Origin of the sequence: Phenylobacterium sp. (assembly GCF_037189685.1) — a bacterium.
In the GTDB taxonomy this organism is placed as follows: Bacteria; Pseudomonadota; Alphaproteobacteria; order Caulobacterales; family Caulobacteraceae; genus Phenylobacterium.
The window spans coordinates 1-111,820 of sequence record NZ_JBBCIT010000027.1 but is presented as its reverse complement, the minus strand read 5'-3'; the positions used below and the strand labels follow the sequence as shown (position 1 = coordinate 111,820).

The window sequence follows — 111,820 nt, the reverse complement described above, 5'->3', positions numbered from 1 at the left end:
CAAGACCGTCACCGCACGATGGCCAGACGGCGACGCCCACGACTCCGCCTTCGTCATCCCCACCATGAAGTAGGCCGCGGGTGATGCCCAAGGCCTACGGGAACGTGACCGAGCGTCTGCTCAAGCTCGAACCCGGACGCTAATGCGGATGGTCCGCGTGCGCCGGTCCGATCGTCGGTCAACGTGAAGTCGCCCTGGGGCGCATCATCCTGAGCCGCGGGCCTTACCTGAACCAGGCCCGGAGGCCCGCCATGACCCGCCAGCCCAGGACCAGCAGGGCCGCCGCGACAATGACGAGGGCCAGCGCGACGACGCCTGCAACCGCGGGGGTGGTGAGCGCCAGCCACAGGCTGCCGAAACTGAGCACGTCCTCGGCCGTGCTGACCGCGACGTTGCTGGCCGGCTCGGGGCTGGTGTTGACGACCGCGCGGGCCCCGGCCTTTGCGCCGTGGCTGAGAAGGGCCGCGCTGCCGCCAAGGAGGAGGGACACCACCTGCCAAACAGGGTCGGAGGCGTCGACCACGGCCAGGGCCAGCAAAGCGCCGCCCACAGGACGAATGAGCGTGTGAACGCCGTCCCACAGGCTGTCGAGCCAGGCGATCTTGTCGGCGAACAGCTCGGCGAGCGCGCCAACGATCGCGACGCCGATGACCCAGGGGTTTCCCAGGGCTTCGAGGCCGTGGACCTGCGCGGGAAGCTGCAGCAATCCGAACCGCATCGCCAAGCCGGCCGCCGCGACGGTGGCGTAGAGCCGCCATCCGGCCAGAAGGCTCAAGCTCGCCGCGACGCCGATGAGCTGGAGCGGGTCCAAGCTGCCCTCGTGAGGTTACCGGCGCAGGAGCTTGCCCGCCATGCCGAGGATGTCGTTCAGCGGATCTCCGTCACCGTCCTGGTCGAGCAGGCTCAGCATGCCCGCGAGGCCGCCCTGCGCCGCCGGAGCCGCTCCCGCGCGGGGCGCGGCCAGGGCGCCCGCGCTCAGTGACGCCAGAAGCGGCAGGAGCGCCTTGAGCTGGTCGACGCCGATGCCCGTCGAGGTCGCGGCGTTGGCCGCCACGGTCCGGCTGACGTCCTTGGAGCCAAAGACCTGGCCCAGAATCTGGTTGCCCAGGTCGGGCGCAGCGCCGGCCGCAGTCGCGGGGGAGAGGCCCGCGAGCAGGCCGCCTAGGTCCGAATTGCCGGATTGCCGCTTCAACCCCCCGGCCAGCGCTGGAAGCAGCGCTGCCGCTGCGGCCCGTGACTGGGCCGGAGTGAGTCCGACCCGTGCGCCCACTTGTTCGATGGCGGCCGACCCCGCAGCCTGGCTGATGATGTCTAGAAGCGCCATGGTTGAACTCCTCCGTCGCGCCCCGACCGGCGCCTTTCCGTTACGCGTCAGATATTATCATCCAACGGCTCCGGCATCGCTACGCTTCATCCGAGATGCAAGCCTGACGACTTGGGCCGTCTATGTAGGTGTCGGTGACCCAGAGGAGCCGGCGCAGCCGCGAGGCGGCCCCTCGGTAGCATGTCCGTCAGAACAGCAGCCAGCCATGGGCCCCGGCCATGGCGCCGAAAACCGTCACCATGGCGAGCGTCAGCAGCACGACGTGGACGCGGTGCAAGGCGGCGAACGCCCGTTCCGGATCGCGCCGCGCCCAGGGCGGGAAATAGCGGTGCAGCACCAGGGGTTCGCCGACGAACAGGATCAGGAAGAACAGTGACCAGACAAACACCATCGCGTGCATCCACCAGAACCGGCCGTCCGCGAAACGGCTCCAGAGGTCCAGGCGGTCTGTCATGTAGAGGCCGGTGAGCCCGACCACGAGCACCGCCGTCCGGGCGTGCCAGACGAAGCGCCGCTCGATCGCCTGGAACGCCGCCAGGCGGTCGGGGCCCAGCGCGCCGCGCCGCATGGCCGGCAGCGCCACGGTGGTCGCCATCCACACGCCGCCGATCCAGACGACGACGCCCAGGACGTGCAGCACGCGCGCCAGCGCCAGGCCGTCGACGCCGGTCACGGCGCGGCCGCCTCGGGCGCAAGCGCCCCGTCCCCGACGAGGACGCCCTGGAGCAGGACGTCGTCCTTGCGCGCCGCGGCCCAGTGCTCCCCGCCTTGCGCCAGTACGACGATGATGCTGCCGGGACCGACGGCACGCTCGGCCGCCGCGTCCATGTCGCCGTCGCCCCAGGACAGGGCGCCCGAGAGCATGGTCAGCACCCGAACCCCGCCGCCTGCGCCGTGCGACGGCAGGACCTGGCCCAGCGCCGTGCCGGGCATGCTCCGGCCCGTGGCCGAGACCATCAGGGCGTCCAGCAACGACAGGGCGCACGGCCGGTCGAGCGACGGAGTGGTCGGCGAGCGAGCGAAGGAAGAAGGCATGAGCGGCCGCCAAATTACTACTGCAAGTCGCTCGCATATAATCCCGGGCAGCGAGGCCAGGTTTGTTCCAGCGCAAATCGCGTGACGATTGCCTGGCCGGCGGCGTCCTGGCCTTGCGCCGCCATCGCCGTCAGTGACGCGGGGCGCGGCTTCATGACGGCCTGAGCACGGCGTTGGAGATTTCCCTTCACCAGATCGGCCGCCTCGAACTCTTCCGGCCGCTTCCGGACGACGCGCTCGAGGCGTCCGCCAGTCGTCGTACCGCGTCAGGTACCAGAAGCCGTGCCGGGACCAGTGCGCGGGATCCTCGCGTCGCAGTCGGCCAGCGTCTCGGCTGGATCGTTCTCGAAGTCGTAGTCGTAGAGGTCGGGCGCCAGGGCGCCGCCGGCGATGGTCATGGCCGGTCTTCCTCCCCGTGCCGCGGACCCGCGATCTCGACCGCAGCGCGGGGCGGAAGTAAAGCCACGGCCCTATTCCGCGGCCGCCCGGGCCTCGGGGAAGAAGCGGTTGGCGGGCCGCGGCAGGCCCAGGTTCTCGCGCAGGGTCGCGCCCTCGTACTCGGCGCGGAACAGGCCCCGGCGCTGCAGCTCGGGGACCACCTTGTCGACGAAATCGTCCAGCCCCTCGGGCAGGTAGGGGAACATGATGTTGAAGCCGTCCGACGCTTCCTCGTCGAGCCACCGCTGCATCTCGTCGGCGATCGTCGCGGGCGTTCCGACGAAGGCCTGGCCGCCGTAGCTGCCGACCCGGGCGGCGAGCTGCCGGATGGTCAGGTTCTCGCGCCGGGCCATGGCGACGATGCGGGCGCGGCCGCTCTGGCTGGCGTTGGTCTCGGGGATGTCGGGCAGCGGCCCGTCGGGATCGAAGCCCGAGACGTCGTAGCCCAGGCCGCTGTTCAGCGACCCGATCCCGCTGTCGTAGTGGACCAGGCTGTCGAGCAGCGCCCGCTTCGCGCGCGCCTCGTCCACCGTGTCGCCCACGACGACCAGGGCGCCCGGCAGGATCTTGATCCCGTCGGGATCGCGCCCCGCCGCCCGGGCTCGGCCTTTCACGTCGGCGTAGAAGGCCTTGGCCGCCTCCAGGCTGCCGCCCGCGGCGAAGACCACCTCGGCCGTCTCGGCGGCGAGCTGGCGCCCGGCCTCGGAGGCGCCGGCCTGGATGATCACCGGCCAGCCCTGGACCGGGCGGGCGATGTTCAGCGGCCCGCGGACCGACAGGTGCCTGCCCTTGTGGGCGAGCACATGCATGCGCGCGGGATCGAAATAGACGCCGGCGTCCACGTCGCGCACGAAGGCGTCGTCGGCGAAGCTGTCCCACAGCCCCGTCACCACGTCGTAGAACTCGCGCGCGCGGCGATAGCGCTCGTCGTGGTCGACGTCCTCGTCCAGCCCGAAGTTCAGCGCCGCGTCGGGATTGGCGGTGGTGACGATGTTCCACCCGGCCCGGCCGCCCGAGATGTGGTCCAGCGACGCGAACCGGCGGGCGATGTGATAGGGCTCGTCATAGGTGGTGGACGCCGTCGCCATCAGGCCGATGCGCTCGGTCACGCCGGCCAGGGCCGACAGCAGGGTGAACGGCTCGAACGACGTCACCGTGTGGCTGCGCTTCAGGGCGTCGACCGGCATGTTGAGCACCGCCAGGTGGTCGGCCATGAAGAAGGCGTCGAACTTCCCGGCCTCCAGCTTCCGGATGAAGCGCTTCATGGCCGGGAAGTTGAAGTTGGCGTCGGGGATCGCGCCCGGATAGCGCCAGGCGCCGGTGTGGATGCTGACGGGGCGCATGAACGCCCCGAGCTTGAGTTGCTTGCGTCCGCTCATGGGGAGGTCCTCGCCAGGGTCGCTGTCTCAAGTATGAAGCCGGAAGGCCGATAGCCACCGCAGGGTTTCTGCAAGCGGACGACGGCCTTGCTGAACCCCATGATCGTGGGTGCAGGCCGGGGGAGCGCTTGTAGAAGTCCGGTGGCGATCGTCAGAAAAACTCATAGCCGTGCGACCGCCCCAGCTCTGTTGCGCCGCGTCGGCCCGCCCATATCGAAGGCAAGGATCGCAACAGCAGGTGACTCATGGCCGCGACCGCCGCCCTCGCCCGGGATCCCGCCCCGCTCCGCGAGGTGGACGCCACGCTGGGGTTCACCCGGCGCAGCGATGAGACCCTCTACACCTACGCCTACGACCCGCCGGTGGGGCAGCCGCGGACCAACGTGGAGCCCGACGAGCGCCAGGTCCGGATCGCCGACGCGCGCCCGGTCGCCGATACGCTCTCGCTGGACGTCGAGGGCTTCGCGCTGGTGCGCCACCGGACCGCCGTCCGCGACTTCTGGGACGAGGCGCAGACCCTGGCGCTGGGCCATCCCGAGGCGGCCGGGATCGTGAAGGCGGCGACGGGGGCGTCCCGCGTCGTCGTCTTCGACCACACGCTCCGGCGTCGCCTTTCAGGAACCGAGGACCGCACCGCGGGCCTGCCGCGGCAGCCGGCGGGCCGCGTCCACGTCGACCAGACGCTGGCGTCCGGACCGCAGCGGATCCGCGACCTGATGGGCGACGAGGCCGAGGCCCTCCTGCGCAAGCGCAACGCGATCATCAACGTCTGGCGGCCGATCGCCCGGACGGCGCGCGACTGGCCGCTCGCCCTCGGCGACGCCTCCAGCATCGCGCCGGAGGACCTGTTGCCGTCCGAGCTGCGCTTCCCGCACAGGACGGGCGAGATCTACCTCGTGGCCCACAATCCGGCCCAGCGGTGGCTCCACATCCCCGATCTCGCGCCGGACGAGGCCCTGCTCATCAAGTGCTGGGACTCCGCCGAGGGCGTCGCCCGCTTCGCGCCGCATGGGGCCTTCGAGGACCCGACCACGCCGCCGGGCGTCCCGCCGCGCGAGAGCATCGAGTTCCGGACCATCGCCTTCTTCGACTGACGGACGCCGACGCAACGGCGAGGAGACCCCATGTCCAGCCCATCCCTGCCCGGCGGTCCTTCGGGCAGCGTCCTGGTCGTCGGCGTCGGCTCCGAACGGGGCCTGGGCGCGGCCATCGCGCGGCGGTTCGCCCGCGAGGGCTTTCCGGTCGTCGTCGCCGGGCGAAACGCGGCGAAGCTGGAGGCCACGGCCGACGCCTTCCTCGCCGAAGGTGTCCAGGTCACGGCGGTGGTCGGCGACGCCTCCCGGGCCGAGGACGCCCGCCGCTTCGTCGAGGCCGCCCAGGCCCTGGCCCCGCTGGCGGCGGCGGTCCACAATGCCGGGAGCAACCGGCCTGCGCCGTTCCTCGACCTGACGGAGGCGGAGTTCGAGGCCCACTGGCGCGAGCACGCCCTGGGCGGCTTCCAGGTCGCCCAGGCGGCCCTGCCCGCCCTCCTCGAACGCGACGGCGGCAGCCTCTTCTTCACCGGCGCCAGCGGCAGCCTTCGGGGCAAGGCCAACTTCGCGCCCTTCGCCGCCGCCAAGGGCGCCCTGCGCAACCTCTCGCAGAGCCTGGCGCGCGAGTTCGGCCCGCGGGGCGTGCACGTCGCCCATGTGGTGATCGACGGCGGGATCGAGGGCGAGCGGCTGCTGTCGCGCGTCCCGCACCTGAAGGACCAGCGCGGGCCTGACGGCCTCCTGAACATCGACGCGATCGCCGAGGCCTACGTCACCCTGCATCGCCAGCACCGGAGCGCCTGGACCCTGGAACTGGACCTGCGCCCCTGGGCGGAGACCTTCTAGCGGCGCCCGCGTCGTCCCCGCCTGGTACGCTTGGCGGCGGTCGCGCAGGGCCGCGGCCATGAAGCATCATCGCGACGGCGCCGAGCAGATCGGGTTCGAGAAGCCGGACGTCCTGCGGCGTGAGGTTCCGGACAGATCTCCTGGCGCTCATGATCCACGGCTCCATGCGCTGTCGATGCAACTATATCCTATAAATCTTATAGGATATAGGCGCCGCCGAACCAACGCACGAAACCCCGACCTTCACGCCAGTTCGGCGAGCGTGGCGGGAGAGAACCCCTGCAGCTCCTGCACCCGGCCGGCGACCACCTTGGGCAGCCAGGCAGGATCGGCCAGCAGAGCCCGGCCCACGGCGACGAGGTCGAATTCCTCGCGATCCAACCGGCGCAGCAGGTTCTCCAGACCGGTGGGGCTGGATGTCTCGCCGCCGAAGGCGCCGAGGAAATCGCCGGAAAGCCCGACCGAACCCACCGTGATCGTCGCCGCGCCCGTCAGCTTCTTGGCCCAGCCGGCGAAGTTGAGGCCGTGTTCGCCGTCGATCTCCGGGAATTCCGGCTCCCAGTAGCGGCGCTGGGAGCAATGCAGAACGTCGATGCCCGCCTCGACGAGCGGCGCCAGCCAGTCGGTCATGAGGGCCGGCGTCTCTGCCAACCGGAAAGCGTAATCCTGCTGCTTCCACTGGCTGACCCGCAGGATCAGGGGGAAGTCCGGCCCGACGGCGGTGCGGACGGCGGCCACGACCTCGGCGGCGAACCGCGCGCGCTGCTTCAGGGTCGCGCCGCCGAAGCGGTCGGCGCGTCTGTTGGTGCCCTGCCAGAAGAACTGGTCGATCAGGTAGCCGTGGGCGCCATGCAGTTCGACCGTGTCGAAACCCAGCCGCTTCGCGTCGGCGGCGGCGCGGGCGAAGGCGGCGACGGTGTCGGCGATGGATTCCTCGGTCATGGTCTCCCCCCGAGCAGCGTCGGGCGCCGCCAGCCCGGAGGGGCTCTCGATCGGGTCGGGCGGGGTCCAGTCGACTCCAGGCGCCGCAACCGACCCCACGTGCCAGATCTGCGGGCCCATCCGGCCCCCTGCGGTGTGGACGTCGTCGATCACGCGGCGCCAGCCGTCGAGGGCGGAGCCGTGGAAGAACGGGATGCCGGGGCTGTTCCGCGCCGCCGGCCGATCGATCACCGTGCCTTCGGAGAGGATCAGGCCCACGTCGTGCTCGGCGCGCCGACGGTAGTAGGCCGCCACGTCCTCGCCGGGCCGGCCGTCGGGAGAGAAGTTGCGCGTCATCGGCGCCATGACGACGCGATTGCGCAGGTCCAGCGACCGGATGCGGAAGGGGGAGAGAAGGGGGGCGAGGGGCGTCTGTGTCATGGCGGCTTCCGGATGTGAGGACGAAACGCCGTAGACAGGTATATGATGTATACCTGGGATCAAGAAGGCACTATAAGTAGCTCAGGTATATATGAGGACACCTGCATGCCGGACGGGTCCGAAACGGTCTTCAAGGCGGACTGCCCCAGTCGCGCCATACTGGACCAGGTGGCCGACAAGTGGTCGGTGATCATCCTGGGCGCGCTCTGCGATCGCCCCCTGCGGTTCAACGAACTCCGCCGCCGGATCGACGGCGTCACCCAGCGGGCGCTGACGCAGGCCCTGCGCCGGCTGGAGCGCAACGGCATCGTGACGCGGACGGTCGCGCCCGGCCCGCCGGTGGCGGTCTCCTATGCGCTCACCCCGCTCGGCCGGACCCTGGAAGAGCCTTTCGCGGCGCTCTACGCCTGGACCCTGAAACACCTCCCGGAGCTGGAGGCGGCGCAACGCCGCTTCGACGCGCCCTGAGGCGCGTTCAGGCGACCTCCTCGCGCCGCAGCGCGGCCAACAGTGCGCCGGGCGCGCCGCCGGGGAGCGGCGTCTCGGCTTCTCGCAGTTCGGCGATGCCCAGGCCGGTCGCGCTCTTCAGGGCGCGTCGGAAGCTGCGACCGTCGGAGTAGCCGAGCGCTTCGGCCAGGTCTTCGACCCCGCCCCCGGCCAGGAGGTGAGGCCGCGCCCGCGCGACCAGCGCGGCCCGGCGCAGCCGCCGGAAGCTTGCGCCCTCGAGCCAGAGCCCGCGGCGCAGCTCGCCGGGCGTGAGCCCCAGCGCCTGCGAGCAGTCGTCGAACGGTCGGTCGCGGTCGAGCAGGCTGCGGTAGACCTCGCCCGACAGGTTGTCGGCGTCCTCGGCTGCGAGCGCGCCGCCGCGCGCCTCGGCGTGGCGTGCGATCCAGGCGAATTCACCTTCGAGCCGCGGCAGGTTGCCGACGGGGGCCCGGCACGGAAAGGCCAGGTAGTCGGCCGGGAAGGCGAAGCCGGTGACGTTGGATCTGACGACCAGGCCGAGCAGATAGGGATGTTCCCCGCCCAGCCGGGGGTGTCGGGGCGAGGTGGTCCCGAACCGGCTTACCGGCAACATGAAGCCCAGCAGATGAGAGAGCTGGATATGGAGGAAGGTCATGAACATCTCCTCCACGACCGGCTGGGTCTGGAGGTCGTCGCTGTCGGAGCGGATGAGAAGGCTGGCGACGCCGTCGTCGGTGCGCAGTTCCAAGCGGCAGTAGGCGCCGGCGATCACGAAGAAGCGCGCGGCCGTCGCGATGGCTTCCTCAAGATTGCGCGACGTCGCCATCGCGCGGACCACCATGTTGGCGGTGCCCGGCAGCATCCGGCTGCGGGCCGCCCCGTGCATCTCGTCCTCGACGGCGTTGATGATCAGCCGGCACATCAGGAGGAACTCGGCAGGATCCAGCGGCGCGCCGTCGTCCACCAAGCCGTCGCCGGTCCGGATCCCATCCTCGGCCAGCCGCGGTCGGACATCGCAGCCGGCAATCGCCGTCAGCTTGGCGGTGCGGCCGATCCAGCCGAAGGGCAGGGCGTTCGCCTGCGGATTTGAGCTCGCCAGCCGTCCCGCCACGTGTCCGTCTCCGCCGCCGCGTGCGCGCCGCGAGGGTGGGATGCGGCCGTGGCGGCGTCAAGCCGAGGCGATTTCGTGGACACTTCGGGAAGGAACTGTCCTCTCGCCGGCCAGAACCTGTCCTCGACCGTGCCGGAGTTCGAACGGAAAACCCGGCCGAAGCAGCGGCGCCGAGATCGCTGCCAGGACCTCCAGGGGGAAACACATGCTCTCGTTCTTGCGCACGACCGTCTCTCGCGCGGTGCTCGCCGCCGTCATCTGGCCCGCGGCCGCGTTGGGTCAGACGCCGGAACGCACCGACGATGCGCGGATCGAAGAGGTGGTCGTCACGGCCCTGCGCCGCGAAACCACGCTGCAGAGTGTTCCGCAATCCATCGCTGTCCTGAACGGGGAGACCCAGCGCGAGCGCGGCCAGCAGCGGCTGGAGGATCTGCAGACCAGCGTGCCGAACGTCAGCTTCACCAACACGAGCAACTCGTCGCAACTCTACATCCGCGGCGTCGGCAACACCTTCATCAACGCCGGTGGCGACCCGGGCGTAGCCTTCTACCAGGACAACGCCTACGTCTCCGACCAGCGGACGACCAACACCAGCATGTTCGACGTCCAGCGGGTGGAGATCCTGCGGGGACCCCAGGGCGCGCTCTATGGACGCAACGCCGTGGGGGGCGCCGTCAACGTGATCTCCGCGAGGCCGACGGCGGCGTCAGAGGGCCGGGTCGACGCGGTGGTCGGCGACTATGGGCGGCTCGAAAGCGAGGGGTATGTTTCCGGGCCTCTCGGGGCCGGCCCCCTGGCGGGGCGGCTTTCGTACCAGGTGCGCAAGCTGGACGGCTATGTGAAGAATCAGCTCGGCGGACGGCCCGGCGCGCCGGAGCGTTTCGACGATCAGGACAGCTATGCGGTCCGCGGTCAGCTCTCGGCCGACCTTCCGGGCGACGGGCGCCTGAACCTTCTGGCGTCGTGGTACCGCGAGGATCCGGCCGGGCCGTCGCTGGCCGTCGTGACGACGCCCGGCTTCATCTACCCGGCCCAGGCGTTGTTCGGCCAGGTCCCCACCGACGACCCCCGCTCGATCAAGGCCACCGTAGGCTCGACCGAGCTGGAAGTGGCGACCTTCAACGTAGGACTGGTGCAGCCGGTCGGACGTAATACGCTCACGGCGACGCTCAACTATCGCGACGGCGTGCAGGACTTCCTGAACGACTGCGACGGGGTCGAGGCTGAGGCCTGCCGCTACTCCACCCACACCAGCAGCCAGGACTACTACGCCGAGGTCTATCTCGCCTCGCCGGGCGAGGATCGCGTGCGCTGGATCGCCGGGGCGTCCTATGTGCGCTTCAACCAGTCCCAGAACGTCCAGGTCCCCTGGCAGACGCAGGCGGCCTATCTCGCGCCGGGGGTTCCGACCGACGTGCCGTTCTTCATCCACTACAACGGCGGCGGCAAGCTCGATGTGGAGTCGTTCTCCGCCTACGCGGACGTCCGGGTGGCCCTGAACGAGGTTTGGGCGCTGTCGGGCCAGATCCGCTACAGCGAGACGACCAAGCGATCGCGCGAGTACCAGTTCATCCCGTCCTTCGGTGTGAACGTCACCGGATTCCAGAACCGCCTGAAGAACAGCCATACGCCGTTCAAGCTGGCGATCGAAGGCAAGGTGGCGCCCGACGTCCTCGTCTATGCGAGCTACGCGACCGCCAACAAGGACGGGGCCATCAACATCGGCGCCCTGCAGGCGTCGCCAGTCAGGTCCGAAGAGGTCCAGACCTGGGAGATCGGCGAGAAGGCGTCCTTCTTCGACCGTCGTCTGCAGGTGAACGCCGCGGTCTTCTCCAGCCAGTACGACAACCTCCAGATCAGCCAGGTGATCGGGACGATCGCGGCCCTGGCGAATGCGCCCAAGTCGACCATCCGGGGCGCCGAACTGGACGTGGTGGCGCAGCCCGCCACGGGGCTCCGGTTCGGCCTGGGCGTCGGCTACCTGGACGGAGAGTTCGACGAGTTCGTCAACAGCCGGACGATCCCGGGTCCGCTTCCGGCGCCGCCCTCCGACCTCTCGGGCACCCAGGTCCCGAACATCTCCAGATGGTCGGTGAACCTCGATGCGCAGTACCGCTTCACGCCGGCGGCGGGCTACGAGCTCACCCTGGGCGCGCAGTATGCATGGCGCTCCCGCGTCTACTTCAACGAGTTCAACGACCTGAACAATTCCCAGGGAGCCGGCGGAATCGTCAACCTGTCGGCCGCCCTGGCGCCCGAGGGCGGGCGCTGGCGGGTCTACGGGTACGTGAGCAACCTGTTCGACCGAACCTACCAGCTCGGGACGACCATCTACTCGGGTCTCCTGGGCGCCGAGAAGGCCGTGAACTACGCCCCGCCGCGCAATGTGGCGGTGGGCCTGTCCTACACCTTCTGAGGCGCGGGATGACGCAGATCCATGGGCACTGCGCGCCGCCGTTCGCGGCGGTGCGCGAAGCGTTCGAGCGGAACTTCGCCGAGCACGGGGAGCGCGGCGCCGCCGTGGCCGTCCGATACCGGGGCGAACTGGTGGTCGATCTCTGGGGGGGAGACGCGGACGCCGCGGGGCGACCGTGGGGCCGCGACACGCTGGCGGTGGTGTTCTCGACCACAAAGGGGCTTGCGGCGATCTGCCTGCATATCCTCGCCGACCGGGGCCTCGTCGCGTTCGATGCGCCGGTGGCCCGCTACTGGCCCGAGTTCGCCGCGCGGGGGAAGGCCGGGATCACGGTGGCGATGGCCCTGAGCCACCAGGCCGGCCTGCCGGTGTGGCAGGCGCCGCTGCCGCAGGACGCCTTGCTGAACTGGGACCTCGCCGCGCGGCGCCTGGCCGACGAGGCGCCGCTGTGGGAGCCCGGGACGGCCCACGGCTATCACGGCCTGACCATCGGCTGGCTGGAGGGCGAACTGGTGCGGCGCGTCACGGGACGGACCATCGGCGCCTTCTTCCGCGAGGAGGTGGCGGCCCGCCTGGGCGCCGACGCCTGGATCGGCCTGCCGGCGGCGGAACATCACCGCGTGGCCGACATGGAGCTGCCTGCGGCGGACCCGGCGTCCGATTTCTTCCGCAAGGTGGTCGGGGAGCCGGACTGGTACGGAGCCAAGCTGGTGACCAACGACGGGGGAGACATCGCCGGCGTAAACGGCGCGCCGCGCCGCGCGATGGAGCACCCCTCCGCCGGCGGGATCGCCAACGCCAGGGCGCTCGCCCACATCTATGCGCCGCTGTCGCTGGACGGCGCCCTGGGTGACGTGCGTCTGGTGAGCGCCGACCGGCTTCCGGGGATGCGCAACACCCGCTCGGCCTCCGGGTGCGACCTGATCCTGCGGCTGCCCACCACATTCACCCTGGGTTTCTCCAAGAGCTGGGGCGCGCGCGGCCTGGGGCCGGGCAACCACGTGATCCTGGGCGAGCACGCCTTCGGGACGCCGGGTTTCGGCGGCAGCCTCGGCTTCGCGGACGGGGAGGCGGGACTGGCGTTCGGCTATGTGATGAACCGGATGGGCGGAGGGGTCGGTCTCAACGACCGGGGGCAAGGCCTGGTCGACGCCGCCTATCGGTCGGTGGGGTATCGTACATCCGAGCCGGGCTTCTGGGTGCGATGAGCCAGCCGGTGCGGCGCCTGCCGGGGCGGGGCCTAGAACGCCGGAGGGTGGCGCTCGCCACGGGCGTCGGCCTCGACGTCACGCTCGGAGGACCCGAAGGCGCGCCGCCCATCCTCTTCCTGCACGGCTTTCCCGAGTCGGCGCGCACCTGGCGCCACCAGCTTGCCGATCTTGCGCGTGAGTATCGGGTCGCCGCGCCCGACCAGCGCGGCTACGCGGGTTCGGACAAGCCGTCGGAGATCGCCGACTACTCGGTGGACCGCCTCGTGGCCGACGTCTTCGCGCTGGCCGACGCCCTGGGTTTTGGCCGGTTCGTCCTAGCCGGCCACGACTGGGGCGGGGCGGTGGCCTGGGCGGCGGCCCTGCGTGATCCCGGCCGGCTTCGCGGCCTGGTCATCGCGAACGCGCCTCATCCCTATGTCTTCCAGGACCGGCTCTGGCGCGACCGGGCCCAGCGTGAGGCGTCGCAGTACATCAGCGCCTATCGAAGCCCCGGCGCAGCCGCGGCGATCCGGGCGCGGGGCCTCGAAAGGTTCCTGGACGAGGCGTTGGCCCCGCACCTGCCGCCGGGCCGGCTGACGGCCGCCGACCGGAGGGCCTATGTCGAGGAATGGTCACGTCCCGGCGCCCTGGAAGCCATGCTGAACTGGTATGCGGCCAGCCCGGTGGTCGTGCCGCCGGCCGACGATCCCGGCCCGCGGCCCGCCTGGCTCGCACGGGCCTTCCCCCAGGTCGCCGCGCCGGTCCTGGTGATCTGGGGCCGGCGGGACCGCGCCCTGCCGCGCGCGCAACTGGCCGACCTGCCGGCGCACGCGCCCGACCTGACGATCCGCGAGGTGGACGCCGGCCACTTCGTCACCTGGGAGCGGCCGGAGCCGGTGACGGACGCCATCCGGACTTTCCTGACGCGCCTCGCCTGAGGGCGGCGGCCCCGCTCTCAGGCGACCGCGCGGCCGGTGCGGGCGAGGGTGTGGCGGTTGGGCGGCGCGTCCAGGCCCAGGCTGTCGCGGAAGGTGAGGCCCTCGTAGTCCTCGCGGAAGATTCCGCGGGCCTGCAGGATCGGCACGACCTGCTCCACGAACGCGGCGAACTGACCGGGCAGCGACTGCTGGACGACGAAGCCGTCGCTGGCGCGCGTGTCCAGCCAGGCCTGGAACTTGTCGGCGACCTGCTCGGGCGTTCCGGTGAAGTCGCCCCTGGGCGTGGCGAAGCGCAGGGCGACCTGGCGCAGGGTGAGCGTCTCGCGCTGCAGCGCCTGGGCGATCTTCTGGGTCGAAGACTGCTGGCTGTTGAGGCCGAGAGCGATCACGTCCGGGAAGGGGGCGTCGGGATCGTACTGGTTGAAGTCGTGGTCGTTGAAGCTTCGGCCCAGCATCCGCAGCGCCGATTCCAGGGAGACCAGGCCGGCGCGTTCCTCCCACTTCGCCTGGGCCTCGGCTTCGGTGCCGCCGACGATCGGCGAGACGGCGGGCAGGATGAACAGGTCGTCGGGGTCGCGGCCGAATCCCGCGGCGCGCGCCTTGACATCGGCGTAGTAGGTCCGCGCCTCGTCGATGTTCCCGTGTCCGACGAAGATGGCGTCGGCCCGGCGCGCGGCGAAGCTGCGCCCGTCCTCGGACGCGCCGGCCTGGAAGATGACGGGCTGGCCCTGGCGGGAGCGGGCGATGTTCAGGGGGCCCTTCACCGACAGGAACTCGCCCTTGTGGTTCAGGGCGTGCAGCTTGGCGGGATCGAAGAAGACGCCGCTCTCCTTGTCATGGACCAGGGCGTCGTCCTCCCAGCTGTCCCAGAGGCCCTGGACGACGTCGAGGTGCTCGGCGGCCAGGCGATAGCGGACGTCGTGGGCCAGGTGCTCCTCCTTGCCGAAGTTGGCGGCGGAGCCTTCGAGCCACGAGGTGACGACGTTCCAGCCGGCGCGGCCGCCGCTGATGTGATCGAGCGAAGCGAGCTGCCGGGCCAGGTTGAACGGCTCGGTATAGGTGACCGATACGGTGGCCACGAGCCCGATATGCTCGGTCACGGCGGCCAGGCCGGAGAGGATCGTCAACGGCTCGAACCGGTTGAGGTAGTGCGGGCTGGAGCGCTCGTTGATCGACAGGCTGTCGGCGATGAACACGAAGTCGAACCGGCCCCGCTCGGCAAGTCGGGCCGCGTCGCGGTAGTAGGCGAAATCGGTGCTGGCGCCGGGCTGGGCGTCGGGGTGGCGCCAATCGGTCCAGGTGCGCCCCGCTCCCTCGATCATGTGGCCCAGCTTGAGTTGGCGGCGGCGCGTGGTCGGCATGGCTCGGTTCCCGTCTTGGCCGCCGGCGTTTAACGCGACCTCGACGGACACTGAAACGAGCATTCCAAATACAGCTTATGACTTCTGATCATCTTGTCGTTCGAACTGACCTGCCAAGGCTGGAGAGTGAAAGAAAATCTGACACCGTATCGCGGCTCGAACGCACGAAAATGAAAGATTTTTCAGTGGATCGGGAAGGCGTTTCCATATCGGATATATGAGAGAGGCTAAATCCGGATGGCCCTTGGTGTGCATCGCGAAGCGTCTCCGCCGAGAGGAGATGTGGTGAATATCATGACGGATTCTCATAATAGATTTGGTAGAAAACCCTCATATTTGATTGTAAGATATACAAATAGCTAAATAAATTCTCAGAATTACTAAGTGGCCGGGACGGGCCATGTTCGATTTTTTCTGCGCCTCCGACGGCCGCCGCCGTCCAGCGAGGAGAACGGACATGACTGTCGCCACATTGGAACGGGCCGCGACCGTGGGCCTGACGGTGCAACTGCTGAATCCGACCATCGGGGCGGAGGTCGCGGGCGTCGACCTGGCGCAGCCGCTGACGACCGACGTCCGCGAGGCCCTGAAGGCGCTGTTGCTGCGCCACAAGGTGCTGTTCTTCCGCGATCAGGAGATCACCCGCGACCAGCAGGTGGCGTTCGCGCTGAACTTCGGCGAGCTCTACGCCCACCCGACCGGCGGCACCGACACCCATCGGGTGATCCAGCCCATCGCAGCCGAGAACTTCAAGAAGTACGACGCCCGCGAGAGTCACTGGCACACCGATACGAGTTGGCGGATCGATCCGTCGTTCGGGGCGGTGCTGCGAGCGGTCGACATCCCGGATGTTGGCGGCGACACGATCTGGGCGGACGGCGGCGCCATCTACCGCGGCCTGCCCGAGGACCTGAAGGCGCGGATCGACGATCTCTATGTGATCCACGACTACCAGGACGCCCTGCGCCGCTCGGGCGTACGCTATCCCTTGGTGGCCCATCCGATCGTGCGGACCCATCCGGAGACGGGCGAGGACATCTTCTGGGTCAACTACAGCCTGAAGCCCCGCATCGTGGGCCTGGATGGCGCCGAGAGCGAGGCCCTGCTGGCCAGGCTCTATGACGAGGTGAAGCGGCCCGAGCATCACGCCCGCTTCCGCTGGCGCAGGAACTCGGTCGCCTTCTGGGACAACCGCGCCGGCCTGCATTACGCCGTGCGCGACTACGGCGACTATCCGCGCGTGATGGAGCGCGTGCTGATCGCCGGCGACGACATTCCCCATCGCATCAGGCCTTCCGCCTGAGCGGATGGCGGCGCCGGGCGTTCCCTCCTTCCGGCCGGCGCCGCCGTCAATTTCCGCGCGTTCCGAGGCCCCAGTCTGCGCGGCCGAGACGGTGCGCCTGACCCTTCCAAGAGACCGATCATGATCCGCATCCCAGGCGCCCGCGTACGGCGTCCCCTTCGTCCTGTCCGGCTTCGCCCTTTCCTGGGTTCCGCGGCATCGATCCTGGCGTTGGCCCTGGCCGCGCCGGGGCGCGCCGCCGATGTCGCCGACGCCGCGGCCACCGTCGCCGACAGCAGTTCCGACCTCGATGCGGTGATCGTGACCGGCACGCGCGGCGGCGTGCGGCGCACCGTTCTGGAGAGCCCCGCGCCCATCGACGTGCTGAGCGGCGCCCAACTCGCCGAGAGCGGCAAGATCGGCCTGAAGGAGACCCTGAACAACCTGCTGCCGTCGTTCAACCTGCCGGGCATCAACGGCGGCGGTACGTCCTGGACCGTGCGGGCGATCACGTTGCGCGGGCTGCACGGCGATCAGGCGCTGTTCCTGGTCAACGGCAAGCGGCGCCATACCACTTCGCTGATCAACAACCTGGCGCGGGTGGGTCGGGGCGGCGTGCCGGTCGATCTGGACATGATCCCCTCGGCGGGCATCGAGCGGATCGAGGTGCTGCGCGACGGGGCGGCGGCGCAGTACGGCTCGGACGCCATCGCCGGCGTCGTGAACATCATCCTGAAAGGGCGCAGCGAGGGCGGGTCCGTGGTCGCCCAGGTGGGGCAGAACTACCTCGGCGACGGCGAGGCGGCGAGCGTCGCGCTGAACTACGCCCGTCCGCTCGGGTCCTCGGGCGGTTTCATCGACTTCGGCCTCAACTGGAAGAACACCTGGCGGGCGACCCGCTCACGGCCTTCCCAGGCGGCCTTCATCTATCCGGCCATCGCCCCCGGCGTCCCCGACCCGCGCGACGCCGCGGTCGACCGCTATCAATGGGGCCGTACCTATGGGCCGGGCCAGGAGCAGATCGTGGCGGCGTCCTACAACGCCGAGCTGCCGCTGGAGAACGGGGCGACCTTCTATTCCTTCGGCACCTTCAGCTACCGCTCATCGCACAAGAACACCGGCAGTTTCCTGCCCAACAACACGGTCCGGCCCAACACCACGACGGCCCTGCCCGAACTGTATCCCGAGGGCTTCGCCGCCTTCCGCCGGATCACCCAGCCCGACGGCCAGGTGGCGGCAGGCCTGCGCGGCGAGGCCCGGGGCTGGAGCTGGGATATCTCGACCACGGGGGCGCGGGATCACGCGATCCTCGACGGCTACAGCACGCTCAACGCCACCCTGGGGCCGTCCAGCCCGACGGACTTCCATCTGTCGAGCCACGTCTTCGACCAGTGGACCACCAATCTCGACGTCAGCCACGACTACGACGTGGGCCTCTTCTCGCCGCTTACGGTGTCCCTGGGCGCCGAGCACCGCTACGAGCGGTTCGTCATCAAGGCCGGCGATCCCGAGGGCTATGTGATCGGCCCCTATGTGATCCCGGCAGGCCAGCCGTTCGCCGGGCGGCCGCCGGCTCCGGGCCTGTCCTCCTATGCCGGCACGACGCCCGACGACGCCGGGAAGATCCGCCGGCACAGCTTCGCCGCCTATGTGGATGTCGGCGCGAACGTCACTTCCAACTGGTACCTCGGCGCCGCTGGACGGTATGAGCGCTACACCCAGAACGTGGGCGACACCCTGAGCGGCAAGCTCTCCACGCGCTGGGAGTTCGCGCCGGGCTATGCGCTGCGGGCCACCGTCTCCAACGGGTTCAGGGCGCCGTCGCTGGCCCAGACCATCTTCGCTTCGTCCACGTTCACCACGATCCAGTGCCCGCCGCCCTCGGGCGTGGTGGCCAACTGCATCCCCGGACAACCGTTCGTCTCGACGCCCACCAAGGTGCTGCCCACGTTCAGCCCGGCGGCCATCGCGCTGGGCGCGCAGACGCTGAAGCCCGAGACGTCGCTGAACTACAGCGTAGGCTTCACGGCCCAGCCGGCGCCGCGCCTGCGTCTGACGGTGGACGCCTACCAGATCGACATCGACAAGCGGATCATCGACACGGGCACCATCCGCGGCCCCGTGGTGGGCCAGATCCTGGCGGACAATGGCCTGCCCAGCGACCTGTCGGTCTCGTACTACACCAACGCCGTCGATACGCGGACGCGCGGCGTGGACGTGGTGGCCGAGTACGGCGTGGGCCTGGGCGACTATGGCGACCTGCGCCTGAACGCGGCCTATGCCTACACCAAGACCAGGATCACCGACATCCAGGCGACGCCGGCGGTTCTGGCGAACCTGGGCTACGCCCTGATCGACCGGACCAAACAGGCCGACCTCACCGTCGGCCAGCCCCGGCACAAGCTGTCGCTGTCGGCCAACTGGACGCTGGGGCCCTGGACGGTGGTCGCGCGCCAGACCCGCTACGGCCGCTACACCGAGGCGGGCGCCCAGGCCGTCAATGACCGGACCTATAGCGCCAAGTGGGTCGCCGACCTCGACATCGCCTACGACATCGACGACGCCACCACCCTCGCGATCGGCGCCAACAATCTGTTCGACGAGCACCCGGACAAGATCGGCATCGTCAATCCGGACACGGGTTCAGGGCAGTTCGGCAGCTTCTCGCCGTTCGGGATTACCGGAGGCCACTACTATGTGCGCGTCAGCCGGCAGTTCTGAGCCGGCTCGCGCGCCGCTTCCGACGCTGCAAGCGGCGCCAGGAAATCTCGGGTCGCGGACGTCCCGCCTGGCGCCTACTTGAGCCGGACCATTCTCGCCTTGCCCGGGAGGGGCTGATGCCTTCGCTCTTCGATCCGCTTCAGGTCGGCGACCTGACCCTCAGGAACCGCATCGTGATGGCGCCGCTGACGCGATCGCGGTCCGGCGCCGAACGCATCCCGGGGCCATTGGTGGCGCAATACTACGCCCAGCGCGCCTCGGCCGGCCTGATCCTCAGCGAGGCCACCTCGGTGACGCCGCTGGGCGTGGGCTATGCCGACACGCCGGGCATCTGGTCGGACGAGCAGGTGGCGGGCTGGAAGGGCGTGACACGCGCGGTCCACGACGCCGGCGGCCTGATCTTCCTGCAGCTCTGGCACGTGGGCCGGATCTCGGACCCCGGCTTCCTGGGCGGGCAGGCGCCCGTGTCGGCCAGCGCCGTCGCCGCCCGCGGGGACGTCAGCCTGCTGCGGCCCAAGCGCCCCTATCCGACGCCCCGGCCCCTGGAGCTGGACGAGATCGCCGGCGTGGTCGAGGCCTATCGCCGGGGCGCCGAGAACGCCGAGCGCGCGGGCTTCGACGGCGTGGAGCTGCACGGCGCCAACGGCTACCTGCTGGACCAGTTCCTCCAGGACAGCGTGAACCGGCGGACCGACGCCTACGGCGGGCCGGTCGAGAACCGCGCGCGCCTGATGTTCGAGGCGGTGGACGCCGCCGTCTCGGTCTTCGGCCCCGGGCGCGTGGGCCTGCACATCGCACCCCGCGGCGACTCGCACGACATGGGCGACAGCGACCTGCCCGGCACGTTCGGCCATGTGGCCCGCGCGGCGCGCGAGCGGGGCCTGGCCTTCCTCTTCGCCCGCGAGCGGGTGGCCGCCGACAGCCTCGGGCCGCAGCTCAAGGCGGCCTTCGGCGGGGTCTACATCGCCAACGAGGGCCTCGACGCGGCCAGCGCCCAGGCCTTGCTCGACGCCGGCCATGCGGACGCCATCTCGTTCGGCAAGGACTTCATCTCCAATCCCGACTTGCCCGAGCGGCTGCGCCGGGGCGCTCCGCTGACGCCGTGGAATCTCCAGACCTTCTACACACCGGGCCCCGAGGGCTACGTCGACTACCCCAGCCTGGAGGCGGCGGAGGCGTGACCCCGCGGCTTCGACGACGGGCGTTGCTGTCGGGTGCGCTGGCCGGCGGTCTCCTGGCCGCAGGCTGCGCCCGTACGCCTGTCGGCGCGGAGGCGATCCGGATCGGATACCAGCGCAGCGGCGTGCTGCTGCTCGCCAAGGCGAGGGGCCGCCTGCCGGAACGACTCGGTCGGCCGGTCCAGTGGATCGAGTTCCCGTCAGGGCCGCCGCTCATGGAAGCCCTGGCCGCGGGGGCGGTGGATTTCGGCGCCGTCGGCGATGCGCCGCCGCTGTTCGCCCAGGCGGCCAGGGTGGCGTTCGTCTATGTGGCCCGCCAGCCGGTCACCGGCGCCGGCTCGGCGCTGCTGGTCCCGCCCGGTTCGGCCGTGGGATCGGTGGCGGACCTGCGAGCCCGGCGCATCGCCTTCACCAAGGCCACCTCGGCGCACCTCTTCACGCACTTCGCGCTCAGGCAGGCCGGCCTGCGCCTCGCCGACGTGACGCAGGTCCACCTGAGCCCGGGCGACGCCGCCGCAGCCTTCCGGTCGGGACAGTTCGACGCCTGGGCGACCTGGGACCCCTACTATGCGCTGGCTGTGCGGGACCAGGGCGCGAGGGTGCTGCTGACGGGCGAGGGCCTGCCGCTCACCAACGGCTTCTACCTGGCGTCGCGACGCTTCGCGGAACATGCGCCCGACCGGCTGTCCGCCCTGCTGACCGCGCTGAAGGGTGAGGCCGAGTGGGGCGTCGCCCATGTGGACGAGGTGTCCGGCGTGGTTTCGGACGCCACGGGCCTGCCGCGCGACATCGTGCAGGCTGCGCTGCGGCGGGGGCCGTTCGCCGTCGCGCCCCTCGACGCCGAGACGATGGCCGCGCAGCAGGACGCGGCCGACGCCTTCCTCGAAATCGGCGCTCTGCCGGCTCGGATCGACGTGACCGAGGCGGTCTGGTCCGGATGGGACGGCTGATCCCGAGCGCCCAGATTTTCTGATATGGCCTTGGCTTTGGCTGGTGGCGTCGATCCGGCGATATTCCTTCCGGATCATGCAACTCCATGCAGGAATTCAATAAGTTCTATCGTGACGGGGGGCGGCTTTCGCGCCGGCAGGCTCTTATGAGCGTCGCTGATATGCTGCTTGACGACTTCTCCATTGTCCCAGGGCGGTGGGCGGCCGACGAAACCGGACGGTTTCCACATGCCGCGAGGCGCGATGTCACGTTCCGAAGACGCCGTCAGGCCGTTCTGGTTCATTCCCTCCCACGGCGATGGCCGCTGGCTCGGCTCGGGTGAAGGCGCCCGATCCACCGAGTTCTCCTATCTGGCCCAGGTGGCCCAGGCGGCCGACCGGCTGGGCTTCGAAGGGGTCCTGCTGCCCACGGGACGGACCTGCGAGGATTCCTGGGTTCTGGCGAGCGCGCTGGCCCCCATCACCCAACGGCTGAAGTTCCTGGTCGCCGTTCGACCGGGCGTGACCTCGCCGCTCTTCGCGGCGCGTCAGGCCGCGACCCTCGACCGGGTGAGCGGCGGGCGTGTGCTGATCAACGTCGTCGCCGGCGGAGACTCCGCGGAGCAGGCCGGTGACGGCGTGTTTCTCTCGCACGACGATCGCTACGCTCAGGCTGACGAATTCCTGACCGTCTGGCGGCGTCTCATGGGCGGCGGGAAGGTCGACTTCGTCGGCCGGCATATCCGTGTGAAGGACGCCGAGCTTCTGTTCCCACCTGTTCAGCCGGGCGGACCGTCCCTCTATCTCGGGGGCTCGTCGGCCCCTGCCATCGACCTGGCCGGCCGTCACATCCAGCACTACCTCACCTGGGGCGAGCCGCCCCAGGCCGTGGCCGCGAAGATCGATGAGGTTCGCCGCAAGGCCGACGCCGAAGGTCGCGAGGTTCGCTTCGGGGCGCGCTTCCACATCATCGTGCGCGAGACCGAGGCCGCCGCGTGGGCGGAGGCGGAACGGCTGATCAGCCGCGTGGACGACGCCACCATCGCCAAGGCCCAGGCCCGCCTCGCCGCGACCGAGAGCGTGGGACAGGCGCGGATGCTGGCGCTGCACGGCGGCCGGCGCGACCGCCTGGTGGTCTATCCGAACGTCTGGGCGGGCGTGGGTCTGGTCCGCGGCGGCGCCGGGACGGCGCTGGTGGGGTCGGCCGAGCAGGTGGCCGAACGCATCCGGGAGTATCGCGCGCTGGGCGTCGAGACCTTCGTCCTCTCGGGTTATCCGCACCTGGAGGAAGCCTACCGCACGGCCGAACTGCTGTTCCCGCACCTGAACATCGCCGCGGGCGAGGCGCCGCCTGCGCGCATCGAACCGGGCCGGGCGGGCGAAGCCGGCGCCCACTATGGCCGCGGTGGCGGCGCTGCGCTCGCGACGGGCCCGTCATGAGCGTGGGCCTGTCTCGACGCGGCGTTCTGGCCGGCGGCTTCGCCGCCGGGGGGCTGGCTCTCGGGGCCTGTGCGCAGGGCGGAGGCGATGTGCTGCGCGTCGGCAGCCAGCGTGGGGGCGCGAAGGCGCTTCTGCTCTCGTCGGGCGCTTTGGAGGGCGCGCCCTATCGGGTGGAATGGAGCGAGTTCGCCGCCGCCCAGCCGTTGCTGGAGGCCCTGGGCGCGGCGGCCGTCGATCTGGGCGCGGTGGGCGATGCGCCGTTCCTGTTCGCCTACGCCGGGGGCGCAAAGATCCGGGCGGTGCATGCGTCCCGCTCGTCCGGCGGGGGCGCCTCGACGGCGTTGCTGACGCCTGCAGGCAGCCCGATCAGGACACTGGCCGACCTCCGCGGCGCCCGGATCGCGACGGGGCGGGGCTCGATCGGGCACTACCTGGTCCTGGGCCTGCTGGACCGCGCCGGCCTGCAGCCCTCGGACGTGCGGCTGAGCTTCCTGTCGCCCGGCGACAGCAAGGCGGCCTTCGCGACCGGAGCGGTCGACGCCTGGTGCACCTGGGGCTCCTATGTGGCCTTGGCGCGCCGCGACGATCGCGCAACGGTGCTGGCGGACGGGCAGGGCATCCTGTCGGGTTATGGATTCAAGGCCGCCAGTCTGAGGGCGGTGGAGACGAAGCGCGACCAGATCGCCGACTTTCTCGCGCGCTACAGCCGCGCCCAGCGGTGGGGCGGGGAAAACCGCGAGGCCTACGCCGCCGTGCTCTCGCGTGAGACCGGCCTCGACCTGGATATCGCCAGGGAGACGGTCGCGCTGTCGCGCGGCGAGCCGGTTCCCATCGACGAGGCGGTGATCGACGAGGAGAGCCGGGTCCTCCGGCGTTTCCGCGACGCCGGCGCCATCACCAGCGCACCCGACCTCCGTGCCGCCTTCGACACAAGCTTCAATCACGCGGCCCGCGCCTGACGCGCCGCGCCATCCCGGGAGATGACCATGAGCGAAAAGACACTCCGCGAGCGGCTCGCCGACCTGCATGCCGAGCGCGAGCGCAGCTGGGACCCGGCAGCCCTGCAGATCAACGTCGACCAGCGGCGAGAGCTGGTGGAGGCGGCCGATGCCTCCGCGTGGCTGGCGGTGGGTGCGACGGTTCCCGATTTCGAACTGGAGGAGGTGGATGGCGCGCGGCTGACCCTGGCCGGCCTGACCGCGGATGGTCCGGCGATGCTGGTCTTCTTCCGCTTCGCCGGGTGTCCGGCCTGCAACATCGCGCTGCCCCACTACGAGCGGACCCTGGCCTCCGGCCTGCGCAGCCTGGGCGCGCGGCTGGTCGCGGTCAGTCCTCAGGTTCCGGAACGGCTGGTGGAGATCAAGCGTCGTCACGAGCTCAGCTTCGAGGTGGCCACGGATCGCGACAACCGTCTCGGGCGCAAGCTGGGGATCCTCTACGCCGCCAACGCCGCCACCCAGGCCGCCAGCCGGGCAAAGGGAAGCTTCATCGGCGACACCACCGGGACCGGGACGTGGGAGCTGCCCCAGCCCACGCTGATCGTCATCGGCCAGGACCAGCGCGCCCACTTCGTGGACGTCAGCCCCGACTGGCTGGTGCGCACCGAGTCGGATGTGGCGCTGGCGGCCGTACGCGCGCTCGCGCCGGTCGCCGCATAATAGCGGGCGTCCCCTCGCCCGACGCGCAGCAGGCGGTCTGACGGAATCGCACGCATGTGAGACACGCGAAGAGGCTCGACCCAGGGAGCTCTCGGGAAGCCGCGACGGTCGGGCGCGGGCGGGCCTCTCCGCAAAGGACCGTCATCGCCGGCCTTGCGCCGGATCATAGCCGGGGCGTGCTCTAGGCTGCGATCGAGCGGCCCGTGGGTTCTGTGACGGGTGGCTGGGTCAGCAGACGGACGTCGGCGTCGCGCCAGGGCTCCAGGCCCAGTTCGTCCATCTTCCTGCGCAGCGTGTTGCGGTTGATGCCGAGGAGTTCGGCCGCGCGCATCTTGTTGCCGCGGGTCGCCTGCAGTGTCGCCTCGAGCAGCGGCGCCTCGACCTCGCGGATGATCTGTTCGTAGAGGGCCGCGGGCGGGTCGGCGGTCGCTTCGGCGAAATAGGTGCTGATCGTCAGGCTCACGGCCTGGGCCAGGGCGCCGTTGCGCCGCGTCCCGCCTGCCGCCAGCGGCGACCGGGCCAGCTCCCGCTCGACCAGGGCGGCGGTGATCACCTCGTCGGGATAGAGCGCGCAGATTCGCCGCAGCAGGTTCTCCAGCTCGCGGACGTTGCCGGGCCAGGCGTGGCCCTTCAGGCGCTCGGCCGCCCAGGGATCCAGAGCCTTGGCGCCCAGGCCCTCGCGCTGCGCCTTGAGCAGGAAGGCGTGCGCGATGTCGGGGATGTCCTCGGGCCGCTCGCGCAACGCCGGCACCTGCAGCGGCGCCACGCCCAGGCGGAAGTAGAGGTCCGGGCGGAAGCGGCCCTCCTGCACGCGGAGCGGCAGGTCGCGGTGTGCGGCTGTGACGAGCCGGACGTCCACGGGCCGCCCCGTGGCGGGGCTCCGGACCGGCGCGCGGCCGTCCAGCGCCGCCAGCAGGCGGCTCTGGGCCTCGGGCGGGAGCTCGTCGACGGCGTGCAGGAACAGGGTCCCGCCGTCGGCCTCCACGAACCGGCCCAGGCGGTTGGGGTCGCCGAACAGCTCGGCCTCGATCCGCTCGGCCGGCGCCGCGGCCAGACTCACGGCGACGAGCGGCTCCTCCCGGCGTGGTCCCATTTCGTGCAGGGCGCGGGCGATCAGGGCCTTGCCCGACCCCGTCTCGCCCAGCACGAGGACCGAGAGGTCCGAGCCGGCCAGCCGGGCCGTGGCGCGATACAGATCCTGCATGGCGGCCGAGCGGCCGATCAACGGCGTCTGCTCGTCGCGGCGGGCGCGGGCGACGGCGCGCGCCGACTCGTAGCTGCGGGTGGTGGCGATCGCGCGGGCGGCGATGCCGGCGATCTCCTCGATCCGATAGGGCTTGGCGAGATGGTCGAAGGCGCCGGCTTCCACCGCCCGGATCGCCGCGGTGAGACTGCCGTCGGCGCTCGTGAGGATCACCGGCAGCCTGGGCCGCGCGGCGCGCAGGCTGGCCAGCACCTCGAACGCCTCGTCCTCCGTGCGGCGGGTGTCCAGGACCACCAGGGCGACCTCGGGATCGTCGCGCCATTTCAGCAGGGTCTGGGCCGTGGCCGTCGCCCGGACCTGTGGGCCCAGCGCGGCGAGGGCCTTTACCACGGCCAGCCTGAGGGTGGGGTCGGCCTCGGCCACCAGGATCTTCATGGCGTTCAGGTTCGCGGCGCCCAGAGGTGAGGATGGCATGCGGGCGTCCTTTGCCGGCGGGTCAGGCGAGCTTGCGGAAGTCGCGTTCGAAATAGAGCAGGGGATCGCCCGACCGCGCATGGGCGCGGTTCACGTCCAGTATGAAAATGGTGTGGGTGCCGCCGTCGATACGGCTGCGGACCGGACCGGCGAACACGGCGAGCGATCCCAGTCGTTCGGGCGCGCCGCCGCCATCCAGCCGCCAGCCGCTACGGTTGAAGCGTTCGTCCGCGCGGGCCGAAGTGGCGAACCGTTCGGCCTCGATCCGATCGGCCTCGTCCAGCAGCGAAACGCTGACCGCCTCGGCCCGCAGCAGGGCGTCGTGGGCGCCGGCGGCCTTGCGCACACAGAACAGCAGCCGCGGGGGCTGGGTGGACAGGCCGGTCAGCGAGCTGACCAGCAGACCCCGTGGCCGGCCCTCGGCCCAACAGGCGACGATCGCCACGCCGGAGGCGAGCTTGGCCAGGCCATTGCGGAAGGTGACCTCGTCGGCCAGCGGCGCCGGCGTCAGCAGGTCGGCGTCGGTGTGGGCGGACATGCCGGTCATGTCTGCGCCCGTCAACTCGCCGCGCGGACCCGGCGGATGTCGCGTTCCGCCACCCGCTCGCGCACCAGGGGGATGAGGTCGCGGCCATAGGCGATGGCGTCGTCCAGCGGATCGAATCCCCGGATCAGGAACGTGCTGACGCCCAGGTCGTAGTAGTCGAGCAGCGCGTCGGCGACCTGTTCGGGCGTGCCGACGAGGCCTGTGGAATTGCCGGACGCGCCCGTGGCGGCGGCGACCCCGGTCCACAGTCGCTTGTCCAGCCGCGAGCCCTGGGCGGCCGCGTCCAGCAGCCGTTGAGAGCCGGCGTTGGGCGGCGCGTGACCGCTGATCTTGAGGCCTGCCTTCTCCCGCAGGGCGATGGTGCGCGCCACGATGTCGTCCGCCCGTTTCCAGGCCGCTTCCTCCGTGTCGGCGAGGACGGGCCGGAGCGAAAGCGAGAACCGGATCTGCCGCCCGTGGCGCGCGGCGGCGGCGCGGACGCGCGCGATGGTCTCCCGGACCTGGGCCTGGGTTTCCCCCCACAGGGCGTAGATGTCGGCGTGCTTGCCGGCGACCGGGATGGCCTCTTCGGACGAGCCGCCGAAGTAGATCGGGATGTGCGGCGCCTGCACCGGCTTCACCGCGCCGAACGCCTGGACGACGTTGTAGTAGCGACCCTTGTGGTCGAAGGGCGCCTCGCTGGTCCACTCCTGCTTGAGGATATCCAGGTACTCGTCGGTGCGGGCGTAGCGTTCGGCCTTGGACAGGTGGTCGCCATCCTTCTTCATCTCGTCGTCGGCGCCGCCGGTGATGATATGGACCGCGATGCGGCCGCCGCTGAAGACGTCCAGGGTCGCCAGTTGCCGCGCCGCGACGGTCGGCGCGGTGAACCCGGGCCGGTGGGCGATCATGAAGCCCAGCTTGCGGGTCACGCTGGCCGCATGGGCCACCACGAGCTGGCTTTCGGGCGAGGTCGATCCGAACGCGACCAGGGCGCGGTCGAAGCCGCCCGCCTCATGCGCCTTGGCGATGGTCTCGACATAGGCCACGTCGATGACCGGCCCGGTGTTGGGATGAATCTCGGACGCTCCGTTGACGCCGATATATCCGATGAACTCGACGGGCATGGCTGTCTCCAGGCTTTCGGACGCTGAATTCAGATCATATTGATAGGATTTAAGCGCGACGAACGAGGAGTTCTCAACAGCCCTATCAGCGGACCTGAACGGTCAGGCTTCGACCAGAAGCCGCGGCGACGTCTCCAGGGCCAGCGCGCGGGCGACGGCGGGACGTGCGCGCACCCGAGCGGCGTGGGCGTCGAAGGCGGGGTAGTCCGAGGTGGCCACCTCCAGCCGCTCGGCCCAGCGGTGGAACACCAGGGCGTAGGGGTCGGCCAGGGAATAGGCCTCGCCCAGCAGCCACGTGCGCCCGTCGCCCAGGCGGGCTTCCAGTTCCGCGTAGGCGGCCAGCATGTTCTCGCGACCTCCGATCCCGAGCGCCGGCCAGGCCGTGGCGTCGCGGGTATAGCGCTCGGGCCGGCCCACCTGGGCGAACGAAACATGGACGCCGCTCGCGAACCAGGCCAGCAACTCATAGGCGCGGCCGGTGATGACGGCGTCGTCGAACGGCAGGAGCCGCGCGGCGGGAAACAACCGCGCGATCGTCGTCAGCACCGCGACGTTCTCGGTGATCCGCACCCCATCCACCTCCAGGGTCGGGATCCGCCCGCGCGGGTTGACCGCCAGATATTCCGGCCGCCGCTGGTGTCCGTCGGCCAGGACAAGGCGGACACCCGCGTAGTCGGCGCCGGCCTCCTCCAGCCCGGCGAGTGCGGGCAGGGAGCACGACCCTGCCGCGTAGTAGAGGACGATGGGCATGGGTTCCTCCCTCAGATCACATGGAAGCCGTGCGTGGCGTCGCGGCGAAGCTGTTCGACCAGCCCGAACTCCCAGTCCAGGTAGGCCTGCATGGCGGCCGCGGCGTGGTCGGCGCCCTCGTACGGCCGGCGATAGACGTCGTCCGGCTCGGACGCCGTGCGGGTGAACCCCGTCTCCAGCGGCAGGCCGGCCGCCGCCCACGCCGCGGCGCCCCCCTCCAGCACCAGTGGGAGGCGGCCGGTCAGCGCCTCGACCTCGGGCGCGGCGAACCGCGCCAGGGTGTCGTCCGGCGAGACGAGGACGACGGCCTCGAAGTTCCGCGGAACCACCTTCCCCAGCGCCTCGGCCAGCCGGCTGCGTATGGTGAACCAGGCGCCCGGCACATGGCCCTTGCGGTGCGCCGGGCTGGGGCCGAGATCGAGGATCACCGTGCCGCCCCAGGCCGAACGTAGGCTGAGGTCGGCCGGCGAGATCGTCTCCACACGGGGCGCGCGCGGTCGCGCGGGCGATGAGGGACCTGTCTCCAGTGGGCGGTTGAACCCCCCGTCCAGGACGTAGGTCTCCCAGCCCATCTGGGCCAGCCACGAGGCGCTCATGTCCGCACGCACGCCGCGGTCGTCCGCCAGGACGATGCGGGCGCCCCTGACGGGGGCGAAGACGTCCGTCTCCTGCACCAGTTGACCGCCGGGCGCGTTGCGGAAGCCGGGGATGTGACCGGCGGCGAACTCCTCGGGCGTGCGGACGTCGAAGCGGTAGAGCGTGCGCTCGGTGTCGCGGGCCAGGATGTCGAGCCCTCGCGCGTCCAGCCGGCGCACCCCGGCGCGATAGGACACGTCGCGCGCCGCCGCCAGGGCCTCGGCCTCGCGGGCGGCGTCCACGTCGGGAAAGCGGGCGTCGCGGCCGTGTTCGAGCGCCTGGCCGGCCAACGTCCAGCCGATCGTGCCGTTGCGCAGGGCCATCACGCGGTTCGGGACGCCGGCGTTGATCAGCGACTGGGCCCCGATGATCGAGCGGGTGCGTCCGGCGCAATTGACGATGATGGTCGTCGACGGATCGGGCGCGAGGGCGCGGGCCCGCAGCACCAGTTCGGCGCCCGGCACGCTGACTCCGCGTGGGATGCTCATGGTCCGGTATTCCTCGAACCGCCGGGCGTCGAGGACCACGAGGTTCGGCTCGGTCTCGATCAGCGCCTTCGCCTCGGGCGCCGGGATCGAAGGCGTGTGGCGTCGCGCCTCCACCAGTTCGCCGAACGCCTTGCTGGCGGAGTTCACGTCCTGGAACAGCTCGTAGCCCGCCAGACGCCAGCCATGCAGGCCGTCGGCCAGCGCCGAGACCCGCGTGTAGCCCAGGCCCTTCAGGCGCTCGGCCGCGGGCGGGACCAGGCCCTCGCCATCGTCGTAGAGGACGATCCGCGTGTCCTTGCGCGGGATGCGGTCCAGCACCTCCAGTTCCAGGCGGCTCAGGGGCAGGCTGGCGGCGAACAGCGGGTGCTCCCGGGCGTAGGGAGCTTCCTCGCGCAGGTCGATCAGGGCGATCTCGCGCCGTGTGATCAGGTCGAGCCGGACGTCGGCCGGAGCGGTTGCGGGGATCATGCGGATTGCTCCTGCGAGGCGTCCCACAGGTTGGGCAGGGTCGCGTTCGAATAGCCGGAAACGAAGGGCTGCGGCCGTCCGGCGCCGTCGTAGGTCGCGCGGCGGACGGCGCCGATGTTCGCCCCGTAGACGTGAATGCTGATCGAGGTCCGGTCGTCGAAGGCGTTGGCGACGCGGTGGATGTCGCCCACGCGCGGGGAGACGGCCTCGATCCGGCCCGGCTCCAGCCGGCGGACCGGACCGGCTGGAACCAGCCGGCCGCCCTGCCGTGCATAACCCTGGGAGAGTTCCGCTCCCCGCAGCACGCCGACCAGGCCCCAGACCGTATGGTCGTGGACGGGCGTGGCCTGGCCTGGCCCCCAGACGAAGCTGACCACCGAGAACCGCTGGAGGCTGTCGCAGTGGAGCAGGTACTGGCGATACCGGGTCGGGGACGGCGTGGCATAGGATATCGGCAGCCAGTCGTCCTGGGCCACCAGCCGCGCGAGAAGGTCGCCGCCCTCGCCCAGGATGCGGGGCTCGTCGTCCTCCGCGGCGTCCAGCAGCGCCGCGAAGTCGACCACGAACGACCGCAGCCGGGGGAGGTTGGGCCAGGTCACAGGGCGTACCTCAACGTCACCAGCCAGGTGCGCGGATCGGGATAGTTGCGATAGTGGACCCCGGTGCTGGGCGTGAAGGTGGCGCTGACCGGCTTGGACGCGTTGGTCAGGTTTCGGCCCGAGAGGGTGACGGCCCAGCGCGGATCGGGCGCGGTCCAGGTGGCCACCGCGTTGACGAAGCCCTGAGCCGGGATCTCATGCTGCCCGCCGGCCGCCGGGATGGCGTTCGAGAAGGTCTTGGTCTGGTACTGGGCGTTAACCCCCAGGCGGAGAGACCCTGGGATCTCGACCGGGACGCTCCAGTTGAGGCCGCCAGACAGGCTCCAGCGAGGACTGTTGGTGAGCCGGTTGCCATCCGCATTCACGCCGGCGCCGCCGGCCCCACGATACTCGTCGTACTCGGCGAACAGGTAGCCGATAGAGAACTGAAGGTTCAGGGCCGAGGTGGGCTGGGCCTCCGTTTCCAGTTCGACGCCATAGCTGGTGGCCTGGCCCGCGTTGCCCCGCCGGCTGCCGACGTAGGCAGGGTCGAAGAACGAGACCTGCAGGTCCTTGTAGTCGTTGTAGAAGGCCGCCAGGTTGGCGCGCAGCCTGTGGTCGAAGAACTCGGTCTTCAGGCCCCCTTCGTAGCTGATGACCTCCTCGGGCGCGAAGGGAAGGGTGGCCAGGTCCAGGCGCGTGGCGCGGTTGTCGAAACCGCCTGACTTGAAGCCCTGGGAATAGGTCGCATAGGCCAGGATGTCCGGCGTCCAGGCGTATTGCACCGAGACCTTGGGAGTGATCTTCGACCAGGTCTTCTCGGACACGCCCCGGATGGACGGGGCGGTGATCTGGCCCGCCAGGTTGAGGATCGAATTGTTGAAGCGGAATTCCTTCGTCTCGTTGGTCCAGCGCAGGCCGGTGACGAGGGACAGTCGATCCGAGACCTTCCAGGTCGCCTCGCCGAATACGGCGTACGCCTCGGTGTTGGTGATGTTGTAGGCGCGCAGGAAGTTGTAGTTCCCGGGCGTGACCGTCGGGTCGGTGTTCTGGGTGTTGCGGCGGCTGTAGCCGTCGCGCCGCACGAAGAAGCGTTCGTGCAGGTAGAAGAAGCCCGTGCTGAACGTGACCCGGTCGTACTCGCCGTTGAGCTGGAGCTCCTGGGTCACGTACTGGTCGTTGTAGCGGATGAGGTTCTTCTGAATGAGCGCCGCCTCGCCGTCGTTGTCGTAGTAGACGGGGTCGAGGTTGAAGCCGCCGTAGGCGGTGATCGACTTGATCTGCAGGGCGTCGTTGATCCGGTAGGCGACCCGCAGCGAACCCGAGATCTGGTCGAGGTCCTGCGTCGGCGGCACTTCCGAGAAGGTCTGCCGCTTGGAGAAGCCGCCGCCGGGCTGGCGCACGGGGACGTAGCCGCGCGTATCGCTGCGGTCGCGGAGCGCGTTCACCGTCAGCAGGACGTCGAGGGCGTCGGTCGGCGTCCAGCGCAGCTTGGCCCGGTACGAATCCAGGTCGATGCGGTTCACGTCGTGGTTCAGCGTCGGGTTGAACGTGATCCCGTCCCGCTTGTGCCGGATGTAGGACAGGCTTCCGGACAGGGTCTCGCTGATCGGCCCCTCGACCAGCGCGCGCACGTCGACGGCGCTGTAGTTGCCCAGCCCCACCTCGGCCTTGGCCCGGAACTCGCGGCCGGGATCCCGGGTGATGATCCGCAAGGCTCCGGCGCTGGAGTTGCGTCCATACAGGGTGCCCTGCGGCCCGCGCAGCACCTCGATGCGCTCGAGGTCGTTGAACTCGATCATCGAGCCGATCTGGCGGGGGATGTAGACGTCGTCGACGTAGACCGCGAGCACCGGTTCCTGGATCGGATCGGGTTCGCCGACCCCGCGCAGAGAGTAGGTCTGGGTCGTGTGGCTGATCGTGACGCGGCTGATCGACAGGTTCGGGATCTGGCCCGCCAGGTCGCGGATGTGATCGACCTTGCGGTCCGCCAGCGCCTGGGCCGAGAACGCGGTGATGGCGATGGGCGTGTCCTGGAGGTTGGTCGCCCGCCGCTCGGCGGTCACGACCAGTTCCTCCACGGCGGTGGAGCCGCCGTCGGCGGCGCCGGACGTCGCCTCGACCCCGCCCTGCGCCAACCCCTGCGCCACGCCTTGGGCCGCCGCCGCGCCGGACCAGGCGACGCAAGCCAATAGGGCCGATGTGGATCCCAGGCGTCGCCTCAGGCGAGTGGACTTCGTGGAAGCGTTGGTTCGAATATTCATCTGAACGCCCTCTCTGTGTTCGGGCGTCTTAGATTTCCCTTTCTCTCTATCGGCAAACAACATTGGCTGATTCTGATTGAAGCTTATCTATTATCGAGATGCGAAATATATTGAATTTCTAACTTCAATATTTTGATTGATGAACATTCATATTTTGATTTCTTCATCAAACTCACGGCTCCACATCGGGCGAACGTCGACGCGCGCTGGAATGACCTTCAGGTCGGCGAATGCGTCGGCGACCGCCTGCTGCGAGGCGATGGCCTCGGCGTCGACGGCGCCCAGCACGCTGGGGGCGCTGCGTTCACGATGGAGGGCCTCATAGATTTCCGCCGGGACGCCCGTGGCGGCGGCCTGGGCCGCGGCCCAGGACTCGGGGTGGGCGTTGGCCCAGGCATAGGCCTTGCGCAGCCGCTGGAGATGGTCGGCGATCGCCGCGCGCCGGGCCGGATCGTCGAGCGCGTCGGCCAGGGCCGACTGCACATAGTTGCCCGACAGCCGCCCCAGGCCGGTCGCCAGCACCCGCGCGCCCAGCCGCGCGCGTGCGAGGTTGCCCTGGACCCCGTAGATCACCCAGGCGTCGAGCGCGCCCTGGGTGAAGGCCGAGAGGCCGTCCTGGGGCGACAGCGCCACCGCCTGGATGTCGCCCAAGGTGAGGCCCTGTTCGGCGAGCAGCCGGGCGAGAAAGTACTGCGACGTGGTCGCCCGGACATAGCCGACCCGCTTGCCCTTCAGGTCGGCCGCCGTGCGGATCGGCGAAGCCTTGGGGACCAGGGTCACCTGGGCGTTCACATCGCCCCGCTGCACCGCGACGATCCGCAGTCGGGTGGGCCGCCCGGCGACGAAGATCGGCGGGATCTCGCTCATGGAGCCGATGTCGACGGCGCCCGCCTCTATCGCCTCGGTGATGAGGTTGCCGCCGGCGAACTCCGACCATTCGATACGGTAGGGCGTATTCGCCAGCCCGGCGGCGTCCAGGAGCGTCCGCGCCCCGCCCTTGTAGCTGGCGATCCGCAGCGCGCCCCCGGCCGACGGCGCCGGCTCGCGGGCGCAGCCCGACAGGGCCCACCCGGAAAGCGCGCCGGCGCCCGCCAGGACGCTGCGCCGGTTGAGCCGCAGGGGACCGGGCATCAGTCGAACAGGTCCGGCTCTTCCTCCGAGACCACGTCCCAGTAGGGCTGGAAGGCGTAGACGCCCCCGATCTCGCTGCCGACCTGACCCGCGGTGTGGCGCGCGACCTCGGGCGGCATGGGTCGGGTCTGTGCCGCCGCCTCGGCGAGGAGTTGCACCTGGCAGGCGTTCTCCAGCGCGAGGTAGCGCCAGACGGCGGCCTCCACCGTCCGCCCTACGGTGAGGATGCCGTGGTTCTGGAGGATCACGGCCTTCCGCCCGCCCAGCGCCTGGGCGATCTTCTCGCCCTCGCTGGTGTCGAGCACCACGCCCGAGAATTCGGTGAAGATCGCGTGGTCGTCGTAGAAGGCCGCCGCATCCTGGGTGAGGGGATCGAGCAGGCGTCCCAACGCCGACCAGGCTTTGCCGTAGAGCGAGTGCGAGTGGGCGGCGGCCACCACGTCCGGTCGCGCCTTGTGCAACTCGGAATGGATGGCGAAGGCGGCGCGGTTGAGGCGTGGCTTCGCCCTGGCGGGCGGCTCGACGATGTCGCCGTGATGATCGACCAGCATCAGGTCCGAGACCGTGATCCGGCTGAAGTGGACCCCCGCCGGGTTGACCCAGAAGCGGTCGGGAAACTCCGGGTCGCGCGCGGTGATGTGTCCCGCGCCGCCCATGTCGAAGCCGGCGCGGGCGAAGAGCCGATAACCTGCGGCCAGCCGTTGCTTGCGATACAGCCGCTCCTCTTCGACGGACGGCTGCTGCGGGATCGCCGCCGGGCCGCCGCCGAAACCGCGTTCGGGCAGGACGGTCTCGATCTTGGCGGGATGGGGCGATGGAACGCCCGAGGGGCGTGGAAAGGCCAGGGTCATGGGACGATCCGGGTCATGGGAAGCTCCGTCAGTAGCCGCGGGCGGGGTCGACCACGCCGTCCAGGGGCGCGCCGTCCTGGAAGCGCTTGAGGTTCGCCGCGAACTGCGCCGCCAGGTTCCGGCGGGTGTCGGGGGTGTGGACCGAGGTGTGCGGCGAGAGCCGGACCCGCGGATGGCTGTAGTAGGGATGGTTGAACGGCAGCGGCTCAGGGTGGGTCACGTCCAGGCTGGCGAGGCCGACACGGCCGTCGTCCAGCGCCGCCAGCAACGCCACGTCGTCGATCAGCGCGCCGCGGGCGATGTTGATCAGGTGCAGGCCGGGCCGGGCATGGGCCAGAAGCTTCGCGTCCACCAGGCGGACCGTCTCGGGCGTGGCCGGCGCGGCCAGGACGACGTCGTCCGAGCGGGCGAACAGTTCGCAGTAGTCGTGGACCCGCTCCACCCCCGGTGTCGGGATCGGCGTGTCCGAGCGACGGATCGCCAGGACCTTCATGCCCAGAGCCTGGGCGCGGGGCGCCAGCGCCTCGCCGATGGAACCGAAGCCCACCAGGCCCAGGGTGCGGCCCTGGACCAGGCCGAGCGGCGTGGGCGCCCACTGCTCGAAACGGTCGATCCAGATGTCGGGTAGCTTCTTCGTGGCGGCCAGGATCGCCGCCAGCGCGAACTCGGCCAGCGCCACGGCCGACGAGCCCCGCGCCGAGGTCACCACCGGGCCGTCGAACAGCCATCCGGGATAGAAGTCGATCCCGACCGAGACGAGTTGCACCCATCGGAGGTCGAACGGCCAGCCTGGTGGCGGGACCGGCGGCAGCGAGCCGCCGGCCTTTCGGAACGGCGCGGCGATCAGCACCTTGGCCGCATGGGGCAGGCCGGCCGGCGGACCTGCAGGGACCGGCAGGATGTCCACCTCGGGCAGCGCCTGGGCGAACGAGGTGTTGAAGGCGTCGTTGAGCTGGCTGGCGACAATCAGGCGGCTCATGACCTACTCCGCCGCCAGCACCCTGGGCGCGCCCCGCGCCGCCACCGCCGCGCGCAGGGCGGGCAGGAGTTCGTGGCCGTACTGGATGGCGTCCTCCAGCGGATCGAAGCCGCGGAACAGGAACTTGGTGATCCCCAGGTCGTAGTAGGCGAGGAGCGACTCCACGACCTGCTCGGCCGTGCCGACCAACGAGGTGGAATTGCCCTGGGCGCCCGTCAGCGCCGCGATCTCGGTCCACAGGCGCGCATCGCGCACGGCGCCGCCGGCCGCCGCCTCCAGCAGCCGCTGGCCGCCGCGCGCGGACGAGTAGCGGCTCTGGCCGCCACGGCTCGCCTTCAGCGCCTTGGCGTCGTCCAGGATGCGCGCCGCGCGGTCCCAGGCCTCGCCCTCGGTGCGCGCCAGGATCGGCCGCAGCGACATCGAGAACTTCACCTCGCGGCCGTTCGCGGCCGCGGCGGCGCGGACCCGGCCCACGATTTCGCGCGCCTGCTCCAGGGGTTCGCCGAACAGGGCGTAGACGTCGGCCTGGCGGCCCGCCACCTCGACCGCCTCGTCCGACGCGCCGCCGAAGAAGATGGGCAGGTGCGGCTGCTGGAGTGTCTTCACCGCCGCCGGCGCACCTTTGACGCGGTAGAAGGGACCTTCGTGGTCGAACGGGCCCTCGCTGGTCCAGGCCTTGCGCAGGACGGCGATGTAGTCGTCGGTGCGGGCGTAGCGCTCGGCCTTGGTCAGGAAGTCGCCGTCGCGCTGCTGCTCCTCGTCGGAGCCGCCGGTGATGATGTGGACGGCCAGCCGACCGTCGCTGAGCTGGTCCAGGGTCGCGAGCTGCCGTGCGGCGACGGTCGGCGCAGTGAAGCCGGGCCGGTGCGCGAGCAGGAACTTCAGCGTCGTGGTCTGGGCCGCCGCATAGGCCGCGACCTGGAATCCGTCGGGAGAGGCCGAGTTGTAGCCGATCAGCACGCGGTCGAAGCCGGCGTACTCGTGCGCCTTGGCGTGGGCGGCGAGGTAGGCCTTGTCGATCCAGCCGCTCTTCGCCGCGTGGGTCTCGGAGGCGTATTGCGTCGAGATCAGGCCCAGGATCTCGAGGTCGGGCGTGTCGGTCATGTCAGGCTCGGGTGTTCGGTTGCGGGGAGGTTTTCGCGAAGGCGGATTTGCCGGCGGCGGTCAGCACCACGTCGGCCTGTGGCGTGTGGATCCGGCCGCAGAGGACATCGCGGTAGTGGCGCTGGAGGGGATTGTGGCGCGACAGGCCGGGGTTGCCGGTGGCGGCCACGGCCTTCTCGACGGCGGCGATCGCGTTCTCGGTGACGAGGTGCTTCACCAGTCCGCCCTGCCCGGGCCCAAGCCGTCCGTCCGCCGCGGAATCCAGCAGCACGCGGTTCTGCAGCAGCAGGCCGTCTATCGTCCCGACCAGTTCCTGGAAACGCGGCAGGGTCGATAGCGGGGCGCCCAGGTTGGCCGGCGTCCGCTCGGTCAGCCAGCGGACGAACCAGTCGCGCGCCGCGCCGGCCACGGCGTTGTAGATGGCGGCCGTGAGCACGGGGGACCAGACGGCCATTGCCGGATCCGGCGCCGGCGGCGCGCCGGGCAGGGTGGGGGCGAGCGCATGCTCCAGGGGGACCGGCGTGTCCTCGAAGACCACGTCGTGGCTGCCGCTGGCCCGCAGGCCGGTATGGTCCCAGGTCTCCTCGATGCGGCGGCCGGGGGCGTCGCGATGCACGAGGAAGCCGCCCACGCGGGGCTCGGGCTCGTCGGTGCGCGCCCAGACGATCATCCAGGTCAGGGCCGGCGCGCCGGTGGAGTAGATCTTGCGGCCCGAGATGCGCCAGCCGTCCGCCGCCCGTCGGGCCACCGTGGCCGGCAGGCCGCCTCGCGCCGGCGTGCCCAGCTCGGGCTCGACGCGCAGGGCGTTGATCAGCGCGCCGTCCTCCAACGCATCGCGGACGACGCGGGCCTTCAGCGCGTCGGTGAAGCCGGCCCGGCCCTCCAGGGAGGCGTGGAACAGGTACTGCATGGTGAGCACCAGCGCCGTGGCGGGCTCGCCGCGGGCCACCGCCTCGATCACCCGCAAAGCGGCGGGCAGGTCGGCGCCGCCGCCGCCCAGCGCGGCGGGGGCGGTCAGCGCCAGCAGGCCGGCCTCGCGCAGCCGCTCGAAGTTCGCGAACGGAAAGCTGGAATCGCGGTCATGCTGGGCGGCCGTCTCGGCGAACGCCGCCGTCAAGCCGGGCAGCAGGGCGTCCAGGTCGGGCGCCGCCGTCGCGCGCGGCGTGACGGGCAGGGCGATGGCCGCACTCACGCGACGATCTCGCCGCTCGGGAACGACACCAGAGCGCCTTCCGCGGCGCGGCGGTGGCCGGCGTCAACGCCCAGGTGGCGCAGGAGTCGCGCGCGGATGTCCTGAAACGCGCCGTCGGCGGCCCGGGGGCGTGGCAGGGTGATGCGCTCCTCGGCGGCGATCCGCCCGGCGTCCAGCACCAGGACCCGGTCGGCCAGCGCGACGGCCTCGTCCACGTCGTGGGTGACCAGCAGCACCGCCGGCGCATGGCGGCGCCACAGCGACAGCACCAGCTCGTGCATCCGCAGGCGGGTCAGGGCGTCGAGCGCCGCGAACGGCTCGTCCAGCAGCAGGAGGCCGGGGTCGCGGACCAGAGCACGGGCCAGTGAAACCCGCTGGGACTCCCCGCCCGACAGCGTCGCCGGCCACGCGTCCAGCCGATGGTCCAGGCCCACCTCGGTCAGCGCCGCTTCGGCGCGGGCGCGGATGCCGGCGCCCCTCAGTCCCTCGCCCTTCAGTCCCAGAGCCACGTTCCGCCACACGCGCTTCCACGGCAGCAGGCGCGCGTCCTGGAAGACGACGGCGCGCGTGTCGGGCGCCAGCACCTGCTGTCCCGGCGCCGGGTCGATCCCGGCCAGCGTGCGCAGCAGCGTCGTCTTGCCCGAACCGGAGCGACCCAGGAGGGCGACGAACTCGCCCTGGGCGATCTCGAGGTCGAGGTCCTCCAGCACGGTGACGTCGCCGAAGCGGCGGGTGAAGTTGCGGACGCGGACGGCTGGGCCGTCGTCCGCCAGCCGCCAATCCGACGGCGAGGCGTTGTGCTGTTGCGGGGGCGGCTGGTGCGGTGCGGCTTGTTGCGGGCGGGCGAGGGGCGTGGCCATGACGCGGGCTCCGGGACTTAGGACTTGATGATGCTGGGACGCCAGGCGAGGGCGCGGGTTTCGAGGGTGCGGACGAAGAGGTCCGCCGCCAGGCCGAGGCTGGCGTAGACGAGCAGGCAGACGACGATGATGTCGGTGCGCATGAAGTCGCGGGCGTTGTTGATCAGGTGACCCAGGCCCGCCGAGGCGTTGATCTGCTCGGCCACCACCAGCACCAGCAGCGACACGCCCAGCGCATAGCGCAGGCCGACCAGGAACGAGGGCAGGGCGCCCGGCAGGATCACGTCGCGGATCAGCTCGGCCTGGGTCAGTCCGAAGCTGCGCCCCGCCTCGATCAGGCGGGCGTCCACGCCGCGGATGCCGGAGAAGAGGTTGAGGTAGATCGGGAAGACCGTGGCCGCGGCGATCAGGGTGATCTTGGGCGTCTCGCCGATTCCGAACCAGACGATGAACAGCGGCGTGAGCGCCAGGGTCGGGATGGTGCGCTTGATCTGCATCAGGGGATCGACGGCGACCTCGCCTGTTCGCGACAGGCCGGCGATCAGGGCCAGGACCACGCCGGCTGCGAGGCCGAACGCCAGGCCCACGAGCGCGCGCGCCAGCGAGACGGCGAGGTTGGAGGACAGTTCGCCGCTGACGCTCAGGGCCCAGAACGTCTCGGCGACGGCGGAGGGCGCCGCCAGGATCCGCTCGGGTATGATCCCCGTACGTGACCCCAGCTCCCACACGAGCAGGAGCAGGACCGGCGAGACCCAGCGGCCGCCGCGGATGCGGAGCCGCGGCAGCCGGAACCGGACGGGTTTTCGATCAGCGGCGACAACGGACAACGGAGCGGCTCCTGCAGGATGGCGCGGCAAATTGCGCTTTGCCTCGCCGCAGAAAGCGCTTAATTCCTATCAACTCAATAGACATTACCTCAACGGTGTGTTTAGCGATCCTCATAGGTCCGGGGAGCTCATGGCCGTGAACCTGCCCACGGAGCTGCTGCGCAGCTTCGCCGCTATCGTCGACTCGGGTTCGATGCTTCGGGCGACCGAACGCGTCTTCGTCACGCAGTCGGCGCTCAGCCTGCAGATGAAGCGCCTGGAAGAGACGGTGCAGGCGGCGCTGTTCCAGCGCGAAGGACGACGGCTCAAGCTGACGCCTGCGGGTCAGACCCTGCTGACCTACGCGCGGGATATCCTGGCCACGAACGACCGGGCCGTATCGGCCCTGAACGGTGACGCCCTTGCGGGTCCCGCGCGCGTTGGCCTCGTGCAGGACTTTGCCGAGACGCTGCTTTCGGGTGTCCTGGCGCAGTTCGCGCAGTTGAACCCCGACACCCAGCTCCAGGTGCGCGTCGGCGGTTCGCCCCAGCTCCTCGATGACCTGGCCGCCGACCGGCTGGACGTCGTGCTCTGCATGGGTGCGGCCGACGACGTGGCGGCGATCCGCGTCGCGCCGATGGTGTGGCTGGGCGACGATGACCTGGCGCAGGAGGATGTCCTCCCGCTGGCGATCCTGGAGCGCCCGTGCCGCTTCCGCGACGCGGCCCTGGCGGCGCTGGACGCCACGGGCCGGCCCTATCGCGTGGTGCTGGAGACGCCCAGCCTCTCGGTGCTGCGCGCCGCGGTGGATTCCGGTCTCGGCGTGACCTGCCGCACGCGCATCTTCTCGCGCCGCACGGTGGGCGCGGCCGTGCTTCAGCGGCTGCCCGCGTTGCCGCGCGTCGCTTATGTGCGCCACGCGCGCGCGCAGCCGCACGCCACCATCCTGCGCCTGGCCGAGCTGATGCGCACGGCGGTCCTCGACCTCGATCCCGAGGGGTGAGGTGTCCATGTCCTCGGCGGGCGCGCCGTGCATCGCGGTGGTCGGTGGCGGTTTCAGCGGACTCCTGACCGCGATCCATCTTCTGGAGCGCATGCCGGCCGCCGTGGTGCGCCTGGTGGAGAAGGCGCCCAGGTTCGGACTGGGGCGTGCGTACGCCGCAGCCAATCCCGACCATCTCCTCAACGTCCGGGCCGCGAACATGAGCGCGTTCCCTGACCGTCCGGACCACTTCAAGGCCTGGCTGGAGGCGCGCGACGTCGCTGGCGACGGCTTCGTGAGCCGGGGACTGTACGGTGTCTATCTCCAGGAGCTTTTGCGCGAGGCGATCGGACCCGAAGGACATCCCGGCAGGCTTCTCCTCGAACAGGACGAGGCGGTGGACGTCGAGCCCCGTGGCGGCCGGGCGATCCTGCGCCTGGCGATGGGCCGCGAGATCGAAGTCGACGCGGTGGTGCTGGCCGTGGGCCTCGCGGCGCCGGCGTCGGAAAGCGGCGAGGCCGGAAACCTCTATGTCCCCGATCCCTGGACGCTCGATCCCGCAGCGGCCCCCGAGGGCGAGATCCTGCTGATCGGGTCCGGCCTGACGATGGTGGACGTGGCCCTGAGCCTGGATCGGCCCGGCCGGCGCTTCCTGGCCATCTCCCGCCGGGGGCTCCTGCCCCGGCCGCACGGCCCGGCTCCGGCGGTCGCGGCGCCGGAGGGCCCCTTCGCCACGCCGCGGGAGGCGATGACGCGCCTCAGGGCCCACGCCGCGCAGGTGGGATGGCGGTCGGCCGTGGACAGCGTACGGCCGCTGACGCCGTCGATCTGGGCAGGCTGGGACCTGAAGGCCCGCCGCCGCTTCCTTCGTCACGCCCGGCCCTGGTGGGACGTCCACCGGCATCGGATGGCCCCGCGCGTGGCCGCCCGGATCGACGAGATGACGGCGTCCGGGCGCCTCAGGATCGTCGCCGGGCAGGTCGTCCGGCTGCGGGCCGAGGGCGAGGCGCTCGGCGTGGTGCTCCGGCCGCGTGGCGGGACGCGGACGATCCGCCTCTCCGTCGCTGCCGCCGTCGACTGCACGGGGCTGTCGGGCGACCTGACCCGCCTGCCGCTGCTCGCGCGCCTCGAGGCTCGCGGCCTGCTGCGCGGGGACCCGCTCGGGCTCGGCCTCGACGTGGACGGCTCGCTGCGCGTCGTCGGCTCCGACGGCCGGCCGACGCGGGGTCTGTACGCGGTCGGTCCCCTGACGCGGGCGGCCCGCTGGGAGACCCTCGCCGCGCCCGACTTGCGCAATCAGACCGATGAACTCGCCGCGACGATCCACGCGGACCTGGCCACGGGGGCCGACAGGGCTTCCAGCGGCCGGATCTGCGTTCCCTGACCGAGGCCCATCGAGGCTCAGGGCGTCCGGGTTTCGGACAGGAAGGCCGCGATGCGGGCGATCGCCGCGTCGGCCTCGGGCAGCGCGCCGGCGAACATCTGCCAGACATGGATCATGCCCGGCCAGACCTCCAGCTCCACCCGGACGCCGGCGTCGCCCGCCCGCCGCGCCAGGGTGAGGGCGTCGTCCAGCAGGACCTCGTCGTCGCCGACCTGGACCAGGAGGGGCGGGAGGCCCGCCAGGTCGGCCTCGCCCGGGGAGGCCAGGGGCGCACCGGGATCCTGGCCGGCAAGGTACTGGTCGGCCATCTCGAGCAGGACATGGCGTGTGAGCAGGGGATCGCATCCGGCGCGGGTCTCGTAGGAGGCGCCCGTGCAGGCCAGGTCGGTCCACGGGCTCATCGCCACGGCGCAGGCGGGTCGGGGCAGGCCGGCGTCGCGGATCGCCAGCAGGGCCGCCACCACGAGGCCGCCGCCGGCCGATTCGCCGGCGAGGGCGAGGCGCGAAGCCGGGACGCCGTCGTCCAGCAGGCCCGCGTAGGCGGCCAGCGCATCGTCCACCGCTGCCGGGAACGGATGGGCCGGCGCCAGGCGGTAGTCGAGGCTGACTACCCGCGCCCGTGTGGCCAGCGCCAGGGCGGTGGTGAAGCCGCGGCTTGCCGCCGGATCGCCCATGACGTAGCCCCCGCCGTGCAGGTGGAGGACATGGTGGGGCCCGGCGCCGTCCTCGACCTCGACCGTCTCGGCCGGGACGCCGCCCAGCGCGGTCGGCGTGATCCGCAGCCCCGGCGGCGGGGGCGGCTGGCTGGCGGCGAACACGGCCGCCTGCGCGCGGCGGTGCTCGATCGAGGCGTCCGGGCCGCCCAGCAGCGCGGTCAGCATGGCGCGGACGGCGTCGATGGGCCGCTCGGCCGGGCCGCTCATCCGTTCGGCCCCGCGCCCAGGCGGAAGCCCTCGTAGCCTCGCTCGGCCACCTGCCGGCAGCGCTCGCGATAGGCGCCGAACCCGCCCACATAGACCCCGAAGCGGCGCGGCTTGCCGGGGATGTTCGCGCCGAAGTACCAGGAGTTGGCCTTCGGATAGAGCGTGTGGGCGACGGCGGCGTCCGACTCGGCCGACCAGGCGGCCTCGGCCGTCTCGGTGGCCTCCAGGGTCGCGACGCCGCGGGCGCGCATGTGGTCCAGGCAGTCGGCGATCCAGTCGACGTGCTGCTCCACCGCCGTCGGCATGTTGGCGAGCACCGAGGGGCTCAGGGGACCGGTCACCGTGAAGAGGTTGGGGAAGCCGGCGACGCCCAGGCCCAGGTAGGTCTTCGGCCCCTCGGCCCAGCGGTCGGCCAGGCGCACGCCGCCGCGGCCGCGGACGTCCAGCGCCAGCAGGGCGCCGGTGATGGCGTCGAAGCCGGTGGCCACGACCAGGTCGTCCAGCTCGTACGCGGCCTCGGCGGTGCGCAGGACCTGGCCCGACACCTCGCGGATGGGCGCGGCGCGCACGTCGACCAGGGCGACGTTCGGCCGGTTGAACGTCCCGTAGTAGTCGTCGTCGAGTGGCGGCCGCTTGACGCCGATGGGGTGGTCGTTGGGCGTCAGGCGCCGCGCCGTTTCGGGATCGCGCACGGTCCTTTCGATGTGGGCTCGCACGAAGGCCTGGGCCGTCGCATTGGCCGCCTCGTCGGTGAAGAGGTCGGTGAAGGCAGTGAAGAACCGCATGCCGCCCTGATCCCAGAACCCCTGGTAGATCGCCTGCCGCTCGTCGTCGCCCACTTCCAGGGCCGAGCGTTCGGGCGGGTCGAAGGGCACGGCCCCGCCCGAGGCCAGGCAGCGGGCGCGGATCTCGCCGTAGTTGGCCTTCACCCAGGCGTCGAAGTCCCGGTCTGTGGCCCGGTTCCACGCCGGCAGCACCCAGTTCGCCGTGCGCTGGAAGACGGTGAGCTGCGAGGCCTGCTCCGCGATGCGGGGAATGGCCTGCACCGCCGAGGCGCCCGTGCCGATGACGCCCACGCGGCGGCCTGCGAAGTCCACCGGTTCGTGCGGCCACTGGGCGGTGTGCAGCAGCCGCCCCCCGAAATCCCGGAGGCCCGGGATGTCGGGCCAGTTCACCTGCGACAGGCAGCCCATGGCGGTGACCAGGGCCCGCGTCGTCGTCTCGAACCCGTCGGCCGTCCGCAGCCGCCAGCCGCCCAGCGCCTCGTCGAAGTGCGCGGCGGTCACGCGGGTCGAGAACCGGTAGCGCCGGCGCAGGTCGAACCGGTCGGCCACATGGCCCAGGTAGCGGAGGATCTCGGGCTGTTCCGAATAGCGCAGGCTCCAGGTCCAGTCCTGCTGCAGCGTCTCGTCGAAGGCGTAGCTGTAGTAGTAGCTCTCGCAGTCGCAGCGGGCGCCCGGATAGCGGTTCCAGTACCAGACGCCGCCCACGTCCCCGGCCTGCTCCAGGCCCAGCACGTCGAAGCCCTGCTCGGCGAAGCGGTGGACCGCGTAGAGGCCGCCGAAGCCGGCCCCGATGACGACGACGTCGTGCTGCGGCAGCTCGCCCATGACCTGGCTCCATTCCGTAACGGACGTTACGCGGACGCTATCGACAATCCAGGGGCTGTGTAAAGATAACGATCGTTATGATGGGAGGGTCGCATGGGCCGGATGGCGGGGAAGGTGGCGCTGGTCACCGGGGCGGCGAGCGGCATCGGGCGCGCCTGCGCCCTGGCCCTGGCGCGGGAGGGGGCATGGGTCTTCGCCGCCGACGTGGACCTGGACGGCCTGGCCGAAGCCTGCGCCCTGGCCGAGGCGCTGCAACGGATGGAGCCGGCGCGGCTCGACGTGACGTCCGAGGCGGAATGGGCGGGCGTCGTGGCCGAGGTGGAGCGCCGCGCCGGCGCCCTGCACGCCCTGGTGAACAACGCCGGCCTCTGCATCGGCGCGCCCCTGCTCGAGACGACGACCGAGGTCTGGCGGCGGCAGCAGGCGGTGAACCTGGACGGCGTCTTCTTCGGCGTGCGGGCGGCCCTGCCGCTGCTGGCGCGGGCCGGCGGCGCATCGATCGTCAACGTCTCGTCGGTGGCGGGCCTGACCGGCGTGCCGGGCCTTTCGGCCTACTGCGCCACCAAGGGCGGTGTGCGGCTCTTCACCAAGGCGGTGGCGCTGGAGTGCGCGGCGGCGCGCAACGGCGTGCGGGTGAACTCGGTGCATCCCGGCGCGATCGAGACGCCCATCTGGGCGAAGATGCAGAATGACGGCCGGCTGGACCCCGGCTCGAACTCCACGGAGGCGCTGATGGCCGGCACGCGCCAGGTCGCGGCCGAGGCGACGCCGCTGGGGTTTCCCGGCGCGCCCCAGGATATCGCCGAGGGGGTCCTCTACCTGTGTTCGGACGCCGCGCGCTTCGTCACCGGCGCCGAACTGGTGATCGACGGCGGAGTCACTGCGGCCTGAGAACATAACGAGCGTATTCCCGCCCGCGCCCCTGTGGTAACGCGCCGTCTCCGAGAGGTGGGGAGGAGAAGCATGGCCCGGCAGGCCGACCACGACCAGAGGCGACGGCAGTTCGCCGCCGCGGCGCTGGCGGTCATCGCCCGCGAGGGCCTGGAAGGCCTGACCATGCGCGACGTGGCCAAGGAGGCGGGCTTCACGACAGGCGCCCTGACCCACTACTTCAAGTCCAAGGACGAGGTCCTGATCGCCGTTTCGGAGCAGGGGGCCGAGATCGTCCGCCCGATGATGGACGAGGCGGCCACAGGCATGTCCGCACGGGCCGCTCTCCGCGACCTGCTGCACACTATCCTGCCGACCAGCACGGCGATGAAGGCCCAATGGCGCTGCTGGCTGGCCTTCTGGGAGCGTGGCGTCCACAGTCCGCAGGTCCAGCGCGTGATGCGCGAGCGCTACGTCGAATACATGGGACGCGTCTCCACCGTGATCCGCCGGGCCCAGGAGCAGGGCGAGGCGCCGCGCGACATCGACGTGGACCACGTGGCGCGCGAGATCATCGCCCTCATCGACGGCCTGAGCGTCCAGGTGCTGCTGGGCGCGGGCAAGTTCACCAGCACGACGCAGCGTCAGTTCGTGGACTCTCTGCTGGACGCCCGCCTGGGTCCGGTTCCCGAACCGGTGCGGAAGACCTCGCGCGCCGCAGGCTGAGAGGAAGCATAACGACTGTTACACCTCGGGATCGCCTCTCCCGACGCGCACCGTGGCGGCGGGGCTGGCGGCAAGGCGAACTGAATTTCCAGAACGACCGTTATACTATTCCTTTGCGGAATCTACAGAACCAGCGTTATGCTTTCCCATAAGATGAGCGTCGGACGGCCGTGTGCAACGCGCGGCGCGCCGGGGCCGCGATACGGGGAGAAGCGGACGTGTCCGAACCGGCGTGGGCGCTGTCGCGCCTCTATCACACCGTCGTCAACTGCCGGGACCTGGACGAGTCGGTGGCCTTCTACGGGCTACTGGGGTTCGAGGTCCTGAACGATCGGCGCGACGTGGTCTGGCCCGACTTCGTGGGTGGCATCTTCGGCCTGGACAGGGCGCGGGGGCGCGGGGTGCTGATGGTCCTGCCGTCGGACCCGGACGGCCCCATGATCGACCTCATTGAGTGGCTGGAGCCACAGGCCGCCTTCCCCGATCCCGCGGCGCGCAGGCGCGCGGTGCCACGGATCATCGCCTTCCGGACGCGCAACGTGCATGCGGCCTACGAGGCGCTCACCCAGGCCGGCGTCGTCTTCACCCAGCCGGTGCATGCGCCGGACGCGGCCCTCGGCATCGTGGGGACGGCCTGCTGCTACGACCCCAACGGCAACATCATCGAGATGATCGAGCTCCAGCCCGGCGTGCGTCACTCGCGCGCGAACGAGGCCCTGGGCGGCGACAAGGCCCGTTGACGGAACGGCGCGACAGGAAGCGGTCCGACAGAGCGAGAACACCACAGAGCCGGCAACAACAGGGCCGGAACAACAAAGGGGAGGGATCGGGAGATGACCAGGATGACCGGGCGCCCGGCGCGCCTTCTGGGGGGCGCGGCCGCGGTCGCGCTCATGGCGGGCGCGGCCCAAGCTCAGGCCCAGACCGCCGACAGCACCGTCAGCGAGGTGGTCGTCACCGCCCAGTTCCGGGAGGAGAACGTCCAGCGCGTGCCGATCCCGATCACCGCCGTCGGCGGCGAGGACCTGGAGCGGCAGGGCGTGATCGGCTTCAAGGAGCTGGGGTCGCGGGTGCCGTCGCTGCGGTTCGGCGCGGGTGTGACCGGCGGCGAGAACGTCATCACCATGCGCGGCCTGGGCAGCCAGAACACCACGCCCGGCGGCGACTCGCCCGTGGCCTACAACATCGACGGCGTCTATGTGCAGCGCACCACGTCGATCGACCCCGAGTTCTACGACATCGCCCGCGTCGAGGTGCTGCGCGGGCCGCAGGGCACGCTCTACGGCCGCAACTCGGTGGGCGGCTCGATCAACGTCATCACCAACAAGCCGACGGGCGAGTTCGCCGCCGGCGTCGACGCCATGCTGGGCAACTATGACGCCCGCACCTTCCGCGGCTTCGTGAACCTGCCGCTGGTGACGAGCGGCGACCTGCAGATCGCCGCGCGCCTCACCGCCGTCTCGGCCGAGCACGACCCCTACACGAAGAACCTCTCGACCAAGCCCGCGGCGACCGACAACCTGGACCGGCTGGACTACCAGATGATCCGCGGCCAGCTCGCCATCGACTTCAACCCGCAGGCCCGCCTGCTGCTGGCCGCCCACCGCACCTGGAGCGAGGGTGTCGCGGCCACGGCGACGGCCTGGTGGCAGACGCCGGCCCGCTACATGACCCCGCCGCTGGGAATCCCGGCCGGCTCGGCCTGCGACTTCAGCACGGCGGCGAGGTTCGACCCGCGCCGGGTGTGCCACGACTATCCGGACGTGGGCAGCAACGATACCGAGCTCTATTCGGCGACGCTGGATCTCGAGCTGCCGTTCGCCAACTTCACCTCGGTGACGGCCTACGGGAAGAGCCACGTCGACCAGATCAGCGACGGCGACGGGTCGGACCTGCCGATCTCGATCGGCTCGGCTTGGCGGCTCGACGCCGAGCAGTTCTCGCAGGAGGTCCGCTTCGCCTCGAACGGCGACGGCGCCCTGACCTGGGTGGTCGGCGGCATCTACTTCCGGGGCAAGAACTTCCAGGACTTCGCCTACAGCGACCTCGGCTACAACAACTTCGGCCCGACGGTCCCGTTCGACCAGTTCAACTTCCTGAGCTTCGGGACCAGCAAGACCCGGGCGCTGGCCGCCTTCGGGCAGTTCGACTACGACTTCGGCAAGACGGGCGCGGGCGTGCCCGTGATCCTGACGGTCGGTCTCCGCTACACCAACGACCGGAAGTCGGGCTTCAACTCGCTGGACTACCAGCTCCCCCTGGCCTGCGGCGGAAGCTGCGGCGTCATCTCCGGCCCGTTCAGCAACACCTGGAACCGCGTCACCGGCAAGGTGGGCCTGAGCTATCAGGTCAACGACAGCACGATGGTGTTCGCCTCGGTCGCCCGCGGCTATCTGGCCGGCGGCAACATCACGGGCCTGGGCAACATCTACGATCCCGAGACGCTGACGTCGTTCGACGCGGGCGTGAAGTCGCGCTTCCTCGACGATCGGGTGCAGCTCAACGTCGCCGCCTACCACCAGAAGATCAAGAACCTGCAGGTGTTTATCCAGAGCGCCACGCAGTCCGGCATCAACAACGTGGACGGCACGACCGACGTGAGCGGGCTGGAGGTGGAGTTCACGGCGGTGCCGGTCGACAACCTGCGCCTCAACGCGACCGGGACGCTCACCGACGCCAAGTACGGCCGCTACATCACCACGGCGGCGCGGTTCGGCGGGCCGGGCCCCGGTTGCGACCCGGTCACCCGGCTCTGCGACTTCAAGGGCAACAACCTCAACCAGACGCCGCCCTACACGCTGAACCTGGGCGCGGAGTATCGTTTCCAGACCGCGTTCGGGACGATCACGCCGCGCGTCGACGCCTATTTCTCGGGCCGCGTGGACTTCCTGGCCGACAACTACTTCACCTCGCGCCAGAAGGCCTACCATACGACCAACGCCCGGGTGACGTGGGAAAGCCCGGACCGCAGATACCGGGCCGAGGCGTTCGTCGCCAACATCGAGAACGACGACATCATCTCGAACGACGGCCTGCAGTCGATCTCGCTGGGTCAGCAGGTGCTGCAGCCCGACAACTTCGTCTACTACCCGCCGCGGACCTACGGGCTGCGGATCGGCGTCAGCTTCTGAGGAGGAGGGCGGGAGCCTCAGGGGCGCCCGCCCGCGTAGCCGCCGATGTCCCTCGAATGGCCCGTTCGTGACGACTGGCTGGCCCAGGTGCGGGAAGCGCCCCTGGAGCCCGACCTGCCGATCGTCGACGCCCACCACCATCTGTGGAAGCTTCCGCACGACACCTATCTGCTGGACGAATTCCTGGCCGACGCCGATCCCCAGCGGGGCGGGCACAACATCGTCGCCAGCGTGTTCGCCGAATGCGCGGCCATGTACCGTCCGGACGGCCCGGCCGAGCTGCGCTCGATCGGCGAGGTGGAGTTCGCCAACGGCGTGGGGGCCCAGGCCGCCAGCGGCGCCTTCGGGCCGGTGAAGGCCTGTGCGGCGATATTCGGCTCGGCCGACCTGATGCTGGGCGATCGCGTCGGTGCGGTGCTGGACCTGCACATGGCCCGCGCGCCCGAGCGGTATCGCGGTATCCGCCCCATCGTCTGCGCCGATCCGCACGGCGCGCTCGATCCCTGGCCCAGCGCGCCGGCCGAGATGATGGAGAGCGCGGCGTTCCGCGCCGGCGCGCGCGAGCTGCAGCGGCGCGGCCTGTCGCTGGACCTCTGGGTCTTCCACCACCAGCTCGACCAGGTGGCCAGTCTGGCCGCCGCCCTGCCGGACCTCACGATCATCCTCGACCACATCGGCACGCCCCTGGGCATGGGCTGGTACGCGGGGCGCCGCGACGAGGTGTTCGCCGCCTGGCGGGCCGGGTTGGCGGCGGTGGCCGAACGGCCGAACGTGCGGCTCAAGCTGGGCGGCCTGAACATGCACTTCAACGGTTTCGGCTGGCATGAGCGGTCCAGGCCGCCGACGTCGGACGAGCTGGCCGCGGCCAACGGGCCCTACTACGCCGCGGCCATCGACCTGTTCGGACCGGCGCGCTGCATGTTCGAGAGCAACTTCCCGATGGACAAGCGCGCCTGCGGCTACGACGTGCTCTGGAACGCGCACAAGAAGATGACCGCGGGCTTCAGCGCCGACGAGCGGCGGCTGATGTTCCACGACGTCGCGGCCCGGACCTATCGCATCGAGGGGTCGGTCGCCGCGTAGGAAACATATCGATGGTTATGTGATTTCTGCTGGAAAATCCTGTCGTTCGTTCTTGTGGCGGTTGACTCGCTCTCATATGGATCGATACATAACAACTGTTATAAAATGAGGTGAAGGGGCGCAGCGTGAAGTTCGATATCTTCTGCGAGATTCAGCGAGCGTTTCCCTGGCATGGGGAGGACGAGGCCAGCCTGTTCCAGGAGATCCTGGCGCAGGCCCGCGCCGCCGACGCCGCCGGCTTCACCGCCTGGTGGCAGGTGGAGCACCACGGCTCGCCCGAGTTCAGCTATTCCGCCGCGCCAGAGCTGGTGCTGACCGCCATCGCCATGGCCACCCAGCGGCTGCGCGTGGGCCACGCCGGCGTGCTGGCGCCGTTCAACATCAACTCGCCCCTGCGCGTCGCCGAACGCGGCGCCACGCTGGACGTCCTGTCCGGCGGCCGGTTCGAGATGGGGCTGGCCAAGTCGGGCGGCAAGGAGTGGGAGACCTTCGGCGTCGATCCCGAGAAGGCCCGTGACCAGGTGCGCGACGCCATGCACATCATCCCGCGCGTCTGGACCGATCCCGAGTTCTCGTGGGACGGGGCCGACTACCGTGTGCCGCCGCGCGAGATCGTGCCGAAGCCGGTGCAGACGCCGCACCCGCCGCTCTGGCAGACCTGCGGCTCGCCCGAGAGCTTCTACATGGCCGGCGAGATGGGCGTGGGCGCGCTGGGCACCACCCTGCTGAGCCCCGTGAAGTTCCTGGGCGAGATGCTGCGCGAGCACGACCGCGGGCTCTCGGCCTGCCAGGCGCCGGCCGGCCGGTTCATCAACCGCCAGAAAGGCTGCTTCACCTTCGTCCACGTGGCCGAGACGCGGGCGGACGCCATCGCCAACGGCGCCGCCTGGTCGGCCCTCTGGTACGTCAACGCCGCGCCCCGGGTGTTCAAGGTGCCGCGCCGGGTCTGGTACGACATGATCAAGGCCGGCCTGCACCCGAATTCGGCCCGCGACACCGCGGCCCTGGCTCAGCTCGATCCGGACGAGACGGTCATCCACGACGACGACCCTCCCGTCGTCGTGCTGCTCAAGCGCATGGCCCAGGGGGAGGAGATCAGCCGGGAAGAGGCGCACGAGGTGCTGGAGCCGCTGGACTGTGTTGTCATCGGCGACCCCGAGCACTGCACCGGGAAGCTGCGGGGCTATGAGGCGATCGGCGCCGACCGCATGATGTGCATGATGCAGTTCGGCTCGATCCCGCCCGCCGCGGTGCTGAAGAGCATCGAGCTGACCGGTCGTTTCCTGGCTCCGGCGTTCGCCCGCGCCGCCTGACGCTTCGCCAGGGGTTCTTTCGCGACGGGGCCGGCTCCCGGTTGACTGACGTTGCGCCTATCCTCTCTCATGGTCGTCGCGGCGCCCTGGACGGGCCGCCAAGAACGCAGTGGCGCGTAAGCCAGGAGGGACGCATGCCGGCCAAGAAGTTTCCTGTGGAGGCGGGGCATATCCTCATGTTCGCCCGATCGATCGGCGACGAGAACCCCGTCTACACCGACGAGGAGAAGGCCAAGGCGACCGAAGCCGGCGGAATCATCGCCCCGCCCACCTTCGTCCAGGCTTCGGCCCAGTTCGATCCCGACTATTTCCTGCGGCCCAAGGTGGGCCAGCCGTGGTTCGGCTCGGGCAAGAACCCGACCGGTGTCGCCCGTACGGGCGGCGGTGGCGGTGGTGGGGGAGGCGGCGGTCTCCACGCCGAGCAGCACTACGAGTACCATCGTCCCCTGCGCGCCGGCGACGTGCTGGTCGCCGAGACCAAGCCCGGCAAGACCTGGGAGAAGGAGGGCAAGCGCTCGGGCAAGCTGGTGTTCTCCGAAAGCGTCACCGAATACCGCAATCAGGACGGCGAGCTGGTGGTCACCGCCCGCGGCGTGGGCGTGCGCACCGAACGCCCCGTGGAACAACCCGCGAAGAAGGAAGCCTGAGCGATGGCGCTTTCCGCAAGCAAGCTCAAGGTCGGCGACGAGCATACCGCGCGCCTGGTCGAGGACCTGAAGCGCACTCAGATCGTCCAGTACGCCGGCGCCTCGGGCGACTACAATCCCCTGCACACCGACGAGATCTTCACCACCCAGGTCGCCGGCTATCCTAGCGTGTTCGCCCACGGGATGCTGACCATGGGCATGACCGGCAAGATGCTGACCGATTGGGTGGGCGACACGCGCCTGACCAAGTACGGCGTCCGCTTCACCAGCCAGGTCTGGCCCGGCGACACCCTGGAGGCCAAGGCCACGGTGAAGGCGCTGACCGAGCGCGACGGGGTGAAGCTGGTCGAGCTGGACGTCTCCACCACCAACCAGGACGGCGTGGTGGTGCTGAGCGGCTACGCCGAAGCTCGCGTCGACGCCTGAGGGCGGTCGCGCCGCAAGCCGGGGACGGCCCATGCATCCGTACGTCCACGCGGGATTGACGCCTGAAAAGCCGGCCTTCGTCATGGCCGGGAGCGGCCATGTCGTCACCTACCGCGAGCTGAACGACCGGTCGAACCAGGGCGCGCAGCTCTTCCGCGCCCTGGGCCTCGGCGTCGGCGACGGGGTGGCGATCATGATGGAGAACCACCCCATCTACTACGAGGTGCTGTGGGCGGCGCAGCGGGCCGGGCTGCGCTACACGGCGATCTCTTCGCGCCTCACCGCGGGCGAGGTGGCCTACATCCTCCAGGACTCGGGGGCCAAGGCGTTCGTGACCTCTCGGGCGATGGCGGATGTCGCCGCCGAGGCCGCCCGGGCGGTCGGAGGGCTGGCCCTCTTCATGGCCGACGAACCGGTCGCGCCCTTCGCCGGCTTCGAGGCCGAGCGGGCGCGCCATCCGGCGACTCCCGTGCCCGACGAGACGCCGGGCGCGGCCATGCTCTATTCCTCCGGCACGACGGGCCGGCCCAAGGGCGTCAAGCGCGCGTTGAGCGGCGGCTCGCTGATCGAGGGAGAGGCCCTGACGGCCTGGGCCCGCGAGGGCTACGGCATGGACGACCAGACCATCTATCTCTCGCCGGCGCCGCTCGACCACGCCGCGCCCCTGGGCTGGTCGATGAACGTCCAGCGGCTGGGCGGGACCGTGGTCCTGATGGAGAAGTTCGACGCCGAGGACTGTCTGAGGCTCATCGAGCGCCACGGCGTCACCCACGTCCAGTTCGTGCCGACCCACTTCGTCCGCATGCTGAAACTGCCGGAGGACGTGCGGGCGAGGTACGGCCACGATTCCCTGAAGGTGGTGTTCCACGCCGCCGCGCCGTGCCCTGTCCCGGTCAAGGAGCAGATGATCGCGTGGTGGGGGCCGATCATCCACGAATACTATGCGGGCACCGAGGGGAACGGCCGCACGGTGATCGATTCCCATGAGTGGCTGGCGCACAGGGGTTCGGTCGGCCGCGCGACGGCGCCTGTGGAAGTGAAGATCTGCGGCGAGGACGGGGAGGTGCTGCCGCCGCGCGCCGAAGGCCTGGTCTATTTCGCGGGCGGCGGCCGCTTCGAGTACCACAACGCCCCCGAGAAGACGGCCGAGAGCACCCATCCCGAGGGCTGGACCACGCTGGGCGACGTGGGCTGGCTGGACGAGGACGGCTATCTCTACCTGACCGACCGCAAGAGCTTCATGATCATCTCGGGCGGCGTGAACATCTATCCGCAGGAGATCGAGAACCTGCTGATCACCCACCCCAAGGTCGCCGATGCGGCGGTGGTGGGCGCCCCCGATCCCGAAATGGGCGAGCAGGTGGTCGCGGTGATCCAGCCGATGGACGGGGTCGAGCCCGGCGACGACCTCGCGGCCGAACTGACGGCCTTCTGCCGGGCCAACCTGTCGGCGGTGAAGCTGCCCCGCCGCATCGACTTCATGGCCGAGCTGCCGAGGCACCCGACGGGCAAGCTCTACAAGCGCCTCATCCGCGACGCCTATTGGGGCAAGGCCCCGGCCGGCGCCTGATCGCCCGCAACCGGAGCCCCCATGACACCCAACGAACTCTTCGACCTGTCGGGCAAGGTGGCGCTGGTCACCGGCGGCAGCCGCGGCCTGGGACTGGAGATGGTGCGCGCCTTCGCCGCCGCGGGCGCCGACGTCGTCGTGGCCAGCCGCAAGCTGGAGGCCTGCGAGGCGGTGGCCGACGAGGTGCGCGCGATGGGCCGCCGCGCCCTGGCCGTCGCGGTCCACGCCGGCCGTTGGGACGACATCGACCGGCTGGTCGAGGCCGCCTACGCCGCGTTCGGCCGCATCGACATCCTGGTGAACAACGCGGGCATGTCGCCCGCCATGCCCAGCCACGAGGTGACCGAGCAGCTCTTCGACAGCGTGCTGAACCTGAACTTCAAGGGACCGTTCCGGCTGGCCTCGGTGGTCGGCAAGCGGATGTCGGACGGGGAGGGGGGCGTCATCATCAACGTCTCGTCGTCGGGCGCGCTGAATCCGCTCCCGCGTGTGGTGCCCTATTCGGGAGCCAAGGCGGCGCTTAACGCCATGACCGTCTCGCTGGCGCACGAGTACGGGCCCAAGGTCCGGGTCAACACCCTGTCGGCCGGACCCTTCCTCACCGACATCGCCAAGGCCTGGACCGAGGAGGCGCGCGAGCACGCCGACAACGCCCTGGGCCGCCCTGGCCGCCCCGAGGAAGTGGTGACCACGGCCCTCTACCTGGCCAGCCCCATGTCGTCGTTCACGACCGGCGCCATCGTGCGCGTGGACGGGGGCGCCCAGTAGCGGGGCGCGCCCAGTCGCGGTCAGCGTCGCCGGCCGCCCTGGGGCGCGGACATCGCCTGGGCGGGCGTCGGGCGCAGGTCGGTCGCCAGCACGATCCCGTCGCCGTCCAGGTCCAGGAGCCGGAAGCGGCGGTCGGCCGCCGCCAGCCATTCGGCGCGGCTCACCCCCATCGAGAAGTCGGCGTCCGCGCCGCGGATCGGGTGCGGCTCGTTGATGAGGCTGTAGAAGGCCGCGCCCTGCCGGCGGCTGCCCGCGTTCCCGCCGCGCGGTGATGGCCGTCGCCCGCTGCCGGGGCCCGCGGCGATGTCCTCGCGGGTGATCTCGGGAACCGCCTCCTCCTCCCACCAGGTCACCTCGGGCATGCCGATCTGGCCGTCGCCGTTGCGGTCCAGAACCGCGAACCAGGCCAGGGCGTCGGCGCGGAACTCGTCGCGTGTCAGGCGGCCGTCGCCGTCCCGGTCGGCCCCTGCGAACCAGGCGGCGCTGGGATAGGGCCGGCCGGGCGGCGCGCGGAAGGGCTGGCCCGACGGGCTGATGAAGAGCTGTTCGCGGGACCGCATCGGCCCGTCGCCGCCCAGCCCGCCACCGCCCGACCTGTCGCCCGGAGGGCCGAAGCCGCCCGGCCCTCCCGGCCCACCGGGTCCGCCGCGGGGCGGTCCCCCCATGCAGCCGGCAGCCAGCAGCGCCAGCCCGGCGGCGCCTGCGACCCGTCTCCAGCCCATCCCGTACCTCCGTGTCCGATCCTTGCGGCATCCTGGCCGGGGATCGCGGCGGCGTCGTTTCGGACGCGTCACGATCACGGCGGAATTCCATAGTCCCTGGCTATCAGGGCGTGGCGGCTTAGGGCGTCTCGCGCATGGCGGCGCGGGAGAGTTCGGCCATCGCCTTGACGAGGGGGGAGCGCCAGCGTTCGGCGGTGGTCAGCATCCAGCAGGCGTAGGGCACCGCCAGCGTGGAGCGCACCTGCGCCAGCCGTCCGTCGCGAAGGTGCGGTTCGAACAGGAACGAGGCGCCCATGGCGATGGTGTCGGTGTCGAGCGCCCGCTGGATGATCAGCGAATAGTCGTCGCTGACGAAGGCGCGCAGGTTCTCGGCCTCCTCGCGCGTCAGCTCGCCGGCCCAGAGTTCCACGCCGGGCAGCACGTTGGGCAGGGCCATCGGCCAGGCCAGAAGTTCGCGCGGGCCCGCCTCGGCCAGCGCCAGCGCGGGGTGCCCGCGACGCGCGACCAGGATGATCTGGTCTTCGAACATCTTCTTGCGGATCAGTTCGCCGTAGCGCGCGGCGTGCTCGGAATAGCCGAAGGCGATATCGACCCGGCCGTCCTGCAGCGCCGTCATCACGCCCGGGCCCGTCTCCTGGATGGTTTCGACGTGCAGCCTGGGGAACCGCACCGCGACCTGCCGCAGGAGCTGGGGCAGGGGACGCAACCGCGAGGCGGGGCCGACGGCGATCCGGATGCGGCCCTCCTCGCCGCGGGCCAGTTGCTCGAGGTCGCGCGACAGCGCCGCCACCCCTTGCAGCAGGGCTTCGGCCCGCTGGGCGACGAACGCCCCGTAGGCCGTGGGTCGCGCCGCGCCGCCGCTCCGCTCGAACAGCTTCACCGAAAGCTGGGTCTCCAGCCGCGCGATACTCTTCGACAAGGTGGGCTGCGAGATCTCCAGCCGGCGCGCGGCGCCGCTGAATCCGCCGGCGCGACAGATCTCCAGAATCTGTTCGAGGTGCCTCAATTCCATGCCTGGGGGCTATAGCACGGTGAAGGGGCCATGGGCAGATCGGTGGCGAGGTTCGGACTAGTCTCGGCGGCGAAACCTGGAGAGTCCGGAACGATGCGAAAGTCCCTCGTCGCCACCGCCGCCCTCGGCCTCGTCCTGGCGGCGGCCCCGGCTCACGCCGCGCCGGCGCGCAAGCCGAACGTCATCGTGATCCTGGCCGACGACCTGGGCTACGGCGACACCGGAGTCTACGGCAGCACGTTCGTGAAGACCCCTCACATCGACGCCTTGGCGGCGGACGGCGTGCGCTTCACCCAGGGCTATGTCAGCCATCCGGTCTGCGCGCCGTCGCGGGCGGCCCTGCTGACCGGGCGCTACCAGACCCGCTTCGGCTACGAGTTCAACCCCGTGGGCCGCGACCGCACCAGCGGGGTCTCGCTGGACGAGGTGTTCATCGGCCAGGTGATGCAGAAGGCCGGCTATCGCACCGGCATGGTCGGCAAATGGCACCTGGGCGAGTCGGGCGGCTACCACCCCGTCGCCCGGGGCTTCGACCAGTTCTTCGGCACGACGGCGGGCGCGAACGCCTTCATCGTCGAGACGAAGCCGGGCGACGAATTCCATACCCCCCGGGGGGCCGAGGGGTCGTACGGTACGGTGGAAGGCGGGGCTGGCCTGGGGTCCGGTTCCGAGGCCGAGCAGATGGTGAGGCTGCGCGAGAGAGCGCCCATCACGCGCGGCCGCGAGGTCGTGGAGGTGAAGGAATATCTCACCGACGCCTTCACCGACGAGGCGGTGCGGTTCATCGGCGCCAACAAGGACAAGCCGTTCTTCCTGTACCTGGCCCACACCACGCCGCACACGCCGCTGCAGGCGCCGGCGAAGTACGTCGACCGCTACAGGCACATCGAGAACAAGGGCCAGCGGGTCTACGCGGCCATGGTCTCGTCGCTGGACGACAGCGTGGGCGCGCTACGGGCCAAGCTGAAGGCCGAGGGCCTCGAGAAGGACACCGTGATCATCCTGCTCTCGGACAACGGCTGCGCGGGCTACATCGGCGACGCCTGCACCAATGCGCCGCTTAACGGATACAAGGGCATGCACCTGGAGGGGGGCGTCCGCGTGCCCTTCATCATGGCCTGGCCGGGCCACATCGAGCCGAAGGTGGAGACGCGGGTGATCTCCAGCCTGGACATCGCCCCCACGGCGGCGGCGCTGGCGGGCGGCGCGATGCCCAGGGGGGCGGACGGCGTGAACCTCATGCCCTACCTCACCGGCAAGGACGCCGGCGCGCCGCATCCCACGCTCTACTGGCGCTCCGGCGTGAACTTCGCGATCCGCGACGGGGACTGGAAGATGTGGATGATCAATCGCGCCGAGCCGTCCGAAGTGGCCAGCAACGCAGCGCGCGTCACGCCCGAAGGCGTGAAGGCGGAACTCTCGCCGCGCGGCCACTTCGTGATGCTCTACGACCTGAAGGCCGATCCGGGCGAGACGACGAACCTCGCTGCGACACGCCCCGACGTCGTGGCGAAGCTCAAGGCCAGGATCGAAGCCTGGGACAAGGGCAACGTCCCGCCGCAATGGACCAGCATGCGCCAGTCCGTGCGTGAGGTCGAAGGCGAGCTGGTCAAGCTCTATCCCTGATTTCGCATCGCCGATGCGCGTTCATAGCCTCCGGCTATCCGTCGATGGCGTGGCGGGGGCGGCGTGGCTGTGCAAGGCTGGCGACGCACCTATGGAGTTCGACCCTGCCTCAGCCGCTTGCCGCGAACGACACCGATCCGCCGGTCACGGAACGCGAGGCCGTGCGGCGGCAGCAGTTCATGCGGGTCGCCGCCGCGGTGTTCCGCAAGCACGGGCTGGCGCGGGCCACGATGGAGCAGGTGGCCGCCGCCGCCGGCGTCACCAAGGTGGTGCTCTATCGCCGCTTCCCCTCCAAGGACGCCCTCATCCAGGGGATCTTCGCCGAGACCATCCATCGGCTGAAGGAACAGGACGCCAAGCCCTGGCGTGGCTATGGCGGCGGCATGCGCAAGGCGCTGCTGGCCGCGCGGTCGTTCGAGGACGGGTTCATCCTCCTGGTGCGCCACGGCAACCAGAACCCCGCCTACCATGCCGCGCACCAGGCCCTGCGCAAGCGCACCGGCCAGCGCCTGCGGGCCCTGCTCTGGCATCCCGAACGCCCGCCGCCGCCCGCGGAGCGCCCGCCGCTGCTGGAGCTGTCGCTCGATCCGATGATCTCGTTCTGCAACGACGCCCTGGCCTACTGGGTGGAGAAGGGCGACCCGGCCCGCGACGAGATGTTCCTGCGGTGGTGCGGGCAGATGATCCGCGCCTGGCGGCACAACGCCGCCGAACTGCTCAATCTGGATTCGCCCGAACAGGAGTGGCCCTTCGACACCGAGGGGGCGCTCCCATGACGAGAGAACGCAAGGAGAAGACTTCATGGTCAGCCGTCGGGACGCCCTGCTGGGCGCCGGTTTCGCCCTCGCCGCCGCGGGTCCGGCGCTGGGCCGCGGGGTCGGAGCGCCGCCCGTGAAGCCCGAGCACGCCGAGTTCGCCGCCGAGATCGCCGCCGCGCAGGCGCGGCTCGACGCGTTCATGACGGCCTTCAACGCCCGCGACCTGAAGGCCTTCGAGGAGACGTTCAACTTCCCGCACGTCCGCTTCGCGTCCGGGACCGTCACGATCATCAACCCCGGCTACCACAAGCCCCAGATGTTCGGCACGGGCGCGCTGACCGAATGGGATCATTCGGCCTGGGAACGGCGCGAGGTCATCCATGCCGGCGCCGACAAGGTGCACATCGACACCCGGTTCAGCCGCTACCGCAAGGACGGCAGCGTCATCGGCGGCTTCGATTCCATCTACATCGTGACGCGGCAGGACGGCCGCTGGGGCATCCAGGGCCGATCCAGCTTCGCGCCCTAGAGCGGCGTCAGCAGCGTGCTGGCCGCCCAGGTGTCGACCGTCAGCTTCTGGCGGCGGCCGAAGGCGGCCATCGCCTCGGTGGAGGGATCCCGTGACGTCTCCCACACGCCGTGGCCGCCGTAGCGGGTCAGGAGGAGCAGGCGCGTGAGTCCGCCGGCCTGGTCCCCGGCGCTCGGCGCGGCGCGGAACAGACCGAAGATGTTCGTGTCGAACTTGGCCTCGAAGTCCTTCCATCCGAGGGTCGAGAGCGACACCACCTCGTCCAGCGACGGCGTCTCGATAACGAACCAGCGGTGGACGTAGATGCCGCCCGCGCGCGGGCGATCGCCGGCGGCCGGGCGGGCGGTGGCCTCGAGCCGGTCACGCCGCACCGAGCGGACGCCCGGAAGGGCCGAGAGTTCGTTCACCACCGCCTCGCGTGACGCCGCGCCGGGCGCCCAGCCCACCAGCAGCGCCGCCTGGCCCGCATGCCACCCGAGCTGCGGGGTGAAGAGACCCAGGAGCTGGCCGCCCGCGCCCTGCACCTGGGCGGCGCGCGCCGAAAGCTGCTTGGCGTAGTCGGCCGCGGGCCGCGCCGACGGCGGCGCCTCGAAATCCAGGAACAGATAGTCGTACACCGGGCCCTCCCGTCCGTTCGCCGCCTGTGCGTTCGTGGCCTTTCCGGGCGCGACCTTTCCGGATGCGGCCTGCGCCGCCGAGGACGCGGCCAGTGATCCGGCGAGGGCGGCGCCCGCGCCGACGATCCATCCCCTGCGGTCGATATTCGTCATGGCGGCACTGTCCGGCAGCGGTCTCGCGCGCGTCAAGCGGACAGGGCGGCATGGTTCCAGACCCTGCAGGCATTGGCGGCGCGCCCGGCGGCTGGAGTAGCGTGGCGTCACTGTCACCGCCCGGTAACGGGACATGAGAGGCGGATCAGGGGAGGGCGCGGCCGGCCGTCTGGGCGTGGCGGCTTCGATCCCCTGGGCGACCTGAAACGAGGGGATCATGAACGCGCGTAGAACCATCCGAGACGTCTCACTGGCCGTGCTGTGCGCGGCGATCGCCGCGCCTGCGTGGGCGCAGGGCCAAGGACAGGGCCAGGGCCAAGGACAGGGGGCCGTCGAGATCGACGAAATCCTGGTCACCGCGCGCAAGCGCGAGGAGAGCCTCCGCGAGATTCCGGCGGCGGGCACCGCCATCGGCGCCGAGCAGATCCGGGCGATGGGCGGCATCGCCAACACCCAGGCCTTGCTCAGCAACGTGCCGGCGGTGAACTTCGCCAATACGTCGAACCCGGTGACCTCCGAGGTCTCGATCCGCGGATCGGGCACCAGCCGCGCCACCTCGGCGGACGCCGCCGTGGGCCTCTATCGCAACGGCGTCTATGTGGGCGGCGGCTACGTGGGCGGCCGCACGTTCTCGAAGCCCGACTTCTTCGACGTGGGCGCCATCGAGGCCCTGCGCGGCGTGCAGGGCGCGCTGAACGGCCGCAACGCCGTGGGCGGAGCCATCAACATCGTGTCGGCGCGCCCGACCCAGCGGCAGGAGGGCTATGCCCTGCTCGAGGCGGCGAACAATTCCCGCTTCGAGGGGCAGCTCGTCGTCAACCAGCCCATCAACGAGAACTGGGCGGTCCGCTTCGGCGCCAACCTGATGAAGCAGAACAAGGGCTTCTACTACAATCCCGTCCGCGACGAATACTTCGACCGGCAGGAGACCGAGATCTATCGCGGGCAGGTCCGCTACGACAACGGCCCGTTCAGCGCCAACCTGCTGCTGGAGCATGGCCGCGACCAGCTTCCGGGCCTGATGTACCAGCTGCTCATCCCGGCCGGTACGAATGCGACCTACCCGCGCGGGGTCTTCCAGGACAAGTACGACGTCGAATGGAACCACCCGTCCTCGGCCAAGCAGCAGATCAACTATGCCGAACTGGTGCTGGAGTACGACCTGGGCTGGGCGTCGCTGACCTCGACCACGGCGCTCCGCGAGCGCCGGTCGCAGAACGCCTACGACCGTGACGCGACCTCGCCCGAGTTCATCGCGCGCATCCGCGCCCAGGGCCTGATCGCGCCGGGCGGGGCGCCGGGCTCCACCGATCTGGGCGGTTCGCAGAACGACTATGCCCGCATCCTCTTCCAGGACGTCCATATCGTCGGCGAGAAGGTGGGTGGCTTCAACTGGCTGGCCGGCTTCGAGTACTACGACCTCAACGACAAGTACCAGAACACCCTGGCGGGGCCGCCCACCGCGGCCAACGGGTTCTCGTTCGGCACCGTCGGGGTCAGCCGCCTGGATTTCGTGTCCTGGGCCGCCTACGGCTCGGTCGGCTACGACGTCACCGAAGCGTTCAACGTCACGGCCGAGGGCCGCTACACCCGCGACGACAAGGAACTGCTGTCGAACAGGTTCGACTTCGGCACCGGCCGGGTCTCGGGCGCGGGCTTCGCCATCGACACCCAGCGCGAGACGGACGACTTCAGCTACAACGTCACCGCCTCGTACAAGCTCTCGGGCTGGCTGGCCTACGGCAAGATCGGCACGGCCTACCGCGCCGGTGGCTTCAACCTCGCCCTGGGCGACCCGCGGCAACCGATCCCGATCCCGCCGACGTTCGGCGACGAGAAGGCGATGTCGTACGAAGTCGGCCTGAAGGGCGACATCGCGCCGCGCGTGTTCCTCAGCCTCGCCGCCTACAGGACCAACGTGGACGACCTGCTGGTGCAGGGCGACAACGGTTGCCGCGTCGGTCTCGTGTCGTGCCCGGTCCAGGCGACGCCGTTCGCGTTCAACGCGGGCAAGGCCCGCCTCTGGGGCTTCGAGGCCGAGCTGACGGCTGTCCGCGAGGTGCTGGGCGGCGTGGCGCGGCTCCAGATCGGCGGTTCGCGCCAGGGCGGCGAGATCAAGTCCGGGCCTGACGCCGGCAAGAAGGGACCGCAACGGCCCGACTGGACCGCCACGTTCAACCTCAACTACCGGCGCGACCTGGTGAACGACTGGACCGGCTTCTTCAACATCAAGGGCAATGGTCGCTGGGGCGGCGTGCAGGAGATCGCCCAGACGCCGCTGCTGCACGACTACCAGATCTTCGACGTCCGCGCGGGCGTGCAGAAGGACGGCCTGGAACTGTCGGTGTACTCGAACAACGCGGGGAACGAATCCTACATCGTCTTCGATGCGCCCACGACGCGCCGCTGGAACCTTCCGCGCACCTATGGCGCCCAGGTCCGGTACGCCTGGTGATACGCGCCCTGGTCATCGCGGCGGCGCTTGCCGCCGCCGCGTTCCGGCCCGCCGTGGCCGCCGGCGTTGAGGTGCGCTACGGCGAATGGACAGATCCGGCCCGCGAGGGCCGGGTCGTTCCCTACAAGCTGTACCTGCCCGAGGGATCGGGGCCGTTCCCGCTGGTGGTGCATTCCCACGGCCTGGGCGGCAATCGCGAGGCTTCGGCATACATCCTGAACGCCGTGGCCGAGGCCGGCTATGTGGTCGCGACGCTCCAGCACGCCGGGTCCGACAGCGCCATCCTGTCCGGGGGGCGCCCCTCCACCGGATCGGGGGTCGTGGACGCGGGCCGGCCCGCCATCACGCCCGCCGCCGCCCGGGGACGATACGGCGACCTGCCTTTCGCCCTCGACCGCCTGGCCGCCGAGCCTGCGCTGAAGGGCAAGGTCGACTTCGCCCGCGTGGGGATGTCGGGCCATTCGTATGGTGCGCTTTCGACCCTCACGGCCGTGGGCCAGCGGCTGCCGGCGGCGCCGGGGGACACCCGCTATGCCGAACCCCGGATCAGGGCGGCCGTGGCCTACAGCCCCAACAAGCCGCGCGGGGACGACCCGCGCGAGGCGTTCCGGCGCGTGAAGACCCCCGTCCTGCACGTCACCGGAACCGAGGACGTGACGCCCTTCGACCTGGAGAAATCGCCCTTCGAGCGCTCCACGCCCTTCCAGGCCATCACGGGCGCGGACCAGTATCTCGTCATCCTCGACGGCGCCGACCATGCGCTGTTCGGCGGGCGCCGGGTGCGTCTCGGCGGCCTGAAGCCGGAAGATCCCGCTCAGATGGAGATCGTGAAGGCCGAGACGATCCGCTTCTGGGACGCCTACCTGAAGGACGACGCCGCCGCACTGATGGCGATGTGCGACCTGCCGCGCCGCGTCGACGCCGCCGGGGACGGCTATGTGAAGGCGCCGCGATGCGGGGCGCCCACGCCCATCGCGCCCGTCGACGGCTTGAAGTAGCGTGCGGGAATGCCGATGAAACGCCCGCTCTCCGCCACCCGCCGCGCCGTCCTGGGGACCGCGGCCTTCGCCGCCGCCGCGCCGGCCGCGGCCCAGGCGGCTTCCCGCGAAGCCGCCGATCCTGGCGACGAGGCCGAGGCGAAACGCATCCTCGAGCGCTACCACGCTTTCGGAGACAAGGCCTCGGGCGGGCCCGGGGACGACGCCTGCGGCGCCTGGATCGAGGCGGAGCTGAAAGCCCTGGGCTATGCGACCGGCCGGCAGGCCTTCCAGGCGCCCGCCTACGAGGGCGAGGCCACGCTCGGCGCCGGCGACGCCAGGGCGACGCTGATCCCCCAGGCCATCGTGGTCCCGACGCCTGCGGACGGCGTCGAGGGGCCGCTCTACCTCGCCGGCTCGGGACGGAACGGGCCCGGCATCGCGCTGCTGGTCCTGCCCTATGCGCGCTGGTCCACCGCCCTGGGTTTCGTGGAGGCGCGGGTCAAGGCGGCCATCGCCGCCGGCGCCTCGGCGGTGGTGGTGGTCACCACGGGGCCGACCGGCGAGGCGCTGGCCCTGAACGCGCCGGCCGATCGTCCGTTGTTCGACCGGCCTGTGGCCGTCCTGGCGCCGCGCGACGCCGAGCCGTTCCTCAAGGCTGCGGCCGCGGGCGCGCGCGGTCTCCTGCGGATGCCCGGCCGTTCGTTCCGCCGGCCGGCCTTCAACGTCACCGCCCGCCTGGACCGCGGCGCCCCGTCGTGGCTGGTGCTGTCGACGCCGAGGTCGGGGTGGTTCGGCTGCATGGGCGAGCGCGGCTCGGGCCTGGCGGTCTGGCGCCTGCTGGTCGCCTGGGCGGCGCGCTCGAAGCTGCCGGCCAACCTCGCCCTCGTGGCCACCAGCGGCCACGAGTACGAGTACCAGGGCGGCGAACTCTACATCCACGACCTGGCGCCCAAGCCGGGCGAGACGGCGCTCTGGGTCCACATCGGCGCCAATGTCGCGGCCCGCGACTGGCACGAACGCGGGACGATGCTCAGCCCGCTGCCGGGCGCCGATTCCCAGCGCTACCTGCTGGTCAGCCCGCCCCATGTGGAGGCCGCCCGCGCCGCCTTCTCCGGGCTCCCGGGCCTGGAGGCGGTCTATGCGGCCGACCCGAAGCTGGCGGCGGGCGAACTGGCCAGCATCCTCCAGGCCGGCTACCCCCGCGCCATGGGGATCTTCGGCTCGCACCGCTATCACCACGCCCGCAACGACGACCTGCGCTGCGTCTCCCCGGCCCTGGTCCCGCCCGTGGCCGAGGCGTTGAAGGCGACGATCGCGGCGGCGTTCAAGGGCGTCTGAGGCTGGCCGGGCGGGATGTTCCGACTGCGCTGACGCCGGCGCCGCAATCGGCCTAAGCTGGCGCGATGAACGCGCCGCCTGTTGTCCCGCCCGAACCCGTCACCCTCCAGACGGCCTCGCCGACCTACAGGCTGGCGTCGCTGGACCCCGACTTCATCCTCAGCCCGTCGATGCGGGGTGTCCGCTTCCTGCTCGAGTTCGCCAAGGCGGACGAGGCGCTGAAAGCCTGGGGCGTGCGCTCCACCATCGTCGTCTTCGGCAGCGCGCGGATCCACGAGGGCGGGCCTGAGCCCCATCCGCGCTGGTACGGCGCCGCGCGGGCCTTCGGCGCCCTGGCGTCGCGCGAGGGGGGCGCTCTGCTGGACGGCGGTTCGGAGCGCCACAACGTCATCTGCACGGGTGGCGGGCCGGGCATCATGGAGGCGGCCAACCGCGGGGCCCACGATGTCGGCGCGCCCTCCATCGGCCTGAACATCACGCTTCCCCACGAGCAGGCGCCCAACGTCTACTCCACGCCCGAGCTGACGTTCCGGTTCCACTACTTCGCCATGCGCAAGATGCACCTGGCCATGCGGGCCAACGCCCTGGTGGTGTTCCCGGGCGGCTTCGGCACCCTGGACGAGCTGTTCGAGATCCTGACGCTGCGCCAGACCGGCAAGGCGCCGCCGATCCCCATCGTGCTGTTCGACGAGGCCTACTGGCGCGGGGTGATCAACTTCGAGGCCCTCGCCGCGGCCGGCATGATCAGTCCGCGCGACCTCGAGCTGTTCCGCTTCGCCGAGGACGCCGAGGGCATCTGGCGCTGTCTTCTCGACGGCGGCCTCAATCCCTATGAGCCGCCGGACTGGACGCGCGGCCCCGACCTGCCCGGCTGGTAGCGCCCGGCCGCTGTTCGTGCGTAAGGCAATCGCCGTCACGCCCCTCGCGCGCGCTTGCGCCCGGAGCCGGCGCGGCGCCAACTGGGCGGCCGCGGAGAGGGGCGGCATGCATGGACATCGGCGTCTTCATCCCGATCGGCAACAACGGCTGGCTCATCTCCGAGACCGCACCGCAGTACATGCCGACCTTCGAACTCAACAAGGCGGTGGTCCAGGCGGCCGAGCGCCACGGGTTCGACTTCGCGCTCTCGATGATCAAGCTGCGCGGCTTCGGCGGGAAGACCGGGTTCTGGGAGCACAACCTCGAGAGCTTCACCCTGATGGCCGGCCTTGCGGCCGTGACCGACCGCATCAAGCTCTTCGCCACCGCCGCCACGCTCACCCTGCCGCCGGCGATCGCGGCGCGCATGGCCTCCACCATCGACTCGATCGCGCCCGGCCGCTTCGGGATCAACCTGATCACCGGCTGGCAGAAGGCCGAGTACGACCAGATGGGGCTGTGGCCCGGCGAGAGCCACTATCGCGACCGCTACGGCTACCTGGCCGAATACGCCACGATCCTGAAGGAACTGATGGAGACCGGCGTCTCGGACTTCAAGGGCCGCTACTTCCAGATGACCGACTGCCGGGTCAGTCCCCGTCCGACGCCCGGCGTGAAGATCATCTGCGCCGGTTCGTCCGACGAGGGCCTGGCGTTCACGGCGCAGCACGCCGACTATTCCTTCGCGCTCGGCAAGGGGACCAACACCCCGACCGCCTTCGCGCCCGTGAACCAGCGGCTGGAAGCGGCCGGGGCCAGGACCGGCCGCGACGTCGCCTCGTACATCCTCTTCATGATCATCGCCGACGAGACCGACGCCGCCGCGCTCGCCAGGTGGAAGCTCTACCGCGACGGCGCCGACCACGCGGCGCTGGCCTGGCTCACCGACCAGGCCGCCCCCAACGCCCAGGGCGGGACGTCCAACACCAACACCACCCAGCTCGCCGCGCCGGAGTCGGCGGTGAACCTCAACATGGGCACGCTGGTGGGCAGCCACGCGAGCGTGGCCCGCATGCTGGACGAGGTGGCCGACGTCCCGGGGACGGCGGGGGTGCTGCTGGTGTTCGATGACTTCGTGCCGGGCGTGGAGGCCTTCGGGACGAGGATCCAGCCCCTGATGAGGAGCCGCCGCCATGTGCGGGCGGGGAACGCACATGGATAGGTCCACCGTCCCGGTCCCCGGCGCGGTGACGCTGCCGGCGCGGCCCGAGAACCTGCCGCTCGATCCCGCGGCCACGGCGCTGCTGGTGGTGGACATGCAGAACGCCTACGCCAGCCTGGGCGGCTACCTCGACCTAGCCGGATTCGACATCGGGGGCGCCGCCGCGGTGGTCGAGAAGGTCGCCTTGCTGGTCGAGACGGCGCGCCGCTCGGGCGTGACGGTCGTGTTCTTCCGCAACGGCTGGGACCCCGACTACGTGGAGGCCGGCGGCCCGGGCTCGCCCAACTGGTGGAAGTCGAACGCGCTCAAGGCCATGCGCGAACGTCCCGACCTGAAGGGCAAGCTGCTGGCCAGGGGAACGTGGGACTACGCCCTGGTCGACCGGCTGACGCCCGAGCCCGGCGACATCGTGATCGAGAAGCCGCGCTATTCGGCCTTCTACAACACGGCGCTCGACTCGGTTCTGCGGGCCCGGGGCGTCCGCACCCTGGCCTTCTGCGGCATCGCCACGAACGTCTGCGTCGAGAGCACCCTTCGCGACGGCTACCACCGCGAGTACTTCGGCGTGCTCATCGAGGACGCCACCCACCAGGCCGGCCCGCCCTTCCTGCAGGCGGCGACCGTCTACAACGTCGAGTCGTTCTTCGGCTGGGTGTCCAGCACGGCCGAGTTCTGCGGCGCGGTCGGCCAGACGCCGCCCCCAAGCTGAGGAAAGACCGCCATGCCCAAGACCGTCGTCACCCCACCGGGGACCGGCACGCCCATCGCTCCGTTCTCGCCCGGCACGCTGGCCGACGGCGTGGTCTACGTCTCGGGGACTCTGGCCTTCGACAAGGACAACAACGTCGCCCACGCGGGTGACGCGGCCGGCCAGACCCGCCAGGTGCTGGAAACCATCCGCTCGGTGATCGAAACCGCCGGCGGAACGATGGACGATGTGACCATGAACCACATCTTCCTGAAGGACTGGGCCGACTACGCCGCGATCAACAAGGTCTATGCGGAGTTCTTCCCCGGCGATAAACCCGCCCGCTTCTGCATCCAGTGCGGCCTCGTGAGGCCCGACTTCCTCGTCGAGATCGCCTCCATCGCCCACATCGGAGCGCCGAAATGAGCACGCCCGCCGACGGCCGTACGGCCCTCCACGGTACGGACCCGATGTTCCTGGCGCGCTGGTCGCCGCGGGCCTTCACCGGCGAACCCATGCCGCAGGATCTGCTCCTGTCGCTGTTCGAGGCGGCGTCCTGGGCGCCCTCGGCGTTCAACGGCCAGCCGTGGCGCTTCGTCTATGCCCATGCGGGCACGCCGGCCTGGACGCCGCTGTTCGACCTGCTGATCCCCTACAACCAGGCCTGGGCGAAGCACGCCTCGGTGTTGATGTACCTCGTCTCCGACCGCTTCCGGCGCACGCCCGGCCGCGATCCGTCGCCGGTTCGCAGCCATTCGTTCGATGCGGGCGCCGCCTGGGCCTGCCTTGCGCTCCAGGCCAGCCGCATCGGCTGGGCGGCCCACGGCATGGCCGGGTTCGACGTTTCCCGATCCCATGACGTGCTGGGCGCGCCCGAGGCCGACTACCAGGTCGAGGCGGCCATCGCGGTGGGGCGGCCGACCGACGCATCGATACTGGACGAGCCGTACCGGTCGCGCGAGATTCCGAGTCTTCGGCATCCGGTCGAGGCCTTCGCGTTTGAAGGCCGTCTGGGCGGCTGAAGGTTCAAGGCGCCGGGGGCGCGCGCGGGGGAGGCCTGCGGGAAGCAGGCGGGGGAAGCGGGGATCATGAGCACGGACAAGGCGCCCGATCCGCGGGGTGGTTTCCCGCCGGATTCCGTCCACCTGATGCGGACGGCCATGCAGACGCAGTACCAGCTCAGCCAGATGGCCGACCAGAAGGCCAACATGCTGCTGGCGGCCTCGTTCGTCATCTTCACGGTGACGATCAGCATGGCCAACACCGGGGCCCGGCCGCTTCCGCTGCTGGTGCTGGGGGCGGCGGCCTTCGCGGCGGCCTGCCTGGCGGTTCTGGCGGTGCTGCCCTCGGTGAAGACGCCGCCGCGGCCCGAAGGCCCGGCCAATCTGCTGTTCTTCGGCTCGTTCACCCAGCTCTCCGAGCCGGAGTTCGTCGAGCGCCTGCTGAAGGCGGCCGGCGACCAGCGCACCACCTTCGAGACCTTCGCCCACGACATCTACCAGAACGGCCGGGTGCTCGCGTTCAAGAAGTACCGCTACCTGGGCTGGGCGTATCGCATCCTCCTGGCCGGGCTCGTCGGCTCCCTGACCGTCTTCCTGATCCCCTACGTCGTCAGCCTGTTCCGGTAGGGCTCCAGCCGGGCGGGGCCAGCTCGAAGCTTTCGAAGCGGAAGCCGGGCGAGACCGCGCAGGCGACGAGGCCCCAGCCGCGGTCGGCCTCGGCCGACTGCCACTCGCGGGTGCGGACCAGATGCTGCGGGCGTTCGCCGGGGCCCGTTCCCAGCCGCGTCTCGGTGATCGTTGCGCCCTGCGCCGTCAGCAGCCGGAGCGGCGCGCCGGCCTGGTGGATCCACATCTCCTCGGCGTCCACCCGGTGCCAGTGCGACCGTTGGCCCGGCTCCAGCAGGAACAGGATCCCGGTCGCCGCCGCCCGTCCGTCGGGCAGGGTCGCCGCCGCGCGCCAGGTCTCGCGGTACCACCCGCCTTCGGGGTGCGGCCGGAGGTCCAGGCGGGCGATCAGGTCTGCGGCGTCCATGCCGCATTGGAGGCCAATCCCGTGGGCCGCGCCACCGCAAGCTTGACCCTGCCCGCCGGCTCGGGCGGTCTGCGGCCATGAGACGATTCCTCGCGACCTTCGCCATCTCCGTCGGGCTGGGGCTGGCGACGCCGGCGGCTGCGGCCGCCCCTGACCTGTCGAGGATGGGGGCCGCCGAACTGGCCGTGTTCCTCAAGGCCTTTCCAAAGGGCGGCGAGTTGCACAACCACCTGGGCGGCGGCACGCCCGGCGAACTCCTCCTGGACTGGGCGGTCGAGGACGGCCTCTGCGTCGACGTGGCCGAGCTGGCCATCCGCCTGGCCTGCGGGGGCGAGACCCTGCGGCCCGCGGCGCAGGTCAAGGCCGACGAGGCGCTGCGTTCGGCGCTGCTCGACAGCCTGTCGACCCGCCAGCCGGGTTTCCGCGGCCGCTCGGGCCATGACCAGTTCTTCACCGCCTTCGCGCGCCGCGGGATGCTGCCGAAGCGCCAGGGCGACGCCCTGGCCGAGACCCTGGAAGGCCTGGCGCGCCAGAATACCTTCTACGCCGAGCTGATGGTGACGCCGCAGTTCGTCGCCTCGCGCGTCCTGGGCGCCCGCGTCGGCTGGCGAGGCGACGTGGCCGCGACCCGCGCGGCGCTGAGCGAGGCGGGGCTGGAGAAGCTGGTCCCGGCCGCCATCGCCGACACCGACGCCATGCTGCGCCGCGCGCGCGAGGTGATGCGGTGCGAGACGCCGCAGGCGAAGCGCGGCTGCGAGGTGACCGTCCGCTTCCTGTTCCAGGCCATGCGCCAGGGGCCGCCCGAACAGACGATGGCCCAGCTCCAGCTCGGCGTGGCCACCATCGCGGCCGACCCGCGCTGGGTGGGCCTGCAACTGGTGGCGCCCGAGGACAGCCCCGACGCGGTCGCCCACTACGACACCCACATGCGGATCGTGGCCGAACTGACCGACCAGGGCCGCAAGGTCCCGGCCGCCCTGCACGCCGGCGAACTGACGCTTAAGCTGGTGGCGCCCGAGCCCTTCGCCCGCCACGTGCGCGAGGCGGTGCGCACCGCCGGGGCCCGGCGCATCGGCCACGGCGTGGCCCTGCCGCACGAGACCGGCGCCGTCGCCACCGCCCGCGACATGGCGGCCCGCGGCGTGCTGGTCGAGGTGAACATGGTCTCGAACGCGACGATCCTCGAGATCGCGCCCGAGGACCATCCCTACGCCTGGTTCCGCAAGATGGGGGTGCCCGTGGCGCTCTCGACCGACGATTCCGGCATCACCCGTCACGAGCTGTCCGGCGACTATGCGCTGGCGGTCCGCAACGGGGCCACCTACGCCGACCTGAAGACCGCCGCCCGCAACGCCATCGCCTTCGGCTTCCTGCCCGGCGAGGGGCTCTGGAGCGATCCCAACGTCTACCGCAAGCCGGTCCGCGCCTGCGCCCGCCAGATCGGCGCCGAGACGCCCAGGGGCGCCTGCGCCGATTTCCTCGCCGGCAGCGAGAAGGCCCGCGAACAGTGGCGTCACGAACGCCTGCTCAAGGCGTTCGAGGCGGGCTTCTAGAGGCCAGCGTCTCAAGGTCCTCTCCCGCATGGCGGGGGAGGTGGCCGGCGACGCCGGACGGAGGGGGCGCCGCTATCCCTCCGCCGCCATGTAGGCGAAGCGCACGATGAAGAGGGCGGCCAGGGCGAACAGCAGCCAGTCCGCCTTGCCCACCCGACGGGTCGCCACCTTCAGGACCGCATAGGCCACCACGCCGAAGGCCAGGCCGTTGGCGATGGAGAAGGTCAGCGGGATGCTGATCAGCGTCAGGAACGCGGGAATCCCCACGACGGGGTCGTCCCAGTCGATCTCGGCCAGCGGAGCCATCATCATCCCGCCCACCAGGATCAGAGCCGGCGCCGTGGCGGCGGCCGGGATCGCCTGCGCCCAGGGCGCCACGAACAGCACCGCCAGGAACAGGAGGCCGGTGACCACCGCCGTCAGGCCCGTGCGCCCGCCGGCCGAGACGCCGGAAGCGCTCTCGATGTAGCTCACGACGGTCGAGGTGCCGGCCAGCGAGCCGGCGATGGTGGCGCCGGCGTCGGCGAACAGGATGCGGTTCAGCCGCGGGATCGTCCCGTCGGGCCGCATCAGCCCGGCCTTCTTGGAAACGGCCACCAGGGTGCCGACGTTGTCGAACAGGTCCACGAACAGGAAGACGAACAGGATCTCGATCAGGGCCAGGGTCAGCCCGCCGCCGCCGATGCCCAGCGCGGCCGGGATGTCGAGGGCGAAGGCCGTCGCCGTCATCTCGTCCAGGCTGTAGGGCTGGGGCTTCCACTCGGCGAGGCCCAGGGTCCAGCCCAGCGCCGCCGTGGCGACGATGCCGATCAGGATCGCGCCCTTCACCTTCAGCGCCGTCAGCGCGCCCAGGATGGCCAGGCCCAGCAGGGCGAGCAGCACCGTGGGCTCGCGGATCTCGCCCAGTCCCACCAGGGTGGCCGGATTGTCCACCACGATCCCGGCGCCGCGCAGGCCGATGAAGGCGATGAACAGGCCGATGCCGGCCGCGATGGCCGAGAACAGCGCGCGGGGGATGGCGTTCACGATGAGCTGGCGCACGCCCGCCACCGTCAGGATCACGAACAGCACGCCCGAGATGAAGACGAGGCCCAGCGCCGTCTGCCACGGCACGCCCATCCCCTGGACCACGGTGAAGGCGAAATAGGCGTTCAGGCCCATGCCGGGCGCCAGCGCGATGGGATAGTTGGCCAGGAATCCCATCAGCAGGCACCCGATCCCCGCCGCCAGGCAGGTGGCCGCCGCCACGCCCGCCACCGGCATGCCGGTGGTGGACAGGATCGCCGGGTTCACCAGCACGATGTAGGCCATGGTCAGGAAGGTGGTGGCGCCGGCCAGCACCTCGGTCCGGACGCTGGTCCCGCGGGCGCCGAGCTGGAAGGTGCGGTCCAGCAGGCTCATTGCGGCGCGCCGGGCAGGCGCCGCGAATAGGTCGGCCAGCCGTCCACCAGCGCCCGGACGACGGGCGAGCCCACCCGGTACGCGGCCTCCACGCCGGCCTCCAGCCCGCCGGGGGCGAAGGCGAACACGGGATCGGCCCCCGGCCGGGCGTGGGTGAAGTTGCTGGCCGTGCGCAGGACCAGCACGCGGCGCGGATCGACCCGGCCGCTGGGGGCCAGCAGGATCAGGGCGTCCATCACCTGATGGTCCTCGCAGTTGCTCATGGCGAAGACGCCCGCGTCGTCGGTCCACATCCGCACCCAGTCGCGGGCCCAGCGGTTGCGCGCCTCGCCATGCCAGAACCGCGCCGTCCCGAGGGACTCGCCCAGGAACACCTTCGGGGGCGCCAGGCCCGCCACCGCCGTGTAGCCCGCGCGTGCGGCCTGCAGCCGGTCGTTGTCGGGCAGATCGGTCTTCGCGGTCAGGCCGTAGGCCCAGCTCACCAGCCCCATGTCCAGCGGCCAGACCATGCCGGTCGCCCCATCGGTCGAGCCCTTCACCCCGGGCTTGCGGGTGCGGAGCGAATAGATTCCCCAGGGCCAGTCCTTCGGGATCTCCCGGTCGTCCATCTCGTGGGCCGCGTCGGCGTCGACCACGTAGCGGGCCCAGGCGGCGCTGCCGATCGAGCCCGCCTCGGGGTCGACGCCCGCGATCCCCGCCACCAGCCAGTAGGCGCGCCGCGTGTCGAACCGCGGGTCCAGCGCCAGCGCCGTGATGCTCTGCCGTACGCGGGCGTTCATGCCGGCCAGCATCAGCACCACGCCGTCGTCGGTGACGCGCAGCGGCTTCTCGATGCCCGGGACCGTCATCTCGGTGCGGAACGGGTAGCGCTCGGCCCAGAGCTGGAACTCGCCGGCCATGTCGCCGGTGGGCTGGCCGACCTCGAACATGGTCAGGACCACCACCTTCACCTCGATCGGCTTGGCGGCGGCGGCGAGCGGCGCCGCGACCAGGGCGGCGATGAGAAGGAACAGACGGATCATGCGACTCCCCCGAGTTCAGCCGTCCCATAGTCCGGCGCAGGCGGGGCCGCGCAAGCCCTCAGTGCGCGCCGCGGGCGTAGGCGGTCTCGCCCATGAGGCAGGTGCGCTCGATCGCCCGCTGGTCGGCCAGGATCGCCAGGAGGAACAGCAGTTCGCCCGCCGTGCGCGCCGCCGCCGTGCGCCGGGCCAGCAGCGGCGTGGCCGAAAGGTCCAGCACCACGAAGTCGGCCTCCTTGCCCGTCTCGAAGTTGCCGACGCGGTGGTCGATGTGGAGCGCCCGCGCGCCCGCCAGGGTGGCCAGGTAGAATCCGTGCAGCGGGTCCAGGGTCTCGCCCTGGAGCTGGCCCGTACGGTAGGCCTCGCCGATCGTGGACAGCATCGAGAACGTCGCCCCGCCGCCCACATCGGTGGCCAGCGCCGTGCGCACGCCGCAGCCGCAGGCCCGCTTCAGCGGGAAGAGGCCGCTGCCCAGCATCAGGTTCGACGAGGGGCAGAAGGCGACGGCCGACCCGGCCTCGGCCATCCGCCGCAGCGCGCGGTCCCCGGCATGGACGCAATGGGCGAACACCGAGCGCGGCCCCACCAGTCCGAAGCGGTCGTAGACATCCAGATAGTCGGCGGCCTCCGGAAAGGCGCGGGCCACCTCGGCGACCTCGGCCCGGTTCTCGGACATGTGGGTGTGGACCAGCATGTCGGGGTGCGCGGCCGCGACCTCGCCCGCCATCGCGAGCTGCGCCGCCGACGAGGTCACGGCGAAGCGGGGCGTGACCGCATAGCCCAGCCGGCCGCGCCCCCGCCATTCGCGGATCAGGCCTTCGGTGTCGGCGCGGCCCGTCTCCACGGTGTCGAGCAGGCTTGGCGGGGCGTTGCGGTCCATCAGCACCTTGCCGGCGATCAGGCGCATGTTGCGGTCCAGCGCGGCGGCGAAGAGGGCGTCGGCCGAGGCGCGGTGGACGGTGCAGAACGCCAGCGCGCTGGTGGTCCCGTGGGCCAGGAGCTGGTCCAGGAACAGCGGCGCCATCGCCCGCGCGTGGCCGGGATCGGCGAAGGCCGCCTCGGCGGGGAAGGTATGGGTTTCCAGCCAGTCCAGGAGCTGCCCGCCCCAGGCGCCGATCACGTCCACCTGCGGGAAGTGGACATGGGCGTCCACGAAGCCGGGACAGATCAGCCGGCCGGGCAGGGCTTCCACCGCCACCTCGGAGCCCAGGCCCGGCGCGATCTCGGCGTGGTCGCCGCAGGCCGCCACGTGGCCGTCCTCCACCACCAGCAGGCCGTCGGGATGCCAGGCGACGGCCTCGGGCGACCGGGACGGATCGTCCCGCACATGCAGGATGGCGGCGCGGTAGGCGCGGCGGGTCATGGGCGAACGGCGATCCAGTCGGCGGGGGCCAGCTCCACCTCGTCCAGATTGTCGCCCGGCCCCTCGCGGTCCACCACCAGGAAGTCGCTCTCGGCCTCCAGCGCCAGCAGGAAATGATGCCAGGTCCCGCGGGCATAGTTCACGCCCTGGCTCGCCTGCGCCCGGAAGACGCGCACCGCCGCCGGGTCGAAGTCGCCGGGCGGCGCCACCGCGACCAGGAACGGCCGGCCCTGCAAGGGCACGAACGCCTGGCTGCCCAGCGGGTGGCGCTCGAAGACCTTGAGCGTCGGCGGCTCCAGCGGCCGTGCGCGGAAGAGGCTGAGGACCGCGTGGCCGTCGCCCACGGCCACGTGCGACAGGGCGTCGAACCGCGTCGCCCAGCCGGCGTTGATCGGGATCGCCTCGGCGTGCGGGCCGGCCTCGATCACGTCCCCGAACGGGGCGAAGGCGTCGGCGGTCAGGGGTTCGGGGACGAGGTTACGCATAGGGGCCTGTCGTGGCGTCGTGATCGTTGCGGATACGCTGATCCGGCGGCCTCACGCCCCCTTCGTCCCGGCCTGCCAGGCCGATCCACCTCCCCCGCTTCGCAGGGGAGGACCTGGAGACGCCAGGCTCTTCCCCCGAAGGGAATACTTCGGGGGAGGGGGACCGCGGAACGCGGTGGAGGGGGTGCGTGTCTCCCGCGCGGCGATCGCTCATCCGCCTACCTTCGCGCCGGCCTTGATCCAGGCGCCGAGCTGCGCCCGCTCGTCGTCGGTCATGCCGGTCTCGTTTCCCTGGGGCATGGATTTCGTCGCCACCGTGCGGGCGTAGATGCGCTCGGCGTGCTTCGCCAGGTCCGCGTCGGTGTCGAAGGCCGCGCCGTTGGGGGCGACCGGCACGCCGCGATGCGTGGGATGCGCGGCGTGGCAGGCGATGCAGTGCCGGTCCACGATGGCCCGCACGGTGGCGAAATCCGGGACCACGTCGGTGGTCGGCGGCTTCGGCCGCGCGCTGGCGTTCAGGACGGCCACGGTGACGAAGGCCAGCGCCCCGGCCGCCAGCACCTGGGGCTCGAACCGGCCCGCGTTCTTCAGGTTGAAGAAGTGCCGGATGGTCCAGCCCGCGATCCCCAGGCCCGCCAGCCACAGCCAGTTGAGGGGCGCGGCGTGGATCATCGGGTAGTGGTTGCTGATCATGATGAACAGCACCGGCAGGGTCATGTAGTTGTTGTGGACGCTGCGCTGCTTGGCCTGCTTGCCGTACTTCGGGTCGGGCGCCTGGCCCGCCAGCACCTGGGCCACCACCTTCCGCTGGTTCGGGATGATGATCATGAAGACGTTGGCCGCCATCACCGTCCCGATGATCGCGCCCACGTGCATGAAGGCGCCCATGTCGGAGAACACGCGGGTCAGCCCGTAGCCTGCCGCGGTCAGCAGGCCGAACCAGATCGCCGAGAACAGCTTCAGGTTCTGGCCCACCGGCGAGCGGCACAGCCCGTCATAGACCAGCCAGCCGGCCACCAGGCTGCCCAGGCCCAGGCCGATCGCCTGCCACGTCGCCAGGTCGGCCTTGGTGCGGTCGATCAGGTTGAGGTCGGCGCCGACGTAGAAGATCAGGCCCAGCAGCAGGAAGCCCGACATCCATGTGGTGTAGGCCTCCCATTTGAACCAGTGCAGCTCCTCCGGCATGTCGGCCGGCGCCACCATGAACTTCGTCTGATGGTAGAAGCCGCCCGAGTGGACGCTCCACAGCTCGCCGGCCACCCCGTCCCCACGGGCGACCTTCGGCGCCTTCAGATGGCTGTCCAGCCACATGAAGTAGAAGGAAGACCCGATCCAGGCGATGCCGGCCACGACGTGCAGCCAGCGCAGCGCCAGGTTCGCCCAGGCCTGGAGTTCCGCCATCATGTCGCGTCGATCCCGGACAGACCGTCGTCCTGGGTGAGCCGGAGAAGCTGGGCGGCCAGCGAAACCGCGATCACCGCCGGCGCCTTGCTCTTGAGGTCCGGCACGCCCAGCGGACAGGCCAGCCGCGCGAGGTCGGCGTCCCCGAAGCCGTCGGCGCGCAGGCGCTTCTCGAACCGGACCCGCTTGGTGGCCGACCCGATGAGGCCCAGGTAGGCGAAGTCGCCACGGCCCAGGATCGCCCGGGTGAGGCGGTAGTCCAGGTCGTGGCTGTGGGTGAAGACCGCGAACAGCGTCCCGGCCGGCGCCGCCAGCGCGGCGTCTTCCAGCTCGTCCTCCGGCAGGATCTCCGCCCGCGTCCCGCCGGCCTCGGGGCGCAGGTCCTCGCGGCTGGCCAGCCAGTCGAGGTGGAAGGGCAATGGCGCGAAGGCGCGCGCCACCGCCTGGCCCACGTGCCCGGCGCCGAAGATCGCCAGGCGCGGCAGGGCTGGGCGGATCACCTCGCTCACGCGGCGCACCTCGGCCAGGGGCGTGCGCGGGCCGTCCGGCGGCGGCGCGCCCGAGGATTCCACCGCGCGCCGCAGGACGCCGTCCTCGAACCGGGCCGCCAGGGCGAACGGCGCCGTGCGGCCGGCCGCGTCCTCGAGCCAGGGCAGGCTTTCCGCATCTATGCGCTCCACCAGCAGGCGGACATGGCCGCCGCAGCACTGGCCCAGCAGCGGGCCCAGGGGATAGTCCTGCAAGGCGTGCCGTCGGGCCGCCTGCGTCAGCAGCCGCCGCGCCTGGTCCAGGCCCTGGCGCTCCAGCGATCCGCCGCCGATGGTGCCCGTGAACCGGTCGGGCCACACCAGCATCCGCGCGCCCAACTCCCGCGGGGTCGAGCCCTGGACGCCCACGACGGACACCATCGCCAGCGTTTCGCCGCGCCGGGCGGCGGCCAGGGCCTGGGCGATCCATTCCGTCATGCCCCGACCCGCCTCCGCACGTCGGCCACCGCCGCCAGGATGCGTTCGGGCGTCGCGGGCGCGTCCAGGTCGGGCATGACGCGATGGCCGCCCACGCTGGCCACCGCGTCGGTGAGCGCGCAGAAGGCCGAGATGGCCAGCATCAGCGGCGGCTCGCCCACGGCCTTCGAGCGGTGGATGGTGTCCTCGCGGTTCTCGCCGCGGTCCCAGATGGCGATGTTGAACACGGGCGGCCGGTCGCCCGCCGTGGGGATCTTGTAGGTGGACGGCGCATGGGTCCGCAGCCGGCCCCGGTCGTCGAAGACGAGTTCCTCGGTGGTCAGCCAGCCCAGTCCCTGGATGAAGCCCCCCTCGATCTGGCCCAGGTCGATGGCGGGATTCAGCGAGCGGCCGGCGTCGTGCAGGATGTCGGCGCGCAGCACCCGGCTCTCGCCGGTCAGGGTGTCGACCGCCACCTCGGAACAGGCCGCGCCATAGGCATAGTAGTAGAAGGGCCGGCCGGTATGGGTCGCCCGGTCGTAATGGATGTCGGGCGTGCGGTAGAAGCCCGCGGCCGACAGCGAGATGCGGGCCATCCAGGCCCGGTTCACGAAGTCGCGGAAGCTCAGCCGCTCGTGCCCCACCCGGACGCCGTCGGGCGCGAAGACCGGCGCATGGCCGAACGCCTCGCGCGCCCACGCCGCCAGCCGCGCCTTGATCTGCTCGCAGGCGTCCAGCGCCGCCATGCCGTTCAGGTCGCTGCCCGACGAGGCGGCCGTGGCCGAGGTGTTCGGCACCTTGTCGGTGCGCGTCGAGGTGATCCGCACGCTGCCGAGCGGGACCTGGAAGGCGTCGGCCGCCACCTGGGCCACCTTGATGTTCAGCCCCTGGCCCATCTCGGTCCCGCCGTGGTTCAGGTGGATCGAGCCGTCGGTGTAGACGTGGACCAGGGCGCCGGCCTGGTTCAGGTGGGTGGTGGTGAACGAGATGCCGAACTTCACCGGCGTCAGGGCCAGGCCGCGCTTCAGATGGCTCCCGCCGGCGTTCCACGCCCGCACGGCCTCGCGGCGGGCGCGGTAGCCGCAATCCTCGGCCAGCTCGGTCATCAGCTCGTGCGCCACCGCGTCGGTCACGCGCTGGCCGTAGGGGGTCAGGTCGCCCGCCACGCCGTAGAGGTTGGCCAGCCGCACGTCCAGCGGGTCGCGGCCCAGGTCCAGGGCGACGGCGTCCAGGGCGCGTTCGATCCCCATCATCCCCTGCGGCCCGCCGAAGCCCCGGAAGGCCGTGTTCGACACCGTGTGCGTCCGCGCCCGGTGCGAGACGATCTCGGCCGTGGGCGCCGCATAGGCGTTGTCGGCGTGGAACATCGCCCGGTCGTTGATCGCGTGGCTCAGGTCGGCCGAGAAGCCGCAGCGCGAGGCCATCTCGAACGCCGCGCCCCGCAGGCGGCCGTCCGCGTCGTAACCCACGGTCCAGTCGGTGACGAAGTCGTGCCGCTTGCCGGTCATCACCATGTCGTCGTCGCGGTCCAGCCGGATCTTGGCCGGGCGGCGGGTGAGGCGCGCGGCCAGCGCCGCCATGGCCGCCCACTGCACCGACTGGGTCTCCTTGCCGCCGAACCCGCCGCCCATGCGCCGCACCTCGACCGTCACCGCCGCGTCGGGGCAGCCCAGCACGCGGGCCAGGATGTGCTGCGTCTCGGTCGGATGCTGGGTCGAGGTCCAGACGTGCAGGTCCTGGCCCTCGCCGGGGATCACCAGGGCGACCTGCCCCTCGAGGTAGAAGTGTTCCTGCCCGCCGATGCGCAGCCGGCCCGAAGTCCGCCGCGGCGCCGCGGCGATGGCGGCCCGCGCATCGCCCAGCCGCATGGTCTGCGTGGGCTCGATCAGCGATCCCGCATCCACGGCGGCCTCGGCCTCCAGCAGCGCCGGCAGGTCCTCGTACTCCACCACGGCGAGGGCGGCTGCGGCCCGCGCCTTGGGCAGGCTCTCTGCGGCCACGCAGAACAGGGGCTGGCCGTGGAACATCGCCTCGTCCCCGGCGAACAGCGGGTCGTCGCCGGCGAAGGGGCTGATGTCGTTCCGTCCCGGCACGTCGGTGGGCGTCAGCACGGCCACGACGCCCGGCGCGGCGCGCACCGCCGACAGGTCCAGGCCCACGATCCGCGCGTGCGCCCGGTCGCTGCGGCCCACGGCCAGGTGCAGCAGGCCCGGCGGCTCGGGGATGTCGTCGATGTAGAGCGCTTCGCCGCTCACGTGGCGCGGCGCGCTGTCGTGGCCGATCGCGGCGTGGACCGCGCGGGTGGGGGCGGCGCCGGAATCAGCCATGCGGGCCGCCTTCGCGTCCGCCTTCGGCGGCAACCTTCGCCCGCAAGGGAAGAGGCGTGAGGCGCGGGGCGGTTCTCATGCCGACACCGGCCGAAGGTCGTGCAGGCGCGCCGCGCCCGCGCTCTCCAGCACCGCCCGGCGGACGAGGTTGCGGGCGGCCTCCAGGCGATAGGCGGCCGAGGCGCGCATGTCGCTGATCGGCCTGAAATCCTGGGACAACGCCTCGAGGGCCGGCTCGACGCCCGCCTCGGTCCAGGGCCGGCCCGCCAGCGCCGCCTCGAAGGCGCCGGCGCGCTTCGGGATTGCCGCCATCCCGCCGAAGGCCACGCGGGCGTCCGTCACCCGGCCTCCCGCCAGGCCGACCGACAGGCCCAGGCAGACGGCGGAGATGTCCTGCTCGAACCGCTTCGACAGCTTGGCGAGGTGGAATATCCGGCCCCCCGGCGGCTTGCGCACGATCACCGCCTCCACGAACTCGCCCGGCCGCAGGTCCTGTTTCCCATAGGCCAGGAAGAAGGCCTCCAGCGGTATCTCCCGCCGCGCCTCGCCCTGCCGCAGCGCCAGGGTCGCGCCGGCCGCGATCAGGGCCGGCGGCATGTCGCCGATGGGCGAGCCGTTGGCGATGTTGCCGCAGACCGTGCCCAGGTTGCGCACCTGCCGTCCGCCTAGCCGCCGCAGCAGTTCGCCGAACGCCGGGTGCAGGGCCGTCAGCACCGGCTCGGCGTCGGCGTAGCGCACCCCGGCGCCGATCCGGACGCAGTGCCCGAGGTCGTCGATCCGCGCGAGGTCGGCCGCCTCGTTCAGGGAGATCACCGTCTCCAGCATGCGGTGCTGCTTGGTCACCCAGAGGCCGACGTCGGTGCCGCCGGCCAGGAGGGTTGCCTCGGGATTGTCGGCCAGCGCCGCGGCCAGTTCGTCGGCCGAGCGCGGCGCGAGGAATCGGCGGCCCCTGTGGTCCAGCACCAGCATCTCCGCCGGCCGGATCGCCTCCAGCGTCCCGGTCAGTGCCGCGTCGTCCGCATCGCCTCCAGAGCGCCCGGTGTCGAGACACGTGTCGAGCCCCGCGTCGAGGATCGGCCCATAGCCCGTGCAGCGGCAGAGGTTGCCCGCCAGCGCGTCCGCCAGTCCCGCCCGGTCCAGGACTTCGCCCCCGCGCCGGGCGGCATGGAGGCTCATCACGAATCCCGGCGTGCAGAAGCCGCACTGGCTGGCGTGACGGTGGACCATCGCCTCCTGCACGGGATGCAGCGCGCCCTCGCGCCCCAGGCTCTCGACGGTGAACAGGGCGCGTCCGTCGAGCATCGGTGCGAACAGGATGCAGGCGTTCACCGCCCGCACGCGGACGCAGCCGTCGGCCAGTTCGCCCAGCGCCACGGTGCACGCGCCGCAGTCGCCCTCGGCGCAGCCCTCCTTCGTCCCCGTCCGTCGCAGGTGGTAGCGGAGCAGGTTCAGGACGGTGAGGGTCGGGTCGGTGTCGTCGGGAAGCTCCCGCACCTCGCCGTCCAGCAGGAATCGAATGGGCCGGCCCATCTAGCTCCCCCGATAGGTGGAGTAGCCGTAGGGGCTGACCAGCAGCGGCACATGGTAGTGCGCGCCGGCGTCGGCGATCCCGAAGTCGACGATCACCGTCTCCAGGAAGGCGGGGTCTGGAAGCTCGACGCCCAGGTCGCGGAAGTATTCGCCGACCTCGAACTCCAGCCGGTAGGCGCCGGGCGTCATCGTCTGGGCCGAAAGCAGGGGATGGTCCACCCGGCCCTCCAGGTTGGTGACCGCCCGGGCGAGCAGTTCGTCGCCCCGGCGCAGCCGCAGCGCCAGGCCCGCGGCCGGGCGGCCGTGCATGGTGTCGAGGACGTGGGTGGTCAGGCCGCTCATGTGGCGTTCCGGTTCACGGCCGTCCAGAATCCGCGCGCGGGCGCGGAATTGCAACTGCGGCGCGGGCTTGCGACGCTGCGTGCCCCTGCAAAGCCCGATATGCGGTCAGCCATGCCCGAGCCCGACTATCCCCGCGACCTGATCGGCTATGGCCCCCGGCCGCCGCGCGCCGACTGGCCCGGCGGCGCCCGGATCGCCGTGCAGATGGTGCTGAACTACGAGGAGGGCGGCGAGGCCTGCGTGCTCCACGGCGACCCCGGCGCCGAGGCCTTCCTGTCCGACATGATCAACCCGCCCGCCGTGCCGGGCGCCCGGCACATGAGCATGGAGCAGATCTACGAATACGGCAGCCGGGCCGGCGTCTGGCGGCTGCTGCGACTGTTCGAGCGCTACGGCCTGCCGGTGACCGTTTTCGGCGTCGCGATGGCGATGCAGCGCAATCCCGCGGTGGTGGAGGCCTTCCTCCAGGCCGGCCACGAGATCGCCAGCCACGGCTGGCGCTGGATCAACCACCAGGACATGGACGAGGACGTGGAGCGCGAGCACATGGCCCGCGCGATCGAGATCCACACCCGGCTGACGGGCGAGCGGCCCCTGGGCTGGTACACCGGCCGCACCTCTCCGAACACGCGCCGCCTCGTGGCCGAAGAGGGGGGCTTCCTCTACGACGCCGACGACTACTCCGACGACCTGCCGTTCTGGACGCGGCCGCAAGGCCGGCCGCACCTGATCGTGCCCTACAGCCTGGAGACCAACGACATGCGGTTCTCGGGGACCGGCCTGAACACCGGCGAGCAGTTCTTCACCTACCTGCGCGACACGTTCGACGTGCTCTACGTCGAGGGCGCCGAGCGGCCTAAGATGATGAGCGTGGGCCTGCACTGCCGCCTGGCCGGGCGGCCGGGCAAGATGGCCGGGCTGGAACGCTTCATCCGCCACGCGCTGGACCATCAGGACGTCTGGTTCTGCCGCCGCATCGACATCGCCCGCCACTGGCGCGCGCGCCATCCGTACAAGGCCTAGGCTCATGGACTTCCGCACCTGCTACGTCGCCTTTCCCACCCGCGCCGAGCCCGCCCTGACGGTGGCGGCCCGGCTGGACGTGCCGCTCACCGAAGCCGGGACGCCCGGCCCGCGTGTCCCGGCGGTTGTGATCTGCCACGGCTCGGACGGGATCGACGCCCGCGGCCGTTTCCACGCCGCCGCGCTCCAGGCCGCCGGCTTCGCCACCCTGGAACTGGACATGTGGTCGGCCCGCGGCGTGACGCGCGGCGCCGCCGGCCGACCCCGGACCACGCCCGAGACCCTGCCCGACGCCTTCGCGGCGCTGGCGTTCCTGGCGCGCCAGCCCGAGGTGGACCCGGCCCGCATCGCCATCATGGGCTTCTCGTGGGGCGGGGTGGTCAGCCTGCTGTCGGCCACCCGGCGCTACGCCGACGCCCTGGCCGAGCCCGGGACGCGGTTCGCCGCGCATGCCGCCTTCTATCCGGTCCTGTGGAGCTACAACCGCGCGCCCGGCCACGAACTGCGGGGGCTCACGGGCGCTCCGGTCCTGATCCACGCCGGCGGCGCCGACGCCTACGACACGCCCGAGGTCTGCGCGGGATTCCTGGCCGGCCTCGACCCGGCCGATCGGGCCCACGTCGAGCTGGCGGTCCATCCGGGCGCCACCCACGCCTTCGACCGCGACATGCCGGCCAAGACCATCCACGACCCCTACGCCCACAACGGCAAGGGCGGGCCGGTGCGCTTCGCCTTCGATCCGGCCGCCGCGACGGCGGCGCGCGCGCGCGTCGTCGAGGTGTTCCGCGACGCCTTCGCCGGGGTTGCGGCGTGACACGGCCCTCGGCCCTGTCGGAGGCCGCCTTCCTCGCCCGCTTCGGCGCGGTCTACGAGGACTCGCCCTGGGTGGCCGCGGGCGTCTGGCCCGATCCGCCCGACGACCTGGACGGCCTCGCCGTGGCGATGGCGGCGGTGGTCGATGCCACGCCCGTCGAACGCCGGCTGGCCCTCATCCGGGCGCATCCCGAACTGGCCGGCCGCGCGAAGATGGCCGACGCCTCGGTGCGCGAACAGTCCGGCGCCGGCCTCGACCAGTGCAGCCCCGAAGAGTTCGCGGCGTTCCAGCGCCTGAATGCGGCCTACGGCGCCCGGTTCGGTTTTCCCTTCATCGTCGCGGTGAAGGGCCTGACGCGCACCGACATCCTGTCCGCCTTCGAGGCGCGGCTGGCCAACGCCCCCGAGGCCGAGTTCGCCGGGGCGATCGCCCAGATCCACCGCATCGCCCGTTTCCGGCTCGCCGATCTCCTGCAAGGCTCCTGACCATGTTCGACGACCTGCGCCGCCGCTACGTGGACCTGGCCCAGCCGCGGCTCGGGTCCGAGGTCGTCTTCGCTACCGACGACTTCTTCGCCGACAAGGCCCGCCTCATCTCGCCCGCCGAGCCGGTGTTCATCCCCGGCCGATACGACGACAACGGCAAGTGGATGGACGGCTGGGAGAGCCGCCGCAAGCGCGTCCCCGGCCACGACTGGTGCGTGGTCCGCCTGGGCGTCGCGGGCGTGGTGGCCGGCTTCGAGGTCGACACCCGCCACTTCACCGGCAACTACCCTCCGGGCGCCGAGATCGAGGTGTGCCGCTCGGACGAAGCCGTCCCCGGCGACGATGCGGGCTGGGTGAAGGTGACGCCGCGCCTCGACCTGAAGGGGAACGACCGCGTCTATGTCCCGGTCTCGCACGACGCGGCGGTGACGCACGTGCGCCTGCACATCTTCCCCGACGGCGGCGTGGCGCGCCTGCGGGTCTGGGGGCGTGTCCAGCCTGATTTCTCGGCGGTCGGCGAGGGCGAGGTCATCGACCTGCTGGCGATGGCCTGGGGCGGGCGCGGGATCGTCGCCAACGACGAGCATTTCGGCCGCGTCGAGAACCTGACCGCCCCCGGCCGCGGCGCCGACATGGGCGACGGCTGGGAGACGCGCCGCCGGCGCGAGCCGGGCCACGACTGGGCGGTGCTGGAACTCGGGACGTTCGGCCGGATCGCCGAGGTCGTCGTCGACACCGCCCACTTCAAGGGCAACTACCCCGATCGCTGCGCCCTCCAGGCCAGCGCCCGCGCCCACGGAACCCCCGAGGAGATCGCCGCCCAGGCGGAATCCTGGCCCGTGCTGCTGCCCGAAACGAAGCTCCAGGCCGACCACGTCCACATCTTCCGCGAACTGGCCGACCTGGGCCCGATCCGCTTCGTCCGCCTGAACATCTACCCCGACGGCGGCGTCAGCCGGCTGCGCCTGAGGGGGACCGTGGCGCGATAGTTCACTTTATGTTCCGGTCGTGGTGGGCTCGCATCATGGCGAGATCGTCACCGCCCGCCACGGCGCGCGGCCTCTCTAAGCCGCCCGCGCCGCCGGCAGCCCGCCTGCCTGCGCCAGGAAGCCGATCACGTCGTCCACCCCCGACAGCCGGGTCAGGTCGGTGAAGACGTAGGGCCGCTCGCCGCGGGCCGCCTTCGCGTCGCGGTCCATGACGTCGAGGTCCGCGCCGACGTGGGGGGCGAGGTCGGTCTTGTTGATGATCAGCAGGTCCGAGCGCGTGATCGCCGGCCCGCCCTTGCGGGGGATCTTCTCGCCCTGGCAGACGCTGACGACATACAGCGTGAGGTCGGCGAGGTCGGGGCTGAAGGTGGCCGCCAGGTTGTCGCCGCCGCTCTCGATGAAGATCACGTCCAGGTCGGGGAACCGCCGGTTCATCTCGGCGATCGCCGCCAGGTTCAGCGAGGCGTCCTCGCGGATCGCGGTGTGCGGGCAGCCGCCGGTCTCGACGCCCAGGATGCGATCCTCGGGCAAGGCCTGGAGCCGGGCCAGGATCAGGGCGTCCTCCTGGGTGTAGATGTCGTTGGTCACGACGGCCACGGACCAGTCGTCGCGCATGGCCTTGCAGAGCTTCTCGACCAGGGTGGTCTTGCCCGAGCCGACCGGGCCGCCGACCCCCACGCGCAGGGGGCCGTTCCTGGAAGGGTGATGCAGGCTCATGATCCGAACAGCCTCCCGTCCAGGGTCTCGTGGCGCAGCGAGGCGATGTCCGAGACGATCGCGGCCTGGCCCAGGTCGTCCAGGCCGGACTCCGCCGCCAGGGTCGCCGTGCGCAGGATCACCGGCTCCAGGGCGGCGATCACCGCCACCGCGTCCGACTGGCCCAGCGGCACGGCCCGCACCGCCACGCTGACCAGGTTCGCCGCGAAGGCGTGCAGCCAGGCGGTCAGGGCGGGTCGCAAGGGGATTCCGGCCGCGCCCGCCGCCGCCCCCACGGCGACCGCGTACGGGGCCCGCAGGATCGGCGGCGGATGCCAGGCGGCCACGGCGTTCAGGAACGCTTCGCCCTGCGCCATGGCCTCGCGGCGACGCTCGGCCGAGGGCGCCAGCGCCTCGCCCAGCTCGGCTATCTCGTCCAGGGCGGCGTGGTCCTCGGCGGTGACGGCGGTCCAGGCGGCGCGCGCCAGGACCGCGTCGGTCCAGCCCGAGCCGTGCTCGATCAGGAGCGCGATCCAGCCCGTGAGCGTGCGGGCGTCGGTCACCTTGCCCTCGCGGATCGCCGTCTCCAGCCCGTGGGAATAGCCGAAGGCGCCGACGGGGAACGCCGGCGACAGCCAGGTGAGCAGCCTGAGGAGCCGGCCTTCAGTGGGCATGGTCGTGCGCCCCGTGGAGATGGTCGTGATAGGCGCCGCCCTCGGGGTCGAAGGGCGCCTCGACATCAAGAACCCGGGCGCCCAGGTGTTCCAGCATGTGGGCGATGACGTGGTCGCGGCGGATCAGGATGCGGTCGCCGTCGATCTGGGCGGTCAGGTGGCGGTTGCCGATGTGCCAGGCCAGCCGGACCAGATGCGCGGGCGTCTCGCCGCGCACTTCCATCAGGGGCTCGGGGCGGGCCTCCACCCGCACCACGCCGCCGCCGGGCAGCAGCAGGCCGTCGCCGTCGTGCAGGTGCGTCGCCTCGGCCAGGTCCAGCAGGTACGAGGCGCCCGAGACCCCCGTGAGCACGATGCGCCGCCGATGGCGGCCGTCATAGTCCAGAACCACCCGGTCGGCGGGGACGCCGGTCCAGGCGCCGGCGGGCAGGATGTCGGTGATCGTCGCCATCAGAACAGGAAGTACCTCTGGGCCATGGGCAGGACGTCCGCCGGTTCGCAGGTGAGCAGTTCGCCGTCGGCGCGCACCTCATAGGTCTCGGGATCGACCTCGATCACCGGCGTCGCGGCGTTGTGGATCATCGCCGCCTTTCCGATGCCGCCGCGCACGTTCTCCACGGCGATCAGCGCCTTGGCGACGCCCAGCTCCCCAGCCAGCCCGCGCTCCACCGCCAGCTTCGAGGTGAACACCACCGACGAGGCCGTCCGGCTGCGCCCGAAGGCGCCGAACATCGGGCGGTAGTGGACCGGCTGCGGCGTCGGGATCGAGGCGTTCGGGTCGCCCATCGGCGCGGCGGCGATCACCCCGCCCAGCAGCACCAGGTCGGGCTTCACGCCGAAGAAGGCCGGGCTCCACAGCACCAGGTCGGCCCGCTTGCCCGGCTCCACCGAACCTACGTGCGCCGAGAGGCCGTGGGCGATGGCCGGGTTGATGGTGACCTTGGCGATGTAGCGCTTCACCCGGACGTTGTCGGCCGCCCCGTCGCCGGGCAGGGCGCCGCGCTGGACCTTCATCTTGTGCGCCGTCTGCCAGGTGCGGATCAGCACCTCGCCCACCCGGCCCATCGCCTGGCTGTCGGACGAGATGATCGAGAGCGCGCCCAGGTCGTGCAGGATGTCCTCCGCTGCGATCGTCTCGCGCCGGATGCGGCTCTCGGCGAAGGCCACGTCCTCGGGGATCGACGGGTCCAGGTGGTGGCACACCATCAGCATGTCGAGGTGCTCGGCCAGGGTGTTGGTGGTGTAGGGCCGGGTCGGGTTGGTGGACGACGGGATGACGTTGGCCAGGCCCGCCACCTTCAGGATGTCGGGCGCGTGCCCGCCGCCGGCGCCCTCGGTGTGGAAGGCGTGGATCGTGCGGCCCTTGAAGGCGGCGATGGTGTCTTCGACGAAGCCGCTCTCGTTCAGGGTGTCGGTGTGGATCATCACCTGCACGTCCAGGTCGTCGGCCACCGACAGGCAGCAGTCGATGGCCGCGGGCGTCGTGCCCCAGTCCTCGTGCAGCTTCAGCGCGCAGGCGCCGGCGGCCACCTGTTCCACCAGGGCCTCGGGCAGGCTGGCGTTGCCCTTGCCCGCGAACGCCAGGTTCATGGGGAACGCGTCGGCCGCCTGGATCATCCGCGCCAGGTGCCAGGGGCCGGGCGTGCAGGTCGTGGCTTTGGCGCCCGTCGCCGGCCCGGTGCCGCCCCCCAGCATGGTGGTGACGCCGCTGGTCAGCGCCTCCTCGATCTGCTGGGGGCAGATGAAGTGGATGTGGGCGTCGATGGCGCCGGCGGTCAGGATCTTGCCCTCGCCGGCGATGATCTCCGTCCCCGGGCCGATCACGATGTCGACGCCGGGCTGGATGTCGGGATTGCCGGCCTTGCCGATGGCGGCGATGCGGCCGTCGCGCAGCGCCACGTCGGCCTTCACGATCCCCCAGTGGTCGACGATCAGGGCGTTGGTGATCACGGTGTCGGCGGCGCCCGCCGCGCGCGTGGCCTGCGACTGGCCCATGCCGTCGCGGATCACCTTGCCGCCGCCGAACTTCACCTCCTCGCCATAGGTGGTCAGGTCGCGCTCCACCTCGACGAACAGCTCGGTGTCGGCCAGCCGCACCCGGTCGCCCGTCGTGGGGCCATAGGTGGCGGCATAGGCGGCGCGGGACATCCGGGCGGGCATCAGAGGCTTCCCATCACGTCCTGCCGGAATCCGTAGACCCTGCGTCCGCCGGCCAGCGGGACCAGCCCGACGTCCCGCGTCTGGCCGGGCTCGAAGCGCACGGCCGTCCCGGCGGGGATGTCCAGCCGCTGGCCCCGGGCGGCGGCGCGGTCGAACCTCAGCGCCGGGTTGGTCTCGGCGAAGTGGTAGTGGCTGCCCACCTGGATCGGCCGGTCGCCCGTGTTGGCCACGCGCAGCACCGTCACGGGCCGGCCGGCGTTCAGCTCGAGGTCGCCCTCGGCCGCGATGACCTCGCCTGGGATCACGGTCCGACGCTCACTTGCCCGCGCGCCGCCGCGCCCAGGTCCAGCCGCCGGCGGCGATCACGGCGACGAGGGCGGCGAAGGCCAGCAGGTGGTCCGGCTCGGACACCAGGTGCCAGGCCTGCTGCGCCAGGGTCAGCTCCTCGTGGTGGCCGGGATGGGCGAAGGCCAGGCCCGGCGCCGCCGCCAGCGCCAGCCCGCGGGCCAGATGCGCTCGCCATGCCGTTGGGCGAAGGGTGGAGGGCGCAGGTCCTCCCCCGCCTGCGGGGGAGGGGGACCGCGCAGCGGCGGAGGGGGCGTTGCGATCAGGTCCGCGCATGGGAAACCTCCGTCAGCGGATGGGGTGATGGACGGTCACCAGCTTGGTTCCGTCGGGAAAGGTGGCCTCGACCTGGACGTCGTGGATCATCTCGGCGACGCCCGCCATGACCTCGCCGCGCGCGACCACATGGGCGCCGGCCTCCATCAGGTCGGCCACCGAGCGGCCGTCTCGGGCGCCCTCGACCACGAAGTCGGTGATCAGCGCCACGGCCTCGGGATGGTTCAGCTTCACGCCGCGGGCCAGGCGCCTGCGCGCCACCTCGGCGGCCATGGCGACCAGCAGCTTGTCCTTCTCCCGCGGCGTCAGGTTCATTCAGAGCCTCCAGACCCGGGGCAGGGGCGCGCCGCCGCGCAGCGCCTCCAGCGCCGGGATCAGCGCCCGGCGCAACTCGAAGCCGTCGGGCGCCGTCACCCGCGCGAACAGCCGGCCGTCGAACGCGCTGGCCCCCCCGCCGGGGCCCAGGGCCGCGCGCACGGGGGCCAGGAAGCGCTCGGGCTCGCGGCAGACCAGCAGCAGCGAGGCGAAGGCCCGCGCCCCGCCCAGGGCCGCCGGCCGGGCGCCGATCTCGGCGATCGGGCCGCAGAGGCGCAGGTCGTCGGCGAACACCAGCCGCCCGCCCCGCCGGATGCGCCAGCGGTCGCGCACTTCGCCGTAGCGGACCGTCTCGTCCCGCGCCGTGCGGCCCAGGACCACCGCTTCGCAGGCCAGGAGCTCGGCGGTCTCGTCCAGGTCGGCGTCCAGCCGGCGGCGCACGCCGCCGCCGTCGAAGACGATGGTCTCCTGCGGCAGCCAGTCCAGGCGCGCGCCCGGTCCGGCCACGAGGTCGGCCTCGATGTCCGCCGAGCCGTCCCGCGCGCGGTAGACCTTCTCGCAGGCCTGGGTCGTGAGCGTCAGCCGCGCCTGCGCGCCCGCCTCCGCAATCCACGCCAGCCGGTCGCCGCCGGTCATGCCGCCGGCCGTGTTGATCAGCACCGCCTCGGGCCCCGCCGCCGCCGGGTCGTCCGGCAGGCGGATCTTCGCGCATCCCTCCTGGTACAGCCGCGCCAGGCGGGTGCGGCCGCCTTCGGCGCGCACGGCGATCCGGCCGCGGCCACGCGCACGCTGGAGCGCGGGCAGGTCGGGCAGCGCGGCAGGACCCTGAATCATCGGCACACCCTGCGGTGGTCCTCGGAGGTGTCCAGACAACGCCGCGTGGCCGGGGGCCGTCAACGGCCGGCGCCCAATTTTTGGGCGTCGCCTTTCGGTGTCAGGCCGGCGGCGGCGTCCCGCCGGTTGGGTCCCGCCAGGCCCGCTCGCATCTCCACCGTCGCGCCTCCGCCGTTGCGAAGACGCCGGGCGATCCGCGTCAGGAACGAGCTTTCGGCCGCTTCAGGCGCTTTCGTCGTGGATGGGCGCGAAGCCGCCGAAGATCATGCGCGCGCCGTCGAACGGCATCTCCATGCCTTCCATGCGCGGGTCTTCCATCATCTTCCTGTTGGCCGCATCGCGGACCTCCCTGGACGGATATTCCACCCAGGCGAAGACTACCACCTCGTCGTCCTTGGCCTTCACGGCGCCCTTGAAGTCGGTGACCTTGCCGTCGGGCACGTCGTCGCCCCAGCACTCCACGTGGCGGATCGCGCCGAATTCCTTGAAGAGCGGCCAGGCCTTCTGCGCCATCTCCAGGTACTTCGCCTTGTTGGCCTGGGGGATCGCCAGGACGAAGCCGTCGACATAGCTCATGTGATCATCTCCTGATGAGCCTCCCGGCGCCTGGCCGGACCTTATGAAGACGCGGGCGCGCGGCGCGTTCCGACAACGTGCGCAGAGGAAATGTTGCCAACTCGCACGACTAGGATCAGTGTTCGCTCTCAAAGGCTCTGCGCCGGCGAACCCGGCGGGGGCCTTTTCGATTCTGGAGGTTCGTTCCGCCATGTCCGGCAACAGGACATCCCATATCCGTCTCACCTCCCATCCGGGCGGAGGGGCGCCCAGCCGCTTCCCGATCCGGTGGGACGCAGCCACGGCGCGCGAACGCGGCCCGGTGGTGGCCACCGCGAACGCCGGTCCCGACCGCAACGCCATCGGGGCCCACGGCGGCGCCTATTCCGTCTACCGCGCCCTGGCCGTGGCCTCCGGCGCCATGGACCCGATGGTGCGGCCCGAGCTGGTCAACACCCATCCGGTCGTCCCGATCGGGCCGCATCCCCAGTGGCGCGAGGCCGGCCGCATCGTCTCGCTCGATCCCTGGGGCGCGCGCATCGCCGAGGACTTCGCCGCCGAGATCGCCGAGGGCGTCGACATCCGCCCCACCATCGCCGTCACCAAGGCCCGCATCGACCTGCCCGAGATCCACGAGGCGATCCGCGCCGGGCGGCTGAAGCCCGACGGCGAGGTCCTGCACGATTCCGGCGACGTGGCCGTCACCAAGGCGGCCATCGACCCCGTCTGGCATCTGCCGGGCGTCGCGGCCCGCTTCGGCGTCGAGGAGCAGCAGCTTCGCCGCACCCTCTTCGAGCAGACCGGCGGCATGTATCCCGAGCTGGTCACGCGCCCCGACCTCGCGGTCTTCCTGCCGCCCATCGGCGGGATCACCCTCTACATCTTCGGTGATGCGACGAGGCTGGGCGACAGTCGTGTCCCGCTCACCTGCCGCGTCCACGACGAGTGCAACGGCTCCGACGTCTTCGGCTCCGACATCTGCACCTGCCGCCCGTACCTGACCCACGGCATCGAGGAGGCGACGCGCCAGGCCCAGGCCGGCGGGACCGGCCTGATCGTCTACAACCGCAAGGAGGGCCGGGCGCTGGGCGAGGTGACCAAGTTCCTCGTCTACAATGCCAGGAAGCGCCAGCCGGGCGGCGACCAGGCGGCCACCTATTTCGAGCGCACCGAATGCGTGGCGGGCGTGCAGGACGCCCGCTTCCAGCAACTGATGCCCGACGTGATCCACTGGCTGGGCGTCCGCCGCATCGACCGCTTCGTCTCCATGTCCAACATGAAGTACGACGCCCTGGCGGCCGGCGGCGTCGAGATCGGCGAGCGCGTGCCGATCCCGGACGAGCTGATCCCGCCCGACGCCAGCGTCGAGATGGAGGCCAAGAAGGCCGCCGGCTACTTCACCCCCGAAGGCGCCCCGTCCGACGACGACCTGAAGCGCATCGTGGGCCGGGACCTGAAGGATTTCTGAGCCGATGTCCGAAGCCCAGGCCCGATCCCTGCTCACCGCGCGGGCGGTGCGGGATCGCGCGCACGAGATGCTGGGGCTGGCCGAGGCGGGCGGCCTTGCCGGATGGCGGCTGGACCTCTCGCGTCTCGACGCCGCCGCCGACCTCACCGCCGAGGTGGTGCGTGCGAACTATCCCGACCTGAAGGTTCCCTTCCATGCCCGCTGGCGGCACTTCGCGGCCGGCGGCCGCGACCTGTGGGCCGGCTTGGAGACGCCCGCCGATCGGGCGGACCTCGGCCGGGCGGCCTTCGATCTCGTCATCCCCTCGGTGCTCCTCGACGCCGGGGCCGGGATGGCGTGGCGCTACCGCGACGCTCCCACAGGCGCCGTCCTCGCCCGATCCGAGGGCCTGGGCGTCGCCTCGCTGCGCCTGTTCGAATCCGGCGCCCTGTCGTCGAACCCGGCCCGCCCGCTGCGCGCCGACGCCCTGGAGGGGGTGGACGCCGCGATGCTGGCCCGGGCGTTCCAGGTGGCCGACGACAATCCGCTGGTGGGCCTGGAGGGGCGCGCCGAGCTGCTGCGCCGCCTGGGCGCCGCCGTCGGCCGCCCGGCGGTCCTCTTCGACGACCTGGCGGCGCAGGCCGCGGGCGGGCGTCTGCCCGCGCCGGCCATCCTCGAGACGTTGCTCGCGCGCCTCGGCCCCATCTGGCCCGGCCGACTCAGCCTGGGCGGGGTGTCGCTCGGCGACTGCTGGACCCACCCCGACGTCGACGGCTTCGTGCCGCTGCACAAGCTCAGCCAGTGGATGAGCTACTCTCTGATCGAGCCGCTCCAGTGGGCGGGGATCGAGGTCGTGGAGATCGACGGCCTGACCGGGCTCGCCGAGTACCGCAACGGCGGCCTCTTCGTGGACATGGGCGTGCTCGCTCTCGCCGACCCGGCCGACGCGGCGCGGGCGCATCCGGTCGACGGGCCGCTCGTCGTCGGCTGGCGGGCGCTCACCGTCGCGCTGCTGGACCGGATCGCGCCCATGGTCCGCGAGCGCCTGGGCGTATCGGCCGCGGCCTTTCCCCTGGCGCGCGTGCTGGAGGGCGGGACCTGGTCCGCCGGCCGGCGCATCGCGCGCGAGCTCAGGGCGGACGGCGGGCCGCCCATCGCCGTGGTCAGCGACGGTACGGTTTTCTGAGGGGAGTGGGCATGAAGGGCGTCACGGTCGTCGATCATCCGCTGGTGAAGCACAAGCTCACGCTGATGCGGAAGAAGGAGACCTCCACCAAGAGCTTCCGCCAGCTCCTGCGCGAGATCGGCGTCCTGCTCTGCTACGAGGTCACCCGCGACCTGCCGCTGGAAGAGGTGACGATCGAGACGCCCCTCCAGCCGATGGCGGCGCCGCTGCTGGCCGGCAAGAAGCTGGTCTTCGCCCCGGTGCTGCGTTCGGGCATGGGCATGCTGGACGGCATGCTGGAGCTGGTCCCCGCGGCGCGGGTGGCCCACGTCGGCCTGTACCGCGATCCGGCCACGCTCCAGTGCGTGGAATACTATTTCAAGGCGCCCGCCGACATGGCCGAGCGGACGGTGGTGGTGATCGACCCCATGCTGGCCACGGGCAACACCGCCATCGCCGCCGTCGACCGGCTGCAGGAGGCCGGCGCCCGCGACATCCGCATGGCCTGCCTGCTGGCCTCGCCCGAGGGGCTGTCGAAGTTCCACGGCCACCACGCCGGAGTGCATGTGTGGACGGCCGCGATGGACGAGCGGCTCAACGACCACGGCTATATCCTGCCGGGCCTGGGCGACGCGGGCGACCGCATGTACGGCACCCGCTGACGCCGCGCCGGGAAACGCCCATGCTGCGGTTTCGGGCGCCGTGGGGCGTCCATGCCGCGATCCTGGGCGATCATCGGCATAGTCCGGTCGCGATGTGGACCGCCGTTGCCGCCAACTGATCGTCGGTCAGATTGGGGAAGCCCTCTCGGGGCGTTCTCCTTCCTCGAACTTCAGAGCCGCGCGGCTGGTCTGCGCGGCTCTTTTTCGTCCGGTCCCGCCGGCCGCCTGCGCGGCAAGGGCGTTCAGAGCACCGCGGCGATCTCCTCGGGCGTCAGGCCGGCCGCTTCCAGCACCTCGCGGGTGTGCTCGCCCAGCTTGGGGGCGGGGCGGTTCACCGGCGGCGCGCCCTCGGGGAAGCGGGCCGGCGAGGCGGGCAGGGGGAACATCCGCCCCCAGCCGTCGTCGACCATCTCGAAACAGCCGGCGTCGCGGGCGAAGGGCGCCTCGGCCAGATCGGCGAGCGTGCCCATCGGCGCCCAGGCCAGGTCCGCCGCGGTCAGGCGTGCGCCTACCTCCTCCAGCGTCATGCCGCCGAACGCCTCGTCGCAGATGGCCCGGATCTCGCGCACGGCCTGCTGGTCGGTCACCGGCGGCTCGTAGCGCGGCTCGGCCAGGATCTCGGGCCGGTCCAGGGCGATCATGAGCTGGGTGAAGCAGTCCAGGGTGCGCGGCAGCAGCAGCAGCCATCGGTCGTCCTTGGTGCGGAAGAAGCCCGTGATCGGCCCCGGGCGGTCGTCCCGCGGCTGGGCGGTCACCACCTCGCCATAACGGAGCTGGATCGCCAGGTCCCAGCTCACCGTATAGGCGCCCGCTCGCAGCAGGCTGCTCTCCACCAGCCGTCCGCGCCCGGTGGCGTGGCGCTCGTGCAGCGCCGCCAGGATGCCCGACACGGTCGCCAGCGCGGTCACGTGATCGCCGAAGCCGGGGCGCGAGGGAAAGGGTTCCTGGTCGGGCGGGATGGTGGCGTGGGCCACGCCCGACCGCGTCCAGAAGGCGGTCATGTCGAAGGCCGGCGTGTCGGCCTCGGGGCCCACCAGCCCGTATCCCGTGACCGCGCCGTAGATCAGGGTCGGGCATTCGGCCTTGAGCGTCTCGTAGTCCAGCCCCGCCCGCTTCAGCGAGCCGGGGCGGACGTTGGTGATGAAGATGTCGGCCTGGCGCAGCAGCGCCTTCAGCGCCTGGCGGCCCTCGGGCTTCGAGATGTCGAGCTTCACGCCCTTCTTGCCGCGGTTCTCGTTGGTGAAGATCGGGTTCGGGGCCTCGGGCGTGTCGGGATAATAGACGCGCGTGGCGTCGCCGATCGGGCTTTCAACCTTCACGACGTCGGCGCCCCAGTCGGCCAGCACGGCGGCCGCGCTGGGACCGGCGACCCAGGTGGCCATCTCCACCACCTTCAAACCCTGGAGCAGCATGTCCGAAACCTCCCGCCGACGCTGTGGCGCGTCCTGGCCCGTCCCACGCGCCACCTAACCGAGCCCGTACCGACTATTCAACTGACGTCGCGACACGGGCCGTGGAGGCCGGCGGCGAAGCGCGGTAAGACTGCGACATGGTGATGACCGTCGACGAGGGGGACGCGCCCGGCCATGCGACGCCCCGCCGCCAGCCCACGCGGCGGTTCGAGGCGCGGCGCAACGCGATCGTCCGCTCGGCGATCGAGGAGATCAACCGCAAGGGCGTGCGCGGCATGACCCTGGGCGACGTCGCCGCGCGGCTCGACCTCGTGCCCACCGGCGTCATCTACTACTTCCGCAACAAGGAGGAACTGGCGGCCGCCGTCTTCCTCAAGGGCCTGGAGACCTACGAGCAGCTCATCGGACGGGCGGCGGGCCACGAGGCGGGTCACGAGGCGGGGCAGGAGGGGGGGGCGGACGCGGGCGAGGCCCGGCTCCCGGCCTTCATCGAGGCCTGGTTCGAATACGCCCGCGCGGTGCAGGAGGGCCAGGCCGATCCCCTGCCGGTCTTCAACGATGTCCGCGCCCTGAAGTCCGATCCGGTCAACGACGCCTACATCGGCATGTTCCGGCGGTTCCGCGACCTGCTGCCGGGGTCGGGCGCGTTGCCCCGGCGGCACCGCAACGCCCGCGCGCACCTGCTGCTCAGCCAGGTCTTCTGGATCATCGCCTGGCAGAATCAGGCTGCGCCGGCGGACTATCCCCGCACCGCCGCGCGGATGGCGGCGATCCTGGCCCGCGGCGTCATCGCCCCCGGCGCGGCCTGGCCCGACCCCAGGCCGCTGGACCTCGCGCGGCCCGACCCGAACGCCTCGGCCGAGATGTTCCTGCGCGCGGCCACCGGCCTCATCAACGACGAGGGCTATCACGGCGCGTCGGTCGAGCGGATCTCCGCGCGGCTCAACGTCAGCAAGGGCGCCTTCTACCACCACAACGAGACCAAGGACGACCTGGTCCTGGCCTGTTTCGAGCGCACCTTCGAGACCATGTGGCGGGCGATCCGGGCGGCCGAGCAGGCCGGCGGCTCGGGGCTGGAGGTGCTGGTCTCCATCGTCGCGGCCCTGGTGCGCCACCAGATGAGCGGCGAGGCGCCCCTACTGCGCACCTCGGCCCTGACCGCGGCGCCCGAGGGGATGCAGGCGGGGCTGATGCAGCAGTTCCATCAGCTCTCGTACCGGTTCGCGTCGATCCTCTGCGACGGGATCGCCGACGGCTCGATCGCGCCCGTGGACGTCAACGTGGCCTCCCAGATCGTCTCGTCGGCCGTGAACGCCGCCGCCGACCTGCACTTCTGGACGCCCGGCCTGGCGCCGGACGACGTGGTCGCCCACTACGTCCGGCCGATCTTCGAGGGGCTGACGTCCGCGCCCAGCAGCTGACATCTACTTCAGGTGCTGGCGGAACCAGTCGATGGCCAGGTTCACCGCCTCCTCCCGCTTCTCGCCATAGACGCCGTAGTGCTTGATGCCGGGCAGGCTGACCAGCTTCGACGGCCCCTTCACCCGCTCGCTGGCCAGGACGCCGTGCGGGCCGTTGTCGAACAGCTCCTCCTGCTCGGCCACGACGAACAGGGCCGCGGCCGTGACGAAGGGCGCGTCGTCGCCGGGCGCCCAGCGCAGCAGCTTGTCGCCGATGGGCGCGCCGATCAGGGCGCCCACCACCTGGGCGCCGGGCTCGGGATAGCGGGCCTCGCCGCGGGCCAGGCGCGCGGCCTGGGCGTGGGCCGCGGCGGCGGCCGGCCCCTCCACCCCGCCGGGCGGCCGCGACGGGATGGACGGGACCTGGGCGACCAGCGCCTTCACCCGCGGGTCGTGGGCGGCCACGTGGACCACCAGCCCGCCCGAGAAGCTGGAGCCGCGGACGCCGATCCGGGCCGGGTCGACCGTCGGGTCCGCGGCTGCCCAGTTGATGACGTTGAACCAGTCCTCGGCCTGCTCGGTCGGGTCGACGTAGCCGCGCACCGCCTCGACCTCGCCGGTGAAGCGCCGGTTGGCCGGCAGGGCGGGCTCGGCGCCCGTCAGCACAACCCGGCTGCCGCTCTCGCCCCAGCCGCGGTAGTCGAAGGTCACCACCTGGAAGCCGGCGCGGGCCATCTGCACGGCGTCGGCCCGGAAGCTGGCGGCCACCCCGCCCCAGCCGTGGGCCATGACGATGGTCGGCAGGCGCTGGCCCGCCGGCGCCGTCTCCGGGCGGAAGACCTCGGCGTGCAGCGGCACGCCTTCGCTGACGATCCGGGCCGTGCGGAAGGCGACGCCCGCGGGCGCGGCATATTCCGCCGCACGGCCCGTGGTCCAGGTGGCGGGGTCGGCGGGATTGCGCCGAGGCGTGGCGGGCTGGGCGAGCGCCGCGCCCGCAAAGGCGGCCGCCGCCAGCCCGATCACAGAAATCCGAAACAAGGTCATGCATGCCTCCCGCGCCCGCTCTGGGCGGCGGGCGTCGCGAGGCAGTCTAGAGGCGCGCCAGGCCCCGTACCAGTCTTTCAAAACCAACCCGCTTCGGACCGGATCAGCGGTCCGGCGTCAGATCTCTTCGGCCACCACGCGGACGAGCTCCACGATCTTGCGGCGAATGGCCGGTTCGCTGATGCGCGGGAAGGTGGCCATCAGCTCGATGCCCTCGGGCGACAGCATGAACTCCTGGGCCGTGTCGCGCTGGGCCGACAGGGCTTCCTGGTCGCCCAGGCCGTCGTAGAAATAGGCCACCGGCGTCTTCAACGCCGCGGCGATCTCCCACAGCTTGGAAGCGCTGACGCGGTTCGCGCCGCGCTCGTACTTCTGCACCTGCTGGAAGGTGATGCCCAGGGCTTCGGCCAGTCGCTCCTGGCTGACGCCCATTTCCTTGCGGCGCATGCGGATGCGCAGGCCCACGTGGCGGTCCACGGGGTGCGGGCCGTCGCCGCGCCCCTCGCTGCTGCGTCCGATCTCGGCGGCCGGTTGTGCGGCGGCGCCTTCGACCTCTCGTTCCAATGCCTTCGTCATCGCCCCCAGTCCGGTGACGCGGGGGCCGCGCCACCCCCCGATGGAGCAGCCCCCGCCTCGGTACCTCCCCCGAGGTACGTCCTTAAGTTGCGGCAGCGTGACATGGTTTGAAAACCTGTGACTACCCATTTTGGGGTCGCGGCGTGTTCTCGTTTCGGTCAGGCTGCGCCGCGGACTCCCGATTCCTCCGCTTCCCATTGGGAAAGAACGCCAAATTCGGCCAGGGCGGTGAACAGCCGGTTCAGGTGCGACTGATTGTCTGTCATGAAGCGGACGAACTTCTCCCGCGCGAGGACGCGGGCCGGGACCAGATATCCGTCCCCGTTTCGTTCGCACACGTCCTCCGCCGCCAGACGGTTCAGCCGCCGGCGGATGGTCTCGCCCGCCACGCCCAGCCGGCTCGACAGCGCGGCCGCGCGGATGGGGCGGCGCATCGCATCGGGGACGAAGCCATCGACCGTCCACTCGGGGCCGGGCGACCCGCCTTCGTCGTCGCCCAGGTGTTCGGTGTTGGCGTTGATGATCTCCATCAGGATCAGGCCCGAGACCATGTCGCCGATATGCGTGCTGATGGGCTCGGCCAGCCGCAGGAGGTAGTCGGACGACAACCTCACGATGAGGCGCACCGGCGGGTCGGCGGGGTCGAACGCCGGCCCGGTCGCCGCCGGCAGGTCGGCCAGCAGGTCGATCCGGCGCAGGCGCATATAGAGGTCGCGCACCAGCGCGGCGTGGGCCGCGGCGAAGGCGCGGTAGCCCTGCGAGTTCATCGGCGCCGTGGGGATGACCACGCCGCGCGCCGTCTGGACGACTATGCCTGTCGCCGCCAGCGCCGTGATCCGCCGCCGCGCGGTCTCGAAGGGAACCTGGAGGGAATTGGCGATCGCGCTGACGCTCACGGGGCGGCGGAGTTCGTCCGGCGGCGGCGCGTTCAGGGTCGCGTAGCGCCTCTGGAGGTCCGGGCTGCGCGACACCTGGGCCAGGTTGGCCTGGCTGATCGCCGACAGCAGCAGGCCGTCCACCACGTCGCGGCCGAACCCCGTCAGCTTTATCAGGTCGAGGGCGAAGCGGTTGGCCAGCCGGGCGGCCACGCGGATCGCGGTGTTGGGAGCGTCGCGGCTCATCAGTCGGTTCGACCCGGGGGGTTGGTGTCGCCGGTCCGACTAAATCACGATCCTGCGCCGATGGGCGCCCCCCGGCGCGCGAGGCCGGTCGGTGATGTCGGGCGTGTGGCGCTCGAACCACGCCGCCGCGCCGCGCCCTTTCGCCGGGCGCCGCGCCTCGCTACATCGGCGGCATGGCCGAAGCCTTCAACGAGATCGTGCTGCCGTCCGTCCGGGCCGAGCGCTATGCCGCCGTGGCCGCGGAGATCGCCGCCGTCCTGGACGGCGAGCCGAACCTGACGGCGCGCATGGCGACCGTGGCCTCCATGCTCGCGGCCAGTTTCGACCACTACTTCTGGACCGGTTTCTATGTGGTCGACCCGGCGAAGGGCGACGAACTGGTGGTCGGCCCCTACCAGGGCACGCTCGGCTGCCTGCGGATCGCCTTCGGCCGCGGGGTCTGCGGGGCGGCCGCTGCGACGCGGGAGACCCAGGTGGTGGCCGACGTCCACGCCTTTCCCGGCCACATCGCGTGCGACAGCCGCTCGGCCAGCGAGATCGTGGTCCCGGTGTTCGACGCCGGCGGCGGCCTCATCGCCGTGCTCGACGTGGACTCCGAACAGCCGGCCGCCTTCGACGGGACGGACCGGCTGTGGCTGGAGAAGATCCTGGCGGAGACCTTCGCGCGTTAGGCGGGGACCAGCCGCCGGCGGCGGAGGACCGCCCCGGCCATGCCGAAGCCGCAGATCATCATGGCCCACGTCGCCGGCTCGGGAATGGCGCCCGGGCCAGGGCCGGGGCCGTTGCTGGACACCTGGTAGCGGAGCTGGAAGCCGTAGGCGACGAATGGCGAACTGTCGTCGGGATCGAAGGGCGTCAGGTTCTCGACCGTGATGTTGACGAGGAACTGGCTGACGTCGAACGCCGGGCCCGGCGCCAGCAGAAGCGTGCCGGCGAGGCAGTTGCTGCAGGCGCTGCCGTAGACGCCGCCCGCTAGGCTGCCGTCCAGCAGCGTCACCGAGCCCGAGCTGATCATGCCGTCGTCGGGCGGAAACCCGAACTGGCCGCTGGTCACGACGTCCACCCCGAAGAAGGTGATGGCCGAAGCCGGCACGCCGAGGAGTTCGTCCAGCGTCACGGTCAGGTTGAAGACGTCCCCGACTTGGAGTTCGAAGGGGGAGAAGTCGTCGGCCAGCAAGTCGAGGGTATAGAACTGGATGTCGCCCGCCGCGCCATGCGAGCCGCTGGCCACGACGCCGGTGAGGTCCAAGTCATAGGTGTCCGCGTACGCCGCGCCCGCGCCCAGGAGGACGGCGCCGGCCGCCGTGATCGCCCCCAAGCGCTGGAATAGATCGCCTTTCATCGAGTGCCCCTTTGCTGTCCGCGCGCGACCTGGCCGCGCGCTTGCCCCCGCCCCGGCGCGCGCCGTAGCGGTCTTGAGGGTTAAGGCGCAATTTACGGCTCCCACGGGTCAGTGCGGCGCAGTTAATCTTTGACGGGGGCGGCGTGACGCCTTCCGTGACGCCCCCGTCATCCGCCCCGTCACCCGCCGTTGTCTTCCGCAAGGGCGCCCGCCTACATCTCCAGCGACGCGCCGAGAGGGGCGCAGGACCAATGGAGCATTGAGATGGGCGAGGCCTATATCGTCGCCGCCACCCGCACCGCCGGTGGCCGCAAGGGCGGCCGCATGCGGGGCTGGCATCCGTCCGACCTGGCGGGCCAGGTGCTGGACGAGCTGATCGTCCGCACGGGCATCGACCCGGCTGCGGTCGAGGACGTGGTCATGGGCTGCGTGGGCCAGGTGGGCGAGCAGTCGACCAACATCGCCCGCAACGCCGTCCTGTCGTCGAAGCTGCCGGAAAGCGTGCCGGCCACCTCGGTCGACCGCCAGTGCGGCAGTTCGCAGCAGGCGCTGCACTTCGCCGCCCAGGGGGTGATGAGCGGCACCCAGGACATCGTCATCGCCGCCGGCGTCGAGAGCATGACCCGCGTGCCCATGGGCCTGTCGGTGATGCTGCCGGCCAAGGAAGGCTTCGGGGTGCCCAAGAGCCCGAAGCAGGAAGAGCGCTACCCCAACATCCAGTTCAGCCAGTTCATGGGCGCCGAGATGGTGGCCGAGAAGTACGGCCTGACCAAGGACCAGCTCGACGAATACGGCTACCTCAGCCACCAGCGCGCCATCGCCGCCACCCAGGGCGGCGCCTTCAAGGATGAGATCCTGGTGCTGGACGGCCTGGACGCCGAGGGGAACACCGTCCGCCACGACTCCGACGAGGGCATCCGCTACGATGTCAGCCTGGACGGCATGAAGGGCGTGAAGCTGCTGCGCGAGGGCGGCCGCATCACCGCCGCCACCTCCAGCCAGATCTGCGACGGCGCCTCGGGCGTGCTCGTGGTTTCGGAGAAGGCCCTGAAGGAGCACAATCTGACGCCGCTGGCCCGGGTGCACCACCTGACCCTGCTGGGCCACGATCCCGTCATCATGCTGGAGGCCCCGATCCCGGCCACCGAGAAGGCCCTGAAGAAGGCCGGCATGAGCGTGGACGACATCGACCTCTTCGAGGTGAACGAGGCCTTCGCCTCGGTCCCGGTGGCCTTCCTGCAGAAGCTGGGCGCCGATCCCGAGCGTCTGAACGTCAACGGCGGCGCCATCGCGCTGGGCCACCCGCTGGGCGCCTCGGGCACCAAGCTGATGACCACCCTGCTGCACGCGCTGAAGGCCCGCAACAAGCGCTTCGGCCTGCAGACCATGTGCGAAGGCGGCGGCCTCGCCAACGTGACCATCGTCGAGCGCCTCTAGGGTTTGTACGACAGGACACCGAGGGGCGCTTCGGCGCCCCTTTTCTTTCTAGCCACGGAAACACGGAAGCCACAGAAGGGTGGTCGGGCCGGCGGCCTCATGGCCTTCTGTGTTTTCCGTGCTTTCTGTGGTTTCCAAAGCGCCTGCGGCGCGGTTGAGGAGACGTCATGGCCGGACGGGTGATCGCGATCACGGGCGCCTTCGGGGTGCTGGGGGCGGCCGTGGCCCGGGCCGCGGCGGCGCAGGGCTGCTGGCTGGCCCTGATCGACTACGCCCAGGATGCGCCCGCCGGCCTGCCGTCGGGGCCGGACGTGCTGGTGCTGGGCGGCGTCGACCTGACCGACGCCAACCAGGCGGGCGCCGCCCTCGACTCCGTCGCCGACCGGTTCGGGCGCATCGACGCCTTGCTCAACATCGCCGGCGGCTTCACCTGGCAGACGCTGCAGGACGGCTCCATCGACCAGTGGCCGGCCATGTACCGCCTGAACGTGCTGACCGCCGCCAACGCCAGCCGCGCCGCTGTCCCGCACCTGAAGCGCAGCGCCGCGGGCCGGATCATCAACGTGGGCTCGGCCGCGGCGCTGAAGGCCTCGCTGGGCATGGGCGCCTATGCGGCGGCCAAGGCGGGTGTCCACAGCCTGACCCAGGCGCTCGCCGAGGAGCTGAAGGCCGACGACGTCACCGTCAACGCCGTCCTGCCCTCGATCATCGACACCCCCGCCAACCGCGCCGACATGCCCGACGCGGACTTCGCCGCCTGGGTCGCCCCCGACGACCTGGCCGCGGTCATCCTGTTCCTGGCGAGCGAGGCCGCCACGGCCGTCACCGGGGCGCTGGTGCCGGTCACGGGCCGGGTCTGACCCGCTCCTGTCCCACGCAGTGGGCGAGGGGGCCGCTCGCCGGGCGCAGCGAAGAGCGGGTGGTACAGAGGGAAGCCTCCTCCCCGGAACGGCGATCTGACCTGCTGAGCCGTCGCGCGGATGGCCTTTCCGCCCTGCGGCCGTCCTCCCTTCCCACCCCTCGTCCCGTGGGGCGGGAGGGACGGGTCATCGCGCCCCGGCTCCGGCCTCCAGCTCGCGCAGCCAGTCCAGGATGCGCGGCGCGGCGGCCAGCATGGAGGCGTCGTGGCCCAGCGGCCCCACGTCGACCGCCGTCACGTCCGCCCCCCGAGCGCGCATGGCCGCCGCCGTGAGGCGGGACTCGTCGGGAACGACGTCGACATCCTCCGACCCGTAGTACATCCGCACAGGCGCCTTCGGCGTCATGTCGTGGACGCTGTTGGCGGCGAACGAGTCGGCCAGCCAGTGCGAGCCGCGCCCCTCCACGGCCTCGGGGAACCCCGGGCCGAACATCCGCCGGGGGTCCCGGGACAGGGTCGCCACGATCTCCTTCGGCGGCGCGCCGTCGAACAGGCGCTCGGCGGTGGCCGCCATCTCGGGCGTCAGCGCGCTGTCCAGGCGATGGCCCAGGTAGGGGGCCTGGCCCCAGGCGGCATAGGCCAGGTAGCTCGAATGCGAGGGCGCGCCGCCCTTGAGCGCCGCCGGGACCGCCAGGCCCATCAGGTCGAACGCCCCGGCCACCGGTGCGGCGGCCAGCACCGGTCGGCCCTCGGCCTCCAGCAGCCGCAGGGTCGCCATCGTCGCCCAGCCGCCCTCCGAGAAGCCGGACAGGAACACCGGCCCATCCGGGACGCCCTCGATCCGCTGCGCCGCCGCGATCATGGTCGTGACCGCCGGGGCGATGGCCTCGGCGATGTAGTAGGGGTGCCGCCCTGGCGAGGCGCCCATGCCCGGATAGTCGGGGGCCACCAGGGCGTAGCCGTTGCCGGCGAACAGGATCGCCGCGGCCAGCCCCGTGGTGTCGGGCTTCGAGGGAACCGCCGAGCGCGTGGTCGCCGTCCCGTGCAGGAAGGCCGCGACCCGCCGCGCGGGCGCCCCTCGGGGCACGGCGAACAGGCCGCTCTGCGGCCGGAAGCGGTCGTCCGGCCCGGCATAGGTCATCCGGTAGCAGTCCACGGGATGCTCGATCGTGACGCCTTTCACCCCCGCCAGGGTCAGCAGGACCCGCGCCTCGAGGCGCGAGATCGTGCGGATGGGTTGCAGCTCCACGCCGTCCGGCGCCGCCAGCGCCGGGGGCCGCGCGCAGCCCGCCAGGACGAAAGCCACCGCCACGGCCATGCTCAACAACAGGCTGCGATCCATGCCCCGGCCCCCCAAGCCCATGACGGCGCCATGATGGACGCCATGCGCGCCTTGGGCAAACAGCGTTCCCGCGAAGCAGACGCCGCCCGGCGCCGCCGGCGGCATTGAGGCGCAACCCCGCGCCAGGGAGCTGGCGCGCCGCTGTTACGCGAAAGCCGCACCGCAGTTTCGAAATTCGTCGCCCGGGTGAACGCCGATAGCTTGAGCCCCGAAACCACGCGAGACTGAGGGCCTGGGAGGGAACCCCCGAAGATGGGTCCTTGGATTCTGCTCGCCGCGGCGGCCGCGTCGCCGGGGGTCGAGGCGGTCGCGCCTGCGCCCGCCGCCACCGCGCCCGCCGCCACCGCGCCTGACGCCACCGCGCCTGACGCCGCCGGGCGGGGCGTGATCGCCTATCCGCCGTCGTTCTTCGCCGAGTCCCGACCGGTGAACGCCTACGACATGGTCGTCCGCCTGCCGGGCTTCACCTTCGACAAGGGGGCGGCCGTGCGGGGCCTGTCGGGCGCCGGCGGCAACGTCCTGATCGACGGCCAGCCGCCGGTCTCCAAGAACGACGCCCTGGACGAGATCCTGAAGCGCATCCCGGCCGGCGCCATCGAGCGCGTCGAGCTGATCCGCGGCGGCGCGCCCGGCATCGACATGGAGGGCCGCACCGTCCTGGCCAACATCGTGCGCAAGCAGACCGCCGGCTTCCGCGCCTCCGTCATGCCGGGAATCTACCAGATCTACGATGGACGCCAGCTTCCCGGGGTGCGTCTCGAAGCCCAGTGGCGCTGGCCCGGCGGCCGCTCGGCCGAGTTCGGGCAGGTCTACGGCACGGGCCCCAACGACGAGTTCGGCGACGGCCGGCGCACCCGCTACAATCCCGACGGCTCGGTGCGCCTGCGCTCGAAGGTGGAGGCCGACGCCTACGGCCTGCGCGCCTGGACCACCGGCGCCTACGAGACGCCGCTGTTCGGCGGGCGGGCGCGGATCAACGGCGCCTTCATGCTGACCCCCGCCGAGGTCGAGATCTACGACCGCTACCAGACCGCGAACGGCGGCGAATACGAGAAGAACGAGATCGACCGGCTCCAGGCCGAACTGGGCGGCCGGTTCAACCGCGGCCTGACCGACCGCCTGTCGCTTGAGGCGGTGGGCTTCCACCAGTGGAACAACCAGGAGACCACGGTCGTCTTCGAGGCGCCCGGCCTGACGCGCGACTTCCTGCTCGACCGCAAGACGACCGAGGCCGTCGGGCGGTTGAATCTCCGCTACCGCGCAGGCCCGGCCCTGACCCTGGAGGCGGGCGGCGAGGGCGCGCTCAACAACCTCGACAGCGAGACGCGGCTGGCGGTCGACGGCCGTCCCGTGCCCGTGCCGGCGGCCAACGTCCAGGTCGAGGAGAGGCGCGGCGAGGCTTTCCTCCGCGGCTCTTGGCGGCCCATGCCGACGCTCACCCTGGAGGCCGGCGTGCGCCAGGAGGTGTCGCGCGTGACGTCCGAAGGCGACGTGACGCTGGGCAAGACGTTGACGTTCACCAAGCCCCGCGCCGCCCTCACCTGGGCCGCGGACCCGTCCAGCCAGGTGCGCCTGCGTGTCGAGCGCGAGGTGGGGCAGCTCAACTTCGACGACTTCGTCGCCTCGCCCAACGTGGCGTCCACCGGCGTCGTGGTGGCCGGCAATCCCGACCTGACGCCCCAGCAGGCCTGGGTCTTCGAGGCCGCCTACGAGCGCCGGTTCTGGGGCGCGGGCGCCGCCGTGCTGACCGTGCGCCACTTCGAGATCCGGGACACCGTCGACCGCGGCCCCGCGCGCGACGCGGCCGGGAACGTCATCCGCGACCCCGTCACCGGCCAGCCCGCCGCCGACCGGCCGGACAACATCGGCAAGTCGACCAAGGACGAGGCCCAGGCCAGCCTCACCGTGCCCCTGGACCGCCTCGGCGTCCGCGCCGCCCAGCTCCGCGGCCAGGTCACGAAGCGCTGGACGAAGGTGGACGATCCCCTGCTGGGCGGGACGCGCGAGGTCTCGGCCCTGCGCCCCATCGACTGGGAGGCCCACTTCAGCCAGGACCTGCCCCGTTGGAACACCACCTGGGGCGTCGACGTCTTCGGCGGCTTCCGCGAGCGCTACTTCCGCCTGTCCGAGATCGAGACGCGGAAGTTCTCGCCCTTCGTCGTGGTCTACGGCGAATACAAGCCGCGGCCCGACTGGATCCTCCGGCTGGAGGCGATGGGCGTCACCAGCCGCAACGTGCGCCGCATCCGCGAGGTCTACAGGGGGCCCCGCAACGCCTTCCCCCTCGACTACACCGACGTCCGCAGCCTGGAGTGGGACGGCAGCCTCTACCTGCGCGTCCGCAAGACGTTCGGAAGCTGAGTGGCGGACCCTACCGCACGGGCGTCAGCGTCATCACGACGCCGGCGTCCGCCTCGACCGCGGGCCGGGTGTAGCGCAGCGGGAAATAGGTCCCCGCGGCCCACAGCGGGAACAGGTCGCGGTAGTGCGGGCTCATCGGGTCCCCCGACTGTCCCGGACTGTTGATCGCCACCGAATTGTCCCAGGCGCCCACGTCGAAGACCATCCGCACCGAGGCCCCGGCCGCCTGCCGGAAGTCCGACGCGCGCCACGAGGCCGCCCGCGGCGTCGACGCCGAGCCCGGGACCTGGAGGGGACCCACGGTCATCTGCTTCGCCAGTTCGGGGTCGGCCAGGACGGCGACGGCCGGCTCGAACAGGGCGACGTGCAGCCGGCCCCAGCTCCAGCCCGCCATGTCGGGGCCGAGGCGGCCCTTCAGCTCGCCCACCGCCGCGCCCAGGCTGTCCAGGATCAGCGGCGCGCGCACGCCCTGGGGCGCCGCCTCCAGCCAGGTGAGGACGGCGTCGGTCGAGCCGTTCCCGATCAGCCGGCGCGCCGCCTCGGGCAGGGTCGCCGCCGCCACGGCGCGGCCCAGGTGCTTGCCCGACCACGTCTCGTAGATCGCCGCCGCGGCGCTGTCGGTGGTCTGGTTCGCGTCCCAGGCCTGGAGCAGGGCCAGCGCCCGGCCCGTGTCCGGGTCCGCGGACGTCAGGCCCTGGACCAGGGCGACGCCCCGGCGCGCCTGCGGGCTCACGCTGTCGACCTGGAGCGCCACGGAGTCGGCCAGCGTCGACTTGGGCAGGCTGTCCAGCACCTCGTGGATGCGCACCGCGCGCGTCGGGTCGGCCCACTCGTAGCCCAGCTTGCGCCGCGTGCGGGGATAGGCCGGCTCGGCCGGGATGTTCATCTCGTTGGCGGTCGCGAAATAGCCCGCGGCCGGGTTGCGCACGGTGGGCAGGCCCCCGTCCGCCAGGAACCCGGCCCATTCGTAGCGCCCGTCGCCGGGCACGGGCGTCAGGCCGTCCCAGTTGGGGCGCACGGGCGTCCGCGCCGCCGCCGACCAGCCGATCTCGCCGCGGGTGTCGGCATAGACCAGGTTCAGGGGCGGCGCGCCCCAGCGGTCGCGCGCCGTCTGGAACTGCTCCCACGACTCCGCCCGCCACAGGGCCGAGGAGCCGTAGTAGCCGGCGACGCCCGGCTCGTTCCACACGGTGCGCACCGCGAAGGCCCGGCCCTTGCCGGCGTCCTCGTGGACGACCGGGCCGTGGCGGGTGTAGCGCAGCTCGACCGTCTCGGGGGCCGCGCCCTTCACCTCGATGGTCTCCCGGACCACCGTCATCGGCTCCCATCGGCCCTTGTGGCGATAGGCGCCGTCGCGCGTCTCGTAGACGTAGAGGTCCTCCTGATCGAGGTTGAAGATCGTCAGGCCCCAGGCGATCCGCCCGTTGTGGCCGAACGACACGCCGGGCAGCGCCGGCTCGCCCGCGCCCACGATCGACAGGCCCGGCGCCTCCAGGTGGGCGATGTAGCGCAGCGCCGGGACCCCGACCGCCCGGTGCGGGTCGTTGGCCAGGATGGGGCGGCCCGTGGCCGTGCGTGCCCCTGCGATCGTCCAGTTGTTCGACCCCTCGGCCGCCCGCGCGTCGATCACCTGCGCCAGGTCCTGCGGGCCGGGCGAGGCGGCGGCCGCCGCCGTCTTCCGCGCCAGCGGCGCGAAGTCCACCGCCTGGGTGGCGAGGACGTAGTCGGACAGCACGCCCTCGGGGACGTTGCACGGGTCCAGCCCGCGGGGCATGACCGGCTTGTGCGCCGGCTCCAGCTTGCGCCGCAGCGCGTCGGCCGCCGGGCCGCCCGCGCAGATCGCCCGCGCCCGCGCCACCTCGGACGTCACGTTGTTCACCAGTGCGTGGCTGCGGATGCGCAGGATGTCTTCCGGCGTCCAGTCCTCGGGCTGGCTGTCGGTTAGCCTGAATTCCACCGGCAGCGGCCGGCGTCCCGCGCGCACGTCGGCCACATAGGCGTTCACCCCCGCCGCGAACGCCTCGGCCGCCTCGCGCCCGCCGGCGTCATAGGCGGCCCACTCGGCCTCCATGTCCCCCCGGTACAGGAACAGCCGCGCCGCCCGGTCCTGGGCCACATAGGCCGGGCCGAAGCTGGCCGAGAGCCGGCCTAGCCCCCGCTTGCGCCACAGGTCGATCTGCCACAGCCGGTCGCGCCCGGCGTTCCAGCCCTGGAGGAAGAAGGCGTCGCGCGCCGAGGCCGCATAGATGTGGGGCACCCCCCACCGGTCCACGATGATCTCGGCCGGCGCCGCCAGGCCGGGGACCTGCGCCGCCTCGCGCCGCACCGCCGTCGAGATCTCGGCCTGCGCCGCGCCCGCCGCCAAGGCCGCCCCCAGGATAGCCCCAAAGGCCGTCCTTGCGACCAACGTCAGCCCCAACCCCATCGCCCGCATCGCCGCCTCCCGCTCGATACGGGGATACTGGACCCGCCGGCCCGCCGCCGTCCATGCGCGGCGGGCCTTGCGTTGCCGCGGACGTCATCCGCTAAGCTGTGCGCTCTCATTGGGAAGGGGATTCACATGATCGGCTATGCGACCATCGGGACGAACGATCTCGACCGCGCCACGAAGTTCTACGACGCCGTGCTGGCCACCCTGGGCGGCAAGCGCACCTTCGCCAACGGCGACCGGATGCAGTTCTACGGCGGCGGCGCGGCGCCCGGCATGCTGGCGATCAGCAAGCCCTACGATGAACAGCCGGCGACGGCGGGCAACGGCTCGATGTTCGGCCTTCCGGCCGCCAGCAAGGAACAGGTCGACGCCGCCCATGCCGCCGCCATCGCCGCCGGCGGCGTCTGCGACGGCGCGCCGGGCCAGCGCCTGCCCACCTTCTACGGCGCCTACTTCCGCGATCCCGACGGCAACAAGGTCTGCGTCTTCAAGATGGGTTGAGCCGTGATCGGCTACACCACCGTCGGCGTGGCCGACCTCGAGCGGGCCCGGGCGTTCTACGACGCCGTGCTGGCCCCGCTCGGGGGCCGCCGAACCCTCACCTACGAACGGTCGCAGTACTACGGCGGGCCGGGCCGTGGCGCGATGCTGGGCCTGACCCTGCCGTTCGACGGCGCCCCCCAGAGCGTCGGCAACGGGGTGATGGTGGCCTTCGCCGCCGACACGCCCGAGGTGATCCACGCCGTCCACGCCGCGGCCCTGGCCGCGGGCGGGACGTGCGAGGGTCCGCCCGGCGACCGCGGCGGGAACTTCTACGGCGCCTACTTCCGCGACCTCGACGGCAACAAGCTCTGCGTCTACCGCCTCGGCTGACGGCGGCGACAAGGGGGCGGGCTCGGAAAATCGCCGTGACGCCGCCGGCCTACGTCCGCTTCTGACGTAGCGGGGTGGTTGGATGTCCCTCATGTCCGAGGGACCCGACATCGACGTCGAGGCGCTGGCCGCGCTCGACCGGCTGGCGGCGCTGGACCTCTCCGCCGCGGAGAAGGCCCACGGCGCCCTCATGGCCGCCGAACCCGAGGACGTGCCTGCGCTCGCCATCGCCTACCAGCGCCTGGCCAGGTGCCTGCGCCAGACCCTGGCGCTCAAGGACCGCCTGCGCCGCCAGCGCGCCGAACGCGTCCAATCTCGTTCCGACCCCGACCGCATGGCCCGCGCCGGGCGGCTCGACGTCCTGGCCGACGCCGTCCGCGCCGCCGCCGCCGGACAGGGCTGCGATCCCGCCGAGCAGGACGACCTCGCCGAGCGCTTCCACGACGAGGCCTGGGACTGGATCGAAAGGCCCGACTTCCTGGACGAGGACCTCGACACCCAGATCCGCCGCGCCCGCACCCTCATGGACCTCCATGACGAGGCCCCCGACGACGGCTCCGGGAACAACCCCCAGGACGACCCGGAAGGCGGCCCCGAAGGCGACGCCGACCTCATCGAAGGCGAAGCCCGCGAGGTTTCGCCGCCCGAACCCCAGCCGCCGCAGGCGCCTGAACACCCCCCTCAGTCGGTCCACGGATGCACACCGATCCACACGGATGACGCCGACGCTCCCATCCGTGTGTCTCCGTGTGCATCCGTGGACCCTGCGAAGCACGAGCCGGCCTCACCCCCCAGCCCCGACCCCTTCGCCCACTGGCCCAGGCGCATGGTCCCGGACCACCCCTTCAAC

The 111,820-nt window shown here is 71.3% G+C and carries 106 protein-coding genes and 1 pseudogene; 53 read left to right on the top strand and 54 right to left on the bottom strand.

The features are described from left to right. Positions 1-223: 223 nt before the first annotated feature. The 6 genes from WG212_RS15775 to WG212_RS15750 all read right to left on the bottom strand — a co-directional run bounded on the left by WG212_RS15775 (position 224) and on the right by WG212_RS15750 (position 4,176). Positions 224-811 carry a DUF4126 domain-containing protein gene (locus WG212_RS15775; protein WP_337188067.1) on the bottom strand — a complete coding sequence of 196 codons (588 nt, stop codon included), beginning with the start codon at positions 809-811 and terminating at the stop codon, positions 224-226. Positions 812-826: 15 nt separating this feature from the next. Beyond that, positions 827-1,324 (bottom strand): DUF937 domain-containing protein, encoded by a 498-nt coding sequence (locus tag WG212_RS15770; RefSeq protein ID WP_337188066.1) that lies wholly within the window; start codon positions 1,322-1,324, stop codon positions 827-829. Positions 1,325-1,511: 187 nt separating this feature from the next. Then, on the bottom strand, positions 1,512-1,997 hold the full coding sequence (locus tag WG212_RS15765; RefSeq protein ID WP_337188065.1) for a hypothetical protein: 486 nt from the start codon (positions 1,995-1,997) through the stop codon (positions 1,512-1,514). Beyond that, a complete protein-coding gene (locus WG212_RS15760; RefSeq protein WP_337188064.1) occupies positions 1,994-2,359 on the bottom strand; it encodes a hypothetical protein in 366 nt (121 codons plus the stop codon). The genes WG212_RS15765 and WG212_RS15760 overlap by 4 nt, the downstream gene beginning before the upstream one ends. Positions 2,360-2,625: 266 nt before the next feature. Continuing rightward, positions 2,626-2,757, bottom strand: coding sequence for a hypothetical protein (locus tag WG212_RS15755; protein WP_337188063.1), 132 nt, complete (start codon positions 2,755-2,757; stop codon positions 2,626-2,628). Positions 2,758-2,829: 72 nt separating this feature from the next. Continuing rightward, positions 2,830-4,176, bottom strand: a complete 1,347-nt coding sequence (locus tag WG212_RS15750; protein WP_337188062.1) for an LLM class flavin-dependent oxidoreductase — start codon at positions 4,174-4,176, stop codon at positions 2,830-2,832. Between the two features lie 245 nt (positions 4,177-4,421). Here WG212_RS15750 and WG212_RS15745 point away from each other — a divergent pair, with 245 nt between their 5' ends. Together WG212_RS15745 and WG212_RS15740 are read left to right on the top strand one after the other, a co-directional pair. Continuing rightward, positions 4,422-5,270 (top strand): CmcJ/NvfI family oxidoreductase, encoded by an 849-nt coding sequence (locus WG212_RS15745; protein ID WP_337188061.1) that lies wholly within the window; start codon positions 4,422-4,424, stop codon positions 5,268-5,270. A gap of 30 nt (positions 5,271-5,300) precedes the next feature. Beyond that, complete coding sequence (locus tag WG212_RS15740; protein ID WP_337188060.1) at positions 5,301-6,053, top strand: SDR family NAD(P)-dependent oxidoreductase; 753 nt, start codon at positions 5,301-5,303, stop codon at positions 6,051-6,053. 243 nt (positions 6,054-6,296) lie between these two features. Here WG212_RS15740 and WG212_RS15735 read toward each other — a convergent pair whose 3' ends face one another. Next, the gene (locus WG212_RS15735) at positions 6,297-7,415 is read right to left on the bottom strand and encodes an NADH:flavin oxidoreductase (protein ID WP_337188059.1); all 1,119 of its coding nucleotides are present in this window, start codon (positions 7,413-7,415) and stop codon (positions 6,297-6,299) included. Positions 7,416-7,520: 105 nt separating this feature from the next. Here WG212_RS15735 and WG212_RS15730 point away from each other — a divergent pair, with 105 nt between their 5' ends. Continuing rightward, positions 7,521-7,883, top strand: coding sequence for a helix-turn-helix domain-containing protein (locus WG212_RS15730; RefSeq protein WP_337188058.1), 363 nt, complete (start codon positions 7,521-7,523; stop codon positions 7,881-7,883). Between the two features lie 7 nt (positions 7,884-7,890). Here WG212_RS15730 and WG212_RS15725 read toward each other — a convergent pair whose 3' ends face one another. Beyond that, the gene (locus WG212_RS15725; protein WP_337188057.1) at positions 7,891-8,991 is read right to left on the bottom strand and encodes an AraC family transcriptional regulator ligand-binding domain-containing protein; all 1,101 of its coding nucleotides are present in this window, start codon (positions 8,989-8,991) and stop codon (positions 7,891-7,893) included. A 205-nt stretch (positions 8,992-9,196) separates the two neighbouring features. Between WG212_RS15725 and WG212_RS15720 the strand changes: the two genes are divergently transcribed. From WG212_RS15720 to WG212_RS15710, 3 genes are read left to right on the top strand one after another with little or no spacing between them, the layout of a single operon-like run. Beyond that, positions 9,197-11,407: a TonB-dependent receptor plug domain-containing protein gene (locus WG212_RS15720; RefSeq protein ID WP_337188056.1), complete on the top strand. Its 2,211-nt coding sequence runs from the start codon at positions 9,197-9,199 to the stop codon at positions 11,405-11,407. 8 nt (positions 11,408-11,415) lie between these two features. Further along, positions 11,416-12,615, top strand: coding sequence for a serine hydrolase domain-containing protein (locus WG212_RS15715; protein ID WP_337188055.1), 1,200 nt, complete (start codon positions 11,416-11,418; stop codon positions 12,613-12,615). A 47-nt stretch (positions 12,616-12,662) separates the two neighbouring features. Next, positions 12,663-13,535 (top strand): alpha/beta hydrolase, encoded by an 873-nt coding sequence (locus WG212_RS15710; protein WP_337188054.1) that lies wholly within the window; start codon positions 12,663-12,665, stop codon positions 13,533-13,535. A 17-nt stretch (positions 13,536-13,552) separates the two neighbouring features. On the opposite strand, the gene WG212_RS15705 is transcribed toward WG212_RS15710, so the two are convergent. After that, complete coding sequence (locus WG212_RS15705; RefSeq protein WP_337188053.1) at positions 13,553-14,896, bottom strand: LLM class flavin-dependent oxidoreductase; 1,344 nt, start codon at positions 14,894-14,896, stop codon at positions 13,553-13,555. Positions 14,897-15,353: 457 nt separating this feature from the next. On the opposite strand from WG212_RS15705, the gene WG212_RS15700 reads away from it, so the two are divergent. The 7 genes from WG212_RS15700 to WG212_RS15670 all read left to right on the top strand — a co-directional run bounded on the left by WG212_RS15700 (position 15,354) and on the right by WG212_RS15670 (position 24,104). Next, entirely contained in the window at positions 15,354-16,199 is an 846-nt protein-coding gene (locus WG212_RS15700) for a TauD/TfdA family dioxygenase (protein ID WP_337188052.1), read from the top strand. A gap of 120 nt (positions 16,200-16,319) precedes the next feature. Continuing rightward, the gene (locus WG212_RS15695; protein WP_337188051.1) at positions 16,320-18,899 is read left to right on the top strand and encodes a TonB-dependent receptor; all 2,580 of its coding nucleotides are present in this window, start codon (positions 16,320-16,322) and stop codon (positions 18,897-18,899) included. Positions 18,900-19,015: 116 nt separating this feature from the next. Continuing rightward, positions 19,016-20,080 (top strand): alkene reductase, encoded by a 1,065-nt coding sequence (locus tag WG212_RS15690; RefSeq protein WP_337188050.1) that lies wholly within the window; start codon positions 19,016-19,018, stop codon positions 20,078-20,080. Further along, entirely contained in the window at positions 20,077-21,027 is a 951-nt protein-coding gene (locus tag WG212_RS15685; protein WP_337188049.1) for an aliphatic sulfonate ABC transporter substrate-binding protein, read from the top strand. Before WG212_RS15690 ends, WG212_RS15685 begins: the two co-directional genes overlap by 4 nt. Before the next feature lie 243 nt (positions 21,028-21,270). Beyond that, complete coding sequence (gene ssuD, locus WG212_RS15680; protein ID WP_337188048.1) at positions 21,271-22,446, top strand: FMNH2-dependent alkanesulfonate monooxygenase; 1,176 nt, start codon at positions 21,271-21,273, stop codon at positions 22,444-22,446. Next, positions 22,443-23,405, top strand: a complete 963-nt coding sequence (locus WG212_RS15675) for an ABC transporter substrate-binding protein (RefSeq protein ID WP_337188047.1) — start codon at positions 22,443-22,445, stop codon at positions 23,403-23,405. The genes ssuD and WG212_RS15675 overlap by 4 nt, the downstream gene beginning before the upstream one ends. 27 nt (positions 23,406-23,432) lie before the next feature. Continuing rightward, positions 23,433-24,104 (top strand): peroxiredoxin-like family protein, encoded by a 672-nt coding sequence (locus WG212_RS15670; RefSeq protein ID WP_337188046.1) that lies wholly within the window; start codon positions 23,433-23,435, stop codon positions 24,102-24,104. A gap of 181 nt (positions 24,105-24,285) precedes the next feature. Here the strand turns inward: WG212_RS15670 and WG212_RS15665 are convergent, their stop codons facing one another. From WG212_RS15665 to WG212_RS15600, 14 genes are all read right to left on the bottom strand, one after another. Further along, a complete protein-coding gene (locus WG212_RS15665; RefSeq protein ID WP_337188045.1) occupies positions 24,286-25,782 on the bottom strand; it encodes a sigma-54 dependent transcriptional regulator in 1,497 nt (498 codons plus the stop codon). Between the two features lie 22 nt (positions 25,783-25,804). Next, entirely contained in the window at positions 25,805-26,329 is a 525-nt protein-coding gene (locus WG212_RS15660) for a flavin reductase family protein (protein ID WP_337188044.1), read from the bottom strand. Between the two features lie 11 nt (positions 26,330-26,340). Next, positions 26,341-27,435, bottom strand: a complete 1,095-nt coding sequence (locus WG212_RS15655; RefSeq protein ID WP_337188043.1) for an LLM class flavin-dependent oxidoreductase — start codon at positions 27,433-27,435, stop codon at positions 26,341-26,343. A 102-nt stretch (positions 27,436-27,537) separates the two neighbouring features. Further along, entirely contained in the window at positions 27,538-28,185 is a 648-nt protein-coding gene (locus tag WG212_RS15650) for a glutathione S-transferase family protein (RefSeq protein WP_337188042.1), read from the bottom strand. 11 nt (positions 28,186-28,196) lie between these two features. Beyond that, a complete protein-coding gene (locus tag WG212_RS15645) occupies positions 28,197-29,777 on the bottom strand; it encodes a rhodanese-like domain-containing protein (protein WP_337188041.1) in 1,581 nt (526 codons plus the stop codon). Beyond that, positions 29,774-30,376, bottom strand: a complete 603-nt coding sequence (locus WG212_RS15640) for a cysteine dioxygenase (protein ID WP_337188040.1) — start codon at positions 30,374-30,376, stop codon at positions 29,774-29,776. The genes WG212_RS15645 and WG212_RS15640 overlap by 4 nt, the downstream gene beginning before the upstream one ends. Continuing rightward, positions 30,373-32,505 carry a TonB-dependent receptor gene (locus WG212_RS15635; RefSeq protein ID WP_337188039.1) on the bottom strand — a complete coding sequence of 711 codons (2,133 nt, stop codon included), beginning with the start codon at positions 32,503-32,505 and terminating at the stop codon, positions 30,373-30,375. Before WG212_RS15635 ends, WG212_RS15640 begins: the two co-directional genes overlap by 4 nt. Positions 32,506-32,766: 261 nt before the next feature. Beyond that, complete coding sequence (locus WG212_RS15630; protein WP_337188038.1) at positions 32,767-33,750, bottom strand: ABC transporter substrate-binding protein; 984 nt, start codon at positions 33,748-33,750, stop codon at positions 32,767-32,769. Further along, positions 33,750-34,601 carry a class II aldolase/adducin family protein gene (locus WG212_RS15625; RefSeq protein WP_337188037.1) on the bottom strand — a complete coding sequence of 284 codons (852 nt, stop codon included), beginning with the start codon at positions 34,599-34,601 and terminating at the stop codon, positions 33,750-33,752. Before WG212_RS15625 ends, WG212_RS15630 begins: the two co-directional genes overlap by 1 nt. A 28-nt stretch (positions 34,602-34,629) precedes the next feature. Continuing rightward, complete coding sequence (locus WG212_RS15620) at positions 34,630-35,580, bottom strand: D-isomer specific 2-hydroxyacid dehydrogenase family protein (protein ID WP_337188036.1); 951 nt, start codon at positions 35,578-35,580, stop codon at positions 34,630-34,632. Positions 35,581-35,583: 3 nt separating this feature from the next. Beyond that, on the bottom strand, positions 35,584-36,684 hold the full coding sequence (locus WG212_RS15615; RefSeq protein ID WP_337188035.1) for an LLM class flavin-dependent oxidoreductase: 1,101 nt from the start codon (positions 36,682-36,684) through the stop codon (positions 35,584-35,586). Position 36,685: 1 nt separating this feature from the next. Further along, positions 36,686-37,876 (bottom strand): acyl-CoA dehydrogenase family protein, encoded by a 1,191-nt coding sequence (locus WG212_RS15610; protein WP_337188034.1) that lies wholly within the window; start codon positions 37,874-37,876, stop codon positions 36,686-36,688. After that, positions 37,873-38,736: an ABC transporter ATP-binding protein gene (locus tag WG212_RS15605; RefSeq protein ID WP_337188033.1), complete on the bottom strand. Its 864-nt coding sequence runs from the start codon at positions 38,734-38,736 to the stop codon at positions 37,873-37,875. The genes WG212_RS15610 and WG212_RS15605 overlap by 4 nt, the downstream gene beginning before the upstream one ends. Before the next feature lie 17 nt (positions 38,737-38,753). Then, positions 38,754-39,563, bottom strand: coding sequence for an ABC transporter permease subunit (locus WG212_RS15600; protein WP_337188032.1), 810 nt, complete (start codon positions 39,561-39,563; stop codon positions 38,754-38,756). Positions 39,564-39,693: 130 nt separating this feature from the next. Here WG212_RS15600 and WG212_RS15595 point away from each other — a divergent pair, with 130 nt between their 5' ends. Then, positions 39,694-40,545, top strand: coding sequence for a LysR substrate-binding domain-containing protein (locus tag WG212_RS15595; RefSeq protein ID WP_337188031.1), 852 nt, complete (start codon positions 39,694-39,696; stop codon positions 40,543-40,545). A gap of 7 nt (positions 40,546-40,552) precedes the next feature. Continuing rightward, positions 40,553-41,908 (top strand): FAD/NAD(P)-binding protein, encoded by a 1,356-nt coding sequence (locus WG212_RS15590; protein WP_337188030.1) that lies wholly within the window; start codon positions 40,553-40,555, stop codon positions 41,906-41,908. Between the two features lie 17 nt (positions 41,909-41,925). Here the strand turns inward: WG212_RS15590 and WG212_RS15585 are convergent, their stop codons facing one another. After that, positions 41,926-42,831, bottom strand: coding sequence for an alpha/beta hydrolase (locus WG212_RS15585; protein WP_337188029.1), 906 nt, complete (start codon positions 42,829-42,831; stop codon positions 41,926-41,928). Further along, complete coding sequence (locus tag WG212_RS15580; protein ID WP_337188028.1) at positions 42,828-44,441, bottom strand: NAD(P)/FAD-dependent oxidoreductase; 1,614 nt, start codon at positions 44,439-44,441, stop codon at positions 42,828-42,830. The genes WG212_RS15585 and WG212_RS15580 overlap by 4 nt, the downstream gene beginning before the upstream one ends. Before the next feature lie 93 nt (positions 44,442-44,534). On the opposite strand from WG212_RS15580, the gene WG212_RS15575 reads away from it, so the two are divergent. The 10 genes from WG212_RS15575 (at position 44,535) to WG212_RS15530 (ending at position 54,975) form a co-directional block, all read left to right on the top strand. Continuing rightward, the gene (locus WG212_RS15575) at positions 44,535-45,332 is read left to right on the top strand and encodes an SDR family oxidoreductase (protein ID WP_337188027.1); all 798 of its coding nucleotides are present in this window, start codon (positions 44,535-44,537) and stop codon (positions 45,330-45,332) included. Between the two features lie 72 nt (positions 45,333-45,404). Continuing rightward, positions 45,405-46,037: a TetR/AcrR family transcriptional regulator gene (locus WG212_RS15570; RefSeq protein ID WP_337188026.1), complete on the top strand. Its 633-nt coding sequence runs from the start codon at positions 45,405-45,407 to the stop codon at positions 46,035-46,037. Between the two features lie 218 nt (positions 46,038-46,255). Beyond that, positions 46,256-46,777 carry a VOC family protein gene (locus WG212_RS15565; RefSeq protein WP_337188025.1) on the top strand — a complete coding sequence of 174 codons (522 nt, stop codon included), beginning with the start codon at positions 46,256-46,258 and terminating at the stop codon, positions 46,775-46,777. Between the two features lie 93 nt (positions 46,778-46,870). Next, positions 46,871-49,168, top strand: a complete 2,298-nt coding sequence (locus WG212_RS15560; protein ID WP_337188024.1) for a TonB-dependent receptor — start codon at positions 46,871-46,873, stop codon at positions 49,166-49,168. A gap of 45 nt (positions 49,169-49,213) precedes the next feature. Further along, positions 49,214-50,251: an amidohydrolase family protein gene (locus WG212_RS15555; protein WP_337188023.1), complete on the top strand. Its 1,038-nt coding sequence runs from the start codon at positions 49,214-49,216 to the stop codon at positions 50,249-50,251. 125 nt (positions 50,252-50,376) lie between these two features. Continuing rightward, entirely contained in the window at positions 50,377-51,564 is a 1,188-nt protein-coding gene (locus WG212_RS15550) for an LLM class flavin-dependent oxidoreductase (RefSeq protein WP_337188022.1), read from the top strand. A 134-nt stretch (positions 51,565-51,698) separates the two neighbouring features. Next, positions 51,699-52,211, top strand: a complete 513-nt coding sequence (locus WG212_RS15545; RefSeq protein ID WP_337188021.1) for a MaoC family dehydratase N-terminal domain-containing protein — start codon at positions 51,699-51,701, stop codon at positions 52,209-52,211. A gap of 3 nt (positions 52,212-52,214) precedes the next feature. Next, positions 52,215-52,637 (top strand): MaoC/PaaZ C-terminal domain-containing protein, encoded by a 423-nt coding sequence (locus tag WG212_RS15540; RefSeq protein WP_337188020.1) that lies wholly within the window; start codon positions 52,215-52,217, stop codon positions 52,635-52,637. Between the two features lie 31 nt (positions 52,638-52,668). Then, on the top strand, positions 52,669-54,207 hold the full coding sequence (locus WG212_RS15535) for an acyl-CoA synthetase (protein WP_337188019.1): 1,539 nt from the start codon (positions 52,669-52,671) through the stop codon (positions 54,205-54,207). Between the two features lie 21 nt (positions 54,208-54,228). Then, the gene (locus WG212_RS15530; protein ID WP_337188018.1) at positions 54,229-54,975 is read left to right on the top strand and encodes a glucose 1-dehydrogenase; all 747 of its coding nucleotides are present in this window, start codon (positions 54,229-54,231) and stop codon (positions 54,973-54,975) included. Positions 54,976-54,995: 20 nt separating this feature from the next. Here WG212_RS15530 and WG212_RS15525 read toward each other — a convergent pair whose 3' ends face one another. Both WG212_RS15525 and WG212_RS15520 read right to left on the bottom strand, forming a co-directional pair. Next, positions 54,996-55,697 carry an EF-hand domain-containing protein gene (locus WG212_RS15525; RefSeq protein WP_337188017.1) on the bottom strand — a complete coding sequence of 234 codons (702 nt, stop codon included), beginning with the start codon at positions 55,695-55,697 and terminating at the stop codon, positions 54,996-54,998. 118 nt (positions 55,698-55,815) lie between these two features. Beyond that, positions 55,816-56,709, bottom strand: coding sequence for a LysR family transcriptional regulator (locus WG212_RS15520; protein WP_337188016.1), 894 nt, complete (start codon positions 56,707-56,709; stop codon positions 55,816-55,818). 93 nt (positions 56,710-56,802) lie between these two features. Here WG212_RS15520 and WG212_RS15515 point away from each other — a divergent pair, with 93 nt between their 5' ends. The 3 genes from WG212_RS15515 to WG212_RS15505 are packed head-to-tail and all read left to right on the top strand — an operon-like array spanning position 56,803 to position 59,622. Further along, positions 56,803-58,335: a sulfatase gene (locus WG212_RS15515; RefSeq protein ID WP_337188015.1), complete on the top strand. Its 1,533-nt coding sequence runs from the start codon at positions 56,803-56,805 to the stop codon at positions 58,333-58,335. Positions 58,336-58,379: 44 nt separating this feature from the next. Beyond that, positions 58,380-59,111: a helix-turn-helix domain-containing protein gene (locus WG212_RS15510; protein ID WP_337188014.1), complete on the top strand. Its 732-nt coding sequence runs from the start codon at positions 58,380-58,382 to the stop codon at positions 59,109-59,111. 25 nt (positions 59,112-59,136) lie between these two features. Continuing rightward, on the top strand, positions 59,137-59,622 hold the full coding sequence (locus tag WG212_RS15505) for a hypothetical protein (protein ID WP_337188013.1): 486 nt from the start codon (positions 59,137-59,139) through the stop codon (positions 59,620-59,622). Here the strand turns inward: WG212_RS15505 and WG212_RS15500 are convergent. Further along, positions 59,619-60,392 carry a hypothetical protein gene (locus WG212_RS15500; protein WP_337188012.1) on the bottom strand — a complete coding sequence of 258 codons (774 nt, stop codon included), beginning with the start codon at positions 60,390-60,392 and terminating at the stop codon, positions 59,619-59,621. The two genes, WG212_RS15505 and WG212_RS15500, sit on opposite strands and share 4 nt — an antisense overlap. A gap of 217 nt (positions 60,393-60,609) precedes the next feature. Between WG212_RS15500 and WG212_RS15495 the strand changes: the two genes are divergently transcribed. The 9 genes from WG212_RS15495 (at position 60,610) to WG212_RS15455 (ending at position 69,561) form a co-directional block, all read left to right on the top strand. Continuing rightward, entirely contained in the window at positions 60,610-62,847 is a 2,238-nt protein-coding gene (locus WG212_RS15495; RefSeq protein WP_337188011.1) for a TonB-dependent receptor, read from the top strand. Then, positions 62,844-63,845: a hypothetical protein gene (locus WG212_RS15490; protein WP_337188010.1), complete on the top strand. Its 1,002-nt coding sequence runs from the start codon at positions 62,844-62,846 to the stop codon at positions 63,843-63,845. The genes WG212_RS15495 and WG212_RS15490 overlap by 4 nt, the downstream gene beginning before the upstream one ends. Before the next feature lie 9 nt (positions 63,846-63,854). Continuing rightward, the gene (locus tag WG212_RS15485) at positions 63,855-65,165 is read left to right on the top strand and encodes a hypothetical protein (protein ID WP_337188009.1); all 1,311 of its coding nucleotides are present in this window, start codon (positions 63,855-63,857) and stop codon (positions 65,163-65,165) included. Positions 65,166-65,230: 65 nt separating this feature from the next. Beyond that, positions 65,231-66,043: a TIGR00730 family Rossman fold protein gene (locus tag WG212_RS15480; RefSeq protein WP_337188008.1), complete on the top strand. Its 813-nt coding sequence runs from the start codon at positions 65,231-65,233 to the stop codon at positions 66,041-66,043. A gap of 110 nt (positions 66,044-66,153) precedes the next feature. Then, positions 66,154-67,245: a pyrimidine utilization protein A gene (gene rutA, locus WG212_RS15475; RefSeq protein WP_337188007.1), complete on the top strand. Its 1,092-nt coding sequence runs from the start codon at positions 66,154-66,156 to the stop codon at positions 67,243-67,245. Continuing rightward, on the top strand, positions 67,238-67,954 hold the full coding sequence (gene rutB / locus WG212_RS15470) for a pyrimidine utilization protein B (RefSeq protein WP_337188006.1): 717 nt from the start codon (positions 67,238-67,240) through the stop codon (positions 67,952-67,954). Before rutA ends, rutB begins: the two co-directional genes overlap by 8 nt. A 12-nt stretch (positions 67,955-67,966) precedes the next feature. Further along, positions 67,967-68,359 carry a pyrimidine utilization protein C gene (gene rutC / locus WG212_RS15465; protein ID WP_337188005.1) on the top strand — a complete coding sequence of 131 codons (393 nt, stop codon included), beginning with the start codon at positions 67,967-67,969 and terminating at the stop codon, positions 68,357-68,359. Then, on the top strand, positions 68,356-68,955 hold the full coding sequence (locus WG212_RS15460) for a nitroreductase family protein (RefSeq protein ID WP_337188004.1): 600 nt from the start codon (positions 68,356-68,358) through the stop codon (positions 68,953-68,955). Before rutC ends, WG212_RS15460 begins: the two co-directional genes overlap by 4 nt. 66 nt (positions 68,956-69,021) lie before the next feature. Then, positions 69,022-69,561: a Pycsar system effector family protein gene (locus tag WG212_RS15455; RefSeq protein ID WP_337188003.1), complete on the top strand. Its 540-nt coding sequence runs from the start codon at positions 69,022-69,024 to the stop codon at positions 69,559-69,561. On the opposite strand, the gene WG212_RS15450 is transcribed toward WG212_RS15455, so the two are convergent. Continuing rightward, positions 69,545-69,967, bottom strand: coding sequence for a cupin domain-containing protein (locus WG212_RS15450; protein WP_337188002.1), 423 nt, complete (start codon positions 69,965-69,967; stop codon positions 69,545-69,547). The genes WG212_RS15455 and WG212_RS15450 overlap by 17 nt on opposite strands. Before the next feature lie 77 nt (positions 69,968-70,044). On the opposite strand from WG212_RS15450, the gene WG212_RS15445 reads away from it, so the two are divergent. Continuing rightward, on the top strand, positions 70,045-71,520 hold the full coding sequence (locus WG212_RS15445) for an adenosine deaminase (RefSeq protein ID WP_337188001.1): 1,476 nt from the start codon (positions 70,045-70,047) through the stop codon (positions 71,518-71,520). A gap of 72 nt (positions 71,521-71,592) precedes the next feature. Here WG212_RS15445 and WG212_RS15440 read toward each other — a convergent pair whose 3' ends face one another. From WG212_RS15440 to uraH, 9 genes are all read right to left on the bottom strand, one after another. Beyond that, complete coding sequence (locus WG212_RS15440; RefSeq protein ID WP_337188000.1) at positions 71,593-72,921, bottom strand: NCS2 family permease; 1,329 nt, start codon at positions 72,919-72,921, stop codon at positions 71,593-71,595. Continuing rightward, positions 72,918-73,943: a purine nucleoside permease gene (locus WG212_RS15435; protein WP_337187999.1), complete on the bottom strand. Its 1,026-nt coding sequence runs from the start codon at positions 73,941-73,943 to the stop codon at positions 72,918-72,920. The genes WG212_RS15440 and WG212_RS15435 overlap by 4 nt, the downstream gene beginning before the upstream one ends. A 58-nt stretch (positions 73,944-74,001) precedes the next feature. After that, positions 74,002-75,303, bottom strand: a complete 1,302-nt coding sequence (gene guaD / locus WG212_RS15430; protein WP_337187998.1) for a guanine deaminase — start codon at positions 75,301-75,303, stop codon at positions 74,002-74,004. Beyond that, positions 75,300-75,788, bottom strand: coding sequence for an ureidoglycolate lyase (locus WG212_RS15425; protein WP_337187997.1), 489 nt, complete (start codon positions 75,786-75,788; stop codon positions 75,300-75,302). Before WG212_RS15425 ends, guaD begins: the two co-directional genes overlap by 4 nt. Positions 75,789-75,998: 210 nt before the next feature. Further along, positions 75,999-77,192 (bottom strand): urate hydroxylase PuuD, encoded by a 1,194-nt coding sequence (locus tag WG212_RS15420; protein WP_337187996.1) that lies wholly within the window; start codon positions 77,190-77,192, stop codon positions 75,999-76,001. After that, positions 77,189-78,154: a xanthine dehydrogenase accessory protein XdhC gene (gene xdhC / locus WG212_RS15415; protein WP_337187995.1), complete on the bottom strand. Its 966-nt coding sequence runs from the start codon at positions 78,152-78,154 to the stop codon at positions 77,189-77,191. Before xdhC ends, WG212_RS15420 begins: the two co-directional genes overlap by 4 nt. After that, positions 78,151-80,460, bottom strand: coding sequence for a xanthine dehydrogenase molybdopterin binding subunit (gene xdhB, locus WG212_RS15410; RefSeq protein WP_337187994.1), 2,310 nt, complete (start codon positions 80,458-80,460; stop codon positions 78,151-78,153). Before xdhB ends, xdhC begins: the two co-directional genes overlap by 4 nt. A gap of 75 nt (positions 80,461-80,535) precedes the next feature. Continuing rightward, positions 80,536-81,990, bottom strand: coding sequence for a xanthine dehydrogenase small subunit (gene xdhA / locus WG212_RS15405; RefSeq protein ID WP_337187993.1), 1,455 nt, complete (start codon positions 81,988-81,990; stop codon positions 80,536-80,538). Then, positions 81,991-82,332 carry a hydroxyisourate hydrolase gene (gene uraH, locus WG212_RS15400; RefSeq protein ID WP_337187992.1) on the bottom strand — a complete coding sequence of 114 codons (342 nt, stop codon included), beginning with the start codon at positions 82,330-82,332 and terminating at the stop codon, positions 81,991-81,993. A 111-nt stretch (positions 82,333-82,443) separates the two neighbouring features. Between uraH and puuE the strand changes: the two genes are divergently transcribed. The 4 genes from puuE to alc are packed head-to-tail and all read left to right on the top strand — an operon-like array spanning position 82,444 to position 85,643. Continuing rightward, positions 82,444-83,355 (top strand): allantoinase PuuE, encoded by a 912-nt coding sequence (gene puuE, locus WG212_RS15395; protein WP_337187991.1) that lies wholly within the window; start codon positions 82,444-82,446, stop codon positions 83,353-83,355. A gap of 4 nt (positions 83,356-83,359) precedes the next feature. Next, the gene (locus WG212_RS15390) at positions 83,360-84,169 is read left to right on the top strand and encodes a dienelactone hydrolase family protein (RefSeq protein ID WP_337187990.1); all 810 of its coding nucleotides are present in this window, start codon (positions 83,360-83,362) and stop codon (positions 84,167-84,169) included. Then, the gene (gene uraD, locus WG212_RS15385) at positions 84,166-84,654 is read left to right on the top strand and encodes a 2-oxo-4-hydroxy-4-carboxy-5-ureidoimidazoline decarboxylase (protein WP_337187989.1); all 489 of its coding nucleotides are present in this window, start codon (positions 84,166-84,168) and stop codon (positions 84,652-84,654) included. The genes WG212_RS15390 and uraD overlap by 4 nt, the downstream gene beginning before the upstream one ends. Before the next feature lie 2 nt (positions 84,655-84,656). Then, positions 84,657-85,643, top strand: coding sequence for an allantoicase (gene alc / locus WG212_RS15380; RefSeq protein WP_337187988.1), 987 nt, complete (start codon positions 84,657-84,659; stop codon positions 85,641-85,643). A 75-nt stretch (positions 85,644-85,718) separates the two neighbouring features. Here alc and ureG read toward each other — a convergent pair whose 3' ends face one another. The 9 genes and pseudogenes from ureG to WG212_RS15335 form a co-directional block, all read right to left on the bottom strand. After that, the gene (gene ureG, locus WG212_RS15375) at positions 85,719-86,360 is read right to left on the bottom strand and encodes an urease accessory protein UreG (RefSeq protein ID WP_337187987.1); all 642 of its coding nucleotides are present in this window, start codon (positions 86,358-86,360) and stop codon (positions 85,719-85,721) included. Then, positions 86,357-87,013 carry an urease accessory protein UreF gene (locus WG212_RS15370; protein WP_337187986.1) on the bottom strand — a complete coding sequence of 219 codons (657 nt, stop codon included), beginning with the start codon at positions 87,011-87,013 and terminating at the stop codon, positions 86,357-86,359. Before WG212_RS15370 ends, ureG begins: the two co-directional genes overlap by 4 nt. After that, entirely contained in the window at positions 87,003-87,464 is a 462-nt protein-coding gene (locus WG212_RS15365) for an urease accessory protein UreE (RefSeq protein WP_337187985.1), read from the bottom strand. The genes WG212_RS15370 and WG212_RS15365 overlap by 11 nt, the downstream gene beginning before the upstream one ends. Continuing rightward, positions 87,464-89,173, bottom strand: a complete 1,710-nt coding sequence (ureC, locus tag WG212_RS15360) for an urease subunit alpha (RefSeq protein WP_337187984.1) — start codon at positions 89,171-89,173, stop codon at positions 87,464-87,466. The genes WG212_RS15365 and ureC overlap by 1 nt, the downstream gene beginning before the upstream one ends. Before the next feature lie 26 nt (positions 89,174-89,199). After that, positions 89,200-89,478: pseudogene (locus WG212_RS15355) on the bottom strand (urease subunit beta); the annotation flags it as partial. 10 nt (positions 89,479-89,488) lie between these two features. Continuing rightward, positions 89,489-89,794: a hypothetical protein gene (locus tag WG212_RS15350; protein WP_337187983.1), complete on the bottom strand. Its 306-nt coding sequence runs from the start codon at positions 89,792-89,794 to the stop codon at positions 89,489-89,491. Between the two features lie 12 nt (positions 89,795-89,806). Next, positions 89,807-90,109: an urease subunit gamma gene (locus WG212_RS15345; protein WP_337187982.1), complete on the bottom strand. Its 303-nt coding sequence runs from the start codon at positions 90,107-90,109 to the stop codon at positions 89,807-89,809. Next, positions 90,110-90,943: an urease accessory protein UreD gene (locus WG212_RS15340; RefSeq protein ID WP_337187981.1), complete on the bottom strand. Its 834-nt coding sequence runs from the start codon at positions 90,941-90,943 to the stop codon at positions 90,110-90,112. Positions 90,944-91,165: 222 nt separating this feature from the next. Further along, the gene (locus WG212_RS15335) at positions 91,166-91,519 is read right to left on the bottom strand and encodes a DUF1428 domain-containing protein (protein ID WP_337187980.1); all 354 of its coding nucleotides are present in this window, start codon (positions 91,517-91,519) and stop codon (positions 91,166-91,168) included. A 190-nt stretch (positions 91,520-91,709) separates the two neighbouring features. Between WG212_RS15335 and WG212_RS15330 the strand changes: the two genes are divergently transcribed. Genes WG212_RS15330 through upp form a run of 3 tightly spaced genes read left to right on the top strand, consistent with a single transcriptional unit; the run spans position 91,710 to position 94,772 of the window. Further along, complete coding sequence (locus WG212_RS15330) at positions 91,710-92,966, top strand: GTP cyclohydrolase II (protein ID WP_337187979.1); 1,257 nt, start codon at positions 91,710-91,712, stop codon at positions 92,964-92,966. Between the two features lie 4 nt (positions 92,967-92,970). Then, a complete protein-coding gene (locus tag WG212_RS15325) occupies positions 92,971-94,131 on the top strand; it encodes a DUF1688 family protein (protein WP_337187978.1) in 1,161 nt (386 codons plus the stop codon). An 11-nt stretch (positions 94,132-94,142) separates the two neighbouring features. After that, complete coding sequence (gene upp / locus WG212_RS15320; protein ID WP_337187977.1) at positions 94,143-94,772, top strand: uracil phosphoribosyltransferase; 630 nt, start codon at positions 94,143-94,145, stop codon at positions 94,770-94,772. Positions 94,773-95,014: 242 nt separating this feature from the next. Here upp and WG212_RS15315 read toward each other — a convergent pair whose 3' ends face one another. Next, the gene (locus tag WG212_RS15315) at positions 95,015-96,184 is read right to left on the bottom strand and encodes a CoA transferase (RefSeq protein ID WP_337187976.1); all 1,170 of its coding nucleotides are present in this window, start codon (positions 96,182-96,184) and stop codon (positions 95,015-95,017) included. 137 nt (positions 96,185-96,321) lie between these two features. Between WG212_RS15315 and WG212_RS15310 the strand changes: the two genes are divergently transcribed. Continuing rightward, a complete protein-coding gene (locus WG212_RS15310) occupies positions 96,322-97,605 on the top strand; it encodes a TetR/AcrR family transcriptional regulator (RefSeq protein ID WP_337187975.1) in 1,284 nt (427 codons plus the stop codon). A 3-nt stretch (positions 97,606-97,608) separates the two neighbouring features. On the opposite strand, the gene WG212_RS15305 is transcribed toward WG212_RS15310, so the two are convergent. From WG212_RS15305 to WG212_RS15295, 3 genes are all read right to left on the bottom strand, one after another. Continuing rightward, positions 97,609-98,628 (bottom strand): alpha/beta fold hydrolase, encoded by a 1,020-nt coding sequence (locus tag WG212_RS15305; RefSeq protein ID WP_337187974.1) that lies wholly within the window; start codon positions 98,626-98,628, stop codon positions 97,609-97,611. Between the two features lie 117 nt (positions 98,629-98,745). Beyond that, positions 98,746-99,204, bottom strand: a complete 459-nt coding sequence (locus tag WG212_RS15300) for a helix-turn-helix transcriptional regulator (RefSeq protein WP_337187973.1) — start codon at positions 99,202-99,204, stop codon at positions 98,746-98,748. A 158-nt stretch (positions 99,205-99,362) separates the two neighbouring features. Next, entirely contained in the window at positions 99,363-100,325 is a 963-nt protein-coding gene (locus WG212_RS15295; RefSeq protein WP_337187972.1) for a hypothetical protein, read from the bottom strand. Between the two features lie 173 nt (positions 100,326-100,498). Between WG212_RS15295 and WG212_RS15290 the strand changes: the two genes are divergently transcribed. Then, positions 100,499-100,996, top strand: coding sequence for a GAF domain-containing protein (locus WG212_RS15290; RefSeq protein WP_337187971.1), 498 nt, complete (start codon positions 100,499-100,501; stop codon positions 100,994-100,996). Here WG212_RS15290 and WG212_RS15285 read toward each other — a convergent pair. Next, a complete protein-coding gene (locus WG212_RS15285; RefSeq protein ID WP_337187970.1) occupies positions 100,993-101,667 on the bottom strand; it encodes a PEPxxWA-CTERM sorting domain-containing protein in 675 nt (224 codons plus the stop codon). The two genes, WG212_RS15290 and WG212_RS15285, sit on opposite strands and share 4 nt — an antisense overlap. Positions 101,668-101,931: 264 nt before the next feature. Between WG212_RS15285 and WG212_RS15280 the strand changes: the two genes are divergently transcribed. Both WG212_RS15280 and WG212_RS15275 read left to right on the top strand, forming a co-directional pair. Next, a complete protein-coding gene (locus WG212_RS15280; RefSeq protein WP_337187969.1) occupies positions 101,932-103,104 on the top strand; it encodes an acetyl-CoA C-acetyltransferase in 1,173 nt (390 codons plus the stop codon). A 167-nt stretch (positions 103,105-103,271) separates the two neighbouring features. Then, positions 103,272-103,964 (top strand): SDR family NAD(P)-dependent oxidoreductase, encoded by a 693-nt coding sequence (locus WG212_RS15275; protein ID WP_337187968.1) that lies wholly within the window; start codon positions 103,272-103,274, stop codon positions 103,962-103,964. A gap of 186 nt (positions 103,965-104,150) precedes the next feature. Here the strand turns inward: WG212_RS15275 and WG212_RS15270 are convergent, their stop codons facing one another. After that, positions 104,151-105,305: a hypothetical protein gene (locus WG212_RS15270; RefSeq protein ID WP_337187967.1), complete on the bottom strand. Its 1,155-nt coding sequence runs from the start codon at positions 105,303-105,305 to the stop codon at positions 104,151-104,153. Positions 105,306-105,557: 252 nt separating this feature from the next. Here WG212_RS15270 and WG212_RS15265 point away from each other — a divergent pair, with 252 nt between their 5' ends. Continuing rightward, a complete protein-coding gene (locus WG212_RS15265; protein WP_337187966.1) occupies positions 105,558-107,666 on the top strand; it encodes a TonB-dependent receptor in 2,109 nt (702 codons plus the stop codon). Between the two features lie 10 nt (positions 107,667-107,676). Here WG212_RS15265 and WG212_RS15260 read toward each other — a convergent pair whose 3' ends face one another. Next, positions 107,677-110,031, bottom strand: a complete 2,355-nt coding sequence (locus tag WG212_RS15260; protein ID WP_337187965.1) for a penicillin acylase family protein — start codon at positions 110,029-110,031, stop codon at positions 107,677-107,679. 195 nt (positions 110,032-110,226) lie between these two features. Between WG212_RS15260 and WG212_RS15255 the strand changes: the two genes are divergently transcribed. The 3 genes from WG212_RS15255 to WG212_RS15245 all read left to right on the top strand — a co-directional run. Further along, positions 110,227-110,598, top strand: a complete 372-nt coding sequence (locus tag WG212_RS15255; RefSeq protein WP_337187964.1) for a VOC family protein — start codon at positions 110,227-110,229, stop codon at positions 110,596-110,598. Between the two features lie 3 nt (positions 110,599-110,601). Then, the gene (locus tag WG212_RS15250) at positions 110,602-110,970 is read left to right on the top strand and encodes a VOC family protein (protein WP_337187963.1); all 369 of its coding nucleotides are present in this window, start codon (positions 110,602-110,604) and stop codon (positions 110,968-110,970) included. Positions 110,971-111,061: 91 nt separating this feature from the next. Then, positions 111,062-111,820 (top strand): hypothetical protein (locus tag WG212_RS15245; protein ID WP_337187962.1); only part of this gene is annotated, 759 nt, incomplete at its 3' end.

Excerpts from the sequence above, each read along its gene's own strand:
- WG212_RS15770 (WP_337188066.1), bottom strand. The coding sequence starts at position 1,324 with ATGGCGCTTCTAGACATCATCAGCCAGGCTGCGGGGTCGGCCGCCATC.
- WG212_RS15760 (WP_337188064.1), bottom strand. The coding sequence starts at position 2,359 with ATGCCTTCTTCCTTCGCTCGCTCGCCGACCACTCCGTCGCTCGACCGG.
- WG212_RS15755 (WP_337188063.1), bottom strand. The coding sequence starts at position 2,757 with ATGACCATCGCCGGCGGCGCCCTGGCGCCCGACCTCTACGACTACGAC.
- WG212_RS15750 (WP_337188062.1), bottom strand. The coding sequence starts at position 4,176 with ATGAGCGGACGCAAGCAACTCAAGCTCGGGGCGTTCATGCGCCCCGTC.
- WG212_RS15745 (WP_337188061.1), top strand. The coding sequence starts at position 4,422 with ATGGCCGCGACCGCCGCCCTCGCCCGGGATCCCGCCCCGCTCCGCGAG.
- WG212_RS15740 (WP_337188060.1), top strand. The coding sequence starts at position 5,301 with ATGTCCAGCCCATCCCTGCCCGGCGGTCCTTCGGGCAGCGTCCTGGTC.
- WG212_RS15735 (WP_337188059.1), bottom strand. The coding sequence starts at position 7,415 with ATGACACAGACGCCCCTCGCCCCCCTTCTCTCCCCCTTCCGCATCCGG.
- WG212_RS15730 (WP_337188058.1), top strand. The coding sequence starts at position 7,521 with ATGCCGGACGGGTCCGAAACGGTCTTCAAGGCGGACTGCCCCAGTCGC.
- WG212_RS15720 (WP_337188056.1), top strand. The coding sequence starts at position 9,197 with ATGCTCTCGTTCTTGCGCACGACCGTCTCTCGCGCGGTGCTCGCCGCC.
- WG212_RS15715 (WP_337188055.1), top strand. The coding sequence starts at position 11,416 with ATGACGCAGATCCATGGGCACTGCGCGCCGCCGTTCGCGGCGGTGCGC.
- WG212_RS15705 (WP_337188053.1), bottom strand. The coding sequence starts at position 14,896 with ATGCCGACCACGCGCCGCCGCCAACTCAAGCTGGGCCACATGATCGAG.
- WG212_RS15700 (WP_337188052.1), top strand. The coding sequence starts at position 15,354 with ATGACTGTCGCCACATTGGAACGGGCCGCGACCGTGGGCCTGACGGTG.
- WG212_RS15695 (WP_337188051.1), top strand. The coding sequence starts at position 16,320 with ATGATCCGCATCCCAGGCGCCCGCGTACGGCGTCCCCTTCGTCCTGTC.
- WG212_RS15690 (WP_337188050.1), top strand. The coding sequence starts at position 19,016 with ATGCCTTCGCTCTTCGATCCGCTTCAGGTCGGCGACCTGACCCTCAGG.
- ssuD (WP_337188048.1), top strand. The coding sequence starts at position 21,271 with ATGTCACGTTCCGAAGACGCCGTCAGGCCGTTCTGGTTCATTCCCTCC.
- WG212_RS15675 (WP_337188047.1), top strand. The coding sequence starts at position 22,443 with ATGAGCGTGGGCCTGTCTCGACGCGGCGTTCTGGCCGGCGGCTTCGCC.
- WG212_RS15670 (WP_337188046.1), top strand. The coding sequence starts at position 23,433 with ATGAGCGAAAAGACACTCCGCGAGCGGCTCGCCGACCTGCATGCCGAG.
- WG212_RS15665 (WP_337188045.1), bottom strand. The coding sequence starts at position 25,782 with ATGCCATCCTCACCTCTGGGCGCCGCGAACCTGAACGCCATGAAGATC.
- WG212_RS15660 (WP_337188044.1), bottom strand. The coding sequence starts at position 26,329 with ATGACCGGCATGTCCGCCCACACCGACGCCGACCTGCTGACGCCGGCG.
- WG212_RS15655 (WP_337188043.1), bottom strand. The coding sequence starts at position 27,435 with ATGCCCGTCGAGTTCATCGGATATATCGGCGTCAACGGAGCGTCCGAG.
- WG212_RS15650 (WP_337188042.1), bottom strand. The coding sequence starts at position 28,185 with ATGCCCATCGTCCTCTACTACGCGGCAGGGTCGTGCTCCCTGCCCGCA.
- WG212_RS15645 (WP_337188041.1), bottom strand. The coding sequence starts at position 29,777 with ATGATCCCCGCAACCGCTCCGGCCGACGTCCGGCTCGACCTGATCACA.
- WG212_RS15630 (WP_337188038.1), bottom strand. The coding sequence starts at position 33,750 with ATGCCCGGTCCCCTGCGGCTCAACCGGCGCAGCGTCCTGGCGGGCGCC.
- WG212_RS15625 (WP_337188037.1), bottom strand. The coding sequence starts at position 34,601 with ATGACCCTGGCCTTTCCACGCCCCTCGGGCGTTCCATCGCCCCATCCC.
- WG212_RS15620 (WP_337188036.1), bottom strand. The coding sequence starts at position 35,580 with ATGAGCCGCCTGATTGTCGCCAGCCAGCTCAACGACGCCTTCAACACC.
- WG212_RS15615 (WP_337188035.1), bottom strand. The coding sequence starts at position 36,684 with ATGACCGACACGCCCGACCTCGAGATCCTGGGCCTGATCTCGACGCAA.
- WG212_RS15605 (WP_337188033.1), bottom strand. The coding sequence starts at position 38,736 with ATGGCCACGCCCCTCGCCCGCCCGCAACAAGCCGCACCGCACCAGCCG.
- WG212_RS15595 (WP_337188031.1), top strand. The coding sequence starts at position 39,694 with ATGGCCGTGAACCTGCCCACGGAGCTGCTGCGCAGCTTCGCCGCTATC.
- WG212_RS15590 (WP_337188030.1), top strand. The coding sequence starts at position 40,553 with ATGTCCTCGGCGGGCGCGCCGTGCATCGCGGTGGTCGGTGGCGGTTTC.
- WG212_RS15585 (WP_337188029.1), bottom strand. The coding sequence starts at position 42,831 with ATGAGCGGCCCGGCCGAGCGGCCCATCGACGCCGTCCGCGCCATGCTG.
- WG212_RS15580 (WP_337188028.1), bottom strand. The coding sequence starts at position 44,441 with ATGGGCGAGCTGCCGCAGCACGACGTCGTCGTCATCGGGGCCGGCTTC.
- WG212_RS15575 (WP_337188027.1), top strand. The coding sequence starts at position 44,535 with ATGGGCCGGATGGCGGGGAAGGTGGCGCTGGTCACCGGGGCGGCGAGC.
- WG212_RS15570 (WP_337188026.1), top strand. The coding sequence starts at position 45,405 with ATGGCCCGGCAGGCCGACCACGACCAGAGGCGACGGCAGTTCGCCGCC.
- WG212_RS15560 (WP_337188024.1), top strand. The coding sequence starts at position 46,871 with ATGACCAGGATGACCGGGCGCCCGGCGCGCCTTCTGGGGGGCGCGGCC.
- WG212_RS15555 (WP_337188023.1), top strand. The coding sequence starts at position 49,214 with ATGTCCCTCGAATGGCCCGTTCGTGACGACTGGCTGGCCCAGGTGCGG.
- WG212_RS15545 (WP_337188021.1), top strand. The coding sequence starts at position 51,699 with ATGCCGGCCAAGAAGTTTCCTGTGGAGGCGGGGCATATCCTCATGTTC.
- WG212_RS15540 (WP_337188020.1), top strand. The coding sequence starts at position 52,215 with ATGGCGCTTTCCGCAAGCAAGCTCAAGGTCGGCGACGAGCATACCGCG.
- WG212_RS15535 (WP_337188019.1), top strand. The coding sequence starts at position 52,669 with ATGCATCCGTACGTCCACGCGGGATTGACGCCTGAAAAGCCGGCCTTC.
- WG212_RS15530 (WP_337188018.1), top strand. The coding sequence starts at position 54,229 with ATGACACCCAACGAACTCTTCGACCTGTCGGGCAAGGTGGCGCTGGTC.
- WG212_RS15525 (WP_337188017.1), bottom strand. The coding sequence starts at position 55,697 with ATGGGCTGGAGACGGGTCGCAGGCGCCGCCGGGCTGGCGCTGCTGGCT.
- WG212_RS15520 (WP_337188016.1), bottom strand. The coding sequence starts at position 56,709 with ATGGAATTGAGGCACCTCGAACAGATTCTGGAGATCTGTCGCGCCGGC.
- WG212_RS15515 (WP_337188015.1), top strand. The coding sequence starts at position 56,803 with ATGCGAAAGTCCCTCGTCGCCACCGCCGCCCTCGGCCTCGTCCTGGCG.
- WG212_RS15510 (WP_337188014.1), top strand. The coding sequence starts at position 58,380 with ATGGCGTGGCGGGGGCGGCGTGGCTGTGCAAGGCTGGCGACGCACCTA.
- WG212_RS15505 (WP_337188013.1), top strand. The coding sequence starts at position 59,137 with ATGGTCAGCCGTCGGGACGCCCTGCTGGGCGCCGGTTTCGCCCTCGCC.
- WG212_RS15500 (WP_337188012.1), bottom strand. The coding sequence starts at position 60,392 with ATGACGAATATCGACCGCAGGGGATGGATCGTCGGCGCGGGCGCCGCC.
- WG212_RS15495 (WP_337188011.1), top strand. The coding sequence starts at position 60,610 with ATGAACGCGCGTAGAACCATCCGAGACGTCTCACTGGCCGTGCTGTGC.
- WG212_RS15485 (WP_337188009.1), top strand. The coding sequence starts at position 63,855 with ATGCCGATGAAACGCCCGCTCTCCGCCACCCGCCGCGCCGTCCTGGGG.
- WG212_RS15480 (WP_337188008.1), top strand. The coding sequence starts at position 65,231 with ATGAACGCGCCGCCTGTTGTCCCGCCCGAACCCGTCACCCTCCAGACG.
- rutA (WP_337188007.1), top strand. The coding sequence starts at position 66,154 with ATGGACATCGGCGTCTTCATCCCGATCGGCAACAACGGCTGGCTCATC.
- rutB (WP_337188006.1), top strand. The coding sequence starts at position 67,238 with ATGGATAGGTCCACCGTCCCGGTCCCCGGCGCGGTGACGCTGCCGGCG.
- rutC (WP_337188005.1), top strand. The coding sequence starts at position 67,967 with ATGCCCAAGACCGTCGTCACCCCACCGGGGACCGGCACGCCCATCGCT.
- WG212_RS15460 (WP_337188004.1), top strand. The coding sequence starts at position 68,356 with ATGAGCACGCCCGCCGACGGCCGTACGGCCCTCCACGGTACGGACCCG.
- WG212_RS15455 (WP_337188003.1), top strand. The coding sequence starts at position 69,022 with ATGAGCACGGACAAGGCGCCCGATCCGCGGGGTGGTTTCCCGCCGGAT.
- WG212_RS15450 (WP_337188002.1), bottom strand. The coding sequence starts at position 69,967 with ATGGACGCCGCAGACCTGATCGCCCGCCTGGACCTCCGGCCGCACCCC.
- WG212_RS15445 (WP_337188001.1), top strand. The coding sequence starts at position 70,045 with ATGAGACGATTCCTCGCGACCTTCGCCATCTCCGTCGGGCTGGGGCTG.
- WG212_RS15440 (WP_337188000.1), bottom strand. The coding sequence starts at position 72,921 with ATGAGCCTGCTGGACCGCACCTTCCAGCTCGGCGCCCGCGGGACCAGC.
- WG212_RS15435 (WP_337187999.1), bottom strand. The coding sequence starts at position 73,943 with ATGATCCGTCTGTTCCTTCTCATCGCCGCCCTGGTCGCGGCGCCGCTC.
- guaD (WP_337187998.1), bottom strand. The coding sequence starts at position 75,303 with ATGACCCGCCGCGCCTACCGCGCCGCCATCCTGCATGTGCGGGACGAT.
- WG212_RS15425 (WP_337187997.1), bottom strand. The coding sequence starts at position 75,788 with ATGCGTAACCTCGTCCCCGAACCCCTGACCGCCGACGCCTTCGCCCCG.
- WG212_RS15420 (WP_337187996.1), bottom strand. The coding sequence starts at position 77,192 with ATGATGGCGGAACTCCAGGCCTGGGCGAACCTGGCGCTGCGCTGGCTG.
- xdhC (WP_337187995.1), bottom strand. The coding sequence starts at position 78,154 with ATGACGGAATGGATCGCCCAGGCCCTGGCCGCCGCCCGGCGCGGCGAA.
- xdhB (WP_337187994.1), bottom strand. The coding sequence starts at position 80,460 with ATGGCTGATTCCGGCGCCGCCCCCACCCGCGCGGTCCACGCCGCGATC.
- xdhA (WP_337187993.1), bottom strand. The coding sequence starts at position 81,990 with ATGGGCCGGCCCATTCGATTCCTGCTGGACGGCGAGGTGCGGGAGCTT.
- uraH (WP_337187992.1), bottom strand. The coding sequence starts at position 82,332 with ATGAGCGGCCTGACCACCCACGTCCTCGACACCATGCACGGCCGCCCG.
- puuE (WP_337187991.1), top strand. The coding sequence starts at position 82,444 with ATGCCCGAGCCCGACTATCCCCGCGACCTGATCGGCTATGGCCCCCGG.
- WG212_RS15390 (WP_337187990.1), top strand. The coding sequence starts at position 83,360 with ATGGACTTCCGCACCTGCTACGTCGCCTTTCCCACCCGCGCCGAGCCC.
- alc (WP_337187988.1), top strand. The coding sequence starts at position 84,657 with ATGTTCGACGACCTGCGCCGCCGCTACGTGGACCTGGCCCAGCCGCGG.
- ureG (WP_337187987.1), bottom strand. The coding sequence starts at position 86,360 with ATGAGCCTGCATCACCCTTCCAGGAACGGCCCCCTGCGCGTGGGGGTC.
- WG212_RS15370 (WP_337187986.1), bottom strand. The coding sequence starts at position 87,013 with ATGCCCACTGAAGGCCGGCTCCTCAGGCTGCTCACCTGGCTGTCGCCG.
- WG212_RS15365 (WP_337187985.1), bottom strand. The coding sequence starts at position 87,464 with ATGGCGACGATCACCGACATCCTGCCCGCCGGCGCCTGGACCGGCGTC.
- ureC (WP_337187984.1), bottom strand. The coding sequence starts at position 89,173 with ATGCCCGCCCGGATGTCCCGCGCCGCCTATGCCGCCACCTATGGCCCC.
- WG212_RS15350 (WP_337187983.1), bottom strand. The coding sequence starts at position 89,794 with ATGCGCGGACCTGATCGCAACGCCCCCTCCGCCGCTGCGCGGTCCCCC.
- WG212_RS15345 (WP_337187982.1), bottom strand. The coding sequence starts at position 90,109 with ATGAACCTGACGCCGCGGGAGAAGGACAAGCTGCTGGTCGCCATGGCC.
- WG212_RS15340 (WP_337187981.1), bottom strand. The coding sequence starts at position 90,943 with ATGATTCAGGGTCCTGCCGCGCTGCCCGACCTGCCCGCGCTCCAGCGT.
- WG212_RS15335 (WP_337187980.1), bottom strand. The coding sequence starts at position 91,519 with ATGAGCTATGTCGACGGCTTCGTCCTGGCGATCCCCCAGGCCAACAAG.
- WG212_RS15330 (WP_337187979.1), top strand. The coding sequence starts at position 91,710 with ATGTCCGGCAACAGGACATCCCATATCCGTCTCACCTCCCATCCGGGC.
- WG212_RS15325 (WP_337187978.1), top strand. The coding sequence starts at position 92,971 with ATGTCCGAAGCCCAGGCCCGATCCCTGCTCACCGCGCGGGCGGTGCGG.
- upp (WP_337187977.1), top strand. The coding sequence starts at position 94,143 with ATGAAGGGCGTCACGGTCGTCGATCATCCGCTGGTGAAGCACAAGCTC.
- WG212_RS15315 (WP_337187976.1), bottom strand. The coding sequence starts at position 96,184 with ATGCTGCTCCAGGGTTTGAAGGTGGTGGAGATGGCCACCTGGGTCGCC.
- WG212_RS15310 (WP_337187975.1), top strand. The coding sequence starts at position 96,322 with ATGGTGATGACCGTCGACGAGGGGGACGCGCCCGGCCATGCGACGCCC.
- WG212_RS15305 (WP_337187974.1), bottom strand. The coding sequence starts at position 98,628 with ATGACCTTGTTTCGGATTTCTGTGATCGGGCTGGCGGCGGCCGCCTTT.
- WG212_RS15300 (WP_337187973.1), bottom strand. The coding sequence starts at position 99,204 with ATGACGAAGGCATTGGAACGAGAGGTCGAAGGCGCCGCCGCACAACCG.
- WG212_RS15295 (WP_337187972.1), bottom strand. The coding sequence starts at position 100,325 with ATGAGCCGCGACGCTCCCAACACCGCGATCCGCGTGGCCGCCCGGCTG.
- WG212_RS15290 (WP_337187971.1), top strand. The coding sequence starts at position 100,499 with ATGGCCGAAGCCTTCAACGAGATCGTGCTGCCGTCCGTCCGGGCCGAG.
- WG212_RS15285 (WP_337187970.1), bottom strand. The coding sequence starts at position 101,667 with ATGAAAGGCGATCTATTCCAGCGCTTGGGGGCGATCACGGCGGCCGGC.
- WG212_RS15280 (WP_337187969.1), top strand. The coding sequence starts at position 101,932 with ATGGGCGAGGCCTATATCGTCGCCGCCACCCGCACCGCCGGTGGCCGC.
- WG212_RS15275 (WP_337187968.1), top strand. The coding sequence starts at position 103,272 with ATGGCCGGACGGGTGATCGCGATCACGGGCGCCTTCGGGGTGCTGGGG.
- WG212_RS15270 (WP_337187967.1), bottom strand. The coding sequence starts at position 105,305 with ATGGATCGCAGCCTGTTGTTGAGCATGGCCGTGGCGGTGGCTTTCGTC.
- WG212_RS15265 (WP_337187966.1), top strand. The coding sequence starts at position 105,558 with ATGGGTCCTTGGATTCTGCTCGCCGCGGCGGCCGCGTCGCCGGGGGTC.
- WG212_RS15255 (WP_337187964.1), top strand. The coding sequence starts at position 110,227 with ATGATCGGCTATGCGACCATCGGGACGAACGATCTCGACCGCGCCACG.